Source organism: Variovorax paradoxus, assembly GCF_009498455.1.
Taxonomy (GTDB): domain Bacteria; phylum Pseudomonadota; class Gammaproteobacteria; order Burkholderiales; family Burkholderiaceae_C; genus Variovorax; species Variovorax paradoxus_H.
Genome location: NZ_CP045644.1, coordinates 5,171,876 through 5,283,415 on the forward strand (window position 1 = coordinate 5,171,876; position 111,540 = coordinate 5,283,415).

Annotated in this window: 110 protein-coding genes and 1 tRNA gene (2 of these 111 only partly in view); 62 read left to right on the forward strand and 49 right to left on the reverse strand. The window is 67.6% G+C overall.

Annotation, left to right across the window (positions count from 1 at the left end):
• The 4 genes from GFK26_RS23845 to lptF form a co-directional block, all read right to left on the reverse strand.
• Positions 1–175: the 5' portion of a CysB family HTH-type transcriptional regulator gene (locus GFK26_RS23845; RefSeq protein WP_153284155.1), read on the reverse strand. The gene continues 767 nt to the left of window position 1, outside the view; the window shows 175 of its 942 coding nt (coding positions 1–175); the start codon lies at positions 173–175; its stop codon lies beyond the left edge, outside the window.
• 63 nt (positions 176–238) lie between these two features.
• Complete coding sequence (locus tag GFK26_RS23850) at positions 239–610, reverse strand: sirohydrochlorin chelatase (RefSeq protein ID WP_153284156.1); 372 nt, start codon at positions 608–610, stop codon at positions 239–241.
• Positions 607–1,713 (reverse strand): LPS export ABC transporter permease LptG, encoded by a 1,107-nt coding sequence (gene lptG / locus GFK26_RS23855; protein WP_153284157.1) that lies wholly within the window; start codon positions 1,711–1,713, stop codon positions 607–609. Before lptG ends, GFK26_RS23850 begins: the two co-directional genes overlap by 4 nt.
• Complete coding sequence (lptF, locus tag GFK26_RS23860) at positions 1,710–2,849, reverse strand: LPS export ABC transporter permease LptF (protein WP_153284158.1); 1,140 nt, start codon at positions 2,847–2,849, stop codon at positions 1,710–1,712. The genes lptG and lptF overlap by 4 nt, the downstream gene beginning before the upstream one ends.
• Positions 2,850–2,870: 21 nt before the next feature.
• Between lptF and GFK26_RS23865 the strand changes: the two genes are divergently transcribed.
• The 4 genes from GFK26_RS23865 to GFK26_RS23880 all read left to right on the forward strand — a co-directional run bounded on the left by GFK26_RS23865 (position 2,871) and on the right by GFK26_RS23880 (position 6,628).
• Entirely contained in the window at positions 2,871–4,415 is a 1,545-nt protein-coding gene (locus tag GFK26_RS23865; protein WP_153284159.1) for a leucyl aminopeptidase, read from the forward strand.
• Entirely contained in the window at positions 4,412–4,855 is a 444-nt protein-coding gene (locus GFK26_RS23870) for a DNA polymerase III subunit chi (protein ID WP_101491699.1), read from the forward strand. The genes GFK26_RS23865 and GFK26_RS23870 overlap by 4 nt, the downstream gene beginning before the upstream one ends.
• Positions 4,855–5,283, forward strand: coding sequence for a hypothetical protein (locus GFK26_RS23875; protein ID WP_153284160.1), 429 nt, complete (start codon positions 4,855–4,857; stop codon positions 5,281–5,283). Before GFK26_RS23870 ends, GFK26_RS23875 begins: the two co-directional genes overlap by 1 nt.
• A gap of 136 nt (positions 5,284–5,419) precedes the next feature.
• Positions 5,420–6,628: a branched-chain amino acid ABC transporter substrate-binding protein gene (locus GFK26_RS23880; protein ID WP_153284161.1), complete on the forward strand. Its 1,209-nt coding sequence runs from the start codon at positions 5,420–5,422 to the stop codon at positions 6,626–6,628.
• 96 nt (positions 6,629–6,724) lie between these two features.
• Here GFK26_RS23880 and GFK26_RS23885 read toward each other — a convergent pair whose 3' ends face one another.
• Positions 6,725–7,114, reverse strand: a complete 390-nt coding sequence (locus tag GFK26_RS23885) for a response regulator (RefSeq protein WP_153284162.1) — start codon at positions 7,112–7,114, stop codon at positions 6,725–6,727.
• A gap of 104 nt (positions 7,115–7,218) precedes the next feature.
• Entirely contained in the window at positions 7,219–7,584 is a 366-nt protein-coding gene (locus GFK26_RS23890; RefSeq protein ID WP_153284163.1) for a hypothetical protein, read from the reverse strand.
• Positions 7,585–7,804: 220 nt separating this feature from the next.
• On the opposite strand from GFK26_RS23890, the gene GFK26_RS23895 reads away from it, so the two are divergent.
• Positions 7,805–9,028: an EAL domain-containing protein gene (locus GFK26_RS23895; RefSeq protein WP_194273942.1), complete on the forward strand. Its 1,224-nt coding sequence runs from the start codon at positions 7,805–7,807 to the stop codon at positions 9,026–9,028.
• 18 nt (positions 9,029–9,046) lie between these two features.
• Here GFK26_RS23895 and GFK26_RS34055 read toward each other — a convergent pair whose 3' ends face one another.
• On the reverse strand, positions 9,047–9,187 hold the full coding sequence (locus tag GFK26_RS34055) for a hypothetical protein (protein WP_194273943.1): 141 nt from the start codon (positions 9,185–9,187) through the stop codon (positions 9,047–9,049).
• A complete protein-coding gene (locus tag GFK26_RS23900; RefSeq protein ID WP_153284165.1) occupies positions 9,184–12,090 on the reverse strand; it encodes an ATP-binding protein in 2,907 nt (968 codons plus the stop codon). Before GFK26_RS23900 ends, GFK26_RS34055 begins: the two co-directional genes overlap by 4 nt.
• A 254-nt stretch (positions 12,091–12,344) precedes the next feature.
• Here GFK26_RS23900 and GFK26_RS23905 point away from each other — a divergent pair, with 254 nt between their 5' ends.
• The 8 genes from GFK26_RS23905 to GFK26_RS23940 all read left to right on the forward strand — a co-directional run bounded on the left by GFK26_RS23905 (position 12,345) and on the right by GFK26_RS23940 (position 20,141).
• Positions 12,345–12,896: a fimbrial protein gene (locus tag GFK26_RS23905; protein ID WP_153284166.1), complete on the forward strand. Its 552-nt coding sequence runs from the start codon at positions 12,345–12,347 to the stop codon at positions 12,894–12,896.
• A 218-nt stretch (positions 12,897–13,114) separates the two neighbouring features.
• On the forward strand, positions 13,115–13,654 hold the full coding sequence (locus GFK26_RS23910; RefSeq protein WP_153284167.1) for a fimbrial protein: 540 nt from the start codon (positions 13,115–13,117) through the stop codon (positions 13,652–13,654).
• Positions 13,655–13,813: 159 nt separating this feature from the next.
• Complete coding sequence (locus GFK26_RS23915; RefSeq protein WP_153284168.1) at positions 13,814–14,557, forward strand: molecular chaperone; 744 nt, start codon at positions 13,814–13,816, stop codon at positions 14,555–14,557.
• Between the two features lie 139 nt (positions 14,558–14,696).
• Positions 14,697–17,285, forward strand: coding sequence for a fimbria/pilus outer membrane usher protein (locus GFK26_RS23920; protein ID WP_153284169.1), 2,589 nt, complete (start codon positions 14,697–14,699; stop codon positions 17,283–17,285).
• Between the two features lie 63 nt (positions 17,286–17,348).
• Complete coding sequence (locus GFK26_RS23925) at positions 17,349–18,368, forward strand: fimbrial protein (protein ID WP_153284170.1); 1,020 nt, start codon at positions 17,349–17,351, stop codon at positions 18,366–18,368.
• 232 nt (positions 18,369–18,600) lie between these two features.
• On the forward strand, positions 18,601–18,831 hold the full coding sequence (locus GFK26_RS23930) for a hypothetical protein (protein ID WP_153284171.1): 231 nt from the start codon (positions 18,601–18,603) through the stop codon (positions 18,829–18,831).
• Between the two features lie 94 nt (positions 18,832–18,925).
• Positions 18,926–19,321 (forward strand): helix-turn-helix domain-containing protein, encoded by a 396-nt coding sequence (locus tag GFK26_RS23935; protein WP_153284172.1) that lies wholly within the window; start codon positions 18,926–18,928, stop codon positions 19,319–19,321.
• Between the two features lie 118 nt (positions 19,322–19,439).
• Positions 19,440–20,141 carry a response regulator transcription factor gene (locus GFK26_RS23940; protein WP_153284173.1) on the forward strand — a complete coding sequence of 234 codons (702 nt, stop codon included), beginning with the start codon at positions 19,440–19,442 and terminating at the stop codon, positions 20,139–20,141.
• Positions 20,142–20,169: 28 nt separating this feature from the next.
• On the opposite strand, the gene GFK26_RS23945 is transcribed toward GFK26_RS23940, so the two are convergent.
• The 6 genes from GFK26_RS23945 to GFK26_RS23970 form a co-directional block, all read right to left on the reverse strand.
• Positions 20,170–20,865, reverse strand: coding sequence for a response regulator transcription factor (locus tag GFK26_RS23945; RefSeq protein ID WP_153284174.1), 696 nt, complete (start codon positions 20,863–20,865; stop codon positions 20,170–20,172).
• Between the two features lie 305 nt (positions 20,866–21,170).
• Positions 21,171–24,200: a hybrid sensor histidine kinase/response regulator gene (locus tag GFK26_RS23950; protein WP_228121761.1), complete on the reverse strand. Its 3,030-nt coding sequence runs from the start codon at positions 24,198–24,200 to the stop codon at positions 21,171–21,173.
• A 94-nt stretch (positions 24,201–24,294) separates the two neighbouring features.
• A complete protein-coding gene (locus GFK26_RS23955) occupies positions 24,295–25,218 on the reverse strand; it encodes an SdiA-regulated domain-containing protein (protein ID WP_153284175.1) in 924 nt (307 codons plus the stop codon).
• Positions 25,219–25,332: 114 nt separating this feature from the next.
• Positions 25,333–25,423: transfer RNA gene (locus GFK26_RS23960), tRNA-Ser, on the reverse strand.
• Between the two features lie 36 nt (positions 25,424–25,459).
• Positions 25,460–26,389, reverse strand: a complete 930-nt coding sequence (locus tag GFK26_RS23965; RefSeq protein WP_099789315.1) for an SPFH domain-containing protein — start codon at positions 26,387–26,389, stop codon at positions 25,460–25,462.
• Positions 26,390–26,437: 48 nt separating this feature from the next.
• Positions 26,438–26,863, reverse strand: coding sequence for an NfeD family protein (locus tag GFK26_RS23970; RefSeq protein ID WP_153284176.1), 426 nt, complete (start codon positions 26,861–26,863; stop codon positions 26,438–26,440).
• A gap of 216 nt (positions 26,864–27,079) precedes the next feature.
• Between GFK26_RS23970 and GFK26_RS23975 the strand changes: the two genes are divergently transcribed.
• Positions 27,080–29,392 carry an arginine/lysine/ornithine decarboxylase gene (locus GFK26_RS23975; RefSeq protein ID WP_153284177.1) on the forward strand — a complete coding sequence of 771 codons (2,313 nt, stop codon included), beginning with the start codon at positions 27,080–27,082 and terminating at the stop codon, positions 29,390–29,392.
• A 45-nt stretch (positions 29,393–29,437) separates the two neighbouring features.
• On the opposite strand, the gene GFK26_RS23980 is transcribed toward GFK26_RS23975, so the two are convergent.
• Both GFK26_RS23980 and fabI read right to left on the reverse strand, forming a co-directional pair.
• The gene (locus GFK26_RS23980) at positions 29,438–30,286 is read right to left on the reverse strand and encodes a DNA ligase (protein ID WP_153284178.1); all 849 of its coding nucleotides are present in this window, start codon (positions 30,284–30,286) and stop codon (positions 29,438–29,440) included.
• Between the two features lie 54 nt (positions 30,287–30,340).
• Positions 30,341–31,123 carry an enoyl-ACP reductase FabI gene (gene fabI, locus GFK26_RS23985; RefSeq protein ID WP_101491685.1) on the reverse strand — a complete coding sequence of 261 codons (783 nt, stop codon included), beginning with the start codon at positions 31,121–31,123 and terminating at the stop codon, positions 30,341–30,343.
• Positions 31,124–31,160: 37 nt separating this feature from the next.
• On the opposite strand from fabI, the gene GFK26_RS23990 reads away from it, so the two are divergent.
• The 12 genes from GFK26_RS23990 to GFK26_RS24045 all read left to right on the forward strand — a co-directional run bounded on the left by GFK26_RS23990 (position 31,161) and on the right by GFK26_RS24045 (position 47,467).
• Positions 31,161–32,993 (forward strand): extracellular solute-binding protein, encoded by a 1,833-nt coding sequence (locus GFK26_RS23990; RefSeq protein ID WP_153284179.1) that lies wholly within the window; start codon positions 31,161–31,163, stop codon positions 32,991–32,993.
• A gap of 10 nt (positions 32,994–33,003) precedes the next feature.
• On the forward strand, positions 33,004–34,017 hold the full coding sequence (locus GFK26_RS23995; protein ID WP_062479827.1) for a microcin C ABC transporter permease YejB: 1,014 nt from the start codon (positions 33,004–33,006) through the stop codon (positions 34,015–34,017).
• On the forward strand, positions 34,010–35,053 hold the full coding sequence (locus GFK26_RS24000) for an ABC transporter permease (RefSeq protein WP_153284180.1): 1,044 nt from the start codon (positions 34,010–34,012) through the stop codon (positions 35,051–35,053). Before GFK26_RS23995 ends, GFK26_RS24000 begins: the two co-directional genes overlap by 8 nt.
• Positions 35,054–35,058: 5 nt before the next feature.
• Positions 35,059–36,690, forward strand: a complete 1,632-nt coding sequence (locus GFK26_RS24005) for an ABC transporter ATP-binding protein (RefSeq protein ID WP_416222573.1) — start codon at positions 35,059–35,061, stop codon at positions 36,688–36,690.
• Between the two features lie 20 nt (positions 36,691–36,710).
• Positions 36,711–37,916, forward strand: a complete 1,206-nt coding sequence (locus GFK26_RS24010; RefSeq protein ID WP_153284182.1) for a YbfB/YjiJ family MFS transporter — start codon at positions 36,711–36,713, stop codon at positions 37,914–37,916.
• A 188-nt stretch (positions 37,917–38,104) separates the two neighbouring features.
• Positions 38,105–38,734 (forward strand): ribosome maturation factor RimP, encoded by a 630-nt coding sequence (gene rimP, locus GFK26_RS24015; protein WP_153284183.1) that lies wholly within the window; start codon positions 38,105–38,107, stop codon positions 38,732–38,734.
• 17 nt (positions 38,735–38,751) lie between these two features.
• Positions 38,752–40,236, forward strand: a complete 1,485-nt coding sequence (gene nusA, locus GFK26_RS24020; RefSeq protein WP_153284184.1) for a transcription termination factor NusA — start codon at positions 38,752–38,754, stop codon at positions 40,234–40,236.
• Positions 40,237–40,259: 23 nt separating this feature from the next.
• Positions 40,260–43,250: a translation initiation factor IF-2 gene (gene infB, locus GFK26_RS24025; protein ID WP_153284185.1), complete on the forward strand. Its 2,991-nt coding sequence runs from the start codon at positions 40,260–40,262 to the stop codon at positions 43,248–43,250.
• Positions 43,251–43,367: 117 nt separating this feature from the next.
• Entirely contained in the window at positions 43,368–43,739 is a 372-nt protein-coding gene (gene rbfA / locus GFK26_RS24030; RefSeq protein WP_101491678.1) for a 30S ribosome-binding factor RbfA, read from the forward strand.
• Positions 43,740–43,741: 2 nt separating this feature from the next.
• The gene (truB, locus tag GFK26_RS24035; RefSeq protein ID WP_153284186.1) at positions 43,742–44,698 is read left to right on the forward strand and encodes a tRNA pseudouridine(55) synthase TruB; all 957 of its coding nucleotides are present in this window, start codon (positions 43,742–43,744) and stop codon (positions 44,696–44,698) included.
• Positions 44,695–46,533: a translational GTPase TypA gene (gene typA, locus GFK26_RS24040; protein ID WP_153284187.1), complete on the forward strand. Its 1,839-nt coding sequence runs from the start codon at positions 44,695–44,697 to the stop codon at positions 46,531–46,533. The genes truB and typA overlap by 4 nt, the downstream gene beginning before the upstream one ends.
• Positions 46,534–46,549: 16 nt before the next feature.
• Positions 46,550–47,467 (forward strand): DMT family transporter, encoded by a 918-nt coding sequence (locus GFK26_RS24045; protein ID WP_153284188.1) that lies wholly within the window; start codon positions 46,550–46,552, stop codon positions 47,465–47,467.
• A gap of 14 nt (positions 47,468–47,481) precedes the next feature.
• Here GFK26_RS24045 and GFK26_RS24050 read toward each other — a convergent pair whose 3' ends face one another.
• The 5 genes from GFK26_RS24050 to smpB form a co-directional block, all read right to left on the reverse strand.
• Positions 47,482–48,159 (reverse strand): hypothetical protein, encoded by a 678-nt coding sequence (locus tag GFK26_RS24050; RefSeq protein ID WP_153284189.1) that lies wholly within the window; start codon positions 48,157–48,159, stop codon positions 47,482–47,484.
• A gap of 103 nt (positions 48,160–48,262) precedes the next feature.
• A complete protein-coding gene (locus GFK26_RS24055; RefSeq protein ID WP_119556624.1) occupies positions 48,263–48,658 on the reverse strand; it encodes an ATP-binding protein in 396 nt (131 codons plus the stop codon).
• A gap of 77 nt (positions 48,659–48,735) precedes the next feature.
• On the reverse strand, positions 48,736–49,560 hold the full coding sequence (locus tag GFK26_RS24060; protein WP_153284190.1) for an anti-sigma factor family protein: 825 nt from the start codon (positions 49,558–49,560) through the stop codon (positions 48,736–48,738).
• Positions 49,561–49,575: 15 nt separating this feature from the next.
• Positions 49,576–50,094, reverse strand: a complete 519-nt coding sequence (locus GFK26_RS24065; protein ID WP_153284191.1) for an RNA polymerase sigma factor — start codon at positions 50,092–50,094, stop codon at positions 49,576–49,578.
• Between the two features lie 184 nt (positions 50,095–50,278).
• Entirely contained in the window at positions 50,279–50,755 is a 477-nt protein-coding gene (gene smpB, locus GFK26_RS24070) for an SsrA-binding protein SmpB (RefSeq protein ID WP_101491670.1), read from the reverse strand.
• A gap of 62 nt (positions 50,756–50,817) precedes the next feature.
• On the opposite strand from smpB, the gene GFK26_RS24075 reads away from it, so the two are divergent.
• Both GFK26_RS24075 and GFK26_RS24080 read left to right on the forward strand, forming a co-directional pair.
• The gene (locus GFK26_RS24075; RefSeq protein ID WP_119551899.1) at positions 50,818–51,264 is read left to right on the forward strand and encodes a type II toxin-antitoxin system RatA family toxin; all 447 of its coding nucleotides are present in this window, start codon (positions 50,818–50,820) and stop codon (positions 51,262–51,264) included.
• The gene (locus GFK26_RS24080; RefSeq protein ID WP_153284192.1) at positions 51,264–51,611 is read left to right on the forward strand and encodes an RnfH family protein; all 348 of its coding nucleotides are present in this window, start codon (positions 51,264–51,266) and stop codon (positions 51,609–51,611) included. Before GFK26_RS24075 ends, GFK26_RS24080 begins: the two co-directional genes overlap by 1 nt.
• A gap of 18 nt (positions 51,612–51,629) precedes the next feature.
• Here GFK26_RS24080 and GFK26_RS24085 read toward each other — a convergent pair whose 3' ends face one another.
• Entirely contained in the window at positions 51,630–52,145 is a 516-nt protein-coding gene (locus tag GFK26_RS24085; RefSeq protein ID WP_153284193.1) for a DUF4124 domain-containing protein, read from the reverse strand.
• A gap of 128 nt (positions 52,146–52,273) precedes the next feature.
• Here GFK26_RS24085 and guaB point away from each other — a divergent pair, with 128 nt between their 5' ends.
• From guaB to guaA, 4 genes are all read left to right on the forward strand, one after another.
• Entirely contained in the window at positions 52,274–53,743 is a 1,470-nt protein-coding gene (gene guaB, locus GFK26_RS24090; protein WP_099789269.1) for an IMP dehydrogenase, read from the forward strand.
• Between the two features lie 166 nt (positions 53,744–53,909).
• On the forward strand, positions 53,910–54,158 hold the full coding sequence (locus tag GFK26_RS24095) for a type II toxin-antitoxin system Phd/YefM family antitoxin (RefSeq protein WP_099789267.1): 249 nt from the start codon (positions 53,910–53,912) through the stop codon (positions 54,156–54,158).
• Positions 54,155–54,589: a type II toxin-antitoxin system VapC family toxin gene (locus GFK26_RS24100; RefSeq protein ID WP_194273944.1), complete on the forward strand. Its 435-nt coding sequence runs from the start codon at positions 54,155–54,157 to the stop codon at positions 54,587–54,589. Before GFK26_RS24095 ends, GFK26_RS24100 begins: the two co-directional genes overlap by 4 nt.
• An 11-nt stretch (positions 54,590–54,600) precedes the next feature.
• The gene (gene guaA, locus GFK26_RS24105) at positions 54,601–56,217 is read left to right on the forward strand and encodes a glutamine-hydrolyzing GMP synthase (protein ID WP_099789265.1); all 1,617 of its coding nucleotides are present in this window, start codon (positions 54,601–54,603) and stop codon (positions 56,215–56,217) included.
• A gap of 61 nt (positions 56,218–56,278) precedes the next feature.
• Here the strand turns inward: guaA and GFK26_RS24110 are convergent, their stop codons facing one another.
• Positions 56,279–56,890, reverse strand: a complete 612-nt coding sequence (locus GFK26_RS24110; protein WP_194273945.1) for a porin family protein — start codon at positions 56,888–56,890, stop codon at positions 56,279–56,281.
• A gap of 166 nt (positions 56,891–57,056) precedes the next feature.
• Here GFK26_RS24110 and GFK26_RS24115 point away from each other — a divergent pair, with 166 nt between their 5' ends.
• A complete protein-coding gene (locus GFK26_RS24115) occupies positions 57,057–57,683 on the forward strand; it encodes a 2'-5' RNA ligase family protein (RefSeq protein ID WP_153284195.1) in 627 nt (208 codons plus the stop codon).
• On the opposite strand, the gene GFK26_RS24120 is transcribed toward GFK26_RS24115, so the two are convergent.
• A complete protein-coding gene (locus GFK26_RS24120; protein ID WP_153284196.1) occupies positions 57,680–58,600 on the reverse strand; it encodes a LysR family transcriptional regulator in 921 nt (306 codons plus the stop codon). The genes GFK26_RS24115 and GFK26_RS24120 overlap by 4 nt on opposite strands.
• Positions 58,601–58,731: 131 nt before the next feature.
• Between GFK26_RS24120 and GFK26_RS24125 the strand changes: the two genes are divergently transcribed.
• The 7 genes from GFK26_RS24125 (at position 58,732) to GFK26_RS24155 (ending at position 63,743) form a co-directional block, all read left to right on the forward strand.
• A complete protein-coding gene (locus GFK26_RS24125; RefSeq protein ID WP_153284197.1) occupies positions 58,732–59,721 on the forward strand; it encodes a 2Fe-2S iron-sulfur cluster-binding protein in 990 nt (329 codons plus the stop codon).
• Positions 59,722–59,748: 27 nt separating this feature from the next.
• Positions 59,749–61,008 (forward strand): aromatic ring-hydroxylating dioxygenase subunit alpha, encoded by a 1,260-nt coding sequence (locus GFK26_RS24130; protein WP_153284198.1) that lies wholly within the window; start codon positions 59,749–59,751, stop codon positions 61,006–61,008.
• Positions 61,005–61,487, forward strand: a complete 483-nt coding sequence (locus tag GFK26_RS24135; protein ID WP_153284199.1) for an aromatic-ring-hydroxylating dioxygenase subunit beta — start codon at positions 61,005–61,007, stop codon at positions 61,485–61,487. Before GFK26_RS24130 ends, GFK26_RS24135 begins: the two co-directional genes overlap by 4 nt.
• Positions 61,488–61,496: 9 nt before the next feature.
• On the forward strand, positions 61,497–61,865 hold the full coding sequence (locus tag GFK26_RS24140) for a chorismate mutase (RefSeq protein ID WP_101491655.1): 369 nt from the start codon (positions 61,497–61,499) through the stop codon (positions 61,863–61,865).
• Entirely contained in the window at positions 61,862–62,827 is a 966-nt protein-coding gene (locus GFK26_RS24145) for a Bug family tripartite tricarboxylate transporter substrate binding protein (RefSeq protein ID WP_153284200.1), read from the forward strand. The genes GFK26_RS24140 and GFK26_RS24145 overlap by 4 nt, the downstream gene beginning before the upstream one ends.
• 17 nt (positions 62,828–62,844) lie before the next feature.
• Positions 62,845–63,165, forward strand: a complete 321-nt coding sequence (locus GFK26_RS24150; RefSeq protein WP_056580656.1) for a non-heme iron oxygenase ferredoxin subunit — start codon at positions 62,845–62,847, stop codon at positions 63,163–63,165.
• A gap of 86 nt (positions 63,166–63,251) precedes the next feature.
• Positions 63,252–63,743, forward strand: a complete 492-nt coding sequence (locus GFK26_RS24155; RefSeq protein ID WP_153284201.1) for a RidA family protein — start codon at positions 63,252–63,254, stop codon at positions 63,741–63,743.
• A gap of 10 nt (positions 63,744–63,753) precedes the next feature.
• On the opposite strand, the gene GFK26_RS24160 is transcribed toward GFK26_RS24155, so the two are convergent.
• The 15 genes from GFK26_RS24160 to GFK26_RS24230 form a co-directional block, all read right to left on the reverse strand.
• Entirely contained in the window at positions 63,754–64,263 is a 510-nt protein-coding gene (locus GFK26_RS24160; protein ID WP_153284202.1) for a DinB family protein, read from the reverse strand.
• A gap of 17 nt (positions 64,264–64,280) precedes the next feature.
• Positions 64,281–65,561 (reverse strand): amidohydrolase family protein, encoded by a 1,281-nt coding sequence (locus GFK26_RS24165; protein WP_153284203.1) that lies wholly within the window; start codon positions 65,559–65,561, stop codon positions 64,281–64,283.
• Between the two features lie 27 nt (positions 65,562–65,588).
• Positions 65,589–66,059, reverse strand: a complete 471-nt coding sequence (locus tag GFK26_RS24170; RefSeq protein ID WP_228121762.1) for a hypothetical protein — start codon at positions 66,057–66,059, stop codon at positions 65,589–65,591.
• A 1-nt stretch (position 66,060) separates the two neighbouring features.
• Positions 66,061–66,984 carry an ABC transporter permease gene (locus GFK26_RS24175; RefSeq protein ID WP_099789232.1) on the reverse strand — a complete coding sequence of 308 codons (924 nt, stop codon included), beginning with the start codon at positions 66,982–66,984 and terminating at the stop codon, positions 66,061–66,063.
• Between the two features lie 125 nt (positions 66,985–67,109).
• Positions 67,110–68,174, reverse strand: coding sequence for an ABC transporter permease (locus tag GFK26_RS24180; protein WP_194274141.1), 1,065 nt, complete (start codon positions 68,172–68,174; stop codon positions 67,110–67,112).
• Complete coding sequence (locus GFK26_RS24185; RefSeq protein WP_153284205.1) at positions 68,174–69,763, reverse strand: ABC transporter ATP-binding protein; 1,590 nt, start codon at positions 69,761–69,763, stop codon at positions 68,174–68,176. The genes GFK26_RS24180 and GFK26_RS24185 overlap by 1 nt, the downstream gene beginning before the upstream one ends.
• A complete protein-coding gene (locus tag GFK26_RS24190) occupies positions 69,760–70,452 on the reverse strand; it encodes an alpha/beta fold hydrolase (RefSeq protein ID WP_228121763.1) in 693 nt (230 codons plus the stop codon). Before GFK26_RS24190 ends, GFK26_RS24185 begins: the two co-directional genes overlap by 4 nt.
• 44 nt (positions 70,453–70,496) lie before the next feature.
• The gene (locus GFK26_RS24195; RefSeq protein ID WP_228121764.1) at positions 70,497–71,462 is read right to left on the reverse strand and encodes a 5'-methylthioadenosine/S-adenosylhomocysteine nucleosidase; all 966 of its coding nucleotides are present in this window, start codon (positions 71,460–71,462) and stop codon (positions 70,497–70,499) included.
• A gap of 8 nt (positions 71,463–71,470) precedes the next feature.
• Positions 71,471–74,272 carry a polysaccharide deacetylase family protein gene (locus GFK26_RS24200; RefSeq protein ID WP_153284207.1) on the reverse strand — a complete coding sequence of 934 codons (2,802 nt, stop codon included), beginning with the start codon at positions 74,270–74,272 and terminating at the stop codon, positions 71,471–71,473.
• A gap of 30 nt (positions 74,273–74,302) precedes the next feature.
• Positions 74,303–75,304 (reverse strand): BMP family protein, encoded by a 1,002-nt coding sequence (locus tag GFK26_RS24205; RefSeq protein ID WP_153284208.1) that lies wholly within the window; start codon positions 75,302–75,304, stop codon positions 74,303–74,305.
• Between the two features lie 185 nt (positions 75,305–75,489).
• A complete protein-coding gene (gene upp, locus GFK26_RS24210) occupies positions 75,490–76,119 on the reverse strand; it encodes a uracil phosphoribosyltransferase (RefSeq protein WP_153284209.1) in 630 nt (209 codons plus the stop codon).
• Positions 76,120–76,169: 50 nt separating this feature from the next.
• Complete coding sequence (locus GFK26_RS24215; protein WP_153284210.1) at positions 76,170–77,567, reverse strand: URC4/urg3 family protein; 1,398 nt, start codon at positions 77,565–77,567, stop codon at positions 76,170–76,172.
• The gene (locus GFK26_RS24220; RefSeq protein ID WP_228121765.1) at positions 77,564–78,877 is read right to left on the reverse strand and encodes a GTP cyclohydrolase II; all 1,314 of its coding nucleotides are present in this window, start codon (positions 78,875–78,877) and stop codon (positions 77,564–77,566) included. Before GFK26_RS24220 ends, GFK26_RS24215 begins: the two co-directional genes overlap by 4 nt.
• A 92-nt stretch (positions 78,878–78,969) precedes the next feature.
• Positions 78,970–79,437, reverse strand: coding sequence for a DUF6152 family protein (locus GFK26_RS24225; protein WP_153284211.1), 468 nt, complete (start codon positions 79,435–79,437; stop codon positions 78,970–78,972).
• Between the two features lie 14 nt (positions 79,438–79,451).
• On the reverse strand, positions 79,452–79,871 hold the full coding sequence (locus tag GFK26_RS24230) for a hypothetical protein (protein ID WP_153284212.1): 420 nt from the start codon (positions 79,869–79,871) through the stop codon (positions 79,452–79,454).
• A gap of 81 nt (positions 79,872–79,952) precedes the next feature.
• Here GFK26_RS24230 and GFK26_RS24235 point away from each other — a divergent pair, with 81 nt between their 5' ends.
• Positions 79,953–80,534, forward strand: coding sequence for a sigma-70 family RNA polymerase sigma factor (locus GFK26_RS24235; RefSeq protein WP_153284213.1), 582 nt, complete (start codon positions 79,953–79,955; stop codon positions 80,532–80,534).
• Positions 80,531–81,172: an NrsF family protein gene (locus tag GFK26_RS24240; RefSeq protein WP_153284214.1), complete on the forward strand. Its 642-nt coding sequence runs from the start codon at positions 80,531–80,533 to the stop codon at positions 81,170–81,172. The genes GFK26_RS24235 and GFK26_RS24240 overlap by 4 nt, the downstream gene beginning before the upstream one ends.
• Before the next feature lie 13 nt (positions 81,173–81,185).
• Here the strand turns inward: GFK26_RS24240 and GFK26_RS24245 are convergent, their stop codons facing one another.
• On the reverse strand, positions 81,186–82,700 hold the full coding sequence (locus tag GFK26_RS24245; protein ID WP_153284215.1) for a helicase HerA-like C-terminal domain-containing protein: 1,515 nt from the start codon (positions 82,698–82,700) through the stop codon (positions 81,186–81,188).
• A gap of 102 nt (positions 82,701–82,802) precedes the next feature.
• Between GFK26_RS24245 and GFK26_RS24250 the strand changes: the two genes are divergently transcribed.
• The 10 genes from GFK26_RS24250 (at position 82,803) to fabG (ending at position 92,342) form a co-directional block, all read left to right on the forward strand.
• Positions 82,803–83,114, forward strand: a complete 312-nt coding sequence (locus tag GFK26_RS24250; protein ID WP_062482694.1) for a phosphopantetheine-binding protein — start codon at positions 82,803–82,805, stop codon at positions 83,112–83,114.
• A 3-nt stretch (positions 83,115–83,117) separates the two neighbouring features.
• Positions 83,118–83,762: a hypothetical protein gene (locus GFK26_RS24255; protein ID WP_153284216.1), complete on the forward strand. Its 645-nt coding sequence runs from the start codon at positions 83,118–83,120 to the stop codon at positions 83,760–83,762.
• Between the two features lie 20 nt (positions 83,763–83,782).
• Positions 83,783–85,498, forward strand: a complete 1,716-nt coding sequence (locus GFK26_RS24260) for an AMP-binding protein (RefSeq protein ID WP_228121766.1) — start codon at positions 83,783–83,785, stop codon at positions 85,496–85,498.
• Positions 85,495–86,505, forward strand: coding sequence for an acyl-CoA synthetase (locus GFK26_RS24265; protein ID WP_153284218.1), 1,011 nt, complete (start codon positions 85,495–85,497; stop codon positions 86,503–86,505). Before GFK26_RS24260 ends, GFK26_RS24265 begins: the two co-directional genes overlap by 4 nt.
• Positions 86,477–87,112: a LolA-related protein gene (locus GFK26_RS24270; protein ID WP_153284219.1), complete on the forward strand. Its 636-nt coding sequence runs from the start codon at positions 86,477–86,479 to the stop codon at positions 87,110–87,112. The genes GFK26_RS24265 and GFK26_RS24270 overlap by 29 nt, the downstream gene beginning before the upstream one ends.
• On the forward strand, positions 87,109–89,514 hold the full coding sequence (locus tag GFK26_RS24275) for an MMPL family transporter (protein ID WP_153284220.1): 2,406 nt from the start codon (positions 87,109–87,111) through the stop codon (positions 89,512–89,514). Before GFK26_RS24270 ends, GFK26_RS24275 begins: the two co-directional genes overlap by 4 nt.
• A gap of 86 nt (positions 89,515–89,600) precedes the next feature.
• Entirely contained in the window at positions 89,601–90,377 is a 777-nt protein-coding gene (locus GFK26_RS24280; RefSeq protein WP_228121767.1) for a polysaccharide deacetylase family protein, read from the forward strand.
• Positions 90,374–91,144 (forward strand): class I SAM-dependent methyltransferase, encoded by a 771-nt coding sequence (locus GFK26_RS24285; RefSeq protein WP_153284222.1) that lies wholly within the window; start codon positions 90,374–90,376, stop codon positions 91,142–91,144. The genes GFK26_RS24280 and GFK26_RS24285 overlap by 4 nt, the downstream gene beginning before the upstream one ends.
• Positions 91,141–91,614: a hydroxymyristoyl-ACP dehydratase gene (locus GFK26_RS24290; protein WP_153284223.1), complete on the forward strand. Its 474-nt coding sequence runs from the start codon at positions 91,141–91,143 to the stop codon at positions 91,612–91,614. Before GFK26_RS24285 ends, GFK26_RS24290 begins: the two co-directional genes overlap by 4 nt.
• The gene (gene fabG, locus GFK26_RS24295) at positions 91,611–92,342 is read left to right on the forward strand and encodes a 3-oxoacyl-ACP reductase FabG (RefSeq protein ID WP_153284224.1); all 732 of its coding nucleotides are present in this window, start codon (positions 91,611–91,613) and stop codon (positions 92,340–92,342) included. The genes GFK26_RS24290 and fabG overlap by 4 nt, the downstream gene beginning before the upstream one ends.
• 276 nt (positions 92,343–92,618) lie before the next feature.
• Here the strand turns inward: fabG and GFK26_RS24300 are convergent, their stop codons facing one another.
• The 4 genes from GFK26_RS24300 to GFK26_RS24315 form a co-directional block, all read right to left on the reverse strand.
• Positions 92,619–93,311 (reverse strand): mobilization protein, encoded by a 693-nt coding sequence (locus tag GFK26_RS24300; RefSeq protein ID WP_153284225.1) that lies wholly within the window; start codon positions 93,309–93,311, stop codon positions 92,619–92,621.
• Positions 93,312–93,390: 79 nt separating this feature from the next.
• Positions 93,391–94,689, reverse strand: a complete 1,299-nt coding sequence (locus GFK26_RS24305; RefSeq protein ID WP_153284226.1) for a type II toxin-antitoxin system HipA family toxin — start codon at positions 94,687–94,689, stop codon at positions 93,391–93,393.
• A complete protein-coding gene (locus GFK26_RS24310; protein WP_070060699.1) occupies positions 94,686–95,006 on the reverse strand; it encodes a helix-turn-helix domain-containing protein in 321 nt (106 codons plus the stop codon). Before GFK26_RS24310 ends, GFK26_RS24305 begins: the two co-directional genes overlap by 4 nt.
• Before the next feature lie 55 nt (positions 95,007–95,061).
• Positions 95,062–95,832 (reverse strand): hypothetical protein, encoded by a 771-nt coding sequence (locus tag GFK26_RS24315; RefSeq protein ID WP_153284227.1) that lies wholly within the window; start codon positions 95,830–95,832, stop codon positions 95,062–95,064.
• Between the two features lie 113 nt (positions 95,833–95,945).
• Between GFK26_RS24315 and smc the strand changes: the two genes are divergently transcribed.
• From smc to def, 5 genes are all read left to right on the forward strand, one after another.
• Positions 95,946–99,461 (forward strand): chromosome segregation protein SMC, encoded by a 3,516-nt coding sequence (smc, locus tag GFK26_RS24320; RefSeq protein WP_153284228.1) that lies wholly within the window; start codon positions 95,946–95,948, stop codon positions 99,459–99,461.
• 11 nt (positions 99,462–99,472) lie between these two features.
• Positions 99,473–100,579, forward strand: coding sequence for a cell division protein ZipA C-terminal FtsZ-binding domain-containing protein (locus GFK26_RS24325; protein ID WP_153284229.1), 1,107 nt, complete (start codon positions 99,473–99,475; stop codon positions 100,577–100,579).
• Positions 100,580–100,605: 26 nt separating this feature from the next.
• A complete protein-coding gene (ligA, locus tag GFK26_RS24330; RefSeq protein ID WP_153284230.1) occupies positions 100,606–102,702 on the forward strand; it encodes an NAD-dependent DNA ligase LigA in 2,097 nt (698 codons plus the stop codon).
• Between the two features lie 119 nt (positions 102,703–102,821).
• On the forward strand, positions 102,822–103,244 hold the full coding sequence (locus tag GFK26_RS34345) for a hypothetical protein (RefSeq protein ID WP_228121768.1): 423 nt from the start codon (positions 102,822–102,824) through the stop codon (positions 103,242–103,244).
• 55 nt (positions 103,245–103,299) lie between these two features.
• On the forward strand, positions 103,300–103,839 hold the full coding sequence (gene def / locus GFK26_RS24340) for a peptide deformylase (protein WP_101491620.1): 540 nt from the start codon (positions 103,300–103,302) through the stop codon (positions 103,837–103,839).
• 24 nt (positions 103,840–103,863) lie between these two features.
• Here def and GFK26_RS24345 read toward each other — a convergent pair whose 3' ends face one another.
• Complete coding sequence (locus GFK26_RS24345) at positions 103,864–104,253, reverse strand: DoxX family protein (RefSeq protein ID WP_153284231.1); 390 nt, start codon at positions 104,251–104,253, stop codon at positions 103,864–103,866.
• A 176-nt stretch (positions 104,254–104,429) separates the two neighbouring features.
• Between GFK26_RS24345 and GFK26_RS24350 the strand changes: the two genes are divergently transcribed.
• From GFK26_RS24350 to GFK26_RS24360, 3 genes are read left to right on the forward strand one after another with little or no spacing between them, the layout of a single operon-like run.
• Positions 104,430–105,467, forward strand: a complete 1,038-nt coding sequence (locus GFK26_RS24350; RefSeq protein ID WP_153286091.1) for an amino acid ABC transporter substrate-binding protein — start codon at positions 104,430–104,432, stop codon at positions 105,465–105,467.
• A complete protein-coding gene (locus GFK26_RS24355; RefSeq protein ID WP_153284232.1) occupies positions 105,464–106,462 on the forward strand; it encodes an amino acid ABC transporter permease in 999 nt (332 codons plus the stop codon). The genes GFK26_RS24350 and GFK26_RS24355 overlap by 4 nt, the downstream gene beginning before the upstream one ends.
• On the forward strand, positions 106,459–107,517 hold the full coding sequence (locus GFK26_RS24360; protein WP_153284233.1) for an amino acid ABC transporter permease: 1,059 nt from the start codon (positions 106,459–106,461) through the stop codon (positions 107,515–107,517). The genes GFK26_RS24355 and GFK26_RS24360 overlap by 4 nt, the downstream gene beginning before the upstream one ends.
• Here the strand turns inward: GFK26_RS24360 and GFK26_RS24365 are convergent.
• The 3 genes from GFK26_RS24365 to GFK26_RS24375 all read right to left on the reverse strand — a co-directional run bounded on the left by GFK26_RS24365 (position 107,472) and on the right by GFK26_RS24375 (position 109,923).
• Entirely contained in the window at positions 107,472–107,885 is a 414-nt protein-coding gene (locus GFK26_RS24365; protein WP_153284234.1) for a PPC domain-containing DNA-binding protein, read from the reverse strand. The two genes, GFK26_RS24360 and GFK26_RS24365, sit on opposite strands and share 46 nt — an antisense overlap.
• Positions 107,886–107,901: 16 nt before the next feature.
• Positions 107,902–109,557, reverse strand: coding sequence for a phosphoglucomutase (alpha-D-glucose-1,6-bisphosphate-dependent) (gene pgm / locus GFK26_RS24370; protein WP_153284235.1), 1,656 nt, complete (start codon positions 109,555–109,557; stop codon positions 107,902–107,904).
• A 123-nt stretch (positions 109,558–109,680) separates the two neighbouring features.
• Complete coding sequence (locus GFK26_RS24375; RefSeq protein ID WP_153284236.1) at positions 109,681–109,923, reverse strand: helix-turn-helix domain-containing protein; 243 nt, start codon at positions 109,921–109,923, stop codon at positions 109,681–109,683.
• Between the two features lie 199 nt (positions 109,924–110,122).
• Between GFK26_RS24375 and GFK26_RS24380 the strand changes: the two genes are divergently transcribed.
• Complete coding sequence (locus GFK26_RS24380; protein WP_194273947.1) at positions 110,123–110,755, forward strand: response regulator transcription factor; 633 nt, start codon at positions 110,123–110,125, stop codon at positions 110,753–110,755.
• A gap of 89 nt (positions 110,756–110,844) precedes the next feature.
• A complete protein-coding gene (locus tag GFK26_RS24385; RefSeq protein WP_228121769.1) occupies positions 110,845–111,147 on the forward strand; it encodes a hypothetical protein in 303 nt (100 codons plus the stop codon).
• A 108-nt stretch (positions 111,148–111,255) separates the two neighbouring features.
• On the opposite strand, the gene GFK26_RS24390 is transcribed toward GFK26_RS24385, so the two are convergent.
• Positions 111,256–111,540, reverse strand: the final stretch of a protein-coding gene (locus GFK26_RS24390; RefSeq protein ID WP_153284239.1) for a cellulose biosynthesis protein BcsC. It continues 3,987 nt past the right edge of the window; the window shows 285 of its 4,272 coding nt (coding positions 3,988–4,272); the start codon falls outside the window, past its right edge; the stop codon is at positions 111,256–111,258.

Below are 111,540 nucleotides of genomic sequence, written 5' to 3' on the forward strand. Positions count from 1 at the left end.
TGCGCTTCAGGCGCTTGCCGTGGCGGGCGAAGATCTCGACGCCGAGCTCTTCCTCAAGTTCGATGATCGCCTTGGAGACGCCGGGCTGCGATGTGTGCAGTGCCTTGGCCGCCTCGGTGAGGTTCAGGCCGCGCCGCACGGCTTCCTGAACAAACTTGAACTGGTGCAGATTCATATCAAATTCCGTCTGATTGCGGAATTCATTATGCCTTTGAAGTCTATAAAAATGACCGGGACTTCAGGATTTGATGGCAAGCCGGGCCAGCAAGGCGACCAGTTCAGGCGATTCGCCGACGATCGGGGCGAGCGAGAACGCGACCTTGGGCCAACGCTCGCGCAGCGCGTCGAGCTGCAGCGGAAGGTCTTCGCGGGCGTGCTTGCCCATGCCGAGGAACAGCGGCACCACATGGACTGCGGTGGCCCCGTCGGCAATCAGCGCGGCGGCGGCGGTCGGCAGGTCGGGCGCGGCCAGTTCCATGTAGGCACACAGCACGCGCACGGCGGGGTCGTCTGCGCGCATGCGGGCGGCAACGGCTTCGATGGGCTCGCGCCAGCGCGCGTCGCGCGAGCCGTGCGCGAGCAGCACGGTGCCCGGCACTTGCGAGGTCATCGCCTCAGGACCAGCCAGCTGAAGGCTGTGAGCGACAGCACTGAATAGATGAGCCCCGGCGCCGCCGCCGTGAGCCAGGGCGACCAGTTGCTGAGGTTGCCGAGGTAGCCGAACACGTTGTTCAGCAGGAAGAAGCTGATGCCGATCATCACGCCGCCGAACACGTAGGTCGTGATGCCGGCCTGGCGGAAGTGCAGGTAGGCAAAGGGCAGGGCGAGCACGACCATCACCAGGCACGAGAGCGGGTAGAACACCTTGCGCCAGAACTCGATTTCGTAGCGTTGGGCGGTCTGGCCGTTGGCGTTCAGGTGCCGGATGTAATCGAACAGGTCGATGGTGCTCATGCGGTCGGGCCGCAGCAGCGCGACCGACACCATTTCGGCGGTGAGCGAGGTGGGCCAGTCCATCTTCGGGATCTGGGTGGTGACGATGCGGGCCTTCTCGGTGTTGCGCGTCTGGTAGTCCTGCTGCTCGACGTCGGAGAGCGTCCATTTGTCGTCGAGGATGTTCGCCGACCGGGCCACCAGTTGCTTGCTCACATAGCCGTCGGCATCGAATTCGAAGATGCGGGTGGTCGTGAGCGAGCCACCGCGCGAGATCGACAGCACGTTGACCGCATACGACGTGTCGCCGCGCTTTTCCTTGAGCCAGGCCCCGGTGTTGCCCACCAGCGAGAACGTGCCCTGGTAGCGCGACTTCAGCAGCTGGCCGGTGCGTCCCGACAGCGGCGCGATGTAGTCGCCGATGGCAAAGGTGAGCACCACGAAGCCCAGCCCCAGCAGCAGCAGCGTGCGCAGCGCGCGCCACGGGCCCAGGCCGCTGGTGCGCAGGATCGTGTATTCGGAGCTTTGCGCCAGACGCGCCATCACGAAGATGCAGCCGATCAGCACCGTGATCGGCAGCAGCTCGTAGAGGTGGCTGGGCACCAGCAGCAGCACATACATCAGCGCCTGCACCGGGCCGTAGGCCAGGCTTTCGGGCTTGCCCACGGACTGCAGCTCGTCGACGAAGTCGAAGAAGAAAAACAGGCTCAAAAAGCCGAGCGTCACGAAGGCCACGGCCTTCAGCGCCTCGACGTAGATCAGTTGGCGGATGGTTTTCACGCGGAGGGCTCGATCTTGGAAGGCGGCGCGGTCGGCAGGCCGCCGGCGATCACGCGCGGGGCCTTGCTGCGACGGGTCCAGTTGTTGTTGCGCAGCGTGAGCCAGGCCGTGGCGAACACGAAGACGCCGCCGTGCAGCAGCAACATGAACGAGCCCATGCCGTAGCGCCCGGAACTGACCCAGCTCTGGCCGAGGTTCAGCAGGTTGTAGTAGACGACGAAGGCGAACAGCGCGAACACCAGGTTGCCGCTGCGTCCCACGCGCGGGTTGACGCTGGACACGGTCAGTGCCAGCAGCACGAAGTTGATGGCGGCCAGCAGCATGCCGAAGCGCCAGCCCAGTTCGCCCGAGTTGGCGTCGCTGCGGTCGCGCAGCAGCGAAAGGGTGGAGCGGGCGCGCGTGGGCGTGTTGTCGGTGGTGGTCGCGGCACTGCCGCCGGCGCGTGTGCCGTAGGTCTTGAACTCACTGATCTTCAGGCCCGACTCCGTGAACAGGGGGCGTTCGAGGCGCTGGCCGTTGCTCAGCATCAGGTAGCGCTGCGTGCCCACATCCTCGATGCGCCCGCTGCGCGCCGACGTGGTGATCTGCAGCCCGCGCTCGACGGCCCAGATGAACACGTTGGTGGCGGTGGCGCCGTCGGGCGTGTCCTTGTCGATGAAGAACACGCGCAGCCGGCCCGAGGACTCGCGGAACTCACCCGGCGTGACGCGCTCGATGTCGCTGCGCTGCTCGTACTGCTGGCGCATGCCGATGGTCTGCGAGTTGGCCCAGGGCCAGCCCACCAGCGCCATGGCCGCAATGAGCAGCAGCACCGGCCAGGCGAAGCGGAACAGCGGCTGGACGAAATCGGCCAGGCCGCGCCCGCTGGAGAACCAGATCACCATTTCGCTGTCGCGGTACATGCGCGAGAGTGTGCCGACGATGGCGATGAACAGGCTCAGGCTCAGGATGGTCGGCATGTAGCCGAGCACCGTGTACGCCATCACGAGGAACACCTCCTGTGGGTTCACGCTGCCCTTGGACGCCAGCCCGAGCGTACGGATGAGCATCATGGTCATCACGATGGTGACCAGGACGACGAGGGTCGCTCCGAAGCTGCGCGACAGCTCCTTGCGTAGGGAAGAATGGAATAACATCGTTCGAGGAAAAAAAGGATTATGGACTTTCAACTCAAGACCCTCACCGTCGCCCAGGCCGCCGCCGAGAAATCCGACCTCCTCATCGTGCTGGTCGGCAGCGCTCTCCCCACCGCCAAAGACCCCGTTTCCGTGCTCGCCGCCAGCGCCCGCAAGGCCGGCGACCTGCCCGACAAGGCCGGCAAGCTGCTCGCGCTGTACCGCCCCGAGGCCGTGGTGCCGTCGCGCGTGCTGCTCGCCGCCATCGGCGACGGCAAGGCCGCTTCGGTGCGCAGCGCCGTGAGCGCGGCGGTCGCCGCAGCCAAGGCCAACGGCCCCAAGCGCGTCGTGATCGTCTTTGCCCAGCCGGCCGATGCCGCTGCCGTCGCTGCGGCCGTCACCGCCGCGGCCGATGCCAGTTATGTCTACACCACGACCAAGTCGAAGGCCGAGCCGCGCAGCATCCGCCACCTGACGCTGGGCGTGCCCGATGCCGCCGCCGCAGTCACCAAGGCCTTCGACGACGCCCGCGCCACGGTCGCCGGCATCGAGTTGGCCAAGGAGTGGGGCAACCGTCCCGCCAACCACGCCACGCCCACGCTGCTGGCCGAAGCCGCCAAAGGGCTGGCGAAGCTGCCGCGCATCAAGTGCGAAGTGCTGGGCCCGAAGGAGGTCGAAAAGCTCGGCATGGGCGCGTTCGCCGCCGTGGCCCAGGGCTCGGCCGAGCCGCTGCGCTTCATCGTGCTGCGCTACCAGGGCGGCGCGAAAGACGAAGCACCGGTGGTGCTCGTGGGCAAGGGCATCACCTTCGACACCGGCGGCGTCTCGCTCAAGCCCGCAGCCGAGATGGACGAAATGAAGTTCGACATGTGCGGCGCCGCCAGCGTGCTGGGCACCTTCCGTGCACTCGGCGCGATCCAGCCGGCGATCAACGTCGTCGGCCTCATTCCTTCGTGCGAGAACATGAACGACGGCAAGGCCGTCAAGCCCGGCGACGTGGTCACCAGCATGAGCGGGCAGACCATCGAAATCCTGAACACCGACGCCGAAGGCCGGCTGATCCTGTGCGACGCGCTCAGCTACGCCAAGCGCTTCGACCCCGCTGCCGTCATCGACATCGCGACGCTCACGGGCGCCTGCGTCGTGGCCCTGGGCGGCGTGCGCAGCGGCCTGTTCGCAAGCGACGAGTCGCTGGCCTCCGCGCTGGAGTCGGCCGGCGAAGCCTCGCAAGACCGCTGCTGGCGCCTGCCGCTGGACGACGACTACGCCGAAGGCCTCAAGAGCAACTTCGCCGATGTCGCCAACATCGCCGGCCGTGCCGGCGGCGCGATCACCGCGGCCAAGTTCCTGCAGCGCTTCACGGCCGATTACGCCTGGGCGCACCTGGACATCGCAGGCACGGCCTGGAAGAGCGGGGCGGCCAAGGGCTCGACCGGCCGGCCCGTCGGTCTGCTGGTGTCGTACCTGACAAACCGCGCGGGCAGCAGCAATGCCGCTGTTGCCACGCCGAAGGCCGCCAAGCCTGCAAAGAAGGCCTCGCCCAAGGCCCCGGCCAAGCCGGCCCGAAAGGCCCGGTCCGCGCAGTGACCGACATAGGCTTTCACTACAACGCGCCCGACAAGCTCACCTACGCTTGCCGGCTCGTTCGCAAGGCCGTGAACACACGCGGCCTGCGCGTGGTGGTGGTGGGCGATGCGCGTGCACTCGACACGGTCGACGCCGCGCTCTGGCAGATGTCGCCGGTCGACTTCGTCGCGCACTGCCGCGCCGATGCGCCGGCCCATGTGGTCGCGCGTTCGCCCGTCATCCTGTGCGCCGAAGGCGGGGACGCGGCTTCGCTGCCGCACCGCGAAATGCTGGTCAACCTCGGCCTCGAAGTGCCGGCCGGCTTCGAGCGCTTCGAACGCATGATCGACATCGTGAGCGACGAGGCCAACGACCGACAGGTCGGGCGCACGCGCTGGCGCCATTACGCCGACCGCGGCTACACGATCCAGCCGCACGATTTCGCAAGGAGCGCTTCCTGATGGCCAGCACGCTGCGCACGCCGCCGCGGTTCGTCCCGACGCTGACGACCGTGCTCGAGATTCCGGCCGAGCCGGTGCCGGTCGCCGAGACGCCGAGGCCCACGGGCGCACCCGTGTCGCAGCCTGCGCCGCCCGACCCCGCGAGCGCTGTCGCGTTGCCGCCTTCGGTGTCGCTCACGCCGGCTGAAATCGTCAGCCTCGAAGAGCAGTTGCTGCACCGCGTACTGCAGCGTGTCGACCTGTCGCTCGAAGAGCGTTTGAGCGACGCCGTGTCGGCGGCCGTTCAGCATCAGCTCGACGAAATGGTGCCGCGTCTGCGCGGCGAAATCGAGGCCGTGCTGCGCGCGCTCGTCATCGAATCCATGGCCGCTGAACTCTGTGAAAACACAGGGGAAAACACAGGGTCTACGCCAGCTTCCGGCGCATAAATCCTCGGCTAAACTGCGCCGCAGGTCGGAATGGCGTGAGGGTGCCGCTGGTCTGCGGCGCGAAACTTGCGAGGTCTGAACGCCCGGATCGAACGACCGGTTTTTATATCTTTTCATCCAAGTTCTGGAGGTTCTCATGCAATTGAAATGGACTGCGGTCGCACTGGCTGCACTCACGCTCGTGGCTTGCGGCAAGAAAGAAGAAGCTGCTGCGCCGGCCGCGACGCCGGCACCCACGGCTGCGGCCCCGGCCCCTGCTGCGCCTCCTGCCGATGCCCTGATCGTCAAGATCGGCCACGTCGGCCCGACCAGCGGTCCCATTGCCCACCTCGGCAAGGACAACGAGCTCGGCGCCAAGATGGCCATCGAAGACCTGAATGCCAAGGGCATGAAGATCGGCGACAAGGTTGCCAAGTTCGTGCTGGTTCCCGAAGACGACGCAGGCGATCCGAAGCAAGGCACGGCCGTCGCCCAGAAGCTGGTCGATGAAAAGGTCAACGGCATCGTCGGTCACCTGAACTCGGGCACCACCATCCCCGCTTCCAAGCTGTACAGCGACGCCGGCATTCCGCAGGTCTCGCCGTCGGCCACGAACCCCAAGTACACGCGCCAGGGCTTCAAGACCACGTTCCGCGTGGTGGCCGACGACACGCAGCTCGGCGGCACGCTGGGCAAGTACGCCGTCGAAACGCTCAAGGGCAAGAACATCGCCGTGATCGACGACCGCACGGCCTACGGCCAGGGCGTTGCCGAAGAGTTCGAGAAGGCTGCCAAGGCGGCCGGCGCGACCATCGTGGGCCACGAGTTCACCACCGACAAGTCGACCGACTTCAACGCCATCCTGACCAAGCTGAAGGCCACCAAGCCCGACGTGCTGTTCTTCGGCGGCATGGACGCCGTGGGCGGCCCGATGCTCAAGCAGGTCAAGCAACTCGGCCTGAACGTCAAGTTCATGGGCGGCGACGGCCTGTGCACCGGCGAACTGCCGAAGCTGGCAGGCGACGCCATCGGTGAAGACATGGTGGTCTGCGCCGAAGCCGGCGGTGTCGACGGTGACTTCAAGCAGCCGCTGGAAGACTTCAAGGCCAAGTTCAAGACCAAGAACGGCGTCGAAGTGCAGATCTACGCTCCGTACGTGTACGACGCGGTCAACGTGCTGGCCGAAGCCATGGCCAAGGCCGGCTCGTCCGACCCGGAAAAGTACCTGCCTGAAGTCGGCAAGGTGCAATACAAGGGCGTGACCGGCCCGATCGCCTTCGACGAAAAGGGCGACATCAAGAACGGCGCCCTGACGCTCTTCACCTACAAGGGTGGCGTGCGCACGCAGATCGCCGTGGTGCGCTGATCGCATCGCTGAATACGACCCTTCGGGTCGTTCAATGAGAAAGGGCCTTCGGGCCCTTTTTTCATGGGTGCGCGCAGACGCCGCGTACGTTTGTCTTCAGAGCGCGGCCATGCCCGAGGGGCGGTCGGCATTGCAGTACTCGATGAAGGCGTCGAGGTCGCGCGACTTGTCGAACACCGCGTCGGCGCCCAGTGCCAGGCAGCGCGTGCGGATGTCCGAGGTGACGTAGTTGCTCAGCACCACCACGCGCTGGTGCGGGCGCCGCTCACGGCATCCCGACAGCACGCCGAGGCCGGAGCCTTCTTTCAGGAACAGGTCGACGATCAGCAGCTGCCAGGCGTCGGGATGGGCGGCGAGCCAGGCGAGGGCGCCCGATTCGGTTTCGGCATAGCCGACGACATGGCCGTTGACGAGGTCCTCGAGGGCTGGGACCAGGTTGTCCCTGATGGTCTTGTTGTCCTCGACGAGGAACGTGATGAGGGCCATGCCGCGTTTTTGATCTGTGAATCAATAGCGTAGCGTGGCGCAAGCGGTCTTTGCGTAGGAGAAGGGAGAACGACGCACGGAAACCGTGCCGGAAACAACGCCGGTCAGTGCTTGCCCGACGGCTCCTGGGCGCGCAGGCGGGCCTTGAGCTGCTCGGCCAGCGCCTGGCTCTCGTTGCGCTCGGCGGTCGCTTCGATGCGCTTCTCGATTTCTTCGCTCAGCGCCGCATTCACCTCGGCCAGCTTCTCGGCCGACTGGGCCAGCTTTTCCTCGAGCTGGCTGGTGTGCTCGATGGCCTGCGCCACCTCGCCGACCTGGACGTCGTCCGGCAGTTCCTGCTCGAGCACGGTGCTCACGACGGCCAGGTCGTCGGAGGCGCTTTGCACGTCTGCGGCCACCTGCTCGCTCTTTTTCAGGGTCTTGTCCAGCGGGGTGGTGCCGCGCGGCAAGGTGGGGGAAGGTCCGGCCATCGAGGCTCCTTTTGCGGCAGGTGAGGGGGGAATGTCAGGGTCGATGCCGCGCATCGTACCGCCAGATGCGAACTCGCTCAGGATTGGCAACAGTTGTTGCGCGGCAACAGGGTTCAGCCGCAGTCCTATGAAACGGGCCGCGACTTTCGGACGGGGCCGATGGGGGATTCTTGCCGTGCCCGGGAAGATGCAACACATCCTCTTCCACTCCCAGCCCGCCATGATCAGAAACGCACTCGTGATCGACCAGGTCGAACGCACCGGCTTCGCGCTGGCCACCTTCATGCGCTATGCGGGCATTCCGCGCGTCGACGTGACGCGCAGCGGCCATGGCTTTGTCGAGGCGGTGCAGCATCGGCGCCACGACCTGCTGGTGGTGGACATCGACACGCCCGAGGTGACCGGGCTGCAGATGATCGACGCCGTGGTCGAGTCCGGCAGCCCTGCGGCGCTGGTGCTCATGAGCGCCCAGCCGACGCGCATCCTGCAGGCGGCGCAAGACTACGCCCGGGCCCGCGGGGCGCGCGTGCTCTCGGCCATCGCCAAGCCGTGCACCATGCGAACGATGGCGACGGCGGCGCAGGCGATGGCGCGCGGACGGCGTCACCGCGCGCAGCCGAGGGACGGCGTCACGCTGTCAACGACGGGCGCGCCGGATTTCACCGCGGAGGTCCTGCGCGAAGCACTGGCCACGCGCCAGATCGCCGCCCACTTCCAGCCCCGGCATTGCACGCGCACCGGCGTGCTGCACGGCGCCGAGCTGCAGCCCTGCTGGTACCGGCCCGACGACACCTGGCTGCCCGCCGCCGATTTCCTGCCCGCCGTGGCGCACGCCGGCCTGTGCGAAGCGCTGGTGCAACGCATGCTGGACTGCGCCTTCGAGTTGCTCGGCTACATGCACAAGGACCACGGCGTGCGTCTGGGCGTGCGCGTGCCTGCGTCGGTCGCGGCCTCGGTCGCCTGGGCGCAGGGCGTGGCAGACCAGGCCGAGCGCGCCGGCATTGCCGCCGACCGGCTCGTGCTGGAGATCGCCGAAGACGGCGGCGCGCGCTGCAACGACGTGCTGGCCGGTGCGGTCGCGCACCTGCGGCTGCGCGGCTTCCATTGCGCCATCGATCGCTTCGGCCTGGGCGATTCGACCCTGAGCCGCTGGTTCAAGGTGCCGTTCAGCGAACTGCAGATCGGCGCGCGCCAGCTGCTGCAGGCGCGCGAGAACCCGCATGCACGCCACATCCTCGCCAGCATCATCGCGATGGCCCGCGAGCAGGACGCGACGCTGCTGGTGAAAGGCGTCGACGGCGAACAGGATCTCGCGCTGGCCCGCAGCCTCGGCTGCCACTTCACGCAGGGTGCGCAGCACGCCGACGCGATGCCCGAGCAGGCCTTCGTGCAGTACGCGGCGTTGCTGCGCTACGCGGCGCAGCGCCAGGCCGTCGCCGGTTGAGCTTCGAGCCGGGCGCGCTCAGGCCGCGCGCCGTGCCAGTGCCGCTTCGGCGGCCGCTTGCAGTTCGGCCCAGCGAGGGGCGAGCACGGCCATCTCCTCGCGCTTCGCCGAAGCGCTGAGCCGGGCGCACATTGCGGCGATGGCCGGCTCGCCGATCATGGCGAAGGCACCCCGCACCGCATGCAGCTGGTCGCCGATGACGCGCCGGTCGCCTGTTTCCAGCGCCTGGCGGACCTGCCCGGCGGATGACACCAGCGACGAGACCATCGCCTCGTGCAGGTGCGCGTCGAGCGGCGTGTTCTGCGTGTTCGGCGTGTACGGCGTGCTGTCCACGGGGCGACCGGGGCCGGGGCCGTCAGGGGCGACGAGGCCGCACCCAGCGTCTTGAGGATGGCCTGTTCCAGCGCCGGCAGCAGCACCGGCTTGAGCAGCACGCCCGCAAAGCCAGCCAGCGAGCATTGCTGGTAGCCCTCCTGCTCGAGGTGCGCCGTGATGGCGATGAGCGGCATCGATGGCATGCGCTCGCGCAGCCGCCGCGCCAGCGTGTAGCCGTCCATGCGGGGCATGTTCAGGTCGGTCAGCACCAGGTCGTAGCGCTGCGTGGCGAGGAGGGCCAGCGCGGCCTCGCCGTCCGGCGCCACGTCGGCATCGAAGCCCAGCGCACCCAGCTGGTCGCCGATGAGCGCGCGGTTGGCCGGATGGTCGTCCACGACCAGCAGGCGCACGGGTCGTGGGGGCAGGGACGCGACGGGCCTGGGTTCCGGTGCGGCGGCAACGTTGTCGGCCAGCGGCACCAGCGGCACTTCCACCGTGAAGCACGAGCCCGCACCGGGCTGGCTGCTGACGGTGATCGTGCCGCCCATCTTGTGCGCCAGCCGTTGGCAGATCGACAGCCCCAGCCCCGAGCCGCCGAACTCGCGCGCGGTCGAGGCCGAGGCTTGCATGTAGATCTCGAACAGGTGGGGGATCTGCTCCGCCGGCACGCCCATGCCGGTGTCGCTCACGCGGATCACGACCGGCGAGGCTTGCCCCGCCGACCGCGGGCCGACCTCGAGCGTCACCGCGCCCGCAGCCGTGAACTTGATCGCGTTGCTCAGCAGGTTGACGACGATCTGGCGGATGCGTGTCGGGTCGCCTTCGTAGCCGGCCGCCAGGCCCGGGTGCACCACGCAGTCCAGCCGCAGCCCCTTGGCGTGCGCCGACGGCTCGAACATTTCCACGCTGGCGCGCGCGATGTCGGGTAGCGCCACGCGCACGGTTTCGAGCGTCAGGTGGCCCGACTCCATCTTCGACAGGTCGAGGATGTTGTTCACGATGTCCAGCAGCGTGCGCGAGGCCTGGCGCACCGACTGCAGGCGGCGTGCCTGCACCTCGGGCCGTGCGTTCTGGCCGAGCAGTTCGAGGTTGCCCAGCACCGCGTTCAGCGGTGTGCGGATCTCGTGGCTCATGGTGGCGATGAACACCGACTTGGCGCGATTGGCAGCCTCGGCCGCCTCGCGGGCCTCCTCGCGCTTCTTCTCGAGTTCCTTGCGCTCGGTGGCATCGGAGAAACCGCAGAGCAGGGCGTCGGTGCCCTGGTAGCGCACGAGGGTGCATTGCAACAGCAGGTCGCAGGCCTGGCCGTTTTTCAGTGCGAGGCGCATGTCCGCGTCATGCAGCGCGCGATCGCGGGCCCGCGCCCGAAAGAGCGCAACCATCTGCTGGTGCAACGGGTCGGGCGAGGCGGCGGCTGCCGTGTACGCCTGCATCATGGCGTTCTGCAGCAGCACGCGCTCGTTGTCGAGCGCGATCAGGCAGACCCCGAACGACGAGGTGTCGATGATCGCGCGGTTGAGTTGCTCGCTCTCGAATACCCGCTGCGAGCGGCGGTACGCGGGTTCCAGCAGCTTGCGCTTGAACAGCAGCAGCAGGCCCCAGAGCGCGCCGAGCACCACGAGGGTGGCGATGCCGTAGCGCAGCAACTGCGGCTGCAGGGTATGGAAGACCGTGCGCCACGAGTAGGCGTACACCATCGACCAGTCGGTGCCGTTCAGCGGCGTCGACAGGCTGAACACGCCCGCGCGGTAGGTTTCGCGGGGCAGGGCGGGGCTGGCCTTGCGCAGGCTGTGCGCCAGTGCGGTTTCCATCAGCGCGGGCCCGTCGATGGCGGCGCCCGTGTGGTCGGCCGAGAGCAGCACGCGGCCCTGGCGATCGACCAGCATGGCGGCCGTGTCTTCCGGCGTGTGGCGCAGGCGGCTGGCCAGCACGCTCGACGGCAGGTTGCTCACGAACACCATGAAGGGCTTGCCCTGCGCGTCGAAGCCGGGCTGCACGAGCTTGAACGGGGCGTCGTCGGGCATCAGCAGATCGGGCGCCGGCGGTTGCCAGGCCACGCGCCGCTGCGTGCGCCACAGGTCGGCCAACGCCGGGTTGTGGGCGATGTCGCCGAGGTCGAAGCTCAGGCTTTCGATGAGGGTGGCGGTGTCGGGCAGGCCGGTGCGGGCCAGCACGCCCGAGAGGCCGCCTTCGGGCGCGGGCATCAGCGTGAGCAGGCGGTGGTCGGGCGAGTAGCCGTAGGCGCCGAGCGGCGAATTGCGCAGCTGCGCGACGGCGGTGACGCTGTAGGCCTGCATTTCGAGCATGCCCAGGTACGGCGCGAATTCGTGCAGGTCCTGGGTGCGTGCGGGGTCGACGGCGGCGATGGCCGGTGTCAGGTGCGCCCCGGCTTGCAGGGTCACCTGCCCGCCGTCGCGCACGAAGGCCTCCAGGGTGCCCGCACCCGGCGGCGCATGGTTGTTCCAGAGCAGCTCGGCGTTCACCACGCCACGGCGCATGGCCGTCTGCTTTTCCTCGATGTCGAGTTGCATCAGCGCGCTGTGCGTGGCCAGCGTGGTCCGCAGGTTCGCGAACGCGTTGCTGGCGGCGTTGTACAGCACGAGGCCGGCGGCCAGCACGATGAGCAGCGACAACAGCGCGCCGCCGCCGAAGAGCAGCGCGTGCTGGTAGCGGCGCAGCAGATTCAGCTCGTGCGCCTGCCGGGCGGACGTCGAACTGGCGTTGCTGGAAAAGGGCAGCGGAAACATGTGAATAGAAAAAAGCAGGCGACTCGAATGGTAGGTCGAATTGCGCCGGGTTTCTATTTATTTCTCGACACCATTTTGTTTATAGGACGGGTCCTATGTTTGAGGCCGCGTTTTAGTCCCGGGCCTATGGGAAAGCACAGGTGTCTTAAATAAACTGGATTTGTTCACTCGAAATCGCTTGCATCACGAATTGAAAGCGCAATGACGGCTACGGTGGGCATTTTTTATTCACCTTTCATTTATCGAGACTCCCCATGAAAAAGAACCTCCTTTCGCTCGCGACCGTCGCCGCCTTCGGTGTCGGCTTCGGTATCGGCATGCTCGTCCTGGCGCCCGCCGCTCACGCCGCCGACGGCCAGATCGACTTCTCGGGCAGCGTCGTGTCGAGTTCGTGCGTCGTCAACGGCGGCGCGCCCAACTTCACGATCACCCTGCCGCCGGTCTCCACCCAGTCGCTGGGCGAAACAGGCAAGACGGCGGGGCGCGTGCCCGTGCCGATCACGTTGACCAATTGCACCGTGGGCAGCAAGGTGCGCGCGCATTTCGATTCGGGCCTGACCACCAAGAGCATCGGCCGTCTGGCCGTGGATGCCGGCGGCGCCGCCAACGTCGACCTGCAGCTGTTGAACGACGGCTTCACCCCGGTGGTTGCCGGTGCTGCCCCGGGCGCGCAGAACACCAGTTTCATTCCGGTGTCGGGCACGGGCGCGGCCGACCTGCAGTACTACGTCGAGTACTTCTCGACCGGTGCGGCCACGGCCGGCGCGGTGAAGTCGCGCGTCATGTACTCGATCTCCTACGAATAAGCCTGTCGACCAGCGAACGGCCGATTTCCAGAGTCTTTGGTTTATCGGATTCGTCCTATGCGAAGCGCTATTCTTTTAGGCATTGGCTGATTAAGAAATTTCTGATAGGCCAATAAACTTCATTCACTCATTCGGAACACCTTGTGTCTGACGCGAAAAGCGGAATGGCAGCTTCGAAGAGTGTTTTTCAATTCACCTTTTATTTTTTGAGTATCACCATGAAAAAGAACCTCCTTTCCATCGCCGCCGCAGCGTCCCTCGGTCTGCTCGCCCTCGCTCCCGCCGCCCACGCCGCTGACGGCCAGATCGACTTCACGGGCAGCGTCGTGTCCAGCTCGTGCGTCATCAACGGCGGTGCGCCCACCTTCACGGTCAGCCTGCCGCCGGTCTCGACCAAGACGCTGCTCAACGCAGGTGAAGTCGCCGGCCGTGTGCCCGTGCCGATCACGCTGACCGGTTGCACGCCGGACACCAAGGTTCGCGCGCATTTCGAATCGGGCCTGACCACCAATGGCGCCGGTCGCCTGACGGCGGACGCTGGCGCCGGCAACGCCGCCAACGTCGAACTGCAGCTGCTCAACGACGGTTTCCTGCCCGTGAAGGCTGGCGCTGCCGAAGGCACGCAGAACACGAACCTCGTGGACGTCCCGGCTTCCGGCAATGCCGACCTGAAGTACTACGTCGAGTACTACTCGAACGGCGCAGCCACCGCCGGTGCCGTCAAGTCGCGCGTCATGTACTCGATCACCTACGAGTAAGCCCTTTCCATTCATCCAGGCCGTCCCGCAAGGGCGGCCGGGCCGAACTCCCAGGCCTTTCAAGCCGTTTCAGGTGTCCCCGAGAGACGGTTTGGCAGGAGCGGGCATTCCGCAGATCCACACCCACACCCACCCATCACCCCCGGAAGGAAGAAGACCATGAAGAAGATGTTCCGCAAGCTGTGCATCCTGGCTGCCATCGGCGCAGGCCTTGGCGCCAACCTCGCCAACGTCGCACACGCCAGCGTCATCATCGAAGGCACGCGGGTCATCTTCCCGGGGCAGGAGCGCGAGGTCACGCTCAAGGTCAAGAACACCGGCAAGCAGCCCGGCCTCGTGCAGGCCTGGTTCGACGAGGGCGACCCCAGCGTCGCGCCCGAGAAGCTCGACGTGCCGTTCACGCTGACGCCCGCCGTGTTCCGACTCGATCCCGACAAGGGCCAGACCCTGCGGATCATCTACACCAAGGAGCCGCTGGCCCAGGACCGCGAAACGATGTACTGGCTCAACGTGCTCGAGGTTCCGCCCAAGAGCGATGCGGCCAACCAGCTCCAGCTGGCCTTCCGCTCGCGCATCAAGCTGATGTTCCGCCCCCAGGGCCTGCCGGGCAGCTCGGAAGAAGCACCCGCCCAGGTGAGCTGGGAAGTGGTTCCCGCCGACACCGGCAAGGGCTACGCGCTGCGCGCCAGCAACCCCACGCCGTACCACGTGAACCTGGGCGAGCTCGAACTGGTTGTGGGCGGCAAGCGCTTCGACGCCGGCGCAGGCTATGTGCCGCCGCTGGGTTCGCAGCTGTTCCCGCTCGGCGGCCTGAACGAACGGCCCGTGGGCGATGCCCGCATCGACTACTCGGCCATCAATGACTTCGGTGGTCCCGTGAAGGGCCAGCGGCCCGTGCGCTAGGAGGGGCCGCCGGTTCGTGGGCCCTCGCCGGGTCTGCCTTTCCACCCCTCTTCATCCACACGCCATTTTCGGAAGCCGGTGCGCCGGCCTCCCGGGGACGGCTGCGTCCAGCCCCTGTCCCTTTGCACTGAGTACCGCCATGAACAGCCACTTTCAGCCCCGATCTTCCCGCCAGGACTTCTTGCTCAGCCCCGTCTGCGCGATGGTGCTGCTTGCGCTGTCGGCCTGGCAGGTGGGCGCGCATGCGGACACGGCGGGCACCCAGGTCGCACAGGTCGAGTTCGAAACCACCTTCCTCGCACCGGGCAGCAGCCAGGGCGTCGACCTGAGCCGCTTCAGCAAGGGCAACATCGTGGCGCCCGGCAAGTACAGCGTCGACCTGCTCGTGAACGACGGCTGGATCGGCCGCACCGACGTGACCTTCAAGCGCGAACACGGCGCCGCCGACGGCGCCAGCGCGCAGCCCTGCCTGGGCAAGCGCGAGCTGGAGCGCGCGGGCGTCGACCTGAAGAAGCTTCCCGCCGACGTGCTCGAGCGGCTGGCCGATGCCGGCACCTGCCTGCCCATCGGGCAGATCGTTCCCGGCGCCAGCGCCGATTTCGACTTCGGCGACCAACGCCTCAAGCTGAGCATTCCGCAGGTGGCCATGAACCGCCAGGCGCGCGGCTATGTGAGCCCCGAGTTCTGGGACAAGGGCGTCACCGCCGGCTTTCTGGACTACAGCTTCAACCTCTACGCCAACCACTCGCGCAGCCTGGGGCAGACCCAGACGCAGGCCTACCTGGGCACGCGCTGGGGTTTCAACGCCGACGTCTGGCGCTTTCGCCACGACGGCGCGCTGCTGTGGAGCTCCGAGACCGGCAGCCGCTACCAGCGCACCACGACCTTCGTGCAGCGCGACCTGCCGTCGCTGTCGGCCCAGCTGACGATCGGCGAAACCCACACCTCGGGCGAGCTGTTCGACTCGACCGGCTTTCGCGGCGTGCGCCTGGCCACTGACGACCGCATGGTGCCGGAGTCGCTGCGCGGCTACGCGCCCACCGTGCGCGGCACCGCGCGCAGCAACGCGAAGGTCACCATCAAGCAAAGCGGCTCCGTCGTCTACGAGACCACCGTGGCCCCGGGCGCCTTCGAGATCAACGACCTGTACGCCACCGGCTACGGCGGTGACCTGGCGGTGACCGTCGCCGAGGCGGACGGCAGCGAGCACACCTTCCTCGTGCCGTACGCGGCCGTGCCGATGTCGCTGCGCGTGGGCGCCAACCGCTTCAGCGTGTCGGCCGGCGTGGTGCGCAACAACCAGCTGCTGGGCAGCCCCGCCCTCGTGCAGGCCACCTGGCAGCGCGGCATTTCCAACATGCTCACCGCCTACGGCGGCGTGAACCTGTCGCAGGGCTACACCGCGCTGATGCTCGGCGGCGCCTTCAACACCTCGTTCGGCGCCATCGGCGTGGACTACACGCAGTCGTCGACCACGCTGGCCAACCTGCCGCGCATGGGCGGCGGCAGCGCGCGCGTCAGCTACTCGAAAGACCTGCCCAGCACCGGCGGCAACATCGCGCTGGCCGCGTACCGCTACTCGACCGAGGGCTACATGGACCTGAACACCGCGCTGCGCGTGCGCGACGTGGCTGAGCGCGGCCAGTCCATCGAGTCGGTGAGCCGCCAGCGCAACCGCGCGCAGGCCACCTACAGCCAGCAGCTGGGTGACAACTGGGGCCAGCTGCAGGCGACCGTGTCGGCCACCAGCTACTGGAACCGCCCGGCCTCCGATGTCGGCTACACGCTGGGCTACAACAACCGCTTCAAGAGCGTGAGCTACGGCGTGCAGGTGTCACGCCAGCGCGCGGCCGACGGCAAGTCGAGCACCATGTACAGCGCCAGCCTGTCGATTCCGCTGGGCAAGACGAACCCGGTGTCGGTCAGCGCCAACATGTCGCGCGACGGCGCGGGCCGCCTCGCCATGCAGTCGACGGTGTCGGGCTCGCTGGGCGAAGCCAGCGACCTGTCGTACGGCGCCAGCTTCACCCACGGCTCCGGCGCGGGGCAAGAGCGCCAGACGGCCGCCAGCGCCAACCTGTTCTACCGCACCTCGGTCGGCGACCTGTCGGGCACGGTGGGCGTGGGCTCGAGTCATACGCAGGCCTCCGTCGGCATGCGCGGCGGCGTGGTGGCGCACCCGGGCGGCATCACGCTGGCGCCTTCGCTGTCGGAAACCTTCGGCATCGTCGAAGCCCCGGACGCCGCAGGCGCACGCCTCATCAACGCACCCGGCGTGAAGGTCAACGGCAGCGGCTATGTCGTCGTGCCGTACCTCACGCCCTACAGCAGCAACGGCGTCGAGCTCGACCCCAAGGGCATGTCGACCGACGTCGAACTGCAGGTGACGAGCCAGCAGGTGGCGCCGCGCGCCGGCGCCATCGTGCTGCTGAAGTACGAGACCAAGTCGGGCCGCACGGCGCTGTTCCAGGTGAAGCAGGCGGACGGTTCCGCGCTGCCCTTCGGCGCGACGGTGCTCGATGAAAAGCAGGAGCCGATCGGCGTGGTGGGCCAGGGCAGCAAGTTCATTGCGCGCGGGCTGCAGGACAAGGGGCAACTGACCGTGATGGCGGCCGAGGGCGGTGCGGCGATGTGCCGGATCAGCTACGAGATGCCGGTGCGGGAGAAGGGCGCGAAGGCAGATGGGTATGAGCGGATCGAGGCGAATTGCGATGAAGAGGGGCGTTGAATTCGAGATAACCGGGGCCGCGTGTCGGGTTGTCAGTGATTGAAGAACTTCCAGGAACAGACCATGAAATTTCTATGTTCAAGAGCGCAGCCCAGGTCATGGATTGCATGTGCCGCTCAATGGGTGCGCGGCGTGTGGGTTGTTGCGCTGCTGTCGATGGGGGTGACTTCGTCGCTGGCGCAAAACAGCGATGGTCTGCTGCGGGCAACGGATGTGCTCGCCTTCGGAGGGGGAATCGTCACATTGCCGAGCCTCGTTCCGAACGGCGCCATTGTGGCGCGCTACTACGTCACGCCCCAGCAGCTATGTGGTGTGCCAAAGTGCTCGGTCTGGCGCGCAGATGTCTTTCTGAAAAACGGCTTCCTTGCATCAGAAGGTACGGCATTGACAGAAACCAATGTGTCTGGAATTTCTGCGCGACTCCTGGTCAATGGGATGCCGCAAGGCGGTGGCAGCAGTGGAAATATGAACATTCTTTTGATGGAGACATCCTCCGCAATGGAAGTGCAATTGATCAGGGACGGACGAGCTTTGAAAAGTGGCCCCTTCGTGGGAGTTACCAGTAACACAACGACAGCGTGGCGGTTTTACCCACTCGGCAAGTCCGATGGATTTCCCGGAAACGAGCTAAGAATTCTTTTGAAGGGTAGTTCGGTTTCGGTTATTTCCGGCACGTGCAGCGCGTCCAACCAGACCCTCACCCTGGCGCCAGCGGTTGTCCCCCAGTTCAAAGGGCCAGGCACTACGTCTGGAAAACGTGCGTTCAATATCCAGCTGGAAAACTGTCCCGCGGGTTTCAATCGCGTCGGCCATCTGCTGACGGCTGTGGGCGGTCAAGTGCCGGGTATTCCTGGCGCGCTGAAGCCCGTCGCGGGCTCGACAGCCAGCGGTGTGGCGATCAAGCTCACCGACGCCGGCGATGCACCTGCCCAATTCGGCACCTCCCTGCCCGTGACCTCGTACAACAAGGCGACCGGCGGCTCGGCCACGGTGCCGATGAACGTGTCATACGTTCAGACCGAAGCCACCGTATTGCCCGGCACGGTCAAGGGCGCGGTGCAAGTGTTGCTCGACTACCAGTGAGTCCGGCCATGCGCTTGTGGCGCAGAAGGTTTCGAGCATTGAGCTTCCCTCCGGCGCCATCGGGGCGTTGCATCGCGTTTGCCAATTCCGTCACACAAAGTGAATTCGCGTTTCTCCCGGTGCATTGAATCGTCAGGCCCGCAGGATATTTTCAGACTGGTCCGATTGGTTTTCATGGAGTGGAAATTTAAGATCGAAACACTATCTTTGTAATTTTCATTGAATCAGGGTGTTGATTTATTTCATCCTGAAATTCACGACATGGAGATTGTCAAAGTTCTTCGAACTTATTTCCTTCTTTGGAGCGCCCGTGATGAATCTCTTTTTCTTGAAAAAACTCTGGAAGCTCCTGCGGGGCAAGCCGCAGAGCGCGCACCAGGCCGCGCCAGGCAGCACATTGTTTGGTGCGCTGGTCGTGGCCAGCGAGCCCGCGCACGGCGACACCCGATCGCGCGAATCCTGAGCCGGGCGGTTTGCGTGAAGACGATTGCATCGCCGCAACCCGGGTCGCCAGGCTGGTCCTGCGCCGCGCACTTTCAGAAAGAAGGTGAATCCCCATGAAGATGATCGGACACCGGCTCTCCCGCGAGCGTTCGCGGCTGGGCCTGAGCGCGGCGGCATTTGCCGTGCTGGGTGGCGTGGACGCCGCCGTGCAGGATTCGTTCGAACAGGGAAAGCATCACCCCGACGCCGCCTACCTGGCCACCATGGCCGTCATCGGCATCGACGTGCTCTACGTCGTGACCGGCATACCCACGTGCACCGAAGACCTGTCGGTGAGTCGCGACGAGGTGGTCTTGTTGCGCGCCTACCGCACCTCGGACGAGGCGGGGAAGAAGGCGGCCCACGCGGCGCTCCAGGCCATCGCCCAGGCGTTTCCGGGCGACATGGTCGTGCAGGTCACGCGCACCCAGCCTGCCACCACGCTCGCAGCGTCAACCGCGCACGTCTGAAGCCTTCGCGCGCCGGCGATTTCGGCCGGCCCGCGTGCGAGGCCCGCAGTTAAGATGCCTTTCGCCGTGCGCGCCCGGGCCTTCGCCCGGTTGCCGCGCCCGCAATGCGAAAGTGGCAATGGCAATAGATCGCTTCGAAATCCGCGTCGTCCTGGCCGACGACCACCCCGGCATGCTGGCCGGGGTCAAGCACGAACTGGCGTCGGTCGAAACCATCACGCTGGTGGGCGAGGCGGCCAACTCGACCGGGCTCATGGCGCTGCTCGAGACCACGCCGTGCGACGTGCTGGTGTCCGACTACGCCATGCCCGCCGGCGACTTCGGCGACGGGGTGCCGCTGTTCAACCTGATCAAGCGCCGCTTTCCCGACACCCAGATCGTGGTGATCACCATGCTCGACAACCCGGCGGTGCTGCACTCGCTGGTGTCCAGCGGCATTCGCTGCGTCGTGAGCAAGTCCGATGCGGTGGCCCACCTGATTCCCGCCATCCACGCGGCCCGCACGGGCGGCACGTACTACTCCCCGACCATGGACGCCGTGGTGCGGTCCATCGACTGGGAGGTGCGCAGCCGCAACGCGGCGGGCGTGCTGAGCCAGCGCGAATCGGAGGTGGTGAGGTTGTATGCGTCGGGGCTGACGATCAACGAGATCGCCGAGCAGCTGCATCGCAGCAAGAAGACCATCAGCACGCAGAAAACCAAAGCGATGGAAAAGCTCGGTATCGAGCGCGATGTCGACCTGCTGCGCTATGCGATGGAAAACGGCCTGACGGCAACCGCCGCGATGACGGGTGCCGCGGCAGGCGAACCGCAGGCCTGACGCGCCGTGCCGGCCTGGTAGGCCCGGCTCAGAAAACGACCGGCAGGCCCGGCGGCACCGGCGCGGCCGAGGTGCTCGTGAGCCCCATCTCCATGCCGTAACGCACGAGGTCCATGTCGCGCAGGATGCCCAGCTTGGTCATGGCCGAGCCCTTCTGCGTGCTGATGGTCTTCTTGCTTCGGTGGAGCAGCGTGGCGATTTCGGTCACGGTCAGCCCGGACACGAACATGCGCACCACCTCCAGCTCGCGCTTGGACAGCGCGGCATGGGCGTGTGTGTCGGGGCGGTGCGGCGCGGTGCGCGCGGCAATCTCGGCCATGCTCGGCGAGAGGTACCGCCCGCTCGCGTAGGCCGCATGCACGGCCGGCAGCAGGTGGCTCACCGAGTCGGCCTTGTTCAGGATGCAGGGCACGCCGATGTCCAGCAGCGAATGGATGATGCCGGGGTTGTCCAGCATGGTCATCACCACGATCTTCAGCAGCGGGTAGCGCTGGCGCACGAGCGCGAACAGCGTGATGCCGTCGCCATGCAGGCCGCCCGGCATGGCGTAGTCGGACACCAGGATCTGGCAGTCGTGCTGCTTGAGCATTTCCATCATCTCGGTGGAGTCGCGCGCGGCGCCCACGACGGTGACCGCATTGCTTTCGCGCAGCGTGCTTTCGATGCCGATGCGAACGGCGGGATGATCGTCCGCGATCAGGACGCGGAGGTTGAGTGGTTTCATGGCGGGCCTGTCTGAACAGAGTTGTCGTGCCTGCGCGCAGGGCGGCAGGAAGGGCTGCTGTCGAACGCTCCGCCCCCGGCGCGAACGGCGCTCGGGGGCTTTGCAACGGGTGCTTCAGGCGGTGCCAGCAGGGGATGGCTGAACTTTAGAAGGGCGCGCTTCCTCCGTTAAGCGGCCTGATCCGAATGCGGCCCCTGAATGCATAGGACTGGTCCTAATTTGTCGGACGAAGCGCGCGGGAGGCTAGGACGAGGCCTCCGTCGGGATCGGATCGCGTCCGAAAGCGCCCTCGGACGGGCCCGGGCTCAGGCGGCGGCGGGGGCCTGCGGCGCGCGGCGTTCGAGCGCGGCGCGCGCGGCCGGCTCGAAGCGTTCGAAGGCCTGCGCCAGGGCCGCGAAGTCTGCGTCGCGCAGCCGGGTTTCCATGGCGGCGCAGTCGGCGGCGAGCCCGGCCTCGTGGATCAGCGCGAAGGCGCCGCGCAGCGAATGCAGCCCGGCGCCGAGCGCGCGGGTGTCGCGGGCTTGAAGGGCCACGCGGATGGCGGCCGAGGTGTCGGCCAGCGACTGTGCGAGCGCCCCATGCACCGAGGCGGGCAGGGTGCCCCGGGCGATGTCCTGCCGGTGGGCGTTGGGCGGTGGTGCGGCGCCCGGATCGCGCAGGGTCAGCTGCCGCACGGTCTGCTCGAGCGTGTCGAGCAGGATGGGCTTGATCAGCGCGGTGTCGATGCCCGCCGATTCGCAGCGCTCGCGCTCGCGCACCGCCACGTCGGCCGTGAGCGCCACGATGGGCACGCGCGAGCCTTGCGCACGCAGCGCCCGCGCCAGGGTGTAGCCGTCCATGCCGGGCATGTTGATGTCGGTGATGATGAGGTCGTGCCGGCGCGTGGCGAACAGGTCGAGCGCCTGCAGCCCGCCCGAGGCCTGGTCGGAGGTGTAGCCCAGCGCTTCGAGCTGCATCTTCACCAGCTCGCGGTTGGCCGGATGGTCGTCGACCACGAGGATGTGCGCCGTGGGCGCGGCGGCCTGCGTACCGGCACTCGGCGCCGCGACCACGCGCGCGGGCAGGGCGGGTGCGGCTGGCAGCGGCAGCGTGACGAGAAAGGTGCTGCCCTTGCCCGGCGCACTCACGACCTGGATGTCGCCGCCCATGAGTCCGGTCAGCTTGCGGCACAGCGCCAGCCCCAGGCCGGTGCCGCCGAAGCGGCGCGCGATGCTGCTGTCGGCCTGCGTGAAGGGCTGGAACAGCGCCTGCTGCTGCGCCACGGTCATGCCGATGCCGGTGTCGCTCACGCCGATCACCACGGGCGACGCGGGGTCGGTGTCGTCCTTCAGGTAGACCTCGAGCAGCACGTCGCCGGTGTCGGTGAACTTGATGGCGTTGCTCAGCAGGTTCATCAGCAGCTGGCGGATGCGTGTCGGGTCGCCCAGGTAGTGCGGGGCGAGGTCGTCGCCGACCACGCAGTCGAGCGCGAGTCGCTTGGACTGCGCCAGCGGCGTGAAGACGGTGATCACCTGCCGTGCGGTGTCGGCGAGGTCGAAGCGGATCGACTCCAGCCGCATCTGGTCCGACTCGATCTTCGAGAAGTCGAGGATGTCGTTGATGATGCCCAGCAGCGCGGTCGACGACGACGTGACGGCGCCCAGCCGCTCGTTCTGCGCGGCCGACAGCGGCGAGCGCTGCAGCAGCTCGAGGTTGCCCATGATCGCGTTCAGCGGCGTGCGGATCTCGTGGCTCATCATGGCCAGGAAGGCCGACTTCGCGTGGTTGGCCTGGTGCGCGGCCTCGCGGGCGCTCTCGAGTGCGCGCTCGGCGTTCTTGCGCGTCGTGATGTCGGAGAAGTTGCACAGCAGCACGTCGCTGCCCTGGTACTTGGTGCGCACGACGCTCACGAGCAGTTCGGTGACGTCGCCGCTGGCCAGCGTCACCGGCAGCTCCAGGTCGGGCAGCCATTCGGGCGCGCCCGGGGCGTCGTCGTACAGGCGCAGCAGGCGCTGCGGCAGCGGCGGATCACCGGGCCGCGCGTTGTCGGTGCAGGCCTGCATCACCTGGTTCTGCAGCAGCACCTCGCCCGAGGGGTAGCGCAGCAGCGCCAGGCCCGAGGGCGTGGTCGCGACCATGGTGCGGTTGAGGTTCTCGCTCTCGACGATGCGCTGCGAGCGCGCATAGCCGGGCCGGAACACCTTGCGATCGAGCAGGATCAGGGCGGCCCAGACGAAGGCGATGAGCAGCAGCATGGCGCCCGCGTAGAGCGCGAGCCGCAGGCCGAGTTCGGACGCGATGGTGCGCCACGAAAAGGCGTAGAGGTAGGTCCAGCCCGCGTCGGCGATGGGCGCGCGCAGCGTGAAGAGGCCGTCGCCGTACTGCAGCGTCGCGCCGTTCGGGGCCAGCGAGGCCTGCGAGCGTTGCAGCGCGCGCGCCTGCAGGCCCTCGGTGCTGGTGGGGCCGTGCGTCTCGGCGATCACGCGGCCCGACGCGCCCACGAACATCGAGACCTCGTCGTGGCGGTCGTTCGACAGGTGTGCGGTGATGATGTCCAGCGGGTAGTCGTTCACCAGCACCACGAAGGGCTTGCCGTCGTGGAAGCCGGGCTGGGCCAGCCGCAGCACGGTCTCGCCCGTGAAGGGGCTCACGGCCGGCGGCAGCCACACGGCCGTGCCGCTGTCGCGCAGGCGGGCGACCACGGCCGGGTCGTTCAGGTCGCCGAGCTCGGGGGGTGCGATGCGCCGGATCAGGTCTTCGGTGCTGCGCGCGCCGTGGCGTTCGAACAGGTCGGCGGCGGCGGGGGCGGGCACCACGGCCAGAAAGCTCAGGTCGGGCGCGTAGAAGTAGCTGGAGTGCAGCGTCAGCGTCTTGGTGTAGGCCGCCGAGCGGTAGCCGACCTCCTCGGCCAGCCCGAGGTACTGCGAGAAGGCGTCGGCCGGGCGCTGCGGCGAAAGATCGCCCAGCAGCAGCATCGGCGGGAAGTCCTTGTTGCTCGGCAGCACCAGCCGGCCGCCGTGCGCGGCGAAGCTGTCCACCAGCGACTGCGGCGCGCGGGCCCGCCGCTCCCAGGCGCCTTCCTCGTGAAAGATGTTGATGCGCACCGAGCCCTGGCGCACGAAGAGTTCGAGGTGGAGCAGGGCCCTGCGCGCGTTGAACTCGGCCTGCCGTTCGGCCACGTAGTCGCGCACCTGCGAAGAAAGCATCACGCCGGTGGCGGCCAGCAGCACGAGCGAGGTGACGGCGCCGCCCACGTACAGCAGCGCGCGCTGGTAGCGGTTCAGCAGGCTGATCACGCCGCGTGGGGTGGCGCGCGAAGCGCCGAATCCAAAGAAGCGCGGGAGATCGCTGGGCATCATGGCCTCCGTGTGACCGGAGCGGGCAGGAGATGCCCGCCATGGTAGGGCCTTGCGTGCCCGGTCAAGGAAAAACCGGGCGTGTTCAGGCGGGCTACGACGGTTTCGCTGCCGGCGCGAAGCGGTAGAACAGGTTGGGCTCGGACAGCAGGTACAGCGTGCCGTCGGGCCCGACGGCCACGCCCTCGGGCTGCGGCACCTTCCGCTGCAGGCCATTGAATCCGGGCCACAGCGGCAGCATGCTGACCGGGCGCCCGTCCGGCGCGTATTCCACGACCAGCGCCGACTCGTCGCTGAGCAGCAGCAGATGACCGGTCGCGTCGTGCACCGTGACCGACGACAGGTCGCTCATGAACAGCGACGATGCGCGCGACGATTTCCATTCGCTGATGTCGATGTTGAAACCGGAGGACGGCATGGTGGGGTCCAGCCCCGTGATCACCAGCACGCGCATGGGCAGCTTCTCGCGCACCACGTACAGGCGCTTGTGTACGCTGTCCCACGAGACGCCCTCGAAGCTGCTGTTGTGCAGCTTGTCGATCCCGATGCCCAGGCTCGGTCGGCCGACCACCGACACGCGCTGCGTCTCGCGGGCGATCTGCACCCAGTGCATGCGGTGGCTGTCTTCGTCCGAGATCACGTAGCTGTCGCCCTGCAGGTAGGTAATGCCCTCGGGGTCTTTCACGCCGTCGAGCGCGATGACGCGCAGCAGCCGCCCGTCGGTGGTGAGCTCCGCGATCTGCGGCGGGCGGTTGATCACCGTGAAGAGGGTGCCGGTCTCGGTGTTGAAGGTCAGCCCCGAGGTGTTGCGCGTGAGGCCCTGGATCGGCATGCCCTCGATCGCGACCTGGTAGCCCGGCAGCCACAGCGAGGTGCCGGCCCACTGCGATGCGCCCAGCGTGGTGCTCAGCCAGTAATAGCCGAGCGCCAGCACCTTGAAGTACCAGACGATGAGCGCGCCCAGGCCGAAGACGACGGCGAAGAAAACGAGGGGCTTGCGGGAGCTCTTGCGCGTCATGCGGTCGAGTCTAGAGTCTTCGAAAGAGCGGAAGGTGCGCCACTGCAGCAGTGGGCTGAAAGACGAGCGCCAAAGAAAAACGGGGCACAAGGCCCCGTTTGTTCATGACTTCTCTGGCGGAGCAGGCGGGATTCGAACCCGCGGAGGGCTATTAACCCTCACACGCTTTCCAGGCGTGCGACTTAAACCGCTCATCCACCGCTCCTGAGCCCACGATTGTAGCGCGGGTTTTTAGCCGTTTTCAGGTCGGGCCAGAGCTTTTGCCGGTTTGGATCATGCGCATGGCCGACGAGATCAGCGCGGCCGTCTCGGTCATGTTGCTCGGCACGATGAGCGTGGTCTTCGAATCGGCGGCCACCTTGCCGTAGGCATCGACGGCGCGCTCGGCCACCTTCAGCTGCACGGCCTGTTCGCCGCCCGGCTTCTGGATGGCAGCGGCCACGCGTTCGATGGCGTCTGCCGTGGCCGTGGCCACTGCGGTGATGGCGGCAGCTTCACCTTGTGCGTTGTTGATCTGGGCCTGCTTCTCGCCCTCGGAGCGGGCAATGAAGGCTTCGCGTTCGCCGGTGGCGATGTTGATCTGTTCCTGGCGACGGCCTTCCGAGGCGGCGATGAGCGCGCGCTTGCCGCGTTCGGCGGTGATCTGCGCCTGCATGGCCAGCAGAATTTCCTTCGGCGGCGTCAGGTCCTTGATTTCGTAGCGCAGCACCTTCACGCCCCAGTTGAGCGCGGCCTCGTCGATGGCGGCCACGACCTGGGCGTTGATCACGTCGCGCTCTTCAAAAGTCTTGTCGAGCTCGAGCTTGCCGATCACGCTGCGCAGCGAGGTCTGTGCGAGCTGGGTCACGGCCACGATGTAGTTCGACGAGCCGTAGCTCGCGCGCATCGGGTCAGTCACCTGGAAGTACAGGATGCCGTCGACCTGCAGCTGCGTGTTGTCGCGCGTGATGCAGATCTGGCTGGGCACGTCGAGCGGGATTTCCTTCAGGCTGTGCTTGTAGGCCACGCGGTCGATGAAGGGAATCAGGAAGTTCGGGCCGGGCGTCATGGTGCCGTGGTACTTGCCCAGGCGCTCGCGCACCCAGGCGTTCTGCTGCGGCACGAACTTGACCGACTGGCTGATGAAGATGATCGCGATGACCAGGATGATGAGAGGAACGGAAAATTCCATGGTGTGCTTCCTTTTCGAATGCGTTGTTCTGACTGACCGATTGAACTGCTAGATCTTGTCGACCACGAGCCGACTGCCGACCACCTCGACCACGCGATGTTCGCCGGTGGAGGGCGCATGGCCCGCGCGCAGCACGACGGTCCATTGCGAGCCGCGGTAGCGCACGGTGGCGGTGCCGTCGGGGTTCCAGGCATCGACGAACACGCTCTCGCCGATGTCGAGGTTGATGTCGCGGTTGGCCTCGCTGGAGGGCTCGGCAGGGCGGTTGCGTCGGATCAGGTACCAGGCCACGACCGCGCCTACGCCGACGATGGCGGCCACCAGCAGCTGCGTGACGAGCCCGAAGCCCAGGTGCGCGGCGATGGCGGCGGCTGCGAAGCCCGTGGCCAGCAGCAGCAGGTACACCGTGCCGGACAACAACTCGGCCACGATGGCCGCGCCTGCGATCAGCCACCAGACGGTGGGATTTCCCATGGCAACTCCTCTCTTGTTTTGTTACTTGGACCGTCGCCATTCTGCTGCATGGCGGGCCATGCGCCTGTGTCGCGTAGGGGTATGGCGCCCGGTGGGGCCCGTCGTGGCCGCGCGCCTCTGCGGGCTTGAACGGGGCGGCTGCAACCCGTCATCCGAATTCCGTACACTTCGCGCCTCGCTCATTGCCTGTCTGACCGCCTGTCCGGAGCCCCGCTCATGAAATTTCGCTTTCCCATCGTCATCATCGACGAGGACTTCCGCTCCGAAAACACTTCGGGCCTTGGCATTCGCGCGCTCGCGCAGGCCTTCGAAAGCGAGGGCTTCGAGGTGCTGGGCGTCACGAGCTACGGCGACCTGAGCCAGTTCGCGCAGCAGCAAAGCCGCGCCAGCGCCTTCATCCTGTCGATCGACGACGAAGAGTTTTCGGTCGGCCCCGACCTCGATCCGGCCGTGCTGAGCCTGCGCAGCTTCATCGGCGAGGTGCGTCGCAAGAACGCCGACGTGCCGATCTACATCTACGGCGAGACCAAGACCTCGCGCCACATTCCCAACGACATCCTGCGCGAGCTGCACGGCTTCATCCACATGTTCGAGGACACCCCCGAATTCGTGGCACGTCACATCATCCGCGAGGCCAAGAGCTACCTGGAAGGCGTGCAGCCGCCGTTCTTCAAGGCGCTGATCGACTACGCCGAAGACGGTTCGTACTCGTGGCACTGCCCGGGCCATTCGGGTGGCGTGGCATTCCTGAAGAGCCCGGTGGGCCAGATGTTCCACCAGTTCTTCGGGGAGAACATGCTGCGTGCCGACGTCTGCAACGCCGTGGAAGAACTGGGCCAGCTGCTCGACCACACCGGCCCGGTGGCGGCCAGCGAGCGCAACGCGGCGCGCATCTTCAATGCCGACCACTGCTTCTTCGTGACCAACGGCACCAGCACCAGCAACAAGATGGTCTGGCACCACACGGTGGCGCCCGACGACGTGGTGGTGGTCGACCGCAACTGCCACAAGTCGATCCTGCACGCGATCATCATGACCGGCGCGATCCCGGTGTTCATGAAGCCCACGCGCAACCACTTCGGCATCATCGGACCGATTCCGAAGAGCGAGTTCGAGCAGAGCGCGATCAAGGCCAAGATCAAGGCCAACCCGCTGCTGGCCGACGTGGACCCGAACAAGGTCAAGCCGCGCGTGATGACGCTCACGCAGTCGACCTACGACGGCGTGATCTACAACACCGAGACCATCAAGAACATGCTCGACGGCTACGTCGACACGCTGCACTTCGACGAAGCCTGGCTGCCGCACGCCGCCTTCCATCCGTTCTACGGTGCGTACCACGCGATGGGCAAGCGCCGCGTGCGCCCGAAGGAATCGCTGGTGTTCGCCACGCAGTCGACGCACAAGCTGCTGGCCGGCATCAGCCAGGCCAGCCATGTGCTGGTGCAGGACTCGCAGAACCGCGCGCTCGACCGCGACCTCTTCAACGAGGCCTACCTGATGCACTCGTCGACCAGCCCGCAGTACGCGATCATCGCGAGCTGCGACGTGGCCGCCGCCATGATGGAGCCGCCCGGCGGCACCGCGCTGGTGGAAGAGAGCATCCTGGAGGCGCTCGACTTCCGCCGCGCCATGCGCAAGGTCGAGGAAGAGTTCGGCAAGGACGAGTGGTGGTTCAAGGTCTGGGGCCCCGAGAAGCTCGTCGACGAAGGCATCGGCCGCGCCGAAGACTGGATCATGACGGGCGAGAAGAACGGCAAGCCGGGCAAGACCAGGAGCAAGAGCAGCAAGTCGCCGCGCAACTGGCACGGCTTCGGCGAGCTGGCCGACGGCTTCAACATGCTCGACCCGATCAAGTCGACCATCGTCACGCCCGGCCTCGACCTCGAGGGCAACTTCGCCGAGACCGGCATCCCCGCCAGCGTGGTGACCAAGTTCCTCGCCGAGCACGGCGTGATCGTGGAGAAGACGGGCCTGTACAGCTTCTTCATCATGTTCACCATCGGCATCACCAAGGGCCGCTGGAACACGCTGCTCACGGCGCTGCAGCAGTTCAAGGACGACTACGCGCGCAACCAGCCGATGTGGCGCATCCTGCCCGAGTTCTGCCAGCAGCACCCCGGCTACGAGCGCCTGGGCCTGCGCGACCTGTGCCAGCACATCCACCAGCTGTACGCGCGCTACGACGTGGCGCGTCTCACGACCGAGATGTACCTGAGCGACCTCACGCCGGCCATGAAGCCCAGCGACGCCTTCGCCCACATCGCGCACCGCAAGACCGAGCGCGTGGAGATCGACGAGCTCGAAGGCCGCATCACCACCAGCCTCATCACGCCGTATCCGCCGGGCATTCCGCTGCTGATCCCCGGTGAAGTGTTCAACAAGAAGATCGTCGACTACCTGAAGTTCTCGCGCGAGTTCAACCTGCAGTGCCCGGGCTTCGAGACCGACATCCACGGCCTCGTGGCGCGGATCGACGAGACGGGCAAGAAGCGGTACTACGCGGACTGCGTGCGTCAGCCGAGCTGAGCGGAGGACGTGCCCCAGCGAGGGGCACGCGCGGTGCGCGAAGTTCTAGCTTTCGCGTATCCGCATGAAGCGCGCGAACTTCGGCAGCCCGCTCGGGTGCGTGCCGTTGTAGCGGTAGGTCACCAGGCTGCCGATCGGCGGCGGGTGGTCGCGTTCGGCGTCGGTCAGGCCGGTGCCGAGGCGGAAGCGCAGGCCGCCGGGCATCTCGACCATCAACGCGCCGAGCCGGCCCTGGTGTTTGCCTTTGCCGGGCAGGTGCGCAACGACGCGGGCCTCGGCGTCTTCAAAGGGCTTGACCTTGAGCAGGTCGTTGTTGCGCTCGCCGCGGTACATCGACGCGCCCCGGTGCAGCATCAGGCCTTCGCCACCCATCTTCACGGTCTTGTCGAGCAGCGCCTGCAGCTCTTCGTGCGTGGTCGCGGGCTGCTGCGGCACGGCCATGACCCACGGGGCATCGGTGATCGGCAGCAGCTTGCGTAGCACGGCAAGGCGGGTGTTGAAGTCGCCGCCCTGGGCCGGCAGGTCGAACACCATGAAACGGATTTCCTGCCAGGCGGCATCGTTGGGCGTCTGGCTGCGCACGGTCGACAGCGCGTGATTGAAGCGACCGCGCCCCGCCCACAGTTCGCCGTCGAGCGGCTGCTTGGGCAGCGAGGCGGTGAACCAGATGGGCGCCACGACGGGCTCGCCGCCGCGGGTCCAGAGTTTCTGGCCGTCCCAGTAGCCACGCAGGCCGTCGAACTTCTCGCTGACCCAGTAGCCCGCGAGCGACATGCCGGGGCGGTACACCTCGGCCAGCATCAGGGCGGGCGCGGCCGCGCCCGCGAAGGTGGCATGGCCGAAAAGGGCCGTGCCCAGTCCCGCGAACAGGAGAAGGGAGCGTCGGTTCAACACGGTGAGTGCGCTGGAGTGGAGCGTGGGTGGGCGCCGTGCGCCCGAGGGTGCGAATTACTCCGCCATGCCTCCGACCACGTTGCTGAAGCCGCCGTCGACATAGGTGATCTCGGCGGTCACGCCGCTGGCGAGGTCGCTCAGCAGGAAGGCGGCCACGTTGCCGACTTCCTCGATGGTCACGTTGCGGCCGATGGGCGACGCGTCGGCCACGGCCGCGAGCATCTTGCCGAAGCCCTTGATGCCGCTGGCGGCGAGCGTCTTGATCGGGCCGGCGCTGATGCCGTTCACGCGCATGCCCTTCGGTCCGAGCGACGCGGCGGTGTAGCGCACCGAGGCTTCGAGCGAAGCCTTGGCCAGGCCCATGGTGTTGTAGTTGGGCAGCGCGCGCGCGGCGCCCAGGTAGGTCAGCGTGAGCAGGGCCGACTTGTCGTTGAGGTAGGGCAGGGCCGCCTTGGCCATGGCCGGGAAGCTGTACGCACTGATGTCGTGCGCGATCTTGAAGCCTTCGCGCGAGAGGCCGTCCAGGAAGTCGCCGGAGATCGACTCGCGCGTGGCGAAACCGATGCTGTGCACGAAGCCGTCGAAGGTGGGCCAGGTCTGGGCGAGGTCGGCAAAGAGCTTGTCGATCTGCGCGTCGTCGCTCACGTCGCAGTCAAAAATGAGTTTCGAGCCGAAGTCTGCGGCATATTCGGTGATACGGTCCTTGAATCGCTCGCCGACATAACTGAAGGCGAGTTCCGCGCCCTGGTCGTGACAGGCCTTGGCAATGCCATATGCAATGGAGCGATTGCTCAACACACCGGTGATCAACAGTTTCTTGCCGGAAAGAAAGCCCATGAAGTTGCCTCGTGAAAATCTTGGGCAGAATTCTCGCATGCGAGGTTGGCTGCTCTGGATGTTGGCGCTCCTGGCGCTGCCCTCGTGGGCAGCGCACGGACTGGGCATGGGTTACGAACCCAAGTACCCGGCGTCGTTCACGCATTTCGACTACGTGAATCCCAACGCGCCGAAGGGCGGCGACCTCACGTTGTCGGCCGCCGGCGGCTTCGACAAGCTCAACCCCTTCACCTTGCGCGGCGTGCCCCCGGTGGGCATGGGCTACAGCGCCAACGGCTTCGTGTTCTCGGAGTACGGCCTGCTCTTCGACTCGCTGACCACGCCGAGCGAGGACGAGCCTTTCTCGCAGTACGGCCTGCTGGCCGAAGACATCCAGCTGGCGCCCGACCGCCTCAGCGTCACGTTCCGGCTGAATCCCAAGGCGCGGTTTTCCGACGGCTCGCCGGTGCTCGCGAAAGACGTGAAGTACTCCTTCGACACCCTGCGCAGCAAGGCGGCCGGGCCGACCTTCCGCTCGTATTGGGCCGACATCAAGGAGGCCGTGGTGACAGGCGAGCGCACCATCCGCTTCGACTTCGTGCGCCAGAACGCCGAACTGCACATGATCATCGGCGGACTGCCGGTGTTCTCCAGCGCCTGGGGCAAGGGCAAGCCCTTCGACCAGATCGTGACCGAGCCGCCGATCGCGAGCGGGCCTTACGCGGTGGACAAGGTCGACTACGGCAAGTTCATCTCGTACCGCCGGCGCCCGGACTACTGGGCCGCCAACCTGCCGGTGCGCAAGGGGATGTTCAACTACGACACGGTGTCGTACCAGTACTTCAAGGACTCGCTCGGCGAGGAAGAATCGCTCAAGGCCGGCGCGCTCGACGCGATGGAGGAGCGCTCGATCATCGCGTGGGTGCGTCGCTACAAGGGACGCCGCTTCGACTCCGGCGAGCTGGTCAAGGAAGAGATCGATCACCGCCGCTTCACTGGCATGCAGGGCCTGGCGCCCAACCTGCGGCAGCCCCGCTTCGCCGATATGCGTGTGCGCAGGGCGCTGGCGCTGGCCTTCGATTTCGACTGGCTCAACGCCCACCTGTTCTACGGACGCCGCGGGCGCACGCAGAGCTACTTCCAGAACAGCAACGACCTCATGGCCCAGCCCACGGTCAGCCCCGAGGAGCAGGCGCTGATCGACAAGCTCAAGACCAAACAGCGCTACATCGACAACACCCAGGGCGAACTGCCGCGTCCCGACAGCAGCGGCGACACCGCCGATGGCCTGCGGCGCAACCTCGTGAAGGCGCAAGAACTGCTGAAGGAGGCCGGCTGGACCTACCGCGACGGCGCGCTGCGCGACAAGGCCGGCACGCCGTTCGTGATCACCATCGACATTGCCGACCGCAGCTCCAACGTGGTGCTGGCGCCGTATGCGCGCAACCTCGGCAAGCTGGGCATCCGGCTGGAGTACCGCCTGCGCGATCCGAGCCTTTTGAAAAAGAAGCTGGATGACTTCGACTTCGACATGGCCATCAGCCTCGTGGGCGGCTCATCGAGCCCCGGCAACGAGCTGTACGACGACTTCGGCTCGAAATCGGCGAGCGAGAAGGGCAGCCAGAATCTGAGCGGCATCAGCGATCCGGTGGTCGACGAGATCGTCGAGGTGATCGTCAACAGCCATGACCGCGCCTCGCTCGCAGCGGCCGCGCGGCTGCTGGACCGCTACCTGCTCCACCAGCACTACGTGACCCCGATGTACTACGGCAAGCAGTATTTCATTGCCCACAAGCGCAAGCTGCGCCGACCGGACGCGCCCCTGCCGCAGCGCCTGCTGGCAGGCTCGGCGATGCTGACGATGTGGTGGATCGACCCGAGCGCCAAGTAAAAGAACACCCATGGCCGCCTACCTGATCCGACGCCTCCTGCTGATCGTTCCCACGCTGTTCGGCGTGCTGTTGCTCAACTTCGCCATCGTGCAGTTCGTGCCGGGCGGTCCGGCCGAGCAACTGCTTTCGCAACTCACCAACAAAGAGAACCGCATCTCCGGCGGCCCCACCGGCCGCACGCTCGACGCCAAGCAGGTGGCCGAGATCAAGGCGCTCTACGGCTTCGACAAGCCGGCCCCCGAGCGCTTCTGGCAGATGCTCAAGCAGTTCGCGCGCTTCGACCTGGGCAAGAGCTTCTTCCAGAGCAAGGACGTGTGGCAGCTCATCAAGGAGAAGCTGCCGGTGTCGATCAGCCTGGGGCTGTGGACCTTCTTCATCAGCTACCTCATCGCGGTGCCGCTGGGGGTGGCCAAGGCGGTGCGCGCGGGCTCGCGCTTCGACTTCTTCACGACGCTGCTGGTGCTCGTCGGCTACGCCATTCCGGGCTTTGTGCTGGGCGTGGCGCTGCTGGTGATTTTCGGCGGTCAGCTGCAGTGGTTTCCGCTGCGGGGGCTGACCTCGCCGAACTGGGAGTCTTTGAGCTGGGGCGCCCGCATTGTCGATTACCTGTGGCACATCACCTTGCCGGTGACGGCCATGGTGCTGGGCAGCTTCGCGATCACCGCGATGCTCACCAAGAACTCCTTCCTCGAGGAGATCCGCAAGCAGTACGTGCTGACGGCGCGCGCCAAGGGGCTGGCCGAGCGGCAGGTGCTGTGGAAGCACGTGTTCCGCAACGCGCTGATCCCGATCATCACGGGCTTTCCGACGGCGTTCATCGGCGCCTTCTTCTCGGGCGCGCTGCTCATCGAGACGCTGTTCTCGCTCGACGGCATGGGCCTGCTCAGCTACGAGAGCGTGCTGCGGCGCGACTACCCGGTGTTTCTGGGCACGCTTTACTTGTTCACGCTGATCGGGCTGGTGACCAAGCTCATTTCCGATCTTTGCTACGTCTGGGTCGATCCGAGGGTGAAGTTTGACTGAAGCCGCCGCCGTGTCCGTGAGCCCCGGGCGCCGTGCCTGGCGCCGTTTTCGCCGCAACCCGCTGGGGTTCTGGAGCCTCGTCGTCTTCTCGACGCTGGTGGTGCTGAGCCTGTTCGCCGACGTGCTCTCCACCGACAGGCCGCTGGTGGTGCGCTATGAAGGCCAGACCTATTTCCCTGTGCTGCGCGACTATTCCGAGAAGACCTTCGGCGGCGACTTCGAAACGCCCGCCGACTACCTCGACCCCTTCATCGAGCAGCGCATCACCCAGGGCGACAACTGGGCGCTGTATGCGCCCAATCGCTACGGCCCGGCCACGCTCAACTACTTCTCGAAGCCACCGAACCCGGCTGCGCCCTCGCATGAGAACCTGCTCGGCACCGACGAGCGCGGGCGCGACCTGCTGGCCCAGCTGATCTACGGCTTTCGCGTGAGCGTGCTGTTCGCGCTGGCGCTCACGGTGGTCGGCGTGGTGCTGGGCATCGCGACCGGTGCCGTGCAGGGCTTCTTCGGCGGCAAGATCGACCTGACCTTCCAGCGCCTCATCGAGATCTGGAGCGCGATGCCCGAGCTGTACCTGCTGATCATCTTCAGCGCGATCTTCACGCCCAGCGTGTCGCTGCTCTTGATCTTGCTGAGCCTGTTCGGCTGGATGGGACTGTCGGACTACGTGCGCGCCGAGTTCCTGCGCAATCGCCAGATGGATTACGTGCGCGCCGCACGGGCGCTCGGCGTGGGCAACCTGCAGATCATGTGGCGCCACATCCTGCCCAACAGCATGGTGCCGGTCGTCACCTTCCTGCCGTTCCGCATGAGCGCGGCCATCCTCGCGCTGACCTCGCTCGACTTCCTCGGGCTCGGCGTTCCGCCCGGCACGCCGTCGCTCGGCGAACTGCTGAGCCAGGGCAAGGGGAACATCGACGCTTGGTGGATTTCGCTGTCCACCTTCTGCGTGCTGGTCGTCACGCTGATGCTGCTGACCTTCATGGGCGACGCGCTGCGCGATGCGCTCGACCCGCGGAAGGCCGACAAATGACGACGATGCGCGACACGAACAACAAACCCCTGCTCGACGTGAAGGGACTGAGCGTCTCGTTCGGCGGCAAGCCGGTGGTGCACAGCATCGACCTGCAGATCGCGGCGGGCGAAAAGCTCGCGCTGGTCGGCGAGTCGGGCTCGGGCAAGACCGTCACGGCACTCTCGCTGCTGCGGTTGGTGCAGAACGCCGATCTCGCCGGCGTGGCGACCCTGTCGGGTTCGCAAGACCAGCACGGTGCGCGCGACCTGCTGTCGATTCCGGAGCGCGAACTGCGCGGCATCCGCGGCAAGGAGATCGCGATGATCTTCCAGGAGCCGATGACCGCGCTCAATGCGCTGTACACCGTGGGCGATCAGATCGCCGAGGTGCTCGAACTGCACGAAGGGCTGTCGGCCCGCGCCGCGCAAGAGGCGGCCGTGCAGCTGCTGGCCGACACCGGCATTCCCGAACCGGCGCGGCGGGCGAGGGCGTTCCCGCACCAGCTCTCGGGCGGGCAGCGCCAGCGCGCCATGATCGCGATGGCGCTGGCCTGCAAGCCGCGCCTGCTGCTGGCCGACGAGCCGACCACGGCGCTCGACGTCACGGTGCGCGCGCAGATCCTCGAACTGCTGGCCGACCTGCAGCGCAAATACGGCATGGCCGTGCTGCTCATCACCCACGACCTGAATTTGGTGCGCCGTTTCGCCGATCGCGTGGCGGTGATGGAGCGCGGCCACATCGTCGAGCACGGCCCGGTCGATACGGTGTTCGAGGCGCCGCAACACGCGTACACCCGCAAGCTGATCGACAGCCATCCATCGCGCGACGTGGCCGAAGCCGCCGTTGACGGCGCAGCGCCGCCGGTGCTCGAAGCGCGGGCGCTGCGCGTGAGCTATCCGGTGTCGCGCCCCGGTTTTGCGGGCTGGTTCCGCAAGGGCGAGTTCGTCGCCGTGCAGGGCGCTGATTTCCGGATTGCGCCGGGCGAGACGCTGGGCGTGGTCGGCGAATCGGGCTCGGGCAAGTCGACGCTGGCGCTGGCCGCGTTGGGCCTGCTCAAGCACCAGGGCGAGCTGCAGGTGACGGGGAAGGGCTGGGCGGTGGACCGCGCCTCCGACCTCGCGCTGCGCCGCACGATGCAGGTGGTGTTCCAGGACCCGTTCTCGTCGCTCTCGCCGCGCATGACGGTGGAGCAGATCGTGGGCGAGGGGCTGCGCGTGCATGCGCCCGAGCTCGACACCGCCGCCCGCAGGGCGCGCGCGCTCGCGGCGCTGGCCGATGTGGGTTTGAGCGAGGCGCAGTTTCCCGCGCTGCTCGACCGCTATCCGCACGAGTTCTCGGGCGGGCAGCGCCAGCGGCTGGCGATCGCCCGGGCGCTCATCGTCGATCCGCGGTTGCTGGTGCTCGACGAGCCCACGAGCGCACTCGACGTGACCATCCAAAAGCAGGTGCTCGGCCTGCTGCAGCGGCTGCAGCGCGAACGAGGGCTGAGCTACCTGCTGATCACGCACGACGTCGAGGTGATCCGCGCGATGGCGCACCAGGTGATCGTGATGAAGGACGGCGCGATCCTCGAATCCGGACCGGCCCTGCGCGTCCTCGACGCCCCCGAGCATCCCTACACGCAAAAGCTGGTGGCCGCGGCGCTGCTGGAATAAAAACACGGAGATCGCACGCAATGTCGGGAATCGGACACGGCCGGCGCGGCGCCTGGCGCGCGGCGCTGGCCTGCATGGTCACGCTGGCAGTGGCCATGGGCCTGGGGCGCTTTGCCTTCACGCCCATGCTGCCCATCATGCTGAGCGAGGGAAAACTCGAGCTGGCCGGCGGTGGGCTATTGGCCTCTCTGAATTACCTGGGCTATTTCTTCGGTGCGGTCAGTTGCGCGGCCATCGGCATCAAGGCGTCGAGCATGGTGCGCGGCGGCCTGCTGGCCACGGCGGCGCTGCTGGTGGGCATGGGGCTGCTGCACAGCTTCATCGGATGGGGCGTGCTGCGCGCAGCGGCCGGGGTGATGAGCGCCTGGGTCTTCGTGTTCGCTTCGGGCTGGGGGCTGCGCCGGCTGGCTGAGACGAATTCGCCCATGCTGGCCGGTGTGATCTACACCGGCCCGGGCATCGGGATCGCCATGACGGGCTTGCTTGGCGGGGCGCTGGGCCGCTGGGGGTCGGAGGCGGGCTGGATTGGCCTCGGTCTGTTGGCCGTGGTGCTGATTGCCGTGATCTGGCGGGTGTTCGACGATGGCGAGCGGGTGGCAACGGCGACCGGCGGGGCGGCTGCCGTCCCGGTCGCGGCCGCTGGCGCCGCCGGATCGGCCTTGGCGCGCAGCGATGCGATCTGGCTGGTCGCTCTCTATGGACTGGCAGGCTTTGGTTACATCATTACTGCCACCTTTCTGCCAGTGATCGCCCGGCAGGCATTGCCCGGATCGCCGTGGCCGGATTTCTTCTGGCCGTTGTTCGGGGCAGCCATCATTCCGGGTGCATTGATCGGCGCCCGCGCCCCGGTGCATTGGGACAACAGGTTGCTGCTGGCCGCCGCCTATGCGTTGCAGGCGCTCGGCGTCGTGTTTTCGGTGGTCTGGCCGACCATTGCAGGTTTTGCAGTGGGTAGCCTGTTGCTCGGCATGCCTTTCACCGCCATCACACTTTTCGCCATGCGGGAGGCGCGCCGGCTGCGCGGCAATGCCGCAGCGGGGCTGATCGGCTATGCCACGGCGTCCTACGGGGTGGGGCAGATCATAGGGCCGCTGTTTGCGGCGCCACTGGCCCAGCGCACCGGCTCTTTCGAGCTGCCTTTGCTGGTGGCTGCCGCCGCATTGGCGCTGGGTGCGGTGCTGTTTGCCGTGGTCTGGTCGAAATACAGGCGCCCGTTGGCCGTTTGAATAGCGGATGCCCTTCATTTATGCACGCGAATAGCATATAATTCGAGGCTCACGACCAAACGGGCGGGTACCAACCGCCCGTTTTTTTTGGTCTATGCATTCTCAAGCAGCAATTATTTGGCGTCGTGGCATCCGTGGTGGGCGGGTGCTGCGGCTTGGGCATTGATTCAGAAGGCGCTTTCAAACACGTGGCATTGCAGCAAACAGTAGAACAAACCGTGGCCGGTCTCGGCTACGACCTGGTCGAGGTCGAGCGCTCGGCCGGTGGATTGCTGCGCGTGACGATTGATTTGCCCTGGACGCCCCCCACCTCGGAAGCTGTGGCGGCCGGCACGCCCGAGCCCTTCGTGACGGTGGAAGACTGCGAAAAGGTGACGCGCCAGCTGCAATTCGCGCTGGAAGTCGATGCGGTCGATTACAAGCGGCTCGAGGTCTCCTCGCCCGGTATCGACCGACCCTTGCGCAATGAACAGGATTTCGAGCGATTCGTGGGTGCGGTGATCGACGTCACCCTCAAGGCGCCCATGGGCGCTGCCGCGGCGGGCCAGGTGTCGGCCACGCGCAAGAAGTTTCGCGGCACGCTGGAGCGTGCGGAGAGCGGTTCGGGCTGGCAGGTCGTCTGGAGCGACGAGGCCAAGGTCAAGCCCGGTCAAAAAGTGAGCAAGAAGCGCGCGCCTGCACCGTTGCATGCGCTGGGCTTCGTATTGGACGAGCTGCGTGATGCGCGGCTCGCGCCGATTGTGGATTTCAAGGGCCGCAAGGCCAAAACCCAACCGGGTTTTTCGGATATTGACGACGGAACGAGTGTTCCGGACTGAACAAGAGGAGTGGTGGCATGAATCGCGAAATGTTGATGTTGGTGGATGCGATCTCGCGCGAGAAGAACGTCGAGCGCGACGTGGTCTTCGGCGCGGTCGAATCCGCACTGGCGCAAGCCACCAAGAAGCTCCATCAGGGTGATGTGGATATCCGCGTGGCAGTCGATCGCGACAGCGGCGACTACGAAACTTTCCGTCGTTGGCACGTCGTTCCCGACGAAGCCGGCCTGCAGCTGCCCGACCAGGAGATCCTGCTCTTCGAGGCCAAGGAAGAGATGTCCGATATCGAAGTCGGCGAGTACATCGAGGAAGCGGTGGACTCGGTGCCGATCGGCCGCATCGGCGCCATGGCTGCCAAGCAGGTGATCCTGCAGAAGATTCGCGACGCCGAGCGCGAGATGCTGCTCAACGACTTCATGTCGCGCGGCGACAAGATCTTCGTGGGCACCGTCAAGCGCCTGGACAAGGGCGACATCATCGTGGAAGCCGGGCGCGTCGAAGGCCGCCTGCGCCGCAGCGAGATGATCGCCAAGGAAAACCTGCGCAATGGCGACCGCGTGCGGGCCATGATCATGGAGGTCGACCTGACGCTGCGCGGCGCGCCGATCATCCTGTCGCGCTCGGCCCCCGAGTTCATGATCGAGCTGTTCCGCCAGGAAGTGCCCGAGATCGAGCAAGGCCTGCTCGAAATCAAGAGCTGCGCCCGCGACCCCGGTTCGCGCGCCAAGATCGCCGTGCTCTCGCATGACAAGCGTGTCGACCCGATCGGCACCTGCGTCGGCGTGCGCGGCACCCGCGTCAACGCCGTCACGAACGAACTCGCCGGCGAGCGCGTGGACATCGTGCTGTGGAGCGAAGACCCGGCCCAGTTCGTGATCGGCGCCCTGGCACCCGCAAACGTCTCGTCGATCGTGGTCGACGAAGAAAAGCACGCCATGGACGTGGTGGTCGACGAGGAAAACCTCGCCATCGCCATCGGCCGCGGCGGCCAGAACGTGCGCCTGGCTTCCGACCTCACCGGTTGGAAGATCAACATCATGGACGCGAACGAGTCGGCCCAGAAGCAGGCCGTCGAGACCGATGCCAGCCGCAAGCTCTTCATGGAAAAGCTCGATGTCGACGAGGAAATCGCCGACATCCTGATTTCGGAAGGTTTCAACAGCCTCGAAGAAGTGGCCTACGTGCCGATTTCCGAGATGCTTGAGATCGAGGCCTTCGACGAAGACACCATCAATGAGCTGCGCGCCCGTGCAAAGGATGCGCTGCTGACCATGGAAATCGCCAAGGAAGAAGGTGTCGAGACCGTTTCGCAGAACCTGCGCGACCTCGAAGGCCTCAATCCCGACCTGATTCCGCAGCTGGCTGAAGCGGGTGTGAACACCCGTGACGACCTGGCCGACCTCGCGGTCGATGAACTCACCGAAATCACCGGCCTGAGCGCCGATGACGCCAAAGCCCTCATCTTGAAAGCCCGCGAACATTGGTTCGCCGGCCAAGAGTGACGGTATGGAGGCACGAAAGCAATATGTCCAGTACCACTGTCGCCGAGTTCGCGAACGAGCTCAAGAAGACTCCCGAAACCTTGCTTGACCAGCTCAAGAGCGCAGGCGTGCCCAAAGCGGCCGCCACCGATGCACTCACGGAGGCCGACAAGCAGCGCTTGCTCGGTTTCCTGAAGGCCAGCCACGGCACGGCCGAGCCGGAGCGCAAGAAGATCACGCTGACCAAGAAGTCGACCAGCGAGATCAAGCAGGCCGATGCCACCGGCCGCGCCCGCACCATCCAGGTCGAGGTGCGCAAGAAGCGCACCTTCATCCAGCGTGATGAGGGTCACCCGGCCACGGCCGAGAGCTCGCAGCAGCAGGCGGCCGAAACGTCGGCGGCACCGAGCGCACCTCAGATCGACGAAGCCGAACTGGCCCGTCGCGAGGAAGACGCACGCCGCCAGGCCGAGCTGATCCGCCGCCAGGAAGAAGAGCTGGCCGAGAAGCGTCGACAGCGCGAAGAAACCGAAGCCCGCGAACGCGAGCAGGCCGAGAAGGCCGAGCGCGCAGAGCAGGCCGAGCAGGAAGCTGCACGTCTCAACGCCGAGAAGAAGGCCGCTGAAGCCGCTGCTGCGTCCGCCAAGGAAGCTGCGAAGCAGCCGGTGGCTGCCCCCGCCGCGCCGGCCGCCGTTGCCGCCGCCGCCGCTGCCGCGGAAACCGCTGCCGCCGCTGAAAAGCAGGCTGCCGACACGAAGCTGGCCGCGCAAAACGCTGCGAACCAGGCCAAGGAAGACGCCAAGGCCAAGGCCGCTGCTGAATCGAAGGCCCGTGCCGACGAAGAGGCTGCCCGCGCCAAGGACCTCGACGAGCGTCGCCGCAAGGCCCTCGCCGAAGCCGAGGCCATCCGCGCCATGATGAACGCACCGGCCCGCGTGCTGGTGCCGCACAAGGCGCCCGAGAAGCCGCAACCCGAAAAGTCGGCGGTCAAGGGCACGCTGCACAAGCCGGCCACGCCGCCCGCACGTCCTGGCGCGCCTGCCGCGGCAGGCGCAGCGGCAGCACCCGGCGCAGCCGGTGCAGGCAAGGAAGTCAAGTCCGCCAAGCTCTCGTCGAGCTGGGCCGGCGATCCTGCCAAGAAGAAGGAAATCAAGACCCGTGGCGATGCCAGCGGCGGTGTCGGTCGCGGCAACTGGCGCGGAGGCCCGCGCGGCCGTCGCGGCAACGACCGTGGCGGTCACGACGAGCAGCACGCACCGGCCGCACCGGTCGAGGCGCGCATTCTGGAAGTGCACGTGCCCGAGACCATCACGGTCGCCGAGCTCGCGCACAAGATGGCCGTGAAGGCACAGGAAGTCATCAAGCAGCTGATGAAGCTGGGCATGATGGCGACCATCAACCAGTCGCTCGACCAGGACACCGCGATGATCATCGTGGAGGAAATGGGCCACAACGCGGTGGTTGCCGCGCTGGACGACCCGGAAGCCTTCACCGACGAGGACGTGTCGGCGCAACAGGCCGAAGCCCTGCCGCGCGCACCGGTCGTGACCGTCATGGGTCACGTCGACCACGGCAAGACCTCGCTGCTGGACTACATCCGCCGCGCCAAGGTCGCTGCGGGCGAAGCCGGTGGCATCACGCAGCACATCGGTGCGTACCACGTCGAAACCGAACGCGGCATGGTGTCGTTCCTCGACACCCCGGGTCACGAGGCGTTCACCGCCATGCGTGCCCGCGGTGCGCAGGCCACCGACATCGTGATCCTGGTGGTGGCGGCCGACGACGGCGTCATGCCCCAGACCAAGGAAGCCATCAAGCACGCGAAAGCGGCCGGTGTGCCGATCGTGGTTGCGATCAACAAGGTGGACAAGCCCGACGCCAACCTGGACCGCGTGAAGCAGGAACTGGTGGCCGAAGAAGTCGTGCCTGAAGAGTACGGCGGCGACGTGCCGTTCGTGCCCGTGTCCGCCAAGACGGGCCAAGGCATCGACGACCTGCTCGAGCAGGTGCTGTTGCAGGCCGAAGTGCTGGAACTCAAGGCGCCGGTCGAAGCCGCCGCCAAGGGCCTGGTCATCGAAGCGCAGCTCGACAAGGGCCGCGGCCCGGTCGCGACGGTGCTGGTGCAGTCCGGCACGCTCAAGACCGGCGACGTGGTGCTGGCCGGTTCGACCTATGGCCGCGTGCGCGCCATGCTGGACGAAGACGGCAAGGCCACCAAGTCGGCGGGTCCGTCGATCCCGGTCGAAATCCAGGGTCTGACCGAAGTGCCGCAAGCGGGCGACGAGTTCATGGTGATGGCCGACGAGCGCCGTGCGCGCGAAATCGCCACCTACCGTGCCGGCAAGTTCCGCAACACGAAGCTGGCGAAGGCGCAAGCCGCGAACCTGCAGAACATGTTCACCGACCTGTCGGCGGGTGAAGTGCAGACGCTGCGCATCATCATCAAGGCCGACGTGCAGGGCTCGCAGGAAGCACTGGCCCAGTCGCTGCTCAAGCTGGCGACCGAAGAAGTCAAGGTGCAGATCGTGTACGCCGGCGTCGGCGGCATCAGCGAAAGCGACATCAACCTCGCGATCGCGTCGAAGGCTGTGGTCATCGGCTTCAATGTGCGGGCCGATTCCGGTGCGCGCAAGCTGGCCGAAGGCAACGGCGTGCAGCTGAACTACTACAGCATCATTTACGACGCCGTCGACGAGATCAAGGTCGCGATGTCGGGCATGCTGGCACCGGAGCGCCGCGAAGAGATCATCGGCTCGGCCGAGATCCGCACGGTGTTCGTGGCCTCGAAGATCGGCACCGTGGCCGGCTCGTACGTCACTTCGGGCTCGGTCAACCGCAGCGCGCATTTCCGCCTGCTGCGCGACAACGTGGTGATCTACACCGGCGAAGTCGATTCGATCAAGCGCATGAAGGACGATGTCCGCGAAGTCCGCGAAGGTTTTGAGTGCGGTATCAAGCTCAAGAACTACAACGACATCAAGGAAGGCGATCAGCTCGAGTTCTTCGAAATCAAGGAGATTGCGCGTACGTTGTGACGCGCGCCGCGATATCGAGCTCATTGCCGCGTTGCAGCCGTCTTGCCGTACTGAAGTACTGTCTGCGACGGCGCGCCTTGCACTGAGCCCGATCTCGCGACGCTAGTGATTGATCAAATGCCCAAAAGAAAAGCAGCCGCACCCAACCGTGCCTTCAAGGTCGCCGATCAGATCCAGCGCGATCTGACGGAACTGATCGCGCGCGAGTTGAAGGACCCGCGCGTGGGCATGGTCACGATCCAGGCGGTCGAGGTCACGCCCGACTATGCGCATGCGAAGATCTTCTTCAGCCTGCTCACAGGCGATGTGGCCGAGACCACGGAAGCGCTGAACCAGGCCGCAGGCTTCCTGCGCAACGGCCTGTTCAAGCGCCTGCACATCCACACCGTGCCGACGCTGCACTTCCTGTTCGACCGCACCACCGAGCGCGCGGCCGACATGAATGCGCTCATCGCACAGGCCGTTGCTTCGCGCTCGAAAGACGAATAGCGATGAACGCGCCACGCACACGGGTGCAGCGGCGCCCTGTGCATGGGGTGTTGCTGCTCGACAAGCCGCTGGGTTTTTCCAGCAACCAGGCCTTGCAAAAGGCCAAGTGGTTGCTGCGCGCCGAAAAAGCGGGCCACACCGGCACGCTCGATCCGCTCGCCACAGGCGTGCTGCCGCTTTGTTTCGGCGCCGCCACCAAATTCAGTCAACTCCACCTCGACGCCGACAAGACGTACGAGGCGATTGCGCGCCTGGGCGTCAAGACGTCCACCGGTGACGCCGAAGGCGAGGTGATCGCCGAACGCCCGGTGCAGGTGTCGCCAGAAGACCTGGCCCGCGTCGAGGCCCAATTCACCGGCCCGATCCGTCAGGTGCCGCCGATGCACAGTGCGCTCAAGAAAGACGGCAAGGCGCTGTACGAGTACGCACGCGAAGGCATCGAGATCGAGCGCGCGCCGCGCGATGTCGTCATCTACAAGCTCGCGCTGACGCGGCTGGACGACACAAGCATCCGCATTGTTGCGAGCGTGAGCAAGGGCACCTACATTCGCACCCTGGGCGAGGACATCGGCGAGGCATTGGGCTGCGGCGTGCACCTGAGCTTCCTGCGCCGCACGGCCACCGGCGGTTTCGGCGAGGCGCAGTGCGTCACGATCGAGGCGCTCGAGGCCATGACCGAAGACGAGCGCCTGGCACGCCTGTTGCCTGCCGAAGCGCTGGTCGAGGGCCACAGCCGCGTCACGCTCGCCGCCGAAGATGCGGCACGTTTTCTTTCGGGCCTGCGCCGCCGCGGCGGCTGGGCCGATGCCGAAGCGGTGGCCGTGTTCGGCACCGACCCGCAGGCGTTCCTGGGCACCGCCCATGTGAGCGCCGGCGAACTGATCCCGGGGCGCTTGCTGAACCCCATCGAAATTCAGCAAATTCTTTTGAACGCACCACAGACCGAAGCGACACCATGAGTACCAAGCAAATCCGCAATATCGCCATCATTGCCCACGTGGACCATGGCAAGACCACCATGGTCGACCAGCTGCTGCGCCAGTCGGGCACCTTCGCCGAACACGAGAAGGTCGTCGACACGGTGATGGACAACAACGCCATCGAAAAGGAACGTGGCATCACGATCCTGGCCAAGAACTGCGCCGTGACCTGGGAAGGCACGCACATCAACATCGTCGACACCCCGGGCCACGCGGACTTCGGCGGTGAAGTGGAACGCGCGCTGTCGATGGTCGACGGCGTGGTGCTGCTGATCGACGCGCAGGAAGGCCCGATGCCCCAGACGCGTTTCGTGACCAAGAAGGCACTGGCCCTGGGCCTGAAGCCGATCCTGGTCGTGAACAAGGTCGACAAGCCGGGTGCCAACCCCGACAAGGTCGTCAACGCCGCTTTCGATCTGTTCGACAAGCTCGGCGCGACCGACGAACAGCTCGACTTCCCCGTGGTGTACGCCTCGGGCATCAACGGCTGGTCGTCGCTCGAAGAAGGCGCAGCCGGTGAGCAGTGGGGCCCCGACATGTCGGCCCTGTTCAACACCATCCTGAAGCACGTGCCGTCGCAAAAGGGTGACCCGAACGCGCCGCTGCAGCTGCAGATTTCCGCGCTCGACTTCTCGACCTTCGTCGGCCGCATCGGCGTGGGCCGCATCAGCCAGGGCACGCTGCGTCCCATGACCGACGTGCTGGTCATGGAAGGTCCGGACGGCAAGACCGTCAAGGGCCGCGTCAACCAGGTGCTGACCTTCCAGGGCCTGGACCGCGTGCAATCGACCGAAGCCGGCCCCGGCGAAATCGTGCTGATCAACGGCATCACCGACATCGGCATCGGCGTCACCGTGACCGACAAGGACAAGCCTGCGCCGCTGCCCATGCTCAAGGTCGACGAACCGACCCTGACCATGAACTTCTGCGTGAACACCAGCCCGCTGGCTGGCCGCGAAGGCAAGTTCGTCACCAGCCGCCAGATCTGGGACCGCCTGCAAAAGGAGCTGCAGCACAACGTGGCACTGCGCGTGAGCGAGACCGACGAAGAAGGCATCTTCGAAGTCATGGGCCGCGGCGAACTGCACCTGACCATCCTGCTGGAAAACATGCGCCGCGAAGGCTATGAAATGGCCGTGTCGAAGCCGCGCGTGGTGTTCCGCACCGTGAACGGCGAGAAGCACGAGCCCATCGAATTGGTCACGGCCGACATCGAGGAAACCCACCAGGGCGGCGTGATGCAGGCATTGGGCGAGCGCAAGGGCGAGCTGGTCAACATGGAACCGGACGGCCGCGGCCGCGTGCGCCTGGAGTACCGCATTCCGGCGCGTGGCCTGATCGGCTTCACGAACGAATTCCTGAATCTGACGCGCGGCTCGGGCCTCATCAGCAACATCTTCGACAGCTACGAAGCCCACAAGGGCGAGATCGGCAGCCGCAAGAACGGCGTGCTGATCTCGATGGACGACGGTGAAATCTTCACCTACGCGCTGGGCAAGCTGGACGACCGCGGCCGCATGTTCGTGAAGGCGAACGATCCGGTGTACGAAGGCATGATCGTCGGCATCCACAGCCGCGACAACGACCTCGTGGTGAACGCCACGCGCACCAAGCAGCTGACCAACTTCCGCGTGAGCGGCAAGGAAGACGCGATCAAGATCACGCCCCCGATCGACCTCACGCTGGAATACGGCGTCGAGTTCATCGAGGACGACGAGCTGGTCGAAATCACGCCCAAGAGCGTGCGCCTGCGCAAGCGTTTCCTGAAGGAAAGCGACCGCAAGCGCGCCGGCCGCGACACGTCGAACGGCTGATCGCCTTCGATCGGCCATGCGCCTGACGCACGGCGCCGCAGTCGGGCTGATGGCCGTCGTGACCCTCATGTGGGGCACGGCGGGCGTCGTCACACGGCACCTCGCGCAGGCCCACAGTTTCGAGATCACCTTCTGGCGCAGCTTCTTCACGATGCTGGCGCTGCTGGTGATCTTGCCGCTTTGGCGGGGGCGCGCGGTGTTCTCGCAGCTTCGCCGAGGCGGGCAGTCGCTCTGGATCTCGGGCGTCTGCTGGGCCGTGATGTTCACGGCCTTCATGGTGGCGCTGACCCTCACCTCCACCGCGAGCGTGCTGGTCACGATGTCGCTCGGGCCGCTCTTCACCGCGCTCGCTGCGCGTCTCTTCATCGGGCACAAGCTGCCCGCACGCACCTGGGCAGCCATCGTGGTCGCCGGGCTGGGCATCGGCTGGATGTACGGCACGCAGCTGCTGGGCGGTGGCGGCGGGTCGCTCGCCGGCACGCTGGTGGCGCTGTGCGTGCCGCTGGCGGGCGCGACGCAATGGACCGTGGTCCAGCATGCGCACGCCAAGGGGCAGGAGGTCGACCTCGTGCCCGCGGTGCTGATTGGCGCCACCATTTCCGCGCTCGTCACTTTGCCGCTGGCCTGGCCGTTCCGCGCCGGCCTGCATGACCTGGGGCTGCTGGCCTTCCTCGGTGTCTTTCAGCTGGCGATTCCCTGCGTGCTCTCGGTGCTGTGCGCGCAGGTTCTCAAGGCGCCCGAGGTGGCGCTGCTGGCATTGCTCGAGGTGATCTTCGGCATCGCATTGGCCTGGCTCGGCGCGGGCGAAACGCCCGCGGCCAGCGTGCTGACGGGCGGCGTGCTGGTGATCGGGGCGCTGGTGTTCAACGAGCTGCTCGCGCTGCGCGGGCGCCGCACCACACTGGCGGACAGCGCGCTGCCGGGCGCGCACTGACCCTCCGCTGGCCCTCAGCGACCGAAGAGGTACCAGCCGATCACGATCACGACGGCCACCACGATCATTCCGAAATTGCGCCAGCTGGCTTGTTGGCTGCGCGCGAACTCTTTGAGCATGTCGGCGGTCTCCTGCTCGTCGGCGGCGACGATCGCCTGAGCCTCGTCGAGGATGCGCCGATGGTCGGCTGCCGTCGCAAAGGCTGGCTCGGCGGCGACACGGGCGCGGAGCGCCTCGAACGGTTCCGTATCGAGCAGACCGTCGGTCACCAGCCAGCCCAGCGCGGGCCCCAGGGCGGCGGGCGCGCCGGTGAGGGGCGCGGCACTCAGCGCCAGGTCGCGGGTCTCGGTGTCGATCAGTCCTTCGTTGAACAGCGCGACCACGGCCTCGTGCGTGATGCCGGTCGTGCCGATCTCCAGCAGGTCCTCCGCGTCCCAGGCGATGTCTTCCGCGTCGGTGAACGCTGCGTCGGCGGGCGACGCGGCTTCGATGCGGTCCACGGCGGCATCGACTTCTTCCTCGGTGATCAGGTTCTTGAGGCGCATCCAGGCCAGTGCATGCGCGGGGCCGGGAATCGGCGGCAGGGCGGGGGCCTCGGGGTGCGCGAGCGCGGCATCGTGCTGCGCGTCAGTGATGAGGCCGTGGGACAAGAGCGCCTGGAAGGCATCCGGGTGGGTGTCGGCAAAAGTCATCGGGCCATTCTGCCGTGGGTGCCCATGAAAAAAGCCCCGGCGGATGCCGAGGCTTGGGTCGCTGAAAGCGCCGGTTCAGACCGACGCCATCACTTCAGCGGCATCAGGGACGGGCGACCTTCCAGGCGCCGTTGGCCACGCCGTCGCCGGTCTTGTCACCGGCCTTGGTGTCCTTGGCCCAGTAGTACAGCGGCCAGCCCTTGTAGGCCCACTGTTTCTTGCCGTCTTCACGCACGACGATGGTGTAGCCGCCCATCGGCTTGGCGGCATCGGCCACGCCGAGCGGCGGCCAGTTGGTGGCGCATTGGCCGTTGCAGGCCGAGGTGCCGGCGTTGGCGGTGTCACGGGCGAAGGTGTAGAGCGTCATGCCGTTCGGGCCGACCAGCACGCCGTCGGCGGTGCGGGTGGGCGTGTCGGGCGCTCCAGCGGTCTTGGTGGACATGCCACCGCAGCCGGCGAGCAGGGCCGCTGCGAGGATCGAGGCGCTGAGCAATTTCATGCAGTTTCTCCTTCAGTTGAAAAATCAATCGCGAAAACAAGCCAGGTGAATGCGCGAACCGGCAGTTTATGCCGTCGCTACGATAACTCGCGGTAGGCCAGGGTCGCGAGTCTCAACAGCGCATCGCGCGGCAGGCGACCGGCCACGGCGTAGCCGAACCCCCGGTCGATCCAGTAAAAGCTCGGCACGGCGCCGTCCGAGGCGAAGCGGAAGGCGGTTTCGCGCGAGGCTGCGGCGTCCGCGGCCTGCGCCTCGAGCGTGCCGATGTAGAGCGTGATGCGTTCGCCCGCCGCATCCTCGAACATGAGCTGGGCGCGCGCGCCCGTTTCGCCGGGCAGCAGGCGCCCGCCGACCAGCGTGTAGCCGAGCGGGGACAGGTCGGGCACCTTGAGCGGATGGTCGAGGCGCTTGGACAGCCACTGCACGAGGTGCTGCTGCTCGGCGGCGGCCACTTCGACGGGGTGCCGTTTTTCGGGCGTGTAGACGACGTGGGCCACCGAGGCGTCGCGGACGAATTCGCGCACGGCCGGTGCGCGGGCCAAGGTCGCGCCAGAGGCGCGCGGCGCGCCCGACCATTGGGCATTGCCGAGCCAGCCCGCGGTGAAGGCGATGAGCAGGCCGGCGGCCATGCCGCCCCAGCGCAGCCAGGGGGCAGAGCGACCGGTCTCGGCACGACGCCGTTCGAGCACGCCCATCAGCGGCGCAGGCGCGGGCTCATCGAGCAGACCGCCATGCAGGCGGCGCAAGGCGTCCCGCTGGGCATGCCAGGCTGCCACGCGGGCCGCCACGGCCGGATCGCGCGCGATGGCATCCTCGACCACTTCACGGCGTTCCGGCGGCAGCTGGCCGTCGACCCAGGCGTGCAGCTCGTCGTCGGTAGGGGGCAGGGTGGGGCGGTTCATGGCGAGAGCTTCAAATCACTTGAGGCGGCGCAGGCCAGGGCGGCTGGGCGCGGCGGCGCCGTCCATCAGTTCCTGCAGGCGATGGCGGGCCCGCGAGAGGCGCGACATCACGGTGCCGATCGGGATGCCGAGCACTTTTGCCACCTCGGCGTAGGACAGGTCTTCGAGCGTCACCAGCAACAGCACGGCGCGTTGCTCCTCGGGCAGCTGCATCAGGCAGCGCTGCAGGTCGAGCCCGAGGCCCGGGTCGCGGCCCGGATCGGAACCGCCCTGCAGCAGCTCGGGCGCCACGTCGTCCAGCGGCACGACCGCATGCGGCGGCGGCCGGCGCCGCACCTGGCTGGCGAAGAGGTTGTGCATGACCGTGAAGAGCCAGGCGCGCAGGTCGCTGCCCACCACCCAGAGCCGCCACTTGCCGCAGGCGCGCTCGAGCGTGTCCTGCACCAGGTCGTCGGCCGCCCAGGCATCGCCCGTCAGCGCGCGCGCATAGCGGCGCAAGCTCGGGATGTGGTCGATCAGCAGGCGGACGTCCATGGGCAGCGATGGCAGGGCGGCTCAGCGCCCGGCAGACCCGGCAATGGAGCGGACAACAACAGCAGGCAACGGCGGCATGGAACACTCCTGGGCGATGGTGTCGTCACCGGCACGGTCCGATGTCGACAACCGCACAAACGCCACGGGGGCGTCTTTTATTCCCTGCGCGCGAAAAGAAAACGAATCAGCGGTTGCGGCTCTTCATGGCGCGCTCGACTTCGCGCTTGCCTTCGCGGTCCTTGATGGTGTCGCGCTTGTCGTGCTCGGCCTTGCCCTTGGCCAGCGCGATGTCGCACTTCACCTTGCCGGCCTTCCAGTGCAAATTGAGCGGCACCAGCGTGTAGCCCTTTTGTTCGACCTTGCCGACGAGGCGCTTGATCTCTTCCTTGTGCAGCAGCAACTTCTTGGTGCGGATCGAGTCAGGATTGACGTGCGTCGAGGCGCTCTTGAGCGGGTTGATCTGCAGGCCCACAACGAACAGCTCGCCGTCGCGGATCACCACGTAGCCGTCGGTCAGCTGCACCTTGCCTTCGCGAAGCGATTTGACTTCCCAACCCTCGAGGACCATGCCGGCCTCGAAGCGTTCTTCGAAGAAATAGTTGTAGGCGGCCTTCTTGTTGTCGGCGATGCGGGAGGAGGTGTCTTGTTTCTTGGTGGCCATGGCTCGAGAAGTTGGGGGCGCATGGCTTCAATACAATCCGTCGCGCACGCGGTGCCGATTCTATGAAAACAGTCCACAAGTCCGTCCTCATCTGGTACAGCGCCGAAGAAATGTACGCGCTCGTCACCGATGTGGCGAAGTACCCGCAGTTTTTGCCCTGGTGCGACAAGTCGCGCGTCATCGAGCAGGACGAAGGCGGCATGACCGCCGAAGTCGGCCTGGCCTTTGCCGGGCTGCACCAGAGTTTCACCACCCGCAACACCCACATCCCCGGCCGTGAAGTCCAGCTGAAGCTGGTTGACGGACCGTTCTCCAACCTTGACGGCACCTGGAAATTCCATCCCGTCGGCGAGCAGGGCGAACGCGCCTGCCGTGTCGAGCTGCAGATGAGCTACGGCTTCAGCAACTTCGCATTGCAGGCCCTGGTGGGGCCGGTGTTCGACACCATTGCGTCGAGCCTGGTCGAAGCCTTCGTCAAGCGCGCCGAACAGGTCTACGGCGAAGGCTGATGGCCGACAGCCGCATCGAGGTCACGCTGAGCTGTTCGCCGGCGGCGCGCGAGGTGTTCGAGCAGGTCCTGCAGCTCGCGCCCGGCACCGCGGTGAGCGAGGCGGTGAAGGCCAGCGACCTCATGCAACGCTTTCCCGATCTGGACTGGCGACACACCATGACGCCCGGTGTCTGGGGCCGCGCGGTAACGTGGGATCAGCCGCTGAAGGACGGTGACCGCATCGAGCTGTGCCGTCCGCTCACGGTCGATCCGAAGGTGGCGCGGCGTGAACGCTTTCAGCGGCAGGGTGCGCGTGGCACAGGGCTGTTCGCGAACAAGCGCAAGGGCGGCAAGGACGGCTATTGAGCCATTGCCGGCGCCGGCTTACTTGCAGTCGCTGTCGATGACCGACTGAACCCGCTTCTGCTCGGCTGCGCGCGCAGCGTCGTCCATGATTTCGCGCTCGCCCTTGGCGTTGACCTTGGCAAGGCGGATGCCACTGTCGATCGTGGCCTTGCCCTCGCGTGCGCGGGCACAGCTCTCGGCCTTGGCCTTGGCGACCTTTGCCGTTTCGGCGGCTTCCTTGGCCTTCTGCTCGGCTTCGGCCTTCTTGGTCTTTTCTTCGAGATCCTTGTCCACGCCCGTGGGCTTGGGCGCTGCGGCCTTGGGGGCCGCGGCTGCGTCGCTGCTTCCCTCAGGCGCCGGCGTGACCGGAGCGGGCGCCCGGGCCGACGGCGAAGGGCCGGCGCGGCGCAGGATGTTTTTCTCGGGGATGTCGGTGGGCGGCGGCTGGTCGCTGAAGACCTTCTTGCCGCTGTTGTCGACCCATTGCCATTGCGCGCTCGCCGAGAGCGGCAGCGCGCACGCGCAACCCAATACCAGCCAATGCAGGAAATTCATGCGCGGAGTTTAGCTGCGCCTTACGTTTGGCAACATCCGTAGTCGGCGGTTTTGCAACGGTCAGAAAAAACCCGTGCCGGCGAAGCGGGCGGAGCCCTCGTTACAATCCGTCTTTTGGAGCCTCACCCATGCGCCTTCTAGGCAAAGCGCTCACCTTCGACGACGTGTTGTTGGTGCCAGCATTCTCCCAAGTCCTGCCCAAGGACACGTCCCTCGCCACCAAGTTCTCCCGCAACATCACGTTGAACCTGCCGCTCGTCTCTGCGGCCATGGACACCGTGACCGAAGCCCGCCTCGCGATCGCCATCGCGCAGGAAGGCGGCATCGGGATCGTGCACAAGAACCTCACCGCGCAACAGCAGGCCGCCGAAGTGGCCCGCGTGAAGCGCTATGAGTCGGGTGTTCTGCGAGACCCGGTGGTGATCACGCCGACGCACTCCGTGCGCCAGGTGATGGCACTGTCCGACCAGCTCGGCATCTCGGGTTTCCCGGTGATCGACGCCGGCAAGGTCGTCGGCATCGTCACGGGGCGCGACCTGCGCTTCGAAAACCGCTACGACGTGCCCGTCAGCGAAATCATGACGCAGCGCGACCGGCTCATCACCGTGCCTGACGGCACCACGCTGGCCGAAGCCAAGGCGCTGCTGAACAAGCACAAACTCGAGCGCCTGCTCGTCATCAACAGCGACTGGGAGCTCAAGGGCCTCATCACTGTCAAGGACATCACCAAGCAGACCAGCTTCCCCAACGCCGCACGCGACGCCAGTGGCCGCCTGCGCGTGGGCGCGGCGGTCGGCGTGGGTGACGGCACCGAAGAGCGCGTCGAAGCCCTCGTGAAGGCCGGCGTCGACGCCATCGTGGTCGACACCGCGCACGGCCACAGCGCCGGCGTGATCGAGCGCGTGCGCTGGGTCAAGAAGAACTACCCGCAGGTCGACGTCATCGGCGGCAACATCGCCACCGGCGACGCGGCGCGTGCGCTGGCCGACGTCGGCGCCGACGCGGTCAAGGTCGGCATCGGCCCGGGCTCCATCTGTACCACCCGCATCGTGGCCGGCGTGGGCGTGCCGCAGATCATGGCGGTCGACAGCGTCGCCACCGCACTGCACGGCACGGGCATTCCGCTGATCTCCGACGGCGGCGTGCGCTACTCGGGCGACATCGCCAAGGCGATTGCCGCCGGTGCCAGCACCGTCATGATGGGCAGCATGTTCGCCGGCACCGAAGAGGCACCGGGCGAAATCGTGCTGTACCAGGGCCGCAGCTACAAGAGCTACCGCGGCATGGGCTCCATCGGTGCGATGCAACAGGGCAGTGCCGACCGGTACTTCCAGGAATCGACCACCGGCAACCCCAACACCGACAAGCTCGTGCCCGAAGGCATCGAAGGCCGCGTGCCCTACAAGGGCTCGATCGTCTCCATCGTCTACCAGATGGCCGGCGGCGTGCGTGCCAGCATGGGCTACTGCGGCTGCGCGACCATCGAGGACATGCAGAACAAGGCCGAGTTCGTCGAGATCACCACGGCCGGCATCCGTGAGAGCCACGTCCATGACGTGCAGATCACCAAGGAAGCGCCGAACTACCGCGCAGAGTAATGTGGCCCCCACGCGCCCCCACTGCGTGTGGGGCGCTGCCCCCCAAGGGGGCCGCAGGCCGCCTTGGGGCGGCCCGGCGCCGGCCTTAACCCCAATCTGGCCAGACCTTGAAAGTCAGGCCAGACTCGGTTTAGAATTTGGGCCAGATTCAAAATTTCTGGCCCAAATGCAATCCATCGGTATCGCTGAAGCCAAGAACAACTTCTCGGCCCTGATCGACTCGGTCGAAAAGGGCGAAGAGGTTCGCATTACCCGCCACGGCAAGGAAGTCGTGCGCATGCTGCCGGTGCGCCGCAAGCCCGTCATCACCGACGAGCAGATCGCCCGCGAGCTCGGGCAGATCGACGCGCTGCACGCCACCATCCAGCCCGGCCCCACGACCCGCGAGCTCCTGAACCAAGGACGCCAGCCATGACCGCTTTCGTCATGGACGCCTCGGTCACCGCCGCCTGGCTGCTGCCCGACCAGGCCAGCGAACACACCCGCAGGCTCTACGCCGCCATCCGCCGCGACGAGGTCGAGCCGCAGGCGCCCAATGCCTGGCAATGGGAGTGCGCCAACATCCTCGCCAACGGCGTGCGCAGCGGCCGCATCCCGGCGTCGGCCGTCGAAGGCCTGTGGAGCGTGCTCGACGCCATCCGCCATCGCGTGGAGCTGCACGACCTCGCGCCGGCCCAGCACAAGGCCGTGCTCGCCGTCGCCATCGACGCGGGCGTCTCGCTCTACGATGCGGGCTATCTCTGGCTCGCCAAGTCGCTCAATCTTCCGCTCGCCACCTTCGACGAGCACCTCATCCAGGCGGCGCCGCAAGCGGGCGTCAAGCTGTTCGACATTTCAACGCTCTGAGTCCTTTCGCCATGCAACACGACAAGATCCTCATCCTCGACTTCGGCTCGCAAGTCACCCAGCTCATCGCACGCCGCGTGCGCGAAGCGCATGTGCTCAGCGAAGTGCATCCCTGCGACGTCACCGACGAATGGGTGCGCGAGTACGCGGCGGACGGCCACCTCAAGGGCGTGATTCTTTCGGGCAGCCACGCCAGCGTGTACGAAGAGACCACCGACAAGTGCCCGCAAGCCGTGTTCGACCTCGGCATTCCGGTGCTTGGCATCTGCTACGGCATGCAGACCATGGCGCACCAGCTCGGCGGCAAGGTCGAGGGCGGCCACAAGCGCGAGTTCGGCTTCGCGGCCGTGCGCGCCCATGGCCACACCGCGCTGCTGAAGGACATCGCCGACTTCACCACGCCTGAAGGCCACGGCATGCTCAACGTGTGGATGAGCCACGGCGACAAGGTCACCGAGCTGCCGCCCGGCTTCAAGCTCATGGCCAGCACCGACAGCTGCCCCATCGCCGGCATGGCCGACGAGGCGCGCCGCTACTACGCGCTGCAGTTCCACCCCGAAGTCACCCACACCGTGCAGGGCAAGGCCATCATCGACCGCTTCGTGCTCGGCATCTGCGAAGCCAAGCCCGACTGGGTCATGCGCGATCACATCGCCGAAGCCGTGCAGAAGATCCGCGAGCAGGTGGGCGACGAAGAAGTCATCCTCGGCCTGTCGGGCGGTGTTGATTCGAGCGTGGCGGCCGCGCTCATTCACCGCGCCATCGGCGACCAGCTGACCTGCGTGTTCGTCGACCACGGCCTGTTGCGCCTGAATGAAGGCGACATGGTCATGGAGATGTTCGAAGGCAAGCTGCACGCGAAGGTCATTCGCGTCGATGCCAGCGATCTGTTCCTCGGCAAGCTCGCCGGCGTGAGCGACCCCGAAGCCAAGCGCAAGATCATCGGCGGCGAGTTCGTTACCGTGTTCAAGCAGGAGGCCGCCAAGCTCAAGGCCGGCGACGGCGGCCACAAGGGCGCCACGTTCCTCGCGCAAGGCACGATCTACCCCGACGTCATCGAATCGGGCGGCGCCAAGAGCAAGAAGGCCGTCACCATCAAGAGCCACCACAACGTGGGCGGCCTGCCCGAACAGCTCGGCCTCAAGCTGCTCGAACCGCTGCGCGACCTGTTCAAGGACGAAGTGCGCGAGCTCGGCGTGGCCCTCGGGCTGCCGCCCGAGATGGTGTACCGCCATCCGTTCCCCGGCCCCGGCCTGGGCGTTCGCATCCTGGGCGAAGTGAAGAAGGAATACGCCGACCTCCTGCGCCGCGCCGACGCGATCTTCATCGAGGAGCTGCGCAACTTCAAGGACGAAACCGGCAAGAGCTGGTACGACCTCACGAGCCAGGCCTTCACCGTGTTCCTGCCCGTGAAGAGCGTGGGCGTGATGGGCGACGGCCGCACCTACGACTACGTCGTCGCACTGCGCGCCGTGCAGACCAGCGACTTCATGACCGCCGACTGGGCCGAACTGCCGTACGCGCTGCTCAAGAAGGTGTCGGGCCGCATCATCAACGAGGTGCGCGGCATCAACCGCGTGACCTACGACGTGTCGAGCAAGCCGCCGGCGACGATCGAGTGGGAGTGAACTCCTGAAAAGAAGAAAGGCGCCGCAAGGCGCCTTTCTTCTTTGGCGGGTGACCCGTCGATCAGAAGCTCGCCTTCAACCCCACCGTGAACATCCCGCCCTTCGCCTGCTTCGACAGCTTGCCGAAGTAGTCGTAGTCCGCCGTGATCGCGAGGTTCTGCGTCATGCGGTACTCGGCGCCGACACCGACCATCAGGCCCGTGCTGGTGCCCGAGAGGCGCTGGTTGGCCGGGGCCCAGTTGCTGTCGCCGGAGATGCGTCCGCGTGCCACGCCGAGGCGGCCGTTGACGGCGAAGGCGTCGCCCAGCGGCATGCGGGCGGTGGCGGCCGCGTAGAAGACCTGGCCGGTGCCGGTCTGCAGTTTGGAGCCACCGTAGTTCGAACTCCACTGGCTCACGCGGCCGAGGCGGGCGTAGCCGGCTTCCACGCCGAAGTGTTCGGTCAGGCGGTAGCCGCCGTACAGCTTGTAGGCGGTGCCGCTCTTGTTGGCCTTCTGGCCGCCCCATGGCACGGGCACGTGGTTCTTCGAGGACGACAGGCTGTAGCTGGAGCGGCCGATGGCGCCGCCGACATACAGCCCGGTGTCCTTGTCGAGACCGGCGGCTTGGGCGCCGATGGCGGCGGTGCCGAGGCAGAGGGCTGCGAGTGCGAGGCGGGCTTGCGTTTTCGTCAAGATGAAATCCTGTGGGTTGATTGATTGAATGAATGCGTGGATGAACGGCGTGTCGTTGTTCGCCTTGCCGCCACCGTCCGACGATTCTCAAAAACCAAGCTGAAGACGGGCTTCGCGTTTGCTGAAGGTCTCATGAAGGGCCCTTGCCATGGGCGATGATCGAGGCATGTCAGCCCAGCTTCTTCTTCCCGGAATCGATCCCCCGCCGCGGCACCTGCCGCGACCGCGCGGCACCAAGGCACCTCGCAAGGCGCCGCTGCCGCACTCGCTTTTCTTCGCACTGCTCCCCGACACGCAAGACGCCGCGACGATCGCCGCGCTCGGCGAGCGCATGAACTCTCAACACGCCCTGAAGGGCACGGTGGTCGAGGCGCAGCGCCTGCATGTCACGCTGTTCGACCTCGGCGACCACGACCAGGTGCCGGCCGACAAGGTGGCCCAGGCGTCGAGTGCCGCCGCCGCAGTGCGCGTGCCGGCACTCGACGTCGTTTTCGAAAGATCCATGAGTTACGCCAAGGGCGCGCTGGTGCTGTGCGCCGACGACGAAGCCAACGTCGCGGCGTTGCGGGAATTCAGGCAACGCCTGGGCGAAGCGCTGGCCGATGTCGGCCTGAAGCCCTCGCGCGCGTTCACGCCGCACATGACCGTCGCCTATGCGCGGCGCAAGCTCGAAAAGCACGCGCTCGAAGCGCCCGCCCGGTGGACCGCCCATTCACTGGTGCTCATCGACAGCCACGTGGGCGAGGGCGTGCACGAGGTGCTGGGCCGCTGGCCCGCCGAGGTGGCCGCCTAAGCGCCGTCGTCGTCCGCAAAGGTGTCGAACAGCAGCCCGCGCAGCCACTGGTTGCCCGGGTCGCGGTGCACCTTCGCGTGCCAGAACAGGTTGATCGCGATCTGCGGCAGCGCCACGGGGTGCGGTCGCCACACGAGGCCGAAGGGCTCGGCGATGCTGCGGGCCAGGCGCTCGGGTACGGTCGCGATCATTTCGCTCGACTGCAGGATGTGGCCGATGGCCACGAAGTGCGGCACCTTGAGCCGGATGCGGCGCTGGATGCCTTGCGCCGCCATCACGTCGTCGGCCTTGCCATGGCCCGTGCCGGCGGCCTGCACCTGCACGTGGTCGGCCGCGCTGAAGTCTTTCAGTGACACGCTGCGCTTGCGCGCCAGCGGATGTGTGCCGGAGAACAGGCACACGTAGCGCTGCAGGAACAGCCGGCGCTGGAACACGCCCGACTTGAGTTGCGGCAGCAGGCCGATGGCAATGTCGACCTGGCCGGCCTCCAGCTCGTCGCGCAGGTTGGTCGCGGTGTTGTTGCGCAGCGTGCTGATGGTCACGCCCGGCGCGGCGGCCGAGAGCGTTTCCATGAGCCGCGGCGTGAAGTAGATCTCGCCGATGTCGGTCATCGCGAGCGTGAAGCTGCGCGTGCTCGTGGCGGGGTCGAACACCACCTGCTGGTTGAGCGCCGTGTGCAGTGCACCCATGGCGTAGGCGACCGGCTCGGCCAGCTGCAGCGCGAAGGGCGTGGGCTCCATGCCGCGCGCGGTGCGCAGAAAAAGCTCGTCGCCCAGCAGCTTGCGCAGGCGCGCCAGCGCGTTGCTGATGGCGGGCTGCGAGAGGCCCAGCGATGCGGCCACGGCCGACACGCGCTTCTCGGCCAGCATGCGGTCGAACACCAGCAGCAGGTTGAGGTCGATGTCCTTGAGTTGCATGGCGCACCTTTATTCACGATGGTGATACAGCCGATTCACCAGATTCTATTGGTCAATTTTCAGGCGCCGCGCATCATCCGTTCCCAGAGACAAGCCGGGCCTGCCACCGGCGCCAAAAAGAGAGCCCGACGATGGACCTGCACATTCACCCCCTTGCCCGCACCCTCGAGGTCCGCCCCGGCGCGAACCTGCTCGAGGTGCTGCGCGAGCACCAGGTGCCGGTGTCGTACAGCTGCATGTCGGGGCGCTGCGGCACCTGCCGCTGCAAGGTGGTGTCGGGCCAGCTGCTCGACGGCGGCCAGAACGCGATCCGGCCCGACGGGCAGGGCGAGCGCTACGTGCTGGCCTGCCAGAGCACGCTGACCGAAAGCTGCACCATCGAGATTCCCGAGCCCGACGAGGTCGTGGTGCACCCGGCGCGCGTGCTCAAGGCCACGGTCACGGGCATCGACGTGCTCACGCACGACATCCGCCGCCTGCGCCTCAAGCCCAACAAGCCGCTGGAGTTTTCGCCGGGGCAGTACGCGCAGCTGCAGTTCGGCCCCGAGCTGGCGCGGCCGTATTCGATGGCCGGGCTGAGCCGCGACGCGGAGCTTGAATTTCATGTGCGCCGCGTGCCGGGTGGCCGCGTCACCGCCCACATCTTCGAGCAGCTGCGCGTGGGCGACACCGTGCGCGTGAGCGGCCCGCTGGGCACCGCCTATTTGCGCACCAAGCACCGCGGGCCGATGCTCTGCGCGGCGGGCGGCACGGGGCTCGCACCCATCCTGTCCATCGTGCGCGGCGCGGTCGCCGCGGGGCTGATGCAGCCGATCCATGTCTACCTCGGCGTGCGTTCCGATGCCGACGTGTACGGCCTGCCCGAGCTGCGCGAGCTGCAGGCGCAGCACCCGGGCCTGAAGGTGCACGTGGTGGTGGTCGCCGGGCCCGCGCGCGACGGCCAGCGGCTGGGGCTCATCACCGACGCGATCCGCGCCGACCTGCCTGCGGGGCTCGACGGCTGGCGCGCCTACCTCTGCGGCTCGCCGCCGATGGTGGAGGCTGCGAGCCGGCTGGTGCAGGCGCACGGCCTGGCGCCCGAGCAGACGCATGCCGATGCCTTCTACCTGCAAGGCACCTGAAGAACAGACACAAGAAAAGGAGACCCGATGACCACGCAAGCCGTCTTCCCCATCGAATTGCGCTGGGAAAGCGATAAGACCAGCCGCATTCCCTTCATGGCCTACACCGACGAGGCGCTGCACAAGAAGGAGCTGCAGCGCTTCTTCTACGACAAGCACTGGTGCTACGTCGGCCTGGAGGCCGAGATCCCGAACCCGGGCGACTTCAAGCGCACCGCCATCGGCGAGCGCTCGGTCATCCTGTCGCGTGACGAGGCCGGCGCCATCCACGTGTTCGAGAACGTCTGCGCCCACCGCGGCATGCAGTTCTGCCGCGAGCGCCACGGCAACAAGAAAGAGTTTGTCTGCCCCTACCACCAGTGGAACTACACGCTGAAGGGCGACCTGCAGGGCGTGCCGTTCCGCCGCGGCGTGAAGCAGGACGGCAAGGTGCACGGCGGCATGCCGGCCGACTTCAAGACCGAGGACCATGGGCTCACCAAGCTCAAGGTGGCCTCGCGCGGCGGCGTGGTGTTTGCGTCGTTCGACCACGACATCGAGTCGTTCGAGGACTTTCTCGGCCCCGACATCCTTCATTATTTCGACCGCCTGTTCGACGGCCGCAAGCTCACCATCCTGGGCTACAGCCGCCAGCGCATTCCGGGCAACTGGAAGCTCATGCAGGAGAACATCAAGGACCCGTACCACCCCGGCCTGCTGCACACCTGGTTCGTGACCTTCGGGCTCTGGCGCGCCGACAACAAGTCGGAGCTGAAGATGGACGCGCACGGCCGCCACGCCGCGATGATCTCCACGCGCGGCAGCGCCGGCAAGGCCGCGCAGGTGACGCAGGTCTCGAGCTTCAAGGAGAGCATGCAGCTCAAGGACCCGCGCTTTCTGGACATCGTGCCCGAGCCCTGGTGGGGCGGGCCGACGGCGGTGATGATGACGCTGTTCCCCAGCTTGATCCTGCAGCAGCAGGTCAACAGCGTGTCGACGCGCCACATCCAGCCCGTGGGCCACGACGCCTTCGATTTCGTCTGGACGCACTTCGGCTTCGAAGACGACACGCCTGAGATGACGCAGCGCCGCCTGCGCCAGGCCAACCTGTTCGGCCCCGCGGGCTTCGTGTCGGCCGACGACGGCGAGGTGATCGAGTTCTCGCAGGAAGGCTTCGAGCAGAAGCCGTTTCACCGCACGCTGGCCGAACTCGGCGGGCGCGAGGTCGAGAACACCGATCACATGGTGACCGAGACCCTCATCCGCGGCATGTACCGCTACTGGCGCGAGGTCATGGAGGCCGCATGAACACGCTCGACGCTTCCACCTACCTCGACCTGTCGCGCCTGTACGCGGCGTATGCGCACGCCGTCGATTCGGGCGACTGGGACCTGTGGCCCGCGTTCTTCACCGAAGCGTGCAGCTACCGCCTGCAGCCGCGAGAAAACCACGAGCGCGGCCTGCCGCTGGCCACGCTCTCGTTCGAGAGCCGCGGCATGCTCGAAGACCGCGTCTACGGCATCAAGGAGACGCTGTTCCACGACCCGTACTACCAGCGCCACGTGGTGGGCCTGCCGCTGGTGCACCGTGTCGACGATGACGGCGCCATTCACAGCGAGGCCAACTACGCGGTGTTCCGCACCAAGCTCGACGGGCCCTCGACCGTGTTCAATGTGGGGCGCTACATCGACAAGGTCGTGCCGACGCCTGAAGGCTTGAAGTTCGCGTCGCGCCTCTGTGTGTTCGACAGCGAAATGATCCCGAACTCCATCATCTATCCCATCTGAAACCCAGCCATGCCAGAAAAAGAACCAGAGACCCACGGTGCGCCGCTGCGCCGCTTCACCGACCCGGCCTACGTGCCGCTGTGCGCCAACCTCGCCGAGGTGCGCGAGAACATCGACCGGCTCGACCGCCAGATCGTCGCGCTGCTGGCCGAGCGCGGCCGCTACGTGAAGGACGCGGCGCGCTTCAAGCGCGATGCCTTTCAGGTGTCGGCGCCGCAGCGCCAGCAGGAAGTGATCGACAAGGTGAAGGCGCTGGCCGAAAAGGAGGGCGCCTACCCGGAGGTGGTCGAGGCCGCCTACCGCGCGCTCATCGCGGGCTTCATCGCGCGCGAGCAGCAGGACCATCTGGGCATGGCCGACGTGGAGGTGCAGCCATGACGCGCGCACGCCTCTTCGTCGCCTTCACCGCCGTGGCGATGGCCGCGGCTGCCCATGCGCAGGAGTGGCCGCAACGCCCCGTGCGCATCGTGGTGCCGTTCGCGGCGGGCTCGTCGCCCGACATCCTGGCGCGCATCGTCAACGACCAGCTCGCGGCGCGCATCGGCCAGCCGCTGATCGTCGAGAACAAGCCCGGCGCGGGCGGCAACAGCGGCACCGACACGGTCTCGAAGGCGCAGCCCGACGGCTACACCTTTCTGCTGTCGGTGAACGCACCGCTGGTCTACAACACGATCCTCTACAAGAACCTGCCGTACGACCCGTTCAAGGACCTCGTGCCGGTGTCGCTGGCCGCGACCACGCCGAACGTCTGCGCGGTCTCGAATTCGATGGGCGTCGATTCGGTCAAGGGCTGGCTCGCCGCGATGAAGAAGAACCCCGGCAAGTTCAACTTCGCCTCGACCGGCAACGGCTCGATCTCGCACCTGGGTGTGGAACTCATCAAGGCCAGGACGCAGTCGTTCGCGGTGCACATTCCGTACGCGTCGTCGGGCCAGGCCGTCACGGCCATCGTGCAGGGCGACGTGCAGTACGCCTGCCTGCCGCCGGTCACGGTGATGCCGCAGGTCAAGGCCGGGCGCATCAAGGCGCTGGCCGTCACCTCGGCCGAGCGATCGGCGCTGCTGCCCGACCTGCCCACGTTGCGCGAATCGGGCCTGCCCGACATTCAGGCCGTGCCGTGGTTCGCCTACATGGCGCCCAAGGGCACGCCGAACGACGTGGTGCAGCGCATGAGCCGTGAGATCGCTGCCACGCTGAAAGACCCCGAAACCGTCAAGCGCCTGCAGACCGCGTACTTCGACCCCGTGGGCAGCACGCCCGAAGGCTTGTCGAAGTTCATGGACGAGGAACTGCGCCGCTGGAAGCCTGTGATCGACCGCGCCGGCCTCAAGCCTGATTGAAAAAAAGGGAACACACGATGAGCACGATGACCTGGGTTGACGCCGCGGCGGTCGACGACGTTCCCGCCGACGACGTGGTCGGCATCGAGGTGCAGGGGCGCGACATCGCGCTGTACGGCACCGACGACGGCATCCACGCCACCGACAACATCTGCACGCACGGCCATGCGCGGCTGTGCGATGGTTTTCTCGAAGGCCACGAGATCGAATGCCCGCTGCACCAGGGCCGTTTCGACGTGCGCAGCGGCAAGGCCATGTGCGCGCCGCTCACGGAAGACCTGCGCACCTATCCGGTGAAGATCGAGGGCGGGCGGGTGTTTCTGGCGTTCGAGGGCTGAACTGTTCTGCCTCCTGCGGGGGCGATCTGTCTCTGTTCGCACGGGACCGGTTGGCGACAATCGAGGCCCGTTTTCCTGGACATCCGATGACAGAACCACACAGCCGCGACCAGATCGCTGACCACATCGCCGCCGAGCTGGGCCACCGCTTCGACGGCGAGATCCTGGCCGGCGGCCACTACGTGCCGCTGGTGCGCGACGGCCGCACCGTTTATCTCAGCGGCCAGGTGCCGCGCGTGGGCACCACCGTGGTCGTCACCGGCCGCGTGGGCGATGCCGTGTCGCTCGACACCGCGCGCGAAGGCGCCCAGATCTGCGCACTGCGCAGCCTCGCGTTGCTGCGCCGGGCGCTCGGTTCGCTCGATGCGGTCGAGAAGGTGCTGCGCGTCGGCGTCTTCGTGCAGTGCACGGCCGACTTCACGCAGCAGAGCGAGGTGGCCGATGCCGCGTCCGACCTGCTGCACCGCGTGTTCGGCGAGGCCGGCGTGCATGTGCGCACGGCGGTCGGCGTCTATGCGCTGCCGAAGAACGCGACGGTCGAGGTCGAGATGACCGTCGCGACCACGCACGCGGCCTGAGCCTGCTGCGTCAGCCGCGCTCGCGGCGCGCGGGTTCGCTGCGGTGCAGGTGCACCGCCAGCGTGTCGCGCGGCGGGCGCACCGCGCATTGCGCGAGCAGCCGGCCGGCTTCTCCCCGGTGGTAGCCGTTGTGCGTCATGACGTGCGCCAGCATCTCTTCGCGCGTCATGCAGCCCTTGTCGCCGTCGGTGAACACGAAGGGCACCGACTCTGCCAATAGCGCCGGCGTGAGCGTGTCCAGATAGGCGAGGTACCAGCGATCGGACTCGGCCACGGCCGCGCGCAACTCGGCCAGCGCGGGCGTTTCGGGCGTGTTGTCGTCGGTGAAGCCGTGAGGCGTGCCCGTGAGATGGCCCGCGAAGATCCGGTTCACCACATGGGCATGGTTGACCACGCGGATCGCGGCATGGCGGGCGTCCGCGTGCTGCACGGGGTCGAGGCTGGCCATGCGGTCCAGCAATTCGTCGTTGGCCCACGCGTGGTACTGGAACAGCGTGCGCAGCAGGGGGGAGGCGCTCATGTCCGAACTCCTTCGACTCAATGTTCGCCGAGCATCCAGCGCGTGCGGTCGCCGCGTCCCGGCAGGTGCAGCGCGGCGGTGGCCGCGGGTGTCTCGGCCAGCAGCCGGCCCTTGCGGAACACCTTGAGCCGCGTCGCGCGCAGGCGGATGGCCTCGACCGGGTCGCGCGCCTGCAGCAGCACGAAGCTGGCGTCGCAGCCGGCTTCAAGGCCGTAGCCGTCCAGGTGCATCACGCGCGCCGCGCGCGTGGTCACGGCTTCGAAGCACTGGTGGATGCCGGCCTGGCCGGTCATCTGCGCCACGTGCAGGCCCATGTGGGCCACCTCGAGCATGTCGCCCGAGCCCATGCCGTACCACGGGTCCATCACGCAGTCGTGGCCGAAGGCGACGTTGACGCCGGCCGCCAGCAGCTCGGGCACGCGCGTCATGCCGCGGCGCTTGGGGTAGCTGTCGTGGCGGCCCTGCAGCGTGATGTTGATGAGCGGGTTCGACACCACGCTCACGCCGCTCTCGGCGATGAGCGGCAGCAGCTTGCTCACGTAGTAGTTGTCCATCGAGTGCATCGACGTGCAGTGCGAGCCCGTCACGCGGCCTTGCAGGCCCAGGCGCAGCGTCTCCGAGGCCAGGGTCTCGATGTGGCGCGAGAGCGGGTCGTCCGACTCGTCGCAGTGCATGTCGACCAGCTTGCCGCGCTCGGCGGCCAGCTCGCACAGCAGCTTCACGCTGGCGGCACCGTCGGCCATGGAGCGCTCGAAATGCGGAATGCCACCGACCACGTCGACACCCTTGTCGAGCGCGCGCGTGAGGTTGTCGACGCCACCCGGCGAGCGCAGCACGCCATCTTGCGGAAACGCGACCAGCTGCAGGTCGAGGTACGGCGCCACCTGGCGCTTCACCTCGAGCAGCGCATCGACCGCGAGCAGGCTGGGGTCGCTCGTGTCCACGTGCGAGCGGATCGCCAGCAGGCCCTTGGCCACGGCCCAGTCGCAGTACGCGAGCGCGCGTTCGATGAGCGCATCGGCCGTGAGCAGCGGCTTGAGCTCGCCCCACAGCGCAATGCCTTCGAGCAGCGTGCCGCTCTGGTTGACGCGCGGCTGGCCGTAGCTCAGCGTGGCGTCCATGTGGAAATGCGGGTCGACGAAATGCGGCGAGAGCAGCAGGCCTTGCGCATCGAGCGTTTCGTGCGCGGGCGCGGCGAGGCCGGGCGTGACCTCGGCGATGCGGCCGTCCTGCACGGCGACCGACATGCCGGTGCGGCCGTCGGGGAGGGTGGCGTTGGTGATGAGGAGGTCGAGCATCGGTGGGTGTCTTTTTTGAGGTGGCGTTCAGCGCGTACGTTGCGCGCGGAAGCGGTACTGTCCAGGCGCCGGCCCGACCTCGATGGTCACGCGGCGCAGCTTGTCGTCGTGGCCCGCGTCGGCCTTGGCGGTCACCACGATGCCGCGCGGCGTGGCGCGGCAGGTCAGGTCGCTCAGTGAAATCTCTGCGTGGTCGTTGTCGAGCTCGGCGATGGCGGTGGTGTGCACGGCGTACAGGCTGTAGTTGCGGTCGGCCTCGCCGCGCGCCATCCACTGCACGTAGAGGAACGATTGCGCGAAGGCTTCGGCGTGGATCACGCGGTAGGTGCCGTGGTGGTCGGGGCCCCAGGTGCCGCAGGTCTGCACCCAGGTGACGGCATCGTGGGTGGCGAAGCGCTCGGCGCCGTAGTCGGCACCGAGTGCATGGGCGCCGCTGCCGGCCATGGCGAGCAGCGTGGCGGCCAGCAGGCGACGGAGGCGGCGCAGCGTCATTGGCATGTCAGCGTTCCCCCTTGCGATAGGGTTTCATCAGCGCCTGCGGGTAGCTGGCCTTGCGGGCCACCAGCACCAGCGCCAGGATCGACAGCAGGTAGGGCAGCATCAGGTACAGCTGGTAAGGCAGCACGGCATCGCCCGATTGTTGCAGCCGCAGCTGCAGTGCGTCGAAGAACGCGAACAGCAGCGCGCCGAGCAGGGCCTTGCCGGGCCGCCACGACGCGAACACCACCAGCGCCACGCAGATCCATCCCCGCCCGTTCACCATGTTGAAGAAGAAGGCGTTGAAAGCCGACAGCGTGAGGAACGCGCCCGCCACGCCCATCAGCGCCGAGCCCGCCACGATGGCGCCGGTGCGCGTGGCCGCGACCGACACGCCCTGGCTCTCGGCCGCCTGCGGGTTCTCGCCCACCATGCGCAGCGCCAGGCCGAGCGGCGTGCGGTACAGCACCCAGGCCACGGCCGGCACCAGCAGCAGCGCGAACAGCGTGAGCGCGGTCTGTGCGTTGAGGATGGGCACGGGCAGCCAGTCCATCGGCGCGAAGGGCGTGATGGTCGGCGGCGTGTTCACCTTCGGAAAGCTCACGCGGTAGCCGAAGTAGCTCAGCGCCGTCGCCAGCAGCGTGATGCCCAGCCCCGAGACGTGCTGCGACAGCGCGAGCCCGACGGTCAGGAAGGCGTGCAGCAGGCCGAACACCATGCCCGTGAGCGCGGCCACGCCGACGCCGGCCCACAGCGGCGCGCCAGCGTACACCGCGAGCCAGCCGGTGAAGGCGCCCGCGACCATGATCCCTTCGATGCCGAGGTTGAGCACGCCCGCGCGTTCGCACAACAGGACGCCCAGCGTGCCGAGGATGAGCGGCGTGGCGATGCGCAGCACCGCGACCCAGAAGGCGGGGTTGGAAAGAATGTCGAGCAGATCGGTCATGGGGAGTTTCTCCCTCCCCGCTGGGAGGGCCGGGTGGGGCACGCGGCGCTCGATGTGGAGGCCGTTGCCCCCATCCCAGCCTTCCCCCGGAAGGGGAAGGGGCAAGACCGAAATCATGGGCGCCGTCATTTGGCCACCCGCACGCGGTACTGCGTGAGCAGCGTCGCCACCAGCACCGCGATCAGCGAGGCCGCGACGATCACGTCGGCGATGTAGGTCGGCACGCCCACGGCGCGGCTCATGGTGTCGGCACCGACCAGCACGCCGGCCACGAACACGCCGGCGGCGATCACGCCCAGCGGATGCAGGCCGGCGAGCATCGCGATCACGATGCCGGTGTAGCCGTAGCCCGGCGACATGTCGAGCGTGACGTAGCTGGTGCGGCCCGCCACCTCGATGGCGCCGGCCAGCCCGGCCAGCGCACCCGAGAGCAGCGCGACCATGACCACGGTGCGCGTCACCGGCACGCCGGCGAAGGCCGCGGCGCGCGCATTGGCGCCGACGGCGCGGATGTCGAAACCCAGCACCGTGTACTTGAAGATCGCCCACACGCACACTGCGAGCGACACGGCCCACAGCAGCCCGGTGTGCACGCGCGTCTGCGCGATGAGCTTGCCCAGCTCAAGGTCAGGCTGCAGCGACACGCTCTGCGGCCAGCCCATCGCCGTCGGGTCTTTCATCGGCCCGTCGAGCAATGCCGACACGCCGAGCAGCACGATGAAATTGATGAGCAGCGTGGTCACCACTTCGTCGACACCGAGCTTGTTCTTCATGAGCGCCGGGCCCAGCAGCATCAGCGCACCGGCCACCGCGGCGGCCAGCATCATCAGCGGGAACAGCAGCCACGGCGACAGTTCGAAGCCCGTGCCGCCGTGCATGCCGCCCACGGCCACGGCGGCGAGCGCGCCCGCGAACAGCTGCCCCTCGGCGCCGATGTTGAAGAGCCGCGCCTTGAAGGCGACGGTGGCGGCCAGGCCGGTGAGGATCAGCGGAATCGCGCGCGTCAGTGTTTCGCTCCACGCGAACACCGAGCCGAAGCCGCCCTGCAGCAGCAGCGCGTAGGTGCGGCCGACCGGCGCGCCGGCCCAGCGCACGAGCAGCGCGCTCACCAGCAGCGTGAACAGCACCGCGCCGATGGGCGCCAGTACCAGCGCGATGCGTGAGCTTTCGTGGCGTCGTTCGAGGCGCATCATGCGGCGGCTCCCGGGCGTTGTGGCGCGGTGGCGCCGGCCATCGCCAGGCCGATGGCCTCGCGCGTCCACGCCGCGGCGGGGCGCGCTTCGCCGAGGTGGCCGCCGTGCACCACGGCCACGCGGTCGCCGAGCGCGAGCACTTCGTCGAGGTCGTCCGAGATCACCAGCACCGCCGCGCCGGCATCGCGCGCGGCGATGAGCTGCTGCTGCACGTAGGCGACGGCGCCGATGTCCAGGCCCCAGGTCGGCTGGTGCGCGACGATGAGGCGCGGTGCGCGGTTCGGGTACTTCTTGTTGTCGGTGTCTTGTTCCATTGGCTCGGGCGCCAGCAGCGCCCGCCCCAGGATCAGTTTCTGCATGTTGCCGCCCGAGAGCGAACGAGCCGGCGCCATGAGGCCGGCGCCGCGCACGTCGAAGGCTTTCTCGATGCGCCGGGCATGCAGCCGCGCGGCCGCACGCCGCACGATGAACGACCAGCGCGAGAACACCGGGCTGCGCAGCCGCTCGGACACGGCGTTCTCCCACACCGGCAAATCGCCGACCACGCCGACCGCGTGGCGGTCTTCGGGGATGCGCGCCACGCCACGCTGCACCAGCCGGGCGGGCGAGGGCGGCAGCGCGCGGCCCATGAACTGCGCGGTGCCGGAGACGGCGCGGCGCGTGCCGCTCAGCAGCTCGGCGAGCGCGACCTGGCCGTTGCCCGAGACGCCCGCGATGGCGGTGATCTCGCCGGCGCGCAGCGTGAGCGACACCTCGCGCAGGCGGTCCTGCCCACCGTCTTTTGCCGACGCGGTACTCACATGGTCGAGCACGCAGACCGCGTCGCCCACCGATTTCGCAGGCCGGCGTTGCGGCGCTTCGACCGCATGGCCGACCATCCACAGCGCGAGCTGCGCCTGCGTGGTGTCGGCCGTGCGCGCCTCGGCCACGAGCTTGCCGCCGCGCAGCACCGCGATGCGCTGCGACACCCGCAGCACCTCGCCGAGCTTGTGGCTGATGAAGATCACCGACAGGCCCTGCGCCACCATCTGCGCGAGCGTGGCGAACAGCGCTTCACTCTCCTGCGGCGTGAGCACGGCCGTGGGCTCATCGAGGATCAGGATGCGCGCGCCGCGGTACAGCGCCTTGAGAATTTCCACGCGCTGGCGCTCGCCGACCGAAAGACTGCCGATGGTCGCGTCGGGCTGCACCGGCAGGCCGAAGCGCTGGGCGACCTCGAGCAGCCGCGCGCGGGCGGCGGCGCGGCGCGAGCGCGGGCGCCACAGCGGCTCGGTGCCCATCATCACGTTGTCGAGCACGCTGAGGTTGTCGGCCAGCGTGAAGTGCTGGTGCACCATGCCCACGCCGGCGGCGAGCGCGGCCTTGGGGTTGCCGGGCGGCAGGGCAGAGCCGAACACTTCGATGCGGCCTTCGTCGGCGACGTAGTGGCCGAACAGGATCGACATCAGCGTCGACTTGCCGGCGCCGTTCTCGCCGAGCAGCGCGAGCACTTCGCCGGCCTGCAGGTCGAGAGAGATGGCGTCGTTGGCCACGAGGGGGCCGAAACGCTTGGTGATGCCCTGGAGGCGAAGCACGGTGGGGTTCATGGGGACACAGGTTGCGGCGACAGACCGCGACAGAAATTTTCGATGGCCCGGGCGGAGGCAACGGGCGAGGCCTGCAGCAGGCCGTGGGGGCCGTCGAGCTGCACGAGGTGCAGCGCCGACAGCCCGCGCTGGATGGCCGCTGCCGCGCGGCGCGGCACCACGCGGTCCTGCAGCGCCTGCAGGTACATCGCGGGCACCCGCACCAGCGGCAGCTTGTCGCGCACGTCGACGCGCTGCACTTCCTTCATGCGGCGGGTCATGACGGCGACCGACACCTGCTTCAGCGAGGCCTGGAGCATGTCCGACAGGTGCGGCGCCGACGAGCCACCCAGCAGCAGGTGCCGCATCGGCGCGCGCATCAGCTTCGAATGCAGCAGGCGCATCGACAGCTCGAGCAGGCCCGCGCGCATCAACGCGAGGCCAAGCGCGGGCCGGCGCGCGAAGCTGCAGCACAGGATAAGGCCTTGCAGCCCCGGCGGGCGCGAGGCCGCGATGGAGATGGCCAGCGGCCCGGAAAACGATTCGCCGAGCAGCACGAAGGGCTCTTGCGTGGGCAGTTGCGCACGCACGAGCGGTTCGAGTTCGTCGTAGCCCAGCACTTGCTGGCCCGGGTAGCGCACGACGTCGATGGAGGCATGCGCTCCTAGGGCCTGCGCCAGCGGCGCGAAGAGATCGCCAGTGCCGTCCATGCCCGGCAGCAACACAAGACGAAGGGGCCGCTCGGGCGCCACCGTCACTTCCAGGCGGCCAGGAATGCCAGCATGACCTTGGCCGAGTTGTCGGCCGCGATGCTCATGAAGGTGCCCATCTCGTTCTCGCCGTCGCCGCCACCCGCGAGGTCGCTGAGCGAGCGGAAGGCGATGTAGGGCACGCCGTTGCTGTAGGCGACCATGCCCACGGCGGCGGTTTCCATGTCGAGCACGTTGGCCTGGAAGGTCTTGTAGGTGTATTCGCGGTAGGCCTTGTTGTCCATGAAGGCCTGGCCCGACACGCCGTTGCCGCCGACCACCAACTGCGGCTTGCGCGGCAGGCACTTGCCGGCGCCGCAGTTCGCCAGCTCGACGTTGCGGATGCTGCGCGCCACCTCGAGCATCTTCGGATCGGCTGCGAACCAGAACTTGCGCTCGATGCCTGGCTTAGCGGCCGAGCGCACTTCGACCGGGCGCGGGAAGTTCATGCCGAAGTTGGGCAGCGTGGCGTCGGTGATGAAGGGCGGCGCGCTGTACTTGCCGGGCGCGGTTTCGCGCGCCATGAGCACTTCGAGGTACTGGCCCCACTGGGCCGGCACCGTCACATCGCCCACATGCAGGGACGGGTTCACGCCGCCCGCGATGCCGCTGAACACGATGCCGGTGATGCGAAAGCGGTTGAGCACGAGCTGCGTGTTCATGGTCGCGTTCGTCATGCTGATGCCCGACAGGAACAACACCACGGGCTTGCCTTCGAGCGTGCCGGTAGTGAACTCGACGCCGTTCACGTTGTGTTTTCGAGGGCCTTGCACGCGCGTCAGCAGCAGCTTGAGCTCAGGCTCGAAGGCCGAGATCACGGCCAGGCGCGGCGTGTCGTCCAGCCGCGTGCTGCTGTTGATGCTGACGACGTCCGACGACTTGTAGACGCCGACGCAGCCCGTCAGCACGAGGCCGAGCGCGGCGGCCAGGACCGGGGCGCGCAGGCGCTGGAGAAGCGAGGAAGTGTTCATCGTCGTCATCATGAGTTGGTGGGCGGAAGTGGGGGGCGGTGTTCGGCGTCGGGCGTGGCGATCCACGCTTGCAGCGCGGCGACGCGCGCGTGCTTCGGTGCCAGGCCCACGAAGGTGGTGTAGGCGGTGAGCGCCTTGGCATCGTTGCCGGCCTGCAGGTACGCATCGCCCAGGTTCAGGTAGGCGAGGGCGCGGCTGCCGTCCATGTCGATGGCCTGCTCGAACCAGCGCGCGGCCTCGACCGGCTTGCCGCGCTTGAAGTACACGAAGCCGAGGTTGTTGGCCGCCAGCGCAAAGCGCGGCTGCAGCTTCAGTGCCTCGGTGAAGGCGGCTTCGGCCTCGTCGTAGCGGCGCTCGCGGTACAGCTGCAGGCCGCGGTCGTTGGCGCGCTGGGCGGCCACGCGTGGCGTGAGCGGCGCGGCGGCCGGCATGGTCAGCTTGGTGTCGGCGCCTTCGAGGTTCTTCACCACGACCTCGACGGCGGCCGGGCCGGCCTTGGTCGCCTTCGGTGCTGCGGCGGCGTGCACGGCCTGCTCGTTGGCCTGGTCGATGCGCTTGTTGACCTGGCTCGCGGCGGCGTCGAGCTGCAGGCTATCGCCGCTGAGGCCTTCGCGCTCGACGGGCAGCGCGAACACGAACTCGCCGCCCTCCGAGCCCGGCAGGCTGCCGAAGGCCGGCGTCTGCCGCGCGATGGCCGAGACCGCCGGCGCCACGTAGGCTGCGAGTTCGGTGCCGGTGATGACGCTGTCCCCGTTCAGGTCGGCCTTGCCCGACAGCGCCTGCAACATCGTCCAGGTGAAGACCGAGTGGCCGCCGGGGCCGTCGTCGGCCACCTGCTGGTCGGCGCCGCCGGCGGTGAGCATCTGGCGGCCGATGCGCCGCGCGTTGTCGGTCAGGAAGTTCCTGTTGCCCTGCGAGGCGCCACCGCGCGTGAGGCCCAGGCCGGAGTAGCAGGCGTCCACCAGAAACAGCACATGCTTGGCCGACAGCGCCTCGGCCACTTCCTGCAGCTGCGGCATCGAGATGGCGTCGGACGGCAGGTTGTCGAGCGCGGCATCGACCGGCACGATGTAGCCGACGTCGCGCCCGCTCGCGAGCTTGCGGGTGCTGCCATGGCCGGCAAAGAACACCAGCACGCGGTCGTCGCGCTTCACGCGCTTGCCGTCGGTCAGCTTTTCATTCAGCGCGCGCAGGATGTTGGCGCGCGTCGCCTGGTCGTCGTACAGCGCCGTGATGTTCTCGGGCTTGAAGCCGAAGCGCGTGACGAGGATTTGCTCCATCGCCTTGGCGTCGGGCACGGCGTGGTGCAGGCCGGGCCATTGGGCGTACTTGTCGATGCCTATCACCAGCGCGTGGCTTTCGCGGTAGAGCGTGTCGCCCGAGGTGGCGGCCACGCCGTCGTCGGGCGCCGCCTTTTTCGACGCGCTGACGACGAACTTGCCGTCGCGCCAGGTGGCAAAGCGGTAGCCGTCGGCCACCAGCTGGTCGAGCACGGTGGGCAGGGCCTGCACGGTGCGGCCCTGAATGTCGTGGAACAGGATGACGCCGCGCTTGGCCTTGTCGACCTCGGCCAGCACGCGGTCGGCGATCGACTTGGGCACCGGGTCGGCCCAGTCCATCGAGTCGACGGTCCACATCATCGAGCGCAGCTTGAGCGCCTCGACCGTGCTCAGCTTGGCTTCGTTGCGCGCGCCGTAGGGAAAGCGAAAGAGGGTGGACTGCGGCCGGCCGGTGGCGTCGAGCAGCGTTTCGGTTTCGCTGGCCTCGACGCGCACCGCGTCGTCGGTCATCTTGGCCATCATGCCGTGGCTGAAGCTGTGGTTGGCGAGCACGTGGCCGGCGGCCAGCACGCGCTTGGCCGTTGCGCCGTTGGCATTGAGCTGGGCCTTGCCCTGTGCGTCGAGCTTGCCCAGGTTGCGGCCAAGCTGGAAGAAGATGGCGGGCGCGTCGTAGCGCTTCAGGATCTCGAGGATCTCGTCGGTGTGCCTGGCGTGCGGGCCGTCGTCGAAGGTCAGCACGACGGTCTTGGCGGGCAGCGAGGTGCCAAAGATCTCGCGCGTGTCTGGCGCTTCCTTCTCCTTGGCACCGCCCGGCGGCTGCGTGTAGGGGACGATGGCGCCGAAGTCTTTCAGGATCTGTTCGCGCGAGTACAGGCCCTGCAGCTTGGCGACGTAGTCGGCCCATTTCTCGCGCTTGGGCTCGATGCCGCGTTGCGCAAAGCGGCCGAACACGTCTTTCAGTTCGCGGTCGTAGGCCTGCTCGATCTCGGCGAGCACGGCCAGGTCTTCGCTGGCGCGGCGGCCGAGCTTGAGCCCGGACAGCGACTGCGCCTGGCTGTAGCGCGTGCTCAGCTCGCCCAGGAATTCCTTGAACGCCAGCCGGTCGGCATCGAACCAGCTCGGCTCGCTTTCGATGCGTTCGAGCAGCGCGTTCAGGCCCGCCACCGTGGCCGGGTCTGTCGTGTTGTCGGCCTGGGCGATCAGCGCCTGCTGGCGCTCCTGCATCTCGTGAAACAGCTGCTGCCCGACGGCGCTGACGGCGCGCTTCTCGGCCGCGTCGAGCGCACGTTCGCCGGTCATCAGCACGATCATCTGGCGGTGCGCGGCGAGCACGGCGTCGGCACGCGCCTGCAGCGCGGCCGGAATGCCGACCGGTGGCGCGACCACAGGCGGCGCAATGGCAGCCGGTGCCGAGGCAGGTGCCGCCGCCGGGGTTATTGCCGCCGGCTCAGGTTGACAGGCGGCGAGCGCGGCGGCCAACGCCGCGACGGCCACACCATGGACTGCGGTCTGCCATCGCGCACGCTTCATAGGTTCCAGCAACTCCCTGTTTTTCTTGTTTTATTTCGCGGTCGACTTCGGCTGCGAATCGTCCACCTTCACAGTGAACTTGCCGCCCAGGATGTCGGCCTGCCTGGCCTTCACCTTGGCCGCGATGTCGGCCGGCACCTTCTTCTCGAAGGTGCCCAGCGGCGCGAGTTCGGAGCCCTTGTGCTTCATGTGCGAGTACACGCCGTAGTCTTCGGCGGCGAACTTGCCTTCCTTCACGAGCTTGATCGCGCGGTCGGCCGAAGGCTCGAAGTTCCACAGCGCCGAAGCCACCACCGTGTCGGGGTACTGGGCCTGCGTGTCGATCACGTTGCCGATGGCGAGCTTGCCCTTTTCCTTGGCCGCGTCCGACACGCCGAAGCGCTCGGCGTACATCACGTCGGCGCCCTTGTCGATCATCGCGAAGGCCGCTTCCTTGGCCTTCGGCGGGTCGAACCAGCTGTTGATGAAGCTCACGCTGAACTCCACCTTCGGATTCGTTTCCTTCGCGCCCGCCATGAACGCCTTCATGAGGCGATTGACTTCGGGAATCGGGAAGCCGCCGACCATGCCGATGCGGTTGCTCTTGGTCATGCCGCCCGCGACCATGCCGCTGAGGTAGGCCGGTTCCTGGATGTAGTTGTCGAACACCGAGAAGTTCGGCGCCTGCGGCTTCAACGACGAGCCCATGAGGAACGCGACCTTGGGAAAGTCTTTCGCGACCTTGCGCGCCGCCGCTTCCACGCCGAACACCTCACCCAGGATCAGCTGGTTGCCGCCCGTGGCGTACTCGCGCATCACGCGCTCGTAGTCCGCATTGCTCACGTTCTCGGTCGCCTTGTATTCGATCTCCCCCCGCGCCTCGGCCGCCTTCAGCGCCTTGTGGATGCGGCCCACCCATTGCTGCTCGAAAGGCACCGTGTACACGGCCGCCACCTTGAGCTTGGCCTGCGCGAGCGCAAGGCCCGGGGCACCGGCCGCAAGGGCTGCGGCAACGGCGATGGAACGAACGATCAACTGACGGCGTGCTGTCACGGTCTTCTCCTCGATAAATGAAAGAAACCAGCGCTGCAATCCCCATGCCCACCCAACAGAGCCCGCCCTCCCGGCGGGCTCCCTTCCAGCAAACACCGAGGAACTGGCTTCGCCAGGCCTCAGGTGTTGCCCCCGGTAGGGGGAAGGAGTAGCGACACGAAGTGCGCGAAGCCTGGGGGCGAGCCTTACTTCGTGCCGAAGATGCGGTCGCCGGCGTCGCCGAGGCCCGGCAGGATGTAGCCGTGGCTGTCCAACTCGCGGTCGATGGCAGCGGTGTAGATCGGCACGTCGGGGTGCGCGGCCTGCATCGTCTTGATGCCTTCGGGGCAGGTCAGCAGGCAGACGAACTTGATCGACTTGGGGTTGAGCTCTTTCAACCGCTCGACCGCGGCGACGGCCGAGTTGCCGGTGGCCAGCATCGGGTCGACCACGATCACGTCGCGGCTGTCCATCTCGCCGGGCATCTTGAAGTAGTACTCGACGGCCGTGAGCGTCTTGGGATCGCGGTACAGGCCGATGTGGCCGACGCGCGCGCCTGGCACCACCGTGAGCATGCCGTCCAGGATGCCGGTGCCGGCACGCAGGATCGACACCAGCACCACCTTCTTGCCGTCGATGACCTTGGCGTGCATGGTCTCCAGCGGGGTCTCGACCTCGATGTCCTGCATCGGCATGTCGCGCGTGACCTCGTAGGCCATGAGCATGCTGATTTCGTTCAGGAGCCGGCGGAAGCTGTTGGTGGAAGCGTCCTTGCGGCGCATCAGCGTGAGCTTGTGCTGGACGAGGGGGTGGTCGACAAGGTGGACGTTGCTCATTGGAGTCTTCTTTTGGTGTGCCGTTGCGGAAAACAGGAGAGTCTAAAAGACTAGAAGACGGTGCCGTCGCTCTCGATCAGCAGCGGTGGTGCACCGTCCCGCAAACGCTGTGCCAGCACCCGGCCCGCGGCCCAGGTGCCGCCTTCGAGCACGCAGGCCAGGGGCAGTTCTTCCTCGGTGCGGTCGAGCACCTTGCGCACGCGCGGCGCGATTTCATCCAGCAGCGCCACGGTCAGGGCGCGCCATTCGACGATGAACTCGTCGCCTGCCTTCCAGCGGCGGGTGAGAAAGGCCGCCTCGCGCGGCACGATCACGCCGCTGTCGATCAGCAGGCCGCCGTTGCGGTATTCGGGCAGGGCGGTGAGCGCGTCGAGCTGGCGCACCTTCACGCCGGCCCATTCGAAGGGTTCGAGCAGCGAATACGTGAGCCACTGCGACAGCTTGTGGAACGGCATCCAGCCGTTGGTGAGCCCGGGCCCGCGCACGGCGCTGTGGCGCCAGCAGTCGCCCAGCGCGAAGGCCGGGTCGCCGGTGCCGCCCAGGTTGTCGCTGCCATCGGCCGCCAGGCTGTCGATGGCATTGGCCGCGGGCCAGATGCGCGAGAGGGTTTCGAGCAGCAGCGACAGGATCTGGTGCGCGGTGATCTCGGCCGTGGGCGGCGAGGCCGCGCCCAGCGGGGCCACGAGCGCATCGAAAAGCCCGGCGGGCCGGCCGTCGTCGCCGAAGGTTTCGGGCTGCTCGCTCATCGCCTCGCCGAGCCGGCGCAGCAGCACCGTGCGCCCGGCCAGGCCGACGAGCGGGTTGACGTCGCTCACCTGGAAGGCGTCGCCCAGTCGGTCGGTCACGAGGCCGCGCAGGCCGGCTGCGTCGACCTGCAGCGGATGGTCGGGGTCGGACGAGAAAAGCCCGCTCGTGAACGCATGGAAGCTCGCCACGCCCAGGCCTTCGGAGCGCGTGAAGCGCTGGCCGCTGGCCGATTCGGTGTAGTGCCAGGTGGGGCCGGCGCCGGCGTCGAGCAGCACGCTCACGAGCACGAGGTCGATGTAGGCGCGGGCGCGCTGGCGGGCGTCGATGCCTGTGCCGAGCAATGCATCGAGCTGCTGGCGGCGATCGACGCCGCCGGCCTCGAAATGGCGCCAGCGGCTGTGGTACGGGATGGTGTCCCACGGGTAGCGCTCGCGCGTGACCTCGGCCACGGTGCGCGCGGCGTCTTCGAGCGCGTCGTCGTTGCCGATGCGGAACCACTGCGATTCGTCGCGGCGCGCGCGCGCCAGCAGGGCGCCGGCACGCTGGCGGATGGCGGTCGTGGTGCGCAGCAAGGTGGCGGCGCCGGCCGGGTGGGCGGTGTCGGGCGTGAATTCGATCGACGGATCGACATCGCCCGCGCCGCCGGGGCGCAGGCTGCCGGAACCATCGGCGGGCAGGTTGATGTCGGTGCTTCGGCTCATTCGCTCAGTCCTCGGCCCTTGGCCTTTTTCAGTTCCTCTGCGTCCGGCACGGGGCCGGGGGTGAAGTAGCCGGCCGCCATCTTGGCGTCCATCTCGACGCGGGCGTCGGCCGGGATCAGTGCGTCGGGAATGTTCACGCGCTCGCCGATCTCGATGCCCGAGCCGGTGATGGCGTCGAACTTCATGTTGCTCATCGACACGAGGCGGTGGATCTTCTGGATGCCGAGCCAGTGGAAGACGTCGGGCATCAGCTCCTGGAAGCGCATGTCCTGCACGCCGGCCACGCACTCGGTGCGCGCGAAATACTGGTCGGCCGTGTCGCCGCCGACCTGGCGCTTGCGGGCGTTGTAGACGAGGAACTTGGTCACCTCGCCGAGCGCGCGGCCTTCCTTGCGCGAGTAGGCAATGAGGCCCACGCCACCGCGCTGCGCGCCCTGGATGCATTCCTCGATGGCGTGCGTGAGGTAGGGCCGGCAGGTGCAGATGTCGGAGCCGAACACGTCGGAGCCGTTGCACTCGTCGTGGATGCGCGCGGTGAGTTCGACGGCGGGGTTCGCCAGGTCGCGCGGGTTGCCGAAGATGTAGAGCGTCTGCCCGCCGATGGGCGGCAAGAACACCTCGAGGTCGGAGCGCGTGACGAGTTCGGGGTACATGCCACCGGTTTCCTCGAAGAGCGTGCGGCGCAGGTCGGTCTCGGAGCAGCCGAAGCGGCGCGCTACCTCGGGCAGGTACCACACGGGTTCGATGGCCGCCTTGGTCACCATCGCGGCGCCGCCGGTGGTGAGGAAATGGCCGTCGGCCTTGAGGCGGCCGCTTTGCAGCGCCTCGATCACCTCGGGCAGGATCACGTGGGCCTTGGTGATCGCGATGGTCGGGCGGATGTCGTAGCCGGCCGCGAGTTCGGTGGAAAACACGTCGGCCACCAGCGCGCCCCAGGGGTCGAGCGAGACGATGCGCCCGGGTTCGCTCCACTGCGGATAGGGGCCGATGATGTCGGTGGGCGCGGTGTTGGTGAGGTCGGCCTTGTGTTCGCGCTTCAGGGCACCGGCCGCCACGGCGAGCGCGCGGTAGACGCTGTACGAGCCGCTGTGCGTGCCGATGACGTTGCGGTGCGCGCGCTTGGTGGTTGTGCCGACCACGGGGCCACGCTCGGTGGCGGTGGCCGCGCCCCACTGGATGGGCAGGGCGCCGAAACCGCCGGCATGTGACGTCAAGCGGATGTGGCCTGTCGACGTGGAGGGATGCAGCGCAGGGTGGGGTGCCGTGCCAGCCGGCAATGCGGAAGGGATCGCGGTGCTATCTACGGACATTGGGAGCCCTCAAAAAATGCAATGTACCGAGCACTTGTGCGGCTGGCAAGCGAGGGCCCGCGCGGGCTGGCCGCGCTGTTGCGCATCGACCTTCAGGCGGGCGACGAACGCAGGCCGTAGGTCTTGCCGTGCACGAACAGGTACTCGGCGCGCAGCACCGCGTCGCCTTTTTCGCCGGTGAAGGTGAAGCCGAGCACCGCCACGGGCGTGCCGGGCTTGATCTCCTCGACCCCCCAGGCCTGCAGCCGCGTGAGCGGGGCCAGTTCGACCTGCCACTTGCGGTCGCGCCGCGTCGGCAGCTGCGCCTTGGCCAGCAGCGCCGGGCCGTCGACCGATGCGCTCTGGTGGGGCAGGGGCCGCTGCTTCAGGTCGGGCGGCAGCGCGAGCTTCTCGGGCAGCTCGAGTTCCAGTTCGCCGTGCGGATTGCGCCAGCTCACCTTGGTGGCGCGGCCTTCCAGATACAGCGGGCGCTCCTGGTCAAAACTGCTCCAGCCGTGGTGGGCCCAGGCGGGCAGGGCCAGGCCGATCGAACCGGCCACGAACATGCGTCGATGCAGCATCGCGTTCTCCTTGGTCAGGCATAGGCAATCCAGCGCCCGCAGATGATGACAGCGAGCCAAAACCCCAGCGAGAGAAGGCATTGCGCCTTGCCGAAGCGGTCGGTGGCGGCCACGCCGCTGCGCCAGTGAAAGAGCGCCGCATTGGCGCCGGCCAGAGCGATCAGGCCCAGCTTGACGCGAAAGGCGTTGTTCGCCAGCAGCTCGTCGGGTTGGCCCGAGAACATGGTGAGTCCGGTGACGGCGCACAGCCCGAAGCCGACAAGGGCCGGCCGCAGCGTGAGGCGGGCCAGCATCGGCGCCGGCAGCTCGCGGCCCAGGCCGAGCGCGCGCAGCTCGAACACCAGCAAGCCGCCGAACAGCAGCGCAATGCCCACGATGTGCGCCGCCTCCAGCGCCGGGTAGGCCCAAGGGTGCGAGACGAGTCCGGCCAGCATCGGCGCAGCTTAGCGGAGCCCCGCCGGGGAGGGCACAATCGCTTGCAATCTTTTTGACAACGGCTGTAACCGGCCCGCCGGATGGCACGAACCACTGCAGGACGCACGACGGATTGGGGCGACGCAGAAGCGGCGCTGCGCAGCCTGTTCCTTCGCGGGCTCGGGGGCGACGCTGACGCGTACCGCGAGTTTCTGCAGAAGCTCAGCGCGCACCTGCGCGCCTTTCTGGGCAAGCGCCTCTTCGGCTGGCCCGATGAAGTGGAAGACCTTGTCCAGGAATGCCTGCTCGCCATGCACAACCAGCGCCACACGTACCAGACCGACCAGCCGTTGACGGCCTGGGTGCATGCGATTGCGCGCTACAAGATGATCGACCTGCTGCGCGCCAAGTCGGTCCGCGAAGACCTGCATGACCCGCTGGACGACGACCTGGCCGTGTTCGCCGAATCCGCCACCGAGGCCAGCGACGCGAAGCGCGACCTCGGCGGCCTGCTGCAGACTTTGCCCGAACGCCAGCGTCTGCCGATCGTGCACGTGAAGATCGACGGCCTCTCGGTGGCCGAGACGGCGCGCCTCACGGGCATGTCGGAGTCGGCGGTGAAGGTCGGCATCCACCGCGGCCTGAAAGCCCTGGCCGCGAAGTTCGCAGGTGGAGCCTCATGAAGACCGACGACCTCATCGACCTGCTGGCCGCCGGCGACGTGGCCGTGCAGCGTCGCAGCGCCAGCGGGCGCATCGGGTGGGCGGTGCTTGCGGCGCTCCCGCTGTCTTTCGTGATCCTGTTCGCCGCGTACGGGCTGCGGCGCGATCTGGTGCAGGCGATGTTCTGGCCGATGTTCTGGGTCAAGGTGCTGTTTCCGCTGTGCGTCGCGGCCGCCGCCTTCGTGACGCTGCAGCGGCTGGCCCGGCCCGGCGTGCGTGTGCGTCACGCGTGGTGGGGCGGGGTGCTGCCGGTGCTGGGAATCTGGGCGCTGGCGGCGCTCGCCTGGTTTTCACTGCCGGCCGAGGAGCGCATGCCGTCGCTGATGGGGCAGTCGTGGCGCATCTGTGCGTTGAGCATCGGCGTGATGGCACTGCCCGTGTTCGCGGCCACCTTCGTGGCGCTGCGCGGGTTGGCGCCGACGCGGCCCGGGTGGGCGGGTGCTGCGGCAGGGGCGCTGGCCGGCGGGCTCGGCGCGGCGGTCTATGCGCTGCGCTGCCCCGAACTCACGGCGCCGTTCCTGGCGGTCTGGTATGTGAGCGGAATCGCCGTACCGATGCTGCTGGGCGCGGCACTGGGGCCGCGCCTGCTGCGCTGGTAGCGGGGGCGCTGTTTCAGCGCTTCTTGCTGCCGAAGATCCCGCCCAGCACGCCGCGCAAGATCTCCTTGCCCACCGACGTGCCCATGGTGCGCACCGCCGACTTGGCCATGGTCTGCACGAGGCCGTCGCGCTTGCCCCCGCGCGGGCCGGTGCTGCCGAAGAGCATGTCGTTGAGCATGCCGCCCATGCCGGACGATTCTTCCGCTGCCGCGGCCCCGCCCTTGGCGCCCGCAGCCGGCGCATCGGGTGCGCTCTCGGCGCGGCCCTTGAGCTTTTCGTAGGCCGATTCGCGGTCGACTGTCTTCTCGTACACGCCGGCCACCAGCGAGTTGGCAATCAGCGCCTTGCGCTGGTCGGGCGTGATCGGGCCGAGCTGGCTGCCCGGCGGCAGCACGTACACGCGCTCGGTGATGCTCGGACGGCCCTTGGAATCCAGGAAGCTCACCAGCGCCTCGCCCACGGCGAGTTCGGTGATGGCGGTCTCGATGTCCAGGCCGGGCTTCTGGCGCATGGTGCTGGCAGCAGCCTTCACGGCCTTCTGGTCGCGCGGCGTGAAGGCGCGCAGCGCGTGCTGCACGCGGTTGCCCAGTTGGGCCAGCACCGAGTCGGGAATGTCGAGCGGGTTCTGGGTGACGAAGTACACGCCGACGCCCTTGGAGCGCACCAGCCGCACCACCAGTTCGATGCGTTCGACCAGCGCCTTGGGCGCCTCGTTGAACAGCAGGTGGGCCTCGTCGAAGAAGAAGGCCAGCTTCGGCTGCTCGGGGTCGCCGATTTCGGGCAACTGCTCAAAGAGCTCGGACAGCATCCACAGCAAGAAGGTGGCGTACAGGCGCGGCGAGTTCATGAGCTTGTCGGCCGCCAGGATGTTCACCACCCCCTTGCCGCCCACCGTCTGCATGAAGTCGGAGATGTTGAGCATCGGCTCGCCGAAGAACTTGTCGCCGCCCTGGGTCTCGATCTGCAGCAGGCCGCGCTGAATGGCGCCCACGCTGGCGGCGCTGATGTTGCCGTACTCGGTGGTGAACTGGCTCGCGTTTTCGCCCACATGCTGCAGCATGGCGCGCAGGTCTTTCAGGTCGAGCAGCAGCATGCCGTTGTCGTCGGCGATCTTGAACACCAGGTTCAGCACACCGGCCTGGGTTTCGTTCACGTCGAGCATGCGGCCCAGGAGCAGCGGACCCATGTCGGACACCGTGGCCCGCACCGGATGGCCCTGTTCGCCGAACACGTCCCACAGGGTGACGGGGCAGGCGGCGGGCTCGGGCACCTCGATGCCGCGTTCCTTGAGCGTGGCGGCCAGCTTTTCGCCGACGGCGCCTTTCTGGCTGATGCCGGTCAGGTCGCCCTTGACGTCGGCCATGAACACCGGCACGCCGATGTTCGACAGCTGCTCGGCGATGGTCTGGAGCGAGACGGTCTTGCCGGTGCCGGTGGCGCCGGTGATCAGGCCGTGGCGGTTGGCCAGGCCGGGCAGGAGGGCGCACTCGATGGTGTCGTGGCGTGCGATCAGAAGGGGGTCGGCCATGGGGCGCTCCGGGTCGTATCGAAGCGCGCAGTCTAATCAACCGCCACTCCTATAATTCACGACCCCGCACGGTCGTCCAGGAAAAAAGTTCAGGAGGTTTTTTTGTCATCGACTGCTCAGCCCCCCATTCCCGCCACTGGCGATGCATCCGAACAGTCGCCGATCGAAAAAGAGCTGGCCGTGTTGCTCGTGAACGCGCTCAATCTCGAAGTCGCGCCTGAAGAGATCGTTCCCACCGACCCGCTGTACGGCGAAGGTCTGGGCCTCGACTCCATCGACATCCTCGAAGTCGCGCTCGAAGTTTCGCGCCGCTACGGTTTCCAGCTGCGCTCGGACGACGAGCGCAACCAGCAGATCTTCCAGTCGCTGCGTACGCTCGCGACCCACGTCGCCGAGCACCGCAGCGCCACCTGATCCATGTCTCGATGGCGACTCGTCCTCCTGCTGCTGGTGGGGGTCACGTATGCCGGCCTTTCCCACTGGATGACGCTGTTCCACGCCACCGAACCCTGGGCTGTGGTGGTGTTGCTCGGCCCGCTGTGGATCGCGGCCATGGGCTTCGCCGCCAGCTGGTTCGGCCGCTGGGGCCTCGCAGCCGCCGCGGCGATGGGCATCGGCGGTTTCTCGCTCGTCTTCCTCGGTGAGGCGGGCGACACCAACCGTCTGTATGTGCTGCAGCACGTCGGCATCAACGGCGCGCTCTGCGGCTGGTTCGGCTCGACGCTGCGCGGCAAGGGCTTGCCGCTGATCACCCAGTTCGCGCAGCGCGTGCACCCCCTGAAGGGGCACATGCTGTCGTACACGACGCATCTCACGCAGGTGTGGACGGTGTACTTCGCCGTCGTGGTCGTCTCGTCGATCGTGGTCTACCTGACGATGTCGTTCTCGGCCTGGTCGCTCTTGGCCAACGTGCTGTCGCCGCTGAGCGTGGCCCTGCTGTTCGTGGGCGAGCACCTCGTGCGCTACCGCCTGCACCCCGAATTCGAACGCACGCGGCTCGTCGATGCGGTGCGCGCGTTCTACGGCACCTCGACGGTGGACCACGGCGCCGGCGGCCAATGAAACAGGCGCAGGCAGCCCGCGTGACCATCGACACCGCTTCTTCCTCTTTCCTGCCGCTGCTCGCGGACCGCAACCCCGACGCCCCGCTGGCCTGGCGAAGCGGCCAACCGGTCAGCGCGCGCCAGTTCCTGGCCGACGTCGCGCGCCTGGCACCCGTGCTGCCCGCCGAAGGTCCGGCCGTCAATCTGTGCCTGGACCGCTACGCCTTCGCCGTGAGCCTGGGTGCCGCGCTGGTGCGCGGCCATGCGAGTCTGCTGCCACCCGATGCGCGGCCCGACACGCTGGCGCGCCTGACCGAAACTGGCGGTCCGCATCTGTTTGCGCTGACCGACGACATCCAGCTCGACACCCCCGGCATGCGGCGCCTGCCGGTCGAGGCCGTTCCGGGGCCGGCGGGCGATGCACCGGTGCCTGTCATCGACGGCGGCCGGCATGCGGCCAGCCTGCTCACGTCGGGCTCCACCGGCGTGCCGCAGCCGCACGCGAAAGCCTGGCGCACGCTGGTCGGCGATGTCGAAGTCGCGGTCGAGCGGCTGTGCCGCGTGCTGCAGCGGCCCACGCTCGAAGGGCTCACGCTGGTCGCGACCGTGCCGGTGCAACACAGCTACGGGCTCGAGTCCTCGGTGCTGCTCGCGATGCTCGGCGGCGCGGCCTTCGAAACCGGGCGACCGTTCTTCCCGGCCGACGTCGCGAAGGCGCTGGCCTCGGTGCCGCGCCCGCGCGCACTGGTGACCACGCCGTTCCATCTGAAGACGCTGCTGCTGTCGGGCATCGAGTTACCGTCGGTCGACCTGATCCTGTCGGCCACCGCGCCGCTGTCGCCGCAACTGGCCTTGCAGGCCGAGCAGGCACTGGGCGGGGTGCTGCTCGAAATCTACGGCAGCACCGAATCGGGCCAGGTGGCGACGCGCCGCACGACCGACAGCGAGATCTGGGAAACCTTCGGCGAGATCCGCGTGCACGCGGAGCCGGGGGAGGGCGACGGCCCCGAGCGCTTCATCTTCAGCGGCGACTTCATCCCCGAACCCACGCCGATGGCCGACGTGCTCGAACTGCTCGACGCACGGCGCTTCCGGCTGTTCGGCCGCGCCAACGATTTGATTCACGTCGCCGGGCGGCGCAGCTCGCTGGCGCACCTGAACTACCACCTCAACAGCATCGCGGGCGTCGAAGACGGGGCCTTCTGGCTGCCCGACGAGGTGGCCGACGGCGTGGTGCGCCCGGTGGCGTTCGTCGTCGCGCCGACGCTGTCGGCGACCGACATCATTGCTGCATTGCGGCAACGCCTGGAACCCGTGTTCGTGCCGCGCCGCGTGGTGCAGGTCAAGGCCTTCCCGCGCGAAGGCACGGGCAAGCTCACGGTGCGGGCGCTGCGCGAATTTGCGCTGGCCCAACTCGCCGACGACCAGACGCCGGTGCAGATGGCGCACACGGTGCCGGTCGACCATCCGGCCTTCGCCGGCCATTTCCCCGGCCAGCCGCTGGTGCCCGGCGCGTTGCTGCTGGCCGAAGTCATGGAGGTCGTGCGGCGTGTGCCGGCCTTGTCGGCGCGGCTCGGCCCGAGCCCGACGCTGGCGGCCGCCAAGTTCCTTGCGCCGGTGCGGCCCGGCAGCACGCTCTCCATCGAGCTGCAGCCGGAGGCCGGCACCGGCCGCGGCGTGCGCTTCGACGTGCGCTGCGACGGCGTGGTGGCTGTCACCGGCCGCTGGACGGCTGTGCCAGAGTCGGCGCAATGAAGCACACCGACGCCGAGACGCGCGCCCTGGACGAAGCGGCGCGGCAGACTGCCCGCCCGACGGCGCAGCAGGGCGACTGGGCGCGCGCGCCCGAGCGCAGCAACATGCTGGCGCTGCGCTTCATCTGCCTGATGGCGCTGGTGTGCGGGCGCCATGTCACGCGGCTGCTGCTGCCGCCGATCAGCCTGTACTTCCTGCTGTTTGCGCCCGCGCCGCGCCGCCATATCAAGCGCTACCTGTTCCGCGCCATCGGTCCGCGTGCGGGCTGGGTCGACGGCTACCGTTTGCTGCACGCGTTTTCTTCGACCGTGCTCGACCGCGTGTACTTCCTGCGCGGGCGCATGGACCTGTTCAAGCTGAAGATCGAAGGCAACGCCCCCATCGAGGCCGAGGTGGCCGAAGGGCGGGGCGCTTTCCTGCTCGGCGCGCACATCGGCAGCTTCGAGGTGCTTGGCGCCTGCAAGCAGCAGGCGCCCCAGAACCACCTGCGGCTGGCGATGCTGATGTATCCCGACAACGCGCAGCGCATCACCGCCATCCTGAACGCGATCGCGCTGCCCGAGATGCGGCCGCACGTGATCTCGCTGGGCCGCCCGCACTCCATGCTCGCGCTGCGCGACTGGCTCGATGGCGGCGGCCTCGGCGGCATGCTCGCCGACCGCACGCTGCCGGGCAGCGAGGAGCAGCCGGCGAACCAGCGCGGCAACAACATCGTGCTGCCTTTTCTGGGGCAGCCGGCCGTCTTCAACGACGGTCCGTTCCGGCTTGCGGCGCTGTTGCGCCGCAAGGTGTTCTTCATGGCCGGCATGTACGGCGGCGGTGCCCGCTACGATGTCCGGTTCGACCCGCTGGCCGACTTCGGCACGCCGTTCGCCGATGCCGCGGAGCGTGAACGCCGCATCCGCAGCGCGGTCGAAGCCTATGTGGCCCGCCTCGAGGCGCTGTGCCGCGCCTACCCGTACAACTGGTTCAACTTTCATGATTTCTGGCTCGAAGATGCGGCTTGATCGGCTTTGCAAGGTGTTGGTGCTCGCCGTGGCTTTCTGCGCCGCGCCGGCGTGGGCGGCGTTCGACCTGCCCGAACTGATGGGCCTGCTGTCCAAGCAGAAAAGCGGCGAAGCGCGCTTCACCGAACAACGCTTCGTGCACGGCCTCGAAGGCCCGCTCGACGCGAGCGGCACGCTGAGCTTCGAAGCGCCCGACAAGCTGGTGCGTCGCACGCTCTCGCCGCGCATCGAAACCATGGCGGTCGACGGCAACACGCTGACCTTGTCGCGCGGCAACCGCAACCGCACCCTCGCGCTGGACAGCATGCCCGAGCTGCTGGGCCTGGTCGAAGCCATGCGCGGCACCCTGACCGGCGACGGCACCACGTTGCAGCGCTATTTCAAGAGCACCGTGTCCGGCGCCGCCAACCAGTGGACGCTCGACCTGACCCCCAATGACAGTCGTCTGGCCGCGCAGGTGCGCAGCATGCGCATCACGGGCCGCGGCGGCGAGGTGCTGGGGCTGGAGATGGAGTTCGTGGGCGGCGACCGCTCGGTCATGAACATCTCGCCCAAAGCCGCCCCGTCGGCGGTGCCGGCCAGCGCCCCCGGGCGCGCGACGCCGTGAGCCTGGCGCAGGCGGGCGGGCCGCCCGGGTGGTCGCGCCGCATCGTCGTTCTTCTGGCGTGGCTGCTGGTCGTGGGCCTGGGCGCGGTCGTCATCGCGCGCACCCAGATCGGCGCCGACCTGTCGGCTTTTCTCCCCAAGAGCCCGGACCTGCGCCAGCGCGTGCTGATCGAGCAGCTGCAAAGCGGCGTCGCCTCGCGCACGCTGATGCTGGGTTTCGAGGGCGGCAGCGTCGAACAGCGCGCTGAAGTCTCGCGCGCCGTCGGCAAGGCGATGCGCGAGAGCAAGCTCTTCGACCTGGTGCAGAACGGCGACGTGAGCGACTGGAGCGAGGCCGGCACCTGGGTGTTCGAGCACCGCTACCAGCTGTCGTCCGGCGTGATGCCAGGGCAGTTCACGGTGGCCGGGCTGCGCGACGCCATCATCGACACGCTGTCGATGCTCGGCACGCCGGCCGGCAACGCGATCAAGCCCTTGCTCGACCGCGACCCGACCGGCGAAACCCAGCGCGTCGCGATGGAGCTGGTGCCGGCGAGCGCACCGCGCAGCGAAGGCGGCGTCTGGATGTCGCGCGACGCGCCGCGTGCGCTCATGATCGCCACGACGCGTGCGGCCGGCGGCGACCTCGATGCGCAGGCCGTCGCCATCGCGCGTGTGCAGGCCGCCTATGAAGCTGCCGCGCGCGGCATGGGGGAGGCTTCGCCCAAGCTGCTGCTGAGCGGAGCGCCCGTGTTCTCGGTGATGAGCCGCGAAAAGATCAAGACCGAGGCCATGCACCTCGCGGTGGTCGGCGGCATCGTCATGAGCGTGTTGCTGCTGCTGGCTTTTGCCTCGCCGCGCGCGCTCGTCATCGCCTTTTTGCCGGTGGCCACGGGCGTGGTGGTCGGCACGGCGTCGGTCAGCCTCGTGTTCGGCTCGGTGCACGGGCTCACGCTGGGCTTCGGCAGCACGCTGATCGGCGAAACGGTCGACTACGCCATCTATTACCTGATCCAGGCGCGCGGCGCGGCCGTGGCCGGCACCGGCTGGCAACGCTGGCGCGAGGTGCATTGGCCCACGGTGCGCCTGGGCCTGCTGACCTCCGTGTGCGGCTTTGCGGCGCTGGTGTTCTCGGGCTTCCCGGGGCTGGCGCAGCTGGGCGTGTTCTCGATCGCCGGGCTGGTGTCGGCCGCATTGGCCACGCGCTACGTGCTGCCGGTGCTGGCGCCCGATGGCGCGACCGGCATGGGCATGCGTCGGCACATGGCACGGCTGGCCGGCCTGCTGGTGCGTGGCCTGCCGCGCCTGCGCTGGCCGCTGGCGGCACTCGGCGTCGCTGCGCTGGCGCTGGTGCTGTGGCAGGGCGGCCATCTGTGGCGCGCCGACCTGAGCGCGATGAGCCCGGTGCCGCGCTCGGCCCAGCTGCTCGACGAGATGCTGCGCAAGGACATCGGCGCCAGCGACGGCGGTGTGCTGGTCGTGGCCTTCGGCGACGACGAACAGGCCGCGCTGCGCCACACCGAGGCCGCGGCCGCGCGCCTCGACGCCTTGGTCGACAAGGGCGAGCTCAGCGGCTACGAAACCGTGACCCGCGTGCTGCCGAGCGTGGCGGCGCAGACCGCGCGCCTGGCCAGCCTGCCCGATGCCGACACGCTGCGCGCCAACCTGGTCGAAGCGACGAAGGGCTTGCCGTTGCCGGCCTCCCGGCTCGGTGCCTTCGTGACCGATGTGGAGGCCGCGCGCAAGCAGGCGCCCGTGCAGCGCGCCGACCTGATGGGCGGCCCGCTGGGTTCCGTGGTCAACACGCTGATGTACGAACGGCCGGGCGGTGGCTGGTCCACGCTGGTCGTGCTGCATCCCGGCCCGGGCTTCGACCAGGGGCGCCTCGAAGCCGCACTGGCCGGACTGCCCGAGGTGCAGGTGGTGGACGTCGGCCGCGAACTCGGCGGCCTCTACCAACGCTACCTGCACGAGGCCTTCGTGCAGGTGCTGCTGGGCGCGCTGGCGGTGGTGGTGCTGCTGGGCGTGTACCTGCGCTCCTGGCGCCGGCTGCTGGCCGTGTGCCAGCCGCTGCTGTTCGCGGTGGTGCTCACGCTGGGCGGCATGGCGCTAGCGCAGGCCGCGCTCGGCATCCTGCACCTCGTGGGGCTGTTGCTGATCGTCGCGGTGGGGTCGAACTACGCGCTGTTCTTCGACCAGCTGCGCACGACCGGGCGCGCCGACGAAGACACGCTGGCTTCGCTGATGCTGGCCAACCTCACGACGGTGGTGTCGTTCGGGCTGATCGCGATCTCGGACATTCCGGCGCTGTCGTCCATCGGCCGCGTGGTGGCGCCCGGCGCCTTGCTGGCGCTGCTGCTGTCGGCCGCGTTTGCACGCAACGTGGCGCCCGGGAAGGGCCCGAGTCCGCAGCGACCGCGCTGATGGGAAAATCCGGACCCACCATGTCGTCGCCTTCCGCCCCTTCCTCCGGTTCTGCCGCCCCCGGATCCTGGCCCTGGCCACCGGCCATGCGCGCCAGTGCGGCCGTGCATGCTGCGGCCCTGGGCGCGGGCGTGCTGGTGCCGGGCGCGTGGCCCTGGGCCGTCGGCGCGGTGGTGCTGAACCATGCGCTGATCACCGGCGCGGGCCTCACGCCGCGCAGCAACCTGCTCGGCCCGAACGTCACGCGCCTGCCTGAGGCCGCCGGTGCGCGTCGCGAGGTGGCGATCACGATCGACGATGGGCCCGAGCCCGACGTCACCCCTCGCGTGCTCGACCTGCTGGACGCCCACGGCCAGCGCGCCACCTTCTTCTGCATCGCCGAGCGCGTGCAGGCGCACCCGGTACTGGCGCGCGAGATCGTCGTGCGCGGCCACAGCATCCAGAACCACACGGCGCAGCATCGGCACAACTTCTCCTTCCTCGGGCCGCGCGGCTTCGCAGCGGAGATCGCGCGGGCGCAAGACATCCTGACCGACGTGACCGGCCAGCGCCCGACCTGTTTTCGCGCACCCGCCGGCCTGCGCAACCCTTTCCTTGAACCCGTGCTGCACCGCCTCGGCCTCTCGCTCGTGAGCTGGACGCGGCGCGGTTTCGACACCCGCGAAGGCGACGCCGCCAAGGTGATGGCGCGCCTCGCCCGCAACCTGCTGGCGCGCGACATCCTGCTGCTGCACGACGGCAACGCCGCGCGTACCGCTGCGGGGCAACCCGTTCTGCTGGAGGTTTTGCCCTTGTTGCTCCAACGCCTGCGCACCGACGGATTGCGTGCCGTGACCCTGCCTGAAGGATTGAAGACCGCATGAGTGCCGTGATGCCATCGACGATGACCACTGACAACGCCTGGCGCGAGCTGCACGAAGCCGCGACCGTTCCCTACAAGAAGGGCGGCACCTTCGCCTGGCAGTTCGCCCGCGGCAAGCTCGGGCGCGACCCGGTGTTCCGCGGCCTGCTCGAACGCGGGCTGATCGACGCGCAGCATCGGCGCGTGGTCGACATCGGCTGCGGCCAGGGCCTCTTCGTGAGCCTGCTGGCGTCGATGAGCGCGATGCAGCAGCAAGGACGCTGGCCCGCGTCATGGGCCGCCACGCCGGCCGCCGCGGACTACACGGGCATCGAGCTGATGCCGAAGGACGTCGCGCGCGCCGAAGCGTCGGTCGGTCACCTGAAGCCCACGCCGCGGCTCGTGTGCGCCGACATGTGCACGGCCGCCTTGCCCGATTGCGACCTGGTCGTGATCCTCGACGTGCTGCACTACGTGGACCTCACCGCGCAGGAGGGTGTGTTGACGCGCGTGCGTGACGCGCTCCGCCGTGGCGGCAACCCGAAGGCGCGCCTGCTGCTGCGCGTGGGCGACGCGTCGAGCACGCGTGGTTTCGCGATCAGCCAGTGGGTCGATCGCACCGTGACGCGCATCCGCGGCCACAAGGTCTCGCCGACCTGGGGTCGGCCGCTGACCGAATGGACCGCGCTGCTGCAGCGCCTGGGGTTCCGCGTGCAGAGCATTCCGATGAGCGAAGGCACGCCGTTTGCCAACGTGCTGCTGGTGGCCGATCTGGAGGCCGTCGTTTGACGGCACCGCAGACGCTCGACCGCGCAGGCATTGCGCAGCGCATTCCGCACAGCGGCAGCATGTGCCTGCTGGAGCGCCTCGAAGGCTGGGACGCCGAGTCGATCCATTGCAGCACCACGACGCACAGCCAGGCGGACAACCCGCTGCGCACCGACAGCGGGCTGCTCGCGCCGAACGCCATCGAGTACGCGGCGCAAGCGATGGCGCTGCACGGTGGCCTGCTGGCCACGGAGGGCAGCACGCCATCGGCCGGCTTCCTGGCCAGCGCGCGCAACGTGAAGCTCGCGGTGGCGCGGCTGGACGACATCGACGGGGCATTGCAGGTGCGCGCCCAGCGGCTGTCCGGCGACGACCGGCAGGTCTTGTATGAATTCACGGTGGCGGCCGACGACGGCCGCCTGCTGGCCGAGGGCCGGGCCGTGGTGGTCTTGAACACGCCGCTGGCGGACATGGGAAGCACACCGTCATGAATTTCGAAGGAAAACGCACACTGATCACCGGCGCCAGCGGCGCGCTCGGCGCCGCCATGGCGGAGCGCTTTGCGCGCGATGGCGCGACCGTGCTGCTGCACGCGAATTCGCGGCCCGAGGCGATCGAGCAACTGGCCGCGTCGATCACCGCCGCCGGCGGTAAGGCGGAATGCCATGTGTTCGATCTGCGCAGCGACGAGGCCTGTGCGGCCGGCTGCGCGCGCATTCTCGAAGGCGGGGCGGTGCAGATCCTCGTCAACAACGCGGGCGTGCACGACGACGCCGTGCTGCCCGGCATGCGCGCCGAGCAATGGCACAAGGTGATCGACGTATCGCTGAACGGCTTCTTCCGCGTGACGCAACCGCTGCTGTTGCCGATGATGCGCACCCGCTGGGGGCGCGTGCTGAACATCTCGTCCGTCGCCGCCATCGCAGGGAACCGGGGGCAGGTGAACTACGCCGCGGCCAAGGGGGCGCTGAACAGCGCGACCAAGGCGCTGTCGCTCGAAGTGGCGTCGCGCGGCGTGACGGTGAACGCGATCGCGCCGGGGATCATCGCCTCGCCGATGGCCGACGCGGTGTTCGACCCTGCGCTCATCAACCAGATGGTGCCCGTGAAGCGCGCCGGCACGCCGCAGGAAGTGGCGGCGCTGGCGGCGTTCCTGGCAGGCGATGAAGCCGCGTACATCACGGGGCAGGTGATCTCGATCAACGGCGGGATGATCTGAGGCATTGGAGCCTCCAACAAGGAGCGCTCCGCATTCGTCTTTCTCGTTGAAGGACGGGGCACTCATTCATCCCCGGAGCCCGGCAGGCGGTGCGGTGCGGGCGGCCCCTCTGTGCCGCCGAGGAGCACAGCGTTTCGCGGATCAGGGCTCGGAGCTGTCTGAGCCGAAGGCGAGTTCTGCGAGACCCCGCGAAACGCGAGCACCGCAGGGAAGCCCGAAGGGCCGGCACAGTGGGGCCGACCGCGCCGTGCCGCCTGTCGGGCGTCCTCCAAAGGTCTAAAGAGGCAGCGTATCGAACGCAGCGTAAGCCGTCGCCAGCCAAGACTTCACGCGCTGCCGTTCCAGCAACCCGAGCGCATGCGAGCCTTCGCGGTCGTTCACGGCCTTCCAGAAGCTCGTGTTCTGCGCATCGATCTTGCGCATGCTGGCTTCGTGCAGGCGCGGCAGTGCAATGACGCGCGCGCCGTTCGCATTGGCCTTCGACAGCGACTGCGACGCCAGCAGCATCCCGAAGTCGCTGCCGCGTCCGTAGTTCTGCACCACGATGTAGTTGGGGCGGTTGCCGAAGGTGTCGATCAGCGTGCCGAGCAGGTCGGTGGAGTCCTTGCCGTCGTCCAGCACGTGCCAGAAGTTGACCGTGACATCGATTTCCTCGAACACGTCGAACAGGTCGGATTCCTTGATCCAGCGCGACAGTGGCGCCAGCGTTTGCGCCGCGAGGTCGACGATCACGCTCTGCTTCGGGTTGGTCTCGAAGCCGTTGACCACCGTGTCGAGGCCTTCGAAGCTGTCGACCACCACGGGCGAGGCAAAGCCCTCGTAGAAGCGGGTGAAGGAGCTGTGCGAACGGTCGGTGTCGAAGCCGGTGAAAGGCCGACTGCGATCGATGAAGTACTGGGCCAGCACGCGTGCCGTGACCGATTTGCCGACACCGCCTTTTTCGCCGCCGATGAAATTGATGGAGCTCATGAGTGGTTGCTGCCTCGAATGGGTTGAGGGGTGGAGGAGGGCGGATTCATTCTAGGGTTCGCTTGCTGCGCCACTGTGGCTAGCGACCCCGCTTGCTCATGCCTTGCAGCAAGGGATGTGCCTGCAAGCGCTGCTGCAGTCGCTTTTTCCACGGGGCGGGCAGCGTCGAGCCGTCGATCATCGCGGGCCACTGGTCGCGTGCGAGGCGGGCTGTGTCGGCGACGACGCGCCGCATGCGCGGCTCGTGCACGCCGGCCGAGAAACAGAAGGCGCGCACGTTGGTCGGTGTGAACATGGCGGTGCGACGCACAGCGGCTGCACCCACCGGGGACGGCAGCAGCGGGAGCGCATGGCCTTCGACGCCCTGCAACGCTGCGTAAGCCACGATGTCGTAGGCCGGCGCCAGACGCGGGGCGATGCCATCGGGGTACAGCACGCCGAAGTTCTTCAGGTGCGCATCGGGGTTGCCCAGCAGATCGTTGACCACGAGCCGCCGCACCAGTTCGAGCACGGCGTCTTCGCCCAGCGACGGAAAGGCGCGCATCGCGAGCGCCATGTCGAGGTAGCTTCCGCTGTACTTGTGCATCGGATCGACCGCGAGCACCTGGGCGAAATCTTCGAAATGGATGCGGCGTGCACCGTCGCGGTCGAAGCGCGTGACCGCCAGGAACTCGGGCTCGTCCGGCAGCGCATAGCTGTGCTCCGCCGCGATGGCCGACAGCGGCGCGAGTTCGGCGTGGCACACCTCGACGCCCGCCGCCCCGGCCATCTGCAGCGAGAGCATTTCGAGTTGCGGCATGTGGGGCCGTCCGGCTACCGGCAGTTTGGCGATCACGCGCGTGCTGGCGCCCGATCGCACGCGCGCCACGTAGCGACCGCCCTGGCGGCGCAGGCCCAGCTTGGGTTGCACGCCCGAGACCGAAATGCCCTGCGGCATCGGCAGCTCGACCACCGACATCTCGAGCGCGTCCTGGTCCTGCGTGATGAGCCGTTGCAATGTGCCGCGGTCCACCGACACCGGGCGTGCGGCCACGGCGCCGGGCAGGTCGCCGCCACAGGCCGCCAGCAATTCGAAGTGATCGTTGTCGCGGCAGCCGCGCAGCTGCGCGATGTGGCTGCGCAGCACGCCCTCGGGCAACAGGTTCTGGAAGAAGCCGGGCAATTGGCCGCCCTGAGCGTTGAACAGCGGGTTCTTCACGTCGCTCCACAGCGCAGCCTGGGCCGCCGGGTCGCTCGCCACCATCGACAGCGACAGCACGCCCGGCGGCGGGCTGGCGATCAGCTCGGGCTCCGCCACGAAGCGGCACAGGTCGGCGTACTGAAACAGCTTGCCGAGGCGGTGCGCGCCGAGGGAAATCTCGAGGATCTTGACGTTCATGGTGGTGAGCGGCGGCCTCGCACGTAGGGCGGCGCGGCGGGCGCTTCAGCCAGCGCCCGGCCGACACGCGTGGCGACCGGGCGGTAGCCGGGATCGACCGCGGTGCCTTCGCCGAAACCCTTGGGCGCGAGCTGCAGTTCGAGCCCCAGCGCATCGACCAGCGCGAGCAGCGACGACAGCTGCGGATTGCCCTTCAGGCTCAGGGCGTTGCGCACCGAGCGCTCGGTGAGCCCGGAGCGCAGTGCGATCTCGGCGTTCGTGAGGCCGGTGGCCCCGCGTCGGGCCGTGAGGGCGGTGATGAGTTCCTGCTTGTCCACGGAAAGATATTACCGCAAATGCCTATATGGGAAACATATTTCCGAGGTAAAAAGCCTACTTGGGGATCAGCGTGAAGAGCGGCATGACCACGCCCATCACCCAGTTCTGGCCGAAATCGAGGGCTGCCCGGCGGTATTTCTCGTCGGCTTGCGCGGCCAGAAGGTCGAGCCGCGCCACCACCTTCGACAGCTCGCGGTCGGCCACGAGGTTGCGCCCGCGATCGCTGATCTCGGTGGCCAGCAGCAGCGGCTGGCCGTCGGGGCCGGTCTTGGACGAGATCAGCCAGAGCGAAATTTCGAAGTTGCGCGCCGTGCGGTAGCTGTTCTCGGCGTCGACCCCGTCGATCATGGTCTGGTCCCAGGTGTTGCCGTTGGCCTGCTTGAGCATGGAAGCCCAGCCGACGACCAGCGCCGCCACGCGGTCGCCCTGGTAGGCCTGCGGGCCGGTCTCGAAGGCCAATCGGATGGCATCGATGCCGGTCACGCCGCGCAGTTCGGGCAAGGGCGTGCCCTGCATCACGGCGTCCCAGGTGCGCTGCGTGGCTTCTTCCATGCTGGCGGCCGATTTGCGCCATTCGCGTGGGTTGCGCCGGTACAGCGTGGTCTGTACGCGCCGCACCGACTGCAGGTTGTCGCGCAGCGACAGATTGGCGATGCGGTTGGTGGCGGATTGCAGCCACTCCTGGTTGCCGTAGGGTTCGGCGCGCTCGGTGGATCGAAGGGATGAACAGCCCGCCAGCGCCAGCGGTGCGAGCAGGGCGGCCGCGGTGCCTGCCAGCAGGCAGGTGCGTCGCGCCGCGAGGGGAGAAGCCAGGGAATCACTCATGCCCTGACGTTATCATCCACCGCTGGGGCGGCGGCCCGCTTCAAGCTGCGGGCCCGTGCAATTTTCCTTACAAATCAATACCTTGGCGCTAAGCCAAGGCAGGGCGACAAGTCGTGCGTCTTAACTCCATCAAGCTCTCGGGCTTCAAGTCGTTCGCCGAACCCACCAACTTCCTGCTGCCGGGCCAACTGGTCGGGGTGGTGGGGCCGAACGGCTGCGGCAAGTCGAACATCATGGATGCCGTGCGTTGGGTGCTCGGCGAGTCGCGTGCGTCGGAACTGCGCGGCGAGTCGATGCAGGACGTGATCTTCAACGGCACGACCACGCGCAAGCAGGCCAGCCGTTCGAGCGTCGAACTGGTGTTCGACAACGCCGACCACCGCGCCGGCGGGCAGTGGAACCAGTTCACCGAAATCGCCGTGCGCCGCGTGCTCACGCGCGACGGCACCAGCAGCTACTACATCAACAACCAGCCGGTGCGCCGTCGCGACGTGCAGGACGTGTTCCTGGGTACCGGCCTCGGGCCGCGCGCCTACGCCATCATCGGCCAAGGCACGATCAGCCGGATCATCGAGTCCAAGCCCGAGGAACTGCGCCTGTTCCTCGAAGAAGCCGCGGGTGTCTCCAAGTACAAGGAGCGCCGCCGCGAAACCGAGAACCGCCTGGGCGACACGCGCGAGAACCTCACGCGCGTCGAAGACATCCTGCGCGAGCTCAACGCCAACCTCGAAAAGCTCGAGAAGCAGGCCGAGGTGGCGGCGCGCTACAACGCGCTGCAGGGCGATGCCACGAAGAAGCAGCACCAACTGTGGTTTCTCAAGCGCGGCGAAAGCGACGCCGACCAGGCCAAGATCAAGGCCGATTCGGAAAAGGCCATCAACGACCTCGAATCGCGCACCGCCGACCTGCGCCGCATCGAGTCCGAACTTGAAACCGTGCGTCAGGCCCACTACGGTGCCGGCGACCTGGTGAACCAGGCGCAGGGCAAGCTGTACGAAGCCAGCGCCGAAGTCGGCCGGCTCGAAGGCGAAATCCGCTTCGTGGTCGAAGGCCGCCAGCGCGTAGAGCAACGCCTGGTGCAGCTGCGCGAACAGATGGGCCAGTGGGGCCGCCGCCGCGAAGAAGCCGAAGCCGAGATCGAGACGCTGGCCGGTGCCGGCGTCGACGCCGAGGAGCAGGCCATCCTGCTGGCCGCGCAGCTCGAAGAGCACGACGCGCGCCTGCCCGACCTCGAAGAGGCCGTGCAGCGCGCGCAGAACGAAGCCAACACCCAGCGCGCCACGGTGTCGCAGGTGCAGCAGCAGATCCAGGTGCTGGCCGCCGACCAGCGCAACATCGAAGACCAGAGCCGCCAGCTCACGCTGCGCAGCGAGCGCCTGCGCGCCGACCAGAACGCACTGGCTGCGCCCGACGAAGACCGGCTGACCGAAATGCAGGAGCAGCTGGCTGCGGCGCAAGAAGCCGCCAGCGAATCCGATGCCCGCCTGCAGGAATTGCAGGAAGCCGTGCCGCAGCTCGACGAAGACCGTCGCGCCAAGCAGCAGGCCGTCAACACCGAGGGCGCTCGCCACGCCGAGTTTTCGGCCCGCCTCGAAGCGCTGCGCGCGCTGCAAGAGAAGGTCAAGACCGACGGCAAGCTCGCGCCCTGGCTCGCCAAGCACGGCCTCGACGGCCTGCAAGGCCTGTGGAGCCGCATTCACATCGAACAGGGCTGGGAGAGCGCACTCGAAGCCGCACTGCGCGAGCGCCTGGGTGCGCTCGAAGTCAGCCGGCTCGACATGGTGCGTGCCTTCGGCAACGACGCGCCGCCCGCCAAGCTGGCCTTCTACAGCCCACCTGCCGCCGGCGTGCCGCAGGGCGCGGGCGCACTGCCCAAGCTGTCGAGCCTGCTGCGCCTGAACGACGCCGGCCAGCAAGCGCTGCTGAACGACTGGCTGCACGGCTGCTTCACGGCCGAGACTTTCGAAGAAGCGCTCGCCCAGCGAGCCACCTTGCAGCCCGGCGAAGTGATCTACGTGCGCAGCGGCCACGCCGTGTCGTCGCACAGCGTGAACTTCTACGCGCCCGATTCCGAGCAGGCCGGCCTCCTGGCCCGTCAGCAGGAAATGGAAAACCTCGAGCGCCAGCTCAAAGCCCAGACGCTCATCAACGAAGAGGCGCGCACCGCGCTGGTCCGCGCCGAAGCCGCCTACGGCGACGCTGCGCAGCGCCTTGTCGCGGCGCGCCGGGAAGCCGCCGAAACGCAGTCGCGCGCCCATGAACTGCAGGTCGAGACACTGCGCATGACGCAGCTTGCCGAACAGACCCGCGCGCGCAGCCAGCAGCTGGCCGCCGACCTCGGCGAGGTCGATGCGCAACTCGAAGAACTGCAAGAAAAACGCATCGCCGCCGAAGGCCGCTTCGAAGAGCTCGACATGCAGCTGGCCGACAGCCAGGAACGCCATGCGCAGCTCGACGAGCGCGTCATCGAAGCCGGCCGCGCGCTCACGGCCAGCCGCGAGCAGCATCGCAGCCTCGAGCGGCAGGCACAGGAAGCCACCTTCTCGCAGCGCACGCTCGAAGCGCGCCGCGGCGAACTGAACCGCAGCATCGAAACCGCCGCGCAACAGATCGTGGCGCTCACCGATGAAGACGAGCGCGCCCGCGCCGAGCTGAGTCGCCTGTCGGATGCCGCCGCGCAAGCCGGCCTGCAGGATGCGCTGTCGCTCAAGCTGGAGCGCGAGACCGCCTTGGGCGCCGCTCGCAGCCAGTACGACGACCTCACGCTCAAGCTGCGCGCCAGCGACGAGCGCCGGCTGCAGCTGGAGCGCGAACTCGATCCGCTGCGCCAGCGCATCACCGAGTTCCAGCTCAAGGAACAGGCTGCGCGCCTGGGTGTCGAGCAGTACCAGCAGCTCCTGGACGACGCCGGTGCCGACCTCGAAGCGGTCGCGCAATCGATCGAGACCGAGAAGGTGCGCCTGACCGGCCTGCAAAGCGAAATCGACCGGCTGAACCGCGAAGTGGTCGCGCTCGGCGCCGTCAACCTCGCCGCGCTCGACGAACTCGCCATTGCGAGCGAACGCAAGATCTTTCTCGACGCGCAGTCGGCCGACCTGAACGAAGCCATCGGCACGCTCGAAGACGCCATTCGCAAGATCGACGCCGAAACACGCGACCTGCTCGGCGGCACCTTCAAGATCGTCAACGAGCACTTCAGCCGCATGTTCCCCGAGCTGTTCGGCGGCGGAAATGCGCGCCTCGTGATGACCGGCGACGAAATCCTCGATGCCGGCGTGCAGGTGCTCGCGCAGCCGCCCGGCAAGAAGAACCAGACCATCCACCTGCTCTCGGGCGGCGAGAAGGCGCTCACAGCCATTGCGCTTGTGTTCGCCATCTTCCAACTCAACCCGGCGCCTTTCTGTCTGCTGGACGAAGTGGACGCGCCGCTGGACGACGCCAACACCGAACGCTACGCCAAACTCGTGACCGCCATGAGCCGTGAAACCCAGTTCCTCTTCATCAGCCACAACAAGATCGCCATGGAAATGGCCGAACAGCTGATCGGCGTGACGATGCAGGAGCAGGGCGTGTCGCGCATCGTTGCGGTCGACATGGAGTCGGCGGCCTCGATGGTCGAAGCGGCATAAGGCAGGCGCGCATGAGCAATCTCACCCTCGCCCTGGCGATCCTCGGCGGCCTCGTTCTCGCGGCCGTCGTGGCTTACAACACCCTGATGTCGCGCCGCAATGCGCCGCGCCAACCCGACGCGGTCGATGTCGCCTTGGCCGAAGCCGAACGCGCGCTGGCCGGCGGCAGCGACGGCGGCGTGGAGCCGATGCTCCATGCCGATCCGAGCCAGGTGGCCGGCAGCGACCGCCACGAGCCACTGTTCGATCCCGACCTGCCCGCGCCCAGCGGCGTGCCCGTGCCCACGGGCGAGCGCCGCGGCGGGCTCGATCCGCTGATCGATGTCATCGCGCCCATTTCGCTCGAAGGCCTGGCCTCGGGCGATGCCGCGCTTGCTGCGATGCCGTCGACGCGCCGCGCCGGCAGCAAGCCGGTGGCCATCGAAGGTTTGAACGACTTCACCAGCCAGTGGGAACCGCCGGCACCCGGCCAGCGCTACCGCGCTTTCCAGGTCGGCGTGCAGCTGGCCAACCGCACCGGGGCGCTCAATGAGATCGAGTACTCCGAGTTCGTGGTCAAGGCGCAGGCCTTTGCCGACGCCGTGAACGGCGCGCCCGAGTTTCCCGAGATGCTCGACGAAGTGGCCCGCGCCCGCGAGCTCGACCAGTTCGCCAGCGCGCACGACGCGCAACTGGGCTTCGTGCTGCGTGCGCTGCATGCGGCCTGGAGTCCGGGCTATGTGCAGCAGAACGCTGCGCGGCTGGGCTTTGTCGCCGGGATCATCCCGGGCCGCATGGTGCTGCCGACCAGTGAGGTCGGCTTGCCGCCGATCCTCGGGCTCTCGTTCGACACCCAGGCCGCGCTGGCCGACGATCCGGCGCAATCGGCGATCCGCGAACTCAGCCTGAGCCTCGATGTGCCGCAGGTCGACCGCGGCGAAGAGCCGTTCCGCCGCATGCGCGAAGCTGCTGCCACGCTCGCCCGCGAGATGGACGGCGTGGTGACCGACAGCGACGGCCAGTTGCTGCGCGACGAAACCATGGACGTGATCGGCACCGACCTCGAGCAGCTGTACGACACGCTCGACGCACGCGACCTCGCCGCGGGCTCGCCGCTCGCGCGACGCCTCTTCAGCTGATCCGTCTTTTTCCCGAGGGACCCCCAATGACCACGCGCGACGAAGCGGCACGCGAAGCCGCCGCACTGAGCGAGCAGCTGCATCGCCACGCCCATCTCTACTACGTGCTCGACGCCCCCGAGTTGCCCGACGCGGAGTACGACAAGATGTTCCAGCGCCTGCAGGCGCTGGAAACCGAGTTTCCCGAGCTGCGCACACCCGACTCGCCGACGCAGCGCGTGGGCGGTGCGGTGCTCGACGGCCTGGCCAAGGTGCGGCATCGCGTGCCGATGCTGTCGATCCGCACCGAAACCGACATCACGCCGACCGGCGCCAGCGCCTTCGATGCGCGCGTGCGCCGCGAACTGGGCTTGGCCGAAGACGCAGCGCAGATCGCCTACGTCTGCGAACTCAAGTTCGACGGGCTGGCCATGAGCCTGCGCTACGAGCACGGCGTGCTGGTGCTTGCCGCCACGCGCGGCGACGGCGAGGTGGGCGAAGACGTCACGCAGAACATCCGCACCATCCGGGAGGTTCCGCTGAAGCTCAAGGGCACGGCGCCGCCCGTGGTCGAGGTGCGCGGCGAGGTCTACATGAAGCGCGCCGATTTCGACGCGCTCAACGAGCGCCAGCGCGAGAAGATCGCCGCCGGGCAGAAGAACGAGAAGGTGTTCGTCAACCCGCGCAACGCGGCGGCCGGCGCGGTGCGCCAGCACGATCCCGCGATCGCGGCGGCGCGCCCGCTGAGCTTCTTCGCCTACGGCCTTGGCGAGGTTTCGTCCGCGAGCGAAGGCGGTCCGGAGATTGCCACCCAGTTCGACTGGCTGCAGCAGTTCCATGCATGGGGATTTCCTGTCGCGACGCAGACTGCGCGGGCGACAGGTGCTATTGAACTGATAGCGTTCCACGAAACCATCGGCCGCCAGCGCGATGCGCTGCCGTACGACATCGACGGCGTGGTCTACAAGGTCGACAGCCTGGCGCTGCAGCGACAGCTGGGTTTTGTCTCGCGCGAACCGCGCTGGGCCGTGGCCCACAAGTACCCGGCGCAGGAGCAGCTGACCGAGGTGGTCGGCATCGAGATCCAGGTGGGTCGCACCGGCAAGCTCACGCCGGTCGCCAAGCTGGCGCCGGTGTTCGTCGGCGGCGTGACCGTGACCAACGCCACGCTGCACAACGAAGACGAGGCCCGCCGCAAGGACGTGCGCGTGGGTGACACCGTGATCGTGCGGCGCGCCGGCGACGTGATTCCCGAAGTGGTCGGCGTCGCCCCCGACAGCCTGGCCAAGCCCGACGACCGGCGCGGCGCCATCTTCACGATGCCGCACACCTGCCCCGTGTGCGATTCCGAGGCGGTACGGGAGGAGGGCGAGGTCGACTACCGCTGCACCGGCGGTCTGTTCTGCGCGGCGCAGCGCAAGGAAGCCATCCTGCACTTCGCGGCACGGCGTGCGGTCGATGTCGACGGGCTGGGCGACAAGCTGGTCGAGCAGCTGGTCGATGCCAACCTGATCCGCACCTTGCCCGATCTCTACAAGCTCGGCTTCGTCACGCTGGCGGGCCTGGACCGCATGGCGGAAAAGTCGGCCAAGAACCTCGTCGACTCGCTCGAAGCCTCGAAGAAGACGACGTTGCCGCGCTTCCTGTTCGGCCTGGGCATCCGCCATGTTGGCGAGAGCACGGCCAAGGACCTCGCCAAGCATTTCGGCAAGCTGGACGCGATCATGGACGCGACCGAAGAGCAACTGCTCGAAGTGAACGACGTCGGCCCCGTGGTGGCGCAAAGCCTGCGCACCTTCTTCGACCAGCCGCACAACCGAGAAGTGGTCGAGCAACTGCGGGCCTGCGGCCTGACCTGGGAAGAGTTCGAGCCCGAAGCCCGCGCGCCCAAGCCTTTGGCGGGGCTGACCTTCGTCATCACCGGCACCCTTCCTACGCTGAGCCGCGACGATGCGAAGGATAAATTGGAGGCAGCCGGCGCCAAGGTGGCCGGTTCCGTCAGCAAGAAGACCCACTACCTCGTGGCCGGGGAAGAGGCTGGCAGCAAGCTCGACAAGGCGCGCAACATCGGCGTTACCGTGATCGACGAGGCGCGTATGCTGGAGATTCTCGCGAGCGGGGTTCCGCCGGCTTCCGAAGCCTGAAGCGGGCGGCGGCGTTGACTGTGGCCCTTACCGGCCGTTACGCGACTTCACATCCGCGCAGTCAACAGGGTCTACAAGCGGGCGTTGAACGATTACAGAAGGCCGACAAGGAGTCCCTCATGCAAAAAATTCGTGTTCTCGCGACCAGCCTCGCACTCGGCGGCATCGCGCTGCTGGGCGGCTGCGTGGCCGTTCCTGGCGATCCGTATTACTCCGGCGGCTATTCCGATCCGTACTACTCCGATCCTGGTCCCGTTGTGGTGCCGGCGCCGGTCTACATCCAGGGTGGCGGCTACTACGACAACCGTCGCCCGTACTACGACCGCCGTCCCTACTATGGCCGACCCGGCTATCCCGCGGTGCGTCCCAGCTATCCAGCCGTGCGGCCGACCTATCCATCCGGCCGTCCGCCGGTTCAGATGCGTCCGCCGGCCGTTTCGCCTGCGCACCCGGGCGTGTCGCCCAACTACCCGAGCAACGCGATGCGCCCGCCGCCGGGCGTGCCGTGGCGTGACGCGCCGGCGCTGGCCGACAAGCCCTGACACAAAGCAAGCACACGCCCCAGCGAGGGCGTGGCGCGCTGGCCATAATCCCGCCATGGCCTTCCGCGAAATCCTCAAGATGGGCGACCCCCGGCTGCTGCGCACTGCGCAGCCGGTCGCCGCTTTCGACACCGACGAACTGCACCTGCTGGTGCGCGACATGTTCGAGACCATGAAAGCGGTCAATGGCGCCGGCCTTGCGGCGCCGCAGATCGGCGTCGATCTGCAGCTGGTGATCTTCGGCACCGACACCGTCAATCCCCGCTACCCCGACGCACCGCCGGTGCCGCGCACCGTGCTGCTCAACCCCGTCATCACGCCGCTGGGCGACGAAGAGGAAGAGGGCTGGGAAGGCTGTCTGTCGGTGCCGGGCCTGCGTGGCGTGGTGCCGCGCTTCGCCCACATCCGCTATACGGGCTTCGACCTGTACGGCGACCCGATCGACCGCACCGCCGATGGTTTTCATGCGCGCGTGGTGCAGCATGAAGTCGATCACCTGTTCGGCAAGCTGTACCCGATGCGGGTGCGCGATTTCTCGCGCTTCGGCTACACCGAGGTCTTGTTTCCAGGCCTCGATGCGGCGGACGACGACTGAAGGGTCGTCCGTCCGTTGGCTGGCTTACTTGTTGTTGAGCCCGAAGCGACCGCCGCCCGTGAACGCGAGCGAAATGGCCGCGAACAGGAACATGCCCTGCAGTTCCAGCGCCCAGCCGCCTTGCGCGTTCAGCGCGCCCAGGTCCTTGCGGTGCGCCAGCCAGATCGCCACGACCATGTTGATGGCCACGACCAGCGCGGCGGGCCGCGTGAACAGGCCGACGATCAGCAGCACCGGCGCCAGGATCTCGCCCACGTAGACCCCGTAGGCCAGCACCGCGGGCAGGCCGTGCGACGCGAGCATGCCGCCGATGCCGTCGACGCCCTTGCCGACTTTGGCAATGCCATGCAGCAGGATGAGGATGCCCAGCGCAACGCGCAGGATGAGCTTGCCGGTGTCGTCGGACTTGACCATGGTGTGATTCCTGTTCAGCAGTGATGAAAGGGCCGTATGGTAGTGAAACTCGCCGCGCCGCCAACCGGTCGCCCGCGAACGGATCGACATATGTATCCAACGCGGGGTTCTTTGTCGCCGGCCGGCATCGCCCCGTACACTGCCTTTTGCCTACTGTTGAGGAGCACACACCCATGATGAAAAACACCCGATTCCGTCCGGCACTGCTGGCCGCCGCCTCCGTTGTCGCGCTGGCCGCCGCGGCCCCGGCCTTCGCCGGCAAGACGCTCGACGCGGTCAAGCAGCGCGGCACCGTCAAGTGCGGCGTGACCAACGGCGTGGCCGGTTTCTCGGCGCCCGACACGCAGGGCAACTGGTCGGGCCTGGATGTCGACACCTGCCGCGCCATCGCCGCGGCCGTGCTGGGCGATCCGAAGAAGGTCGACTTCGTGCCGCTCAACTCGCAGCAGCGCTTCTCGGCCCTGCAGGCCGGCGAGATCGACATCCTCGCGCGCAACACCACCTGGACGCTCACGCGCGACGCGTCGCTGGGTTTCAACTTCACCACCATCACCTACTACGACGGCCAGGGCTTCCTGGTGCCCAAGAAGCTCAAGGTGACGAGCGCCAAGCAGCTCAAGAACGCCACCATCTGCACGCAGTCGGGCACCACCAACGAGAAGAACGTGTCGGACTACTTCCGCGCGCAGAACATCCCGGTGAAGACCGTGGTGTTCGAGAGCTTCGAAGCCTCGTTCAAGGCCTTCTTCTCGGGCCGCTGCCAGGCTTTCACGACCGACGCCTCGGCGCTGGCCGGCCTGCGCAACAAGGAAGCGCCGAACCCCGACGACTACCTCATCCTGCCCGAGCTGATCTCCAAGGAGCCGCTCGCGCCGCTGGTGCGCCGCGGCGACGACGAGTGGTTCGCGATCGCCAAGTGGGTGCCCAACGCGCTCATCGAGGCCGAAGAGTTCGGCGTCACGCAAGCCAATGCCGACCAGCTCAAGGGCAGCAGCAAAGACCCGGCGCAGCAGCGCCTGCTCGGCGCCGGTGAAGACCTCGGAAAGCTGCTGGGCCTGGACAAGGACTGGTCGTACCGCGCCATCAAGGCCGTGGGCAACTACGGCGAGATGTTCGAGCGCAACGTCGGACCGAAGTCGGTGCTCAAGCTGCCGCGCGGCTCCAACAATCTGTGGAGCAAAGGCGGCCTGATCTACGCACCTCCTGTTCGATGAGTGGGCAGGCCTCGCGCCGCGGCGCCTGGCTGGCCTGGCTCGTGCAGGCCCTTTTGGTGCTGGCCGTCGTGGCGGGCGCCGCCTGGGTGGTGAACCATGCGCTCGAGGTGCTGCGCGCACGCGGCGTGCGTTCGGGCTTCGACTTTCTCACCGAGCCCGCAGGCTTTTCGATCAGCGAAGGCTGGCTCGATTTCGATGCCAGCCAACCTTCGTGGCGCGCGTTTCTTGCGGGCCTGATCAACACCGTGCGCGCAGCCGTGCCGGCCGCCATCTTCGCGGTGGTGCTCGGCACGCTGATCGGCATCGGCCGGCTCGCGCCGCACGTGCTGCTGCGCGGCATCTGCACCGCGTACGTGGAGCTGCTGCGCAACGTGCCGCTGCTGGTGCAGCTGCTGATGCTGGCCTTCGCGATGGCCAACCTGCTGCCCGACCCGACCGAGCCCGTGCACCTGCTGCCGGGCGTGTGGCTCAGCAAGGGCGGGCTCAGCGTGCCCTGGCCCGTGACGGGCGAGGGCGGCTGGTGGCCCACGCATTTCGAATGGCCCGAGCGCGGTGACTTCGGCGTGAGCGGCGGCGCCGCGCTGAGCCCGGAGTACGTGACCATCGTCGCCGGGCTGTCGCTGTATTCGGCGGCTTTCGTCGCCGAGATCGTGCGCGCCGGCATCCTCTCGGTCTCGCAGGGGCAGGTGCTGGCGGGGCAGGCGCTGGGGCTGTCGTCGGTGCAGCAGCTGCGCATCGTGATCCTGCCGCAGGCGCTGCGCGTGATCGTGCCCTCGCTCACCAACCAGTTGCTGAGCCTCACCAAGAATTCGTCGCTGGCCGTCGCCGTGGGCTATCCGGAGCTGGTGTCGGTGGCCAACACCACCATCGGCTCGAACGGACGGGCATTCGAGTGCATCGCGATCATCATGGCGGTGTATTTGCTGCTGTCGCTCGTGATCTCCTTCGGCATGAACCGCTACAACGCGCGCGTCGCGCTGCGAGGCTGGCGATGAGGCGCGTCGCGCAAGGCCCCATCGCGTGGCGCAGCGAGCTGTGGGGGTCGCCGCTGCGCGCGCTCGCCACGGTGCTGTTGTTGGGCTTGCTCGCGTGGGCCGGCTTCCACGCGTTCGAATGGGGCGTGGTGCACGCCGTGTTCCGCCCCGACGCGGATGCCTGCCGCGCCGTTCAGCACGGCGCCTGCTGGGGCGTGGTCGCCGAGAAGTGGCGGCCGATGCTGTTCGGTCGCTTTCCGTATGAAGAGCAATGGCGTCCGGCCCTCGCGGTGGTCGTGCTGTCTGCGGTGACCGTGCTCAGCGCCTGGCCGCGCAGCTGGCGCTGGTGGCTGGTGCCGCTGTGGCTCGTGGCGTTACTGCTGTTCGTCGGGCTGATGCACGGTGGCGTGGCCGGGATGAGCACGGTGCCGACCAGCCGCTGGGGTGGCCTGCCGCTCACCATCGGTCTGGCCGTGGTCGGGCTGGCGCTGGCCTTTCCACTGGCGTTGCTGCTCGCGATGGGGCGGCGCTCCGAATGGCCGGTGGTGCGCACGCTGAGCGCGAGCTACATCGAGCTGGTGCGCGGCGTGCCGCTGATCTCGGTGCTGTTCATGGCCTCGTTCCTGTTGCCGTTGCTGTGGCCCGCGGGCTGGCAGCCCGACGTGCTGGTGCGCGTGCTGATGGGGCTCACGCTGTTCGTCGCAGCGTATCTGGCGGAGATCATCCGCGGCGGCCTGCAGGCCGTGCCGCGCGGCCAGACCGAGGTGGCGATGGCGCTGGGCTTCGGTCGCTGGCCGGTGCAGCGCGACATCGTGCTGCCGCAGGCGCTGCGCCTCGTGGTGCCCGCGCTGACCAACAGCGTGGTCGGTACGCTGAAGGACACCTCGCTGGTGACCGTGGTCGGTCTGTTCGAGCTGACCGGCGCGCTCGGGCTCGCGCTGGGCGGCGATCCGGTCTGGCGGCCGTTCTACCTCGAGGGCTACCTGTTCGTCGCGGCCGTCTACTGGCTGCTGTGCTTCGGGCTGTCGCGCTACAGCGTCTGGCTCGAGCGGCGCCTGGGCGCCAGCTCGGCGTAGCCGGTCTGCGTGTCGGGCTCGCGCGAGAAGCGCCATTCGGGCAGCACCGCGACGAGGACCTCGGCTGTGGTCCGTACCACGCAGCCCGGTGCGGCATGGCCGCCCGACACCCGGCCGGCGGCATCCGACACGCTGAGATGCAGGTGCGAGCCATCGGGCGACAGCGTGCCGGCGAGCGTAAGGATTTCAAGGTCGCCTTCGATGCGCGTCGCCGCTTCGGCGCCCGCGAAACGAATGCGCGCGCCGCGCAGGCTGCCGATGCCCGAGACCACGAAGGCCGCGTCGCCGATGCCGCCCTGCTTCAGCACGGCATCGAGTGCCGCGCGCAGGTCGTCGCCGGGTTGCAGCCGCAGCACAAGCGTGTCCATGCGCTGTTGCCTCGCGTCAGCTCGCCGACAGCGCCTTGTCGACCACCTGCTGCGCCTCGCCGAGGATGCGTGCGAGGTGCTCGTCGCCGAGGAAGCTCTCGCCGTAGATCTTGTAGATGTTCTCCGTGCCCGAAGGCCGAGCGGCGAACCAGCCGTTCTCGGTGACGACCTTCACGCCGCCGATGGCCGCGCCGTTGCCCGGCGCGTGGCTCAGCACGTTCTCGATCTTCTCGCCGGCCAGCGTGGTCGAGGTGATCTGCTGCGGCGATAGGGCCGACAGGCGCTTCTTCTGCTCGGGCGTGGCGGGTGCGTCCACGCGATCGGACACAGGGCGCCCCAGCGCCTGCGTGAGTTCGTTGAAGCGCTCGCCGGGGTCGCGCCCCGTGCGCGCAGCGATTTCGGCCGAGAGCAGGGCGGGCACGATGCCGTCCTTGTCGGTGGTCCACGCGCTGCCGTCGTGGCGCAGGAAGGTGGCGCCCGCGCTTTCTTCGCCGCCGAAACCGAGCGAGCCGTCGACCAGCCCGTCGACGAACCACTTGAAGCCCACGGGCACCTCGTACAGCGGGCGGCCCAGTTGCGCGGCCACGCGGTCGATCATGCGGCTGCTGACCGCCGTCTTGCCGACGGCCGCCTGCGCGGGCCAGTGCGGACGGTGCGTGAAGAGGTAGTCGATCATCACCGCGAGGTAGTTGTTCGGCTGCATGAGGCCCGCGCTGCGCGTGACCACGCCGTGGCGGTCGTGGTCGGTGTCGCAGGCGAAGGCGATGCCGAAGCGGTCTTTGAGCGCGACCAAGCCGTGCATCGCGTCGGGCGACGACGGGTCCATGCGGATGCGGCCGTCCCAGTCGAGCGACATGAAGCGGAAGGTCGGGTCGACCGCCTGGCTCAGCACGTTCAGGCGCTGGAGCTTGTAGCGCGCGGCAATGGCGGGCCAGTAGTGCACGCCGGCACCGCCCAGCGGATCGACGCCCAGGTCGATGCTGCCGCCGCGGATCGCGTCCATGTCGAGCACCTGGGCCAGGTCTTCGACGTAGGTGTTGAGGTAGTCGTGGCGGTGCGTGGTGGAGGCCTTCAGCGCCTGCGCGAGCGGCATGCGCTTCACGCCTTCGAGCTTGTTCGCCAGCATCTGGTTGGCAGCAGCTTCGACGGCGGAGGTGATGTCGGTGCCTGCGGGTCCACCATTCGGCGGGTTGTATTTGAAGCCGCCGCTCTCGGGCGGGTTGTGCGAGGGCGTGATGACGATGCCGTCGGCCAGGCCCGTCGTGCGTCCGCGGTTGTAGACCAGGATCGCATGCGACACGGCCGGCGTGGGCGTGTACTCGTCGTCCTTCGAGAGCATCAGCTCGACGCCATTGGCCGCCAGCACCTCGACCGCGCTGGCGAAGGCGGGCGTGGACAGCGCGTGCGTGTCGATGCCCAGGAACAGCGGACCGTCGATGCCTTTCTGTTTGCGGTAGTCGCAGATGGCCTGGCTGACCGCCAGCACGTGCCATTCGTTGAACGCGTCGTCGAACGAGGAGCCGCGATGGCCCGAGGTGCCGAAGGCCACGCGCTGGCTCGGCACGGCTGGGTCGGGGCGACCGGTGTAGTAGGCCGAGACGAGGCGCGGCACGTCCACCAGCAGATCAGACGGGGCCGGCTGGCCCGCGAGGGGATGGGAAGAAGTGCTCATGTCGAAAGCGGGTGATGAAAGGGAGCGTGCCGGCGGTGCCGTGCACGGGCTTTCAGCATACGCCATGGCCGTGGCCGGCTTGCCGCCTGCGCGGCCGTTCGCAGCGGTTCGCTTACAACCCTTTCAATGTGAGCGCCGTGCGCGGACCCGCTCCGGGCCGTCGCCTGTGGCCAGCCATCGGGCGGGCACTTTGAAGTACGCCGCGATCGCATGCAGGTGCAGGGTGCCTGCGCAGCTGTGGCGGTCTGTGAGCCAGCGGATCACCGTGGGAGCGCTGACGCCGCACTGGCGGGCGAGTTCGGATTTCCACTGGGGCTGCGATTCGGCGACGAGCGAGATCAGGCGGTCTTGAAAGCTGGCGTTCATGGTCGGCCTCCTTTGGCGGCAACAGCGGTCGGAGGGGAATCTCCTCCAATCGCACCAGGGGCCCAACCCCTCCTTCGCAGGGGGCTGGTAGTTTTTTGCGTGGAGGGTGATCTAGTTCCAAGGCCTTGCGGGTTCACTCGTCCTCGCCGGCGTCAGAATGGGGCTGCATATCGACCAACAAGGTCGAAGGGGGTGTGCCATGAAAGTGATGACGCTGGACGATCACGCGTTGTTTCGTGCGGGCCTGCGCATGCTGCTCGAGAGCATGGAAAGCCGCGCCGAAATCTTCGAAGCTGCCACGGTCGACGAGGCCTGCGCATTGGCGCTGCGCCACCCGGACCTGGCGATCTGCCTGCTGGACCTCGAACTCAAGGGCGAGTACGGCCTGGATGCGCTGGTGCGCCTGAAAGCGGCGGCACCCGACATCGCGGTGGTGGTGGTGTCGGCATCGACCGATGTCGACATCATCCGTGGCTGCCTGGAGGCCGGTGCCATGAGCTTCGTGCCCAAGAGCATGCCGGCCGATTTCCTGAAGCGGGCCTTCGAGACCGTGCTCGCGGGAGAGGTCTACCTTCCTCAGGAGATCCTGCACCTGGGGCCGAAGAGCGTCGCCAGGCCCGCGCTCAGTCCGCGGCAGGCCGACACCTTGCACGGCCTGGCGCGCGGGCTGCCGACCAAGTCGATCGCGCGCGAACTCGGTCTTTCGGAGCACACGGTGAAGGAGTACATCGGCACCTTGTTCCAGGCGCTGGGTGTGCACAATCGCACCGAGGCCGTGATCACGGGCATCCGCCTGGGGCTGCTGTCCCCGTTGCAACGCAAGGGGTCATGAGCGGGCCACCGCGGGCGGCTAAGCTTCAGGCTGGTTTCAAGGAGCAAGACAAGATGCGCATGACGTTTGGCCGGCACGGGGTTCTTCTGATGGCTCTGGCTGCTGTGCTCGCGGGCTGCGAGGCCCCGCCCAAGGACCGCCCGCTGACCTCCGACGTGCCGGCGCCGCCGAGCTTCACGCCGCCACCCGAGAGTTGCCAGGCCCCCGAAGTGCGCTTTGCGCTCGGCATGCAGGCCACGCGCCCCTTGCTCGACGAGATGCGCCAGCGCGCCGGTGCAAAGACCGCCCGCACGGTGCCCGCCACGGCCCCCGCCGATCCGGCACAGGACGCCACGCGGCTCAACGCGCAGGTCGATCCCACGGGGCGCATCCTCGGCGCCTATTGCGGCTAGCAGCCGCCGGTCATCCGGAGCGCCGCGACATGCGCGGCATGCGCGACATGCGTGTCGGCGAGGCCGACCGCGCGATCGTGCAGAGCATCCTGCCGCTCGCGCCCCTCCTCAGAGCAGCGGCGTGTAGGGCGAGACCAGCGGACGCAGCGTCGTGCCGCTCGGCACGCCCAGCGTTCCGGCGCCGTCGAACACGTAGCGAAGGTACACGCCGCCCGTCAGCTGGCGGTAGTTCTGCGCGTTGTTCAGGCCGATCGATCCACCCAGGAACATCTTGGGTGCGAGCTGGTACTCGAGGATCGCGGCCAGGTTGTAGGCCAGGCCGGTCTTCGACGTCTTCTCGTACATGCCGGTGAAGGGCACGCTGCTCAGCCCCAGCGAGGCGGCGTAGGCGGC

Coding starts and splice junctions, on each gene's coding strand:
- GFK26_RS24265 (WP_153284218.1), top strand. CDS start 85,495: ATGAAGCACACCGACGCCGAGACGCGCGCCCTGGACGAAGCGGCGCGG.
- GFK26_RS24305 (WP_153284226.1), bottom strand. CDS start 94,689: ATGAACGTCAAGATCCTCGAGATTTCCCTCGGCGCGCACCGCCTCGGC.
- GFK26_RS23915 (WP_153284168.1), top strand. CDS start 13,814: ATGAAGAAGATGTTCCGCAAGCTGTGCATCCTGGCTGCCATCGGCGCA.
- GFK26_RS23850 (WP_153284156.1), bottom strand. CDS start 610: ATGACCTCGCAAGTGCCGGGCACCGTGCTGCTCGCGCACGGCTCGCGC.
- GFK26_RS23945 (WP_153284174.1), bottom strand. CDS start 20,865: ATGAAACCACTCAACCTCCGCGTCCTGATCGCGGACGATCATCCCGCC.
- GFK26_RS24135 (WP_153284199.1), top strand. CDS start 61,005: ATGAACACGCTCGACGCTTCCACCTACCTCGACCTGTCGCGCCTGTAC.
- GFK26_RS24230 (WP_153284212.1), bottom strand. CDS start 79,871: ATGCTGGCCGGACTCGTCTCGCACCCTTGGGCCTACCCGGCGCTGGAG.
- ligA (WP_153284230.1), top strand. CDS start 100,606: ATGACCACGCGCGACGAAGCGGCACGCGAAGCCGCCGCACTGAGCGAG.
- GFK26_RS23970 (WP_153284176.1), bottom strand. CDS start 26,863: ATGGGAAATCCCACCGTCTGGTGGCTGATCGCAGGCGCGGCCATCGTG.
- GFK26_RS23900 (WP_153284165.1), bottom strand. CDS start 12,090: ATGTTTCCGCTGCCCTTTTCCAGCAACGCCAGTTCGACGTCCGCCCGG.
- GFK26_RS24385 (WP_228121769.1), top strand. CDS start 110,845: ATGGCTCTGGCTGCTGTGCTCGCGGGCTGCGAGGCCCCGCCCAAGGAC.
- GFK26_RS24085 (WP_153284193.1), bottom strand. CDS start 52,145: ATGAATTTCCTGCATTGGCTGGTATTGGGTTGCGCGTGCGCGCTGCCG.
- GFK26_RS24255 (WP_153284216.1), top strand. CDS start 83,118: ATGTCTCGATGGCGACTCGTCCTCCTGCTGCTGGTGGGGGTCACGTAT.
- GFK26_RS24325 (WP_153284229.1), top strand. CDS start 99,473: ATGAGCAATCTCACCCTCGCCCTGGCGATCCTCGGCGGCCTCGTTCTC.
- GFK26_RS24215 (WP_153284210.1), bottom strand. CDS start 77,567: ATGAGCCGAAGCACCGACATCAACCTGCCCGCCGATGGTTCCGGCAGC.
- GFK26_RS24315 (WP_153284227.1), bottom strand. CDS start 95,832: ATGAGTGATTCCCTGGCTTCTCCCCTCGCGGCGCGACGCACCTGCCTG.
- GFK26_RS24345 (WP_153284231.1), bottom strand. CDS start 104,253: ATGGTCAAGTCCGACGACACCGGCAAGCTCATCCTGCGCGTTGCGCTG.
- smpB (WP_101491670.1), bottom strand. CDS start 50,755: ATGGCCACCAAGAAACAAGACACCTCCTCCCGCATCGCCGACAACAAG.
- GFK26_RS24280 (WP_228121767.1), top strand. CDS start 89,601: ATGCGCGCCAGTGCGGCCGTGCATGCTGCGGCCCTGGGCGCGGGCGTG.
- nusA (WP_153284184.1), top strand. CDS start 38,752: ATGAATCGCGAAATGTTGATGTTGGTGGATGCGATCTCGCGCGAGAAG.
- GFK26_RS24240 (WP_153284214.1), top strand. CDS start 80,531: ATGAAGACCGACGACCTCATCGACCTGCTGGCCGCCGGCGACGTGGCC.
- GFK26_RS24115 (WP_153284195.1), top strand. CDS start 57,057: ATGTCAGCCCAGCTTCTTCTTCCCGGAATCGATCCCCCGCCGCGGCAC.
- upp (WP_153284209.1), bottom strand. CDS start 76,119: ATGAGCAACGTCCACCTTGTCGACCACCCCCTCGTCCAGCACAAGCTC.
- GFK26_RS24180 (WP_194274141.1), bottom strand. CDS start 68,174: ATGCGCCTCGAACGACGCCACGAAAGCTCACGCATCGCGCTGGTACTG.
- GFK26_RS24065 (WP_153284191.1), bottom strand. CDS start 50,094: ATGGACGTCCGCCTGCTGATCGACCACATCCCGAGCTTGCGCCGCTAT.
- GFK26_RS24355 (WP_153284232.1), top strand. CDS start 105,464: ATGAGTGGGCAGGCCTCGCGCCGCGGCGCCTGGCTGGCCTGGCTCGTG.
- infB (WP_153284185.1), top strand. CDS start 40,260: ATGTCCAGTACCACTGTCGCCGAGTTCGCGAACGAGCTCAAGAAGACT.
- GFK26_RS23920 (WP_153284169.1), top strand. CDS start 14,697: ATGAACAGCCACTTTCAGCCCCGATCTTCCCGCCAGGACTTCTTGCTC.
- GFK26_RS24130 (WP_153284198.1), top strand. CDS start 59,749: ATGACCACGCAAGCCGTCTTCCCCATCGAATTGCGCTGGGAAAGCGAT.
- GFK26_RS24270 (WP_153284219.1), top strand. CDS start 86,477: ATGATTTCTGGCTCGAAGATGCGGCTTGATCGGCTTTGCAAGGTGTTG.
- GFK26_RS24120 (WP_153284196.1), bottom strand. CDS start 58,600: ATGCAACTCAAGGACATCGACCTCAACCTGCTGCTGGTGTTCGACCGC.
- GFK26_RS24010 (WP_153284182.1), top strand. CDS start 36,711: ATGTCGGGAATCGGACACGGCCGGCGCGGCGCCTGGCGCGCGGCGCTG.
- GFK26_RS24005 (WP_416222573.1), top strand. CDS start 35,059: ATGCGCGACACGAACAACAAACCCCTGCTCGACGTGAAGGGACTGAGC.
- GFK26_RS23895 (WP_194273942.1), top strand. CDS start 7,805: ATGATCAGAAACGCACTCGTGATCGACCAGGTCGAACGCACCGGCTTC.
- GFK26_RS23875 (WP_153284160.1), top strand. CDS start 4,855: ATGGCCAGCACGCTGCGCACGCCGCCGCGGTTCGTCCCGACGCTGACG.
- GFK26_RS34055 (WP_194273943.1), bottom strand. CDS start 9,187: ATGATCGGCGAGCCGGCCATCGCCGCAATGTGCGCCCGGCTCAGCGCT.
- fabI (WP_101491685.1), bottom strand. CDS start 31,123: ATGGGCTTTCTTTCCGGCAAGAAACTGTTGATCACCGGTGTGTTGAGC.
- GFK26_RS34345 (WP_228121768.1), top strand. CDS start 102,822: ATGCAAAAAATTCGTGTTCTCGCGACCAGCCTCGCACTCGGCGGCATC.
- GFK26_RS24175 (WP_099789232.1), bottom strand. CDS start 66,984: ATGACCGATCTGCTCGACATTCTTTCCAACCCCGCCTTCTGGGTCGCG.
- GFK26_RS23910 (WP_153284167.1), top strand. CDS start 13,115: ATGAAAAAGAACCTCCTTTCCATCGCCGCCGCAGCGTCCCTCGGTCTG.
- GFK26_RS24095 (WP_099789267.1), top strand. CDS start 53,910: ATGCAATCCATCGGTATCGCTGAAGCCAAGAACAACTTCTCGGCCCTG.
- GFK26_RS24045 (WP_153284188.1), top strand. CDS start 46,550: ATGCGCCTGACGCACGGCGCCGCAGTCGGGCTGATGGCCGTCGTGACC.
- guaA (WP_099789265.1), top strand. CDS start 54,601: ATGCAACACGACAAGATCCTCATCCTCGACTTCGGCTCGCAAGTCACC.
- GFK26_RS24145 (WP_153284200.1), top strand. CDS start 61,862: ATGACGCGCGCACGCCTCTTCGTCGCCTTCACCGCCGTGGCGATGGCC.
- GFK26_RS24160 (WP_153284202.1), bottom strand. CDS start 64,263: ATGAGCGCCTCCCCCCTGCTGCGCACGCTGTTCCAGTACCACGCGTGG.
- GFK26_RS24075 (WP_119551899.1), top strand. CDS start 50,818: ATGAAAACAGTCCACAAGTCCGTCCTCATCTGGTACAGCGCCGAAGAA.
- GFK26_RS23905 (WP_153284166.1), top strand. CDS start 12,345: ATGAAAAAGAACCTCCTTTCGCTCGCGACCGTCGCCGCCTTCGGTGTC.
- GFK26_RS24125 (WP_153284197.1), top strand. CDS start 58,732: ATGGACCTGCACATTCACCCCCTTGCCCGCACCCTCGAGGTCCGCCCC.
- GFK26_RS24100 (WP_194273944.1), top strand. CDS start 54,155: ATGACCGCTTTCGTCATGGACGCCTCGGTCACCGCCGCCTGGCTGCTG.
- GFK26_RS24050 (WP_153284189.1), bottom strand. CDS start 48,159: ATGACTTTTGCCGACACCCACCCGGATGCCTTCCAGGCGCTCTTGTCC.
- pgm (WP_153284235.1), bottom strand. CDS start 109,557: ATGAGCACTTCTTCCCATCCCCTCGCGGGCCAGCCGGCCCCGTCTGAT.
- GFK26_RS24080 (WP_153284192.1), top strand. CDS start 51,264: ATGGCCGACAGCCGCATCGAGGTCACGCTGAGCTGTTCGCCGGCGGCG.
- rbfA (WP_101491678.1), top strand. CDS start 43,368: ATGCCCAAAAGAAAAGCAGCCGCACCCAACCGTGCCTTCAAGGTCGCC.
- GFK26_RS24365 (WP_153284234.1), bottom strand. CDS start 107,885: ATGGACACGCTTGTGCTGCGGCTGCAACCCGGCGACGACCTGCGCGCG.
- GFK26_RS24055 (WP_119556624.1), bottom strand. CDS start 48,658: ATGAAATTGCTCAGCGCCTCGATCCTCGCAGCGGCCCTGCTCGCCGGC.
- GFK26_RS24380 (WP_194273947.1), top strand. CDS start 110,123: ATGAAAGTGATGACGCTGGACGATCACGCGTTGTTTCGTGCGGGCCTG.
- GFK26_RS23955 (WP_153284175.1), bottom strand. CDS start 25,218: ATGACGCGCAAGAGCTCCCGCAAGCCCCTCGTTTTCTTCGCCGTCGTC.
- GFK26_RS23865 (WP_153284159.1), top strand. CDS start 2,871: ATGGACTTTCAACTCAAGACCCTCACCGTCGCCCAGGCCGCCGCCGAG.
- GFK26_RS24360 (WP_153284233.1), top strand. CDS start 106,459: ATGAGGCGCGTCGCGCAAGGCCCCATCGCGTGGCGCAGCGAGCTGTGG.
- GFK26_RS24285 (WP_153284222.1), top strand. CDS start 90,374: ATGAGTGCCGTGATGCCATCGACGATGACCACTGACAACGCCTGGCGC.
- GFK26_RS23890 (WP_153284163.1), bottom strand. CDS start 7,584: ATGGCCGGACCTTCCCCCACCTTGCCGCGCGGCACCACCCCGCTGGAC.
- GFK26_RS23950 (WP_228121761.1), bottom strand. CDS start 24,200: ATGCCCAGCGATCTCCCGCGCTTCTTTGGATTCGGCGCTTCGCGCGCC.
- GFK26_RS24155 (WP_153284201.1), top strand. CDS start 63,252: ATGACAGAACCACACAGCCGCGACCAGATCGCTGACCACATCGCCGCC.
- fabG (WP_153284224.1), top strand. CDS start 91,611: ATGAATTTCGAAGGAAAACGCACACTGATCACCGGCGCCAGCGGCGCG.
- GFK26_RS24235 (WP_153284213.1), top strand. CDS start 79,953: ATGGCACGAACCACTGCAGGACGCACGACGGATTGGGGCGACGCAGAA.
- GFK26_RS24185 (WP_153284205.1), bottom strand. CDS start 69,763: ATGAACCCCACCGTGCTTCGCCTCCAGGGCATCACCAAGCGTTTCGGC.
- GFK26_RS24350 (WP_153286091.1), top strand. CDS start 104,430: ATGAAAAACACCCGATTCCGTCCGGCACTGCTGGCCGCCGCCTCCGTT.
- truB (WP_153284186.1), top strand. CDS start 43,742: ATGAACGCGCCACGCACACGGGTGCAGCGGCGCCCTGTGCATGGGGTG.
- GFK26_RS24060 (WP_153284190.1), bottom strand. CDS start 49,560: ATGAACCGCCCCACCCTGCCCCCTACCGACGACGAGCTGCACGCCTGG.
- GFK26_RS24225 (WP_153284211.1), bottom strand. CDS start 79,437: ATGCTGCATCGACGCATGTTCGTGGCCGGTTCGATCGGCCTGGCCCTG.
- GFK26_RS23940 (WP_153284173.1), top strand. CDS start 19,440: ATGGCAATAGATCGCTTCGAAATCCGCGTCGTCCTGGCCGACGACCAC.
- GFK26_RS24170 (WP_228121762.1), bottom strand. CDS start 66,059: ATGCCAATGACGCTGCGCCGCCTCCGTCGCCTGCTGGCCGCCACGCTG.
- GFK26_RS24165 (WP_153284203.1), bottom strand. CDS start 65,561: ATGCTCGACCTCCTCATCACCAACGCCACCCTCCCCGACGGCCGCACC.
- GFK26_RS24220 (WP_228121765.1), bottom strand. CDS start 78,877: ATGTCCGTAGATAGCACCGCGATCCCTTCCGCATTGCCGGCTGGCACG.
- GFK26_RS24300 (WP_153284225.1), bottom strand. CDS start 93,311: ATGAGCTCCATCAATTTCATCGGCGGCGAAAAAGGCGGTGTCGGCAAA.
- GFK26_RS24195 (WP_228121764.1), bottom strand. CDS start 71,462: ATGAACACTTCCTCGCTTCTCCAGCGCCTGCGCGCCCCGGTCCTGGCC.
- GFK26_RS23990 (WP_153284179.1), top strand. CDS start 31,161: ATGCGAGGTTGGCTGCTCTGGATGTTGGCGCTCCTGGCGCTGCCCTCG.
- GFK26_RS23995 (WP_062479827.1), top strand. CDS start 33,004: ATGGCCGCCTACCTGATCCGACGCCTCCTGCTGATCGTTCCCACGCTG.
- GFK26_RS23975 (WP_153284177.1), top strand. CDS start 27,080: ATGAAATTTCGCTTTCCCATCGTCATCATCGACGAGGACTTCCGCTCC.
- typA (WP_153284187.1), top strand. CDS start 44,695: ATGAGTACCAAGCAAATCCGCAATATCGCCATCATTGCCCACGTGGAC.
- GFK26_RS23880 (WP_153284161.1), top strand. CDS start 5,420: ATGCAATTGAAATGGACTGCGGTCGCACTGGCTGCACTCACGCTCGTG.
- GFK26_RS24150 (WP_056580656.1), top strand. CDS start 62,845: ATGAGCACGATGACCTGGGTTGACGCCGCGGCGGTCGACGACGTTCCC.
- GFK26_RS24140 (WP_101491655.1), top strand. CDS start 61,497: ATGCCAGAAAAAGAACCAGAGACCCACGGTGCGCCGCTGCGCCGCTTC.
- GFK26_RS23885 (WP_153284162.1), bottom strand. CDS start 7,114: ATGGCCCTCATCACGTTCCTCGTCGAGGACAACAAGACCATCAGGGAC.
- GFK26_RS24200 (WP_153284207.1), bottom strand. CDS start 74,272: ATGAAGCGTGCGCGATGGCAGACCGCAGTCCATGGTGTGGCCGTCGCG.
- guaB (WP_099789269.1), top strand. CDS start 52,274: ATGCGCCTTCTAGGCAAAGCGCTCACCTTCGACGACGTGTTGTTGGTG.
- GFK26_RS24190 (WP_228121763.1), bottom strand. CDS start 70,452: ATGGACGGCACTGGCGATCTCTTCGCGCCGCTGGCGCAGGCCCTAGGA.
- GFK26_RS23965 (WP_099789315.1), bottom strand. CDS start 26,389: ATGGAATTTTCCGTTCCTCTCATCATCCTGGTCATCGCGATCATCTTC.
- GFK26_RS24375 (WP_153284236.1), bottom strand. CDS start 109,923: ATGAACGCCAGCTTTCAAGACCGCCTGATCTCGCTCGTCGCCGAATCG.
- def (WP_101491620.1), top strand. CDS start 103,300: ATGGCCTTCCGCGAAATCCTCAAGATGGGCGACCCCCGGCTGCTGCGC.
- lptF (WP_153284158.1), bottom strand. CDS start 2,849: ATGTTATTCCATTCTTCCCTACGCAAGGAGCTGTCGCGCAGCTTCGGA.
- GFK26_RS23935 (WP_153284172.1), top strand. CDS start 18,926: ATGAAGATGATCGGACACCGGCTCTCCCGCGAGCGTTCGCGGCTGGGC.
- GFK26_RS23925 (WP_153284170.1), top strand. CDS start 17,349: ATGAAATTTCTATGTTCAAGAGCGCAGCCCAGGTCATGGATTGCATGT.
- GFK26_RS24245 (WP_153284215.1), bottom strand. CDS start 82,700: ATGGCCGACCCCCTTCTGATCGCACGCCACGACACCATCGAGTGCGCC.